A 115343-nucleotide genomic window follows, 5' to 3' on the forward strand; every position below is an offset into this window, starting at 1 on the left:
GGCCCAGCGCCGGCAGGCCGAAAAAGATGAAGAACAGCTGGACGATGAACGGCGTGTTACGGATCAGCTCCACATACAGGCCGAACAATGCATCGAAAGGCCGCACGCGCCAGGCACGCACACCGGCGCCCAGCACACCGATGGCTACGCCCAGCAGCGTGCCGACTGCTGTCAACTGCAGAGTGAACCCGGCACCCTTGAGCAGCAAGTCGGCCTGTGCCAGCACCGGGGTAAAGTCGAATTCATAGGCCATGTCGGCAGGCTCCAGGCAACACTCAGAGTTCCGCCGGCAGCGGCTGCTTCAGCCATTTTTCGGCATTACGGTTCAGGCTGCCGTCCGCCTTGGCGGTGTCCAGCGTGGCGTTGACCTTTTCCAGCAGCGCCGGCTCGTTCTTGGCCACGCCCACGTAGACCGGCGAGTCCTTGAGCTTGACCTTGACCACCGGCACCTTGGCCGGGTTCTTCTCGGCGATGGCCGCCATCACCACACTGCCACTGGCGATCAATTCGACCTGGCCGGAGAGGTAGGCGGCGATGGTCGAGTTGTTGTCTTCGAAGCGCTTGATCACCGCGCCCTTGGGCGCCACGGCACTGAGTTCCATGTCCTCGATCGAGCCGCGGGTGACGCTGATGGTCTTGCCGGCGACCGCGTCGATGCCGGCGATGTCCACGTCGGCCGGGCCGAACACTGCCAGGTAGAACGGCGCATAGGGGCGCGAGAAGTCGATTACCGCGGCACGCTCGGGGTTCTTGCCCAGGCTCGAGATCACCAGGTCGACCTTGCCGGTGGTGAGGAACGGGATGCGGTTGGTGCTGTTCACCGGGGTCAGGGCCAGCTTTACGCCCAGTTTGTCGGCCAACAGCTGCGCGGTATCGATGTCCAGGCCACGGGGCTTGAGGTCGGGGCCGACCGAGCCGAACGGTGGGAAGTCCTGCGGTACTGCCACTTTGAGCACGCCACGGGCGCTGATGTCGGCCAGCGCATCGGCCTGGGCGGTTGGCAGTGCCAGGGTGCCGCTGCAGAACAGGCTGGCCAGGAACAGGGTGCGGAATGTCTTCATCGAACGGCCTCGCAGAAATCAACGGAAGGAAGGTGCCGGCTGGGCAGTGCACAGGGCATGCCAGCGAAGGCCGCCACCCCTGCACGAACGTGGCGAAGGGCGGCATTGCACGGTCTTACTGGTCTGAACAGTCAGCCGGCGCCGATGGACGGCAAAACGCCTACGCCCCGCTTTCGTGCAGCCCCGCTGCAGCTTGCGCCAGCGCGGCGCAACACTTGCCAGCACCGGGCAATAGCCGTAAAAAGCCAAGGTCATCGCCTCCGACCGGTCTGAACAGCATGCTCGACACCCTCCCCCGCGCCGTCCCCGAACAGGCCCTGCAAGGCATCCGCAAGTTGATCGATGAAGGTGCCTATCAGCCCGGCGATGCCCTGCCCTCGCAGCGCGACCTGGCCGAGCAGTTGGGGGTCAGCCGGGCGTCGTTGCGCGAGGCCCTGTCATCCCTCAGCGCCCTGGGCCTGGTCAGCGTCCAGCCGGGCAAGGGTGTGTTCGTCCAGGTGCCGGCGCCCGCGGCGTTCGCCTGGCCCTACGCCGAACAGGTGTCGGCCAGCGACACCTTCCAGCTGCGCTATGCCCTGGAAGGGTTTGCCGCCGGTCAGGCGGCGCTGGCGCTGACGGCGGACGACATCGACCGCCTTGAGGAAAATGTCGAGGCGATGCGCCAGGAGCTTCGTGCCGGCCGCTTCGAAGCCGCCGCCCAGCTGGACTTCGCTTTCCACCAGTTGCTGCTGCAAGCCTGTGGCAACCACGCCATGCTGCAGGTGATCACCGCCAGCCAGGACATCTTCCTGGAAAGCCAGAAGCTGCCGTTCATTCGCCCGGAGCGGGCCATGGAGACCTGGCAGGAACACCGCAAGATCCTTCGCGCCCTGAGCCGTCGTTCGCAGGCTGCGGCGCACAAGGCAATGCACGAGCACATTCGCAATGCCGCTTCACGCACCGGCGTGGTGTTTGCGGTGTAGCGCCTGCCCGAAACGGTCGAAACAGGCATCCCAAGGTCGCCCTGAACGAAGCACGCCGCTGCCCGACTCGGTCTACTGGCGCTGATAACAACGATGGCGCGCTGAAGCGCGCCACATTCATCCAGGCTGCCTATGGAAACCGGAGAGCTTCCGTATGTCTGCATCGCATGAGGTATCCCCCGCCACCCTGCGCCGGGTGATCGCCGCCTCGGCCATTGGCAATTTCGTCGAGTGGTTCGACTTCGCCGTCTATGGCTTTCTCGCTACCCTGATCGCCAGCCAGTTCTTCGCCAGCACAGACGCCAGCGTGGCCTTGCTGAAAACCTTCGCCGTGTTCGCCGTGGCCTTTGCCCTGCGCCCGCTGGGCGGCATCGTGTTCGGCGCGCTGGGTGACCGCCTGGGACGCAAACGCATCCTGTCGCTGACCATCCTGCTGATGGCCGGCTCGACGACCTTGATCGGCCTGCTGCCGACCTATGCCAGCATCGGCCTGGCGGCCCCTGCGCTGCTAACCTTGGCGCGCTGCCTGCAGGGTTTTTCTGCCGGTGGCGAGTATGCCGGGGCGTGCGCCTACCTGATGGAGCATGCCCCCCACGACAAGCGTGCCTTCTATGGCAGCTTCGTGCCGGTCTCGACCTTTTCCGCCTTTGCCTGCGCGGCGGTGATTGCCTATGGCCTGGAGGCCAGCCTGTCGGCCGAAGCCATGAATGCCTGGGGCTGGCGCATCCCGTTCCTTATCGCTGCACCGCTGGGGCTGGTTGGCCTGTACCTGCGCTGGCGCATGGAGGAAACCCCGGCGTTCCGCGAAGCCCTCGCCGAAGGCAAGGCGCATGAGCATTCGCCGCTGAAGGAAACCCTGCGCCACCATGGCCGGGCGATCCGCAACCTGGGCGCGTTCATCTCGCTCACTGCGCTGTCGTTCTACATGTTCACCACCTACTTCGCTACCTACCTGCAACTGGTCGGCAACCTGACCCGGGCGCAGGCGCTGCTGGTGACCACGGTAGCCCTGCTGTTCGCTGCTGTCGGCTGCCCGCTGGCCGGGGCGTTCTCGGACCGCGTCGGGCGGCGCAGGACCATCGGCTTTACCTGCCTGTGGGTGATGCTGTGCGTGTTCCCGGCCTACTGGCTGGCCAGCTCCGGTTCGATAGCCGGCGCGCTGCTGGGGGTGATCCTGCTGGCGGTCGGGGCGTTGTGCAGTGGCGTGGTGACTGCGGCGTTGCTGTCGGAAAGCTTCCCTACCCGTACCCGCTATACCGCTTCGGCGATTACCTACAACGTGGCCTACACGCTGTTTGGCGGTACCGCGCCGCTGGTGGCGACCTGGCTGATCGGGCAGACCGGCAGCAGCCTGGCTCCGGCGTTCTACCTGGTGGTGATCGCGCTGGTGGCGCTGCTGGGCGGGTTGGCGTTGCCGGAGACTTCCCGGATTTCCTTGCATGATGAGGTGGAAGGCGACGGTGTGCGGGCTGCGGCTCGTCGTACAGTCTGAGCATTCGCGGCTGCTTTGCAGCCCATCGCGACACAAGGCCGCTCCTGCAACGGTACGCGTTCACCGCAGATTGACGCATACCGTTGCAGGAGCGGCCTTGTGTCGCGATGGGCCGCGAAGCGGCCCCGGCAATCTCAACCCTCCTACCCCTCCTCGCGCCGATACGCCCACTGGTACAACGCCGGCAACACCAGCAAGGTCAGCGCGGTGGAGGACAGGATCCCGCCAATCACCACCGTCGCCAACGGTCGCTGCACCTCCGCCCCGGTCCCGCTGGCCAAGGCCATCGGAATGAACCCCAGCGACGCCACCAGTGCCGTCATCAGCACCGGCCGCAAGCGCGTCAGCGCGCCCTCCTCGACCGCCGCGCGCAGCGTGCGCCCCTGCTCGCGCAGGCCACGGATGAAGGCAATCATCACCAGCCCGTTGAGCACCGCCACCCCCGACAAGGCAATGAAGCCCACGCCGGCGGAAATCGACAGCGGAATGTCGCGCAGCCACAGGGCCAGTACCCCGCCAGTGAGGGCGAAGGGAATGCCGGTGAACACCAGCAGGCCATCCCTGAGGTTGTTGAACATCATCAGCAACAGCGCCATGACCAGCAGCAAGGCCACCGGCACCACCACCTGCAGGCGCGCAGCCGCCGATTGCAGTTGCTCGAACTGGCCGCCCCAGCGGGTCCAGTAACCCGGCGGAATCTGCACCTGCGCGAGCAGCGTCTGTTCCGCCTCCTTGACGAACGAGCCCAGATCGCGGCCACGCACATTGGCACTGACCACCACCACCCGCTTGCCATCCTCGCGGCTGACCTGGTTCGGCCCCAGTTGCAGGTTCAACGCGGCCACCTGCGACAACGGGATGAAGCCGATCTGCCCAGTGCCCGTCGCCGCACTGGCAGGTACCGGAATCAACAGGCTGCCCAGCCCGTCGACATCCGTACGCAAGGGTTCCGGCAGGCGCACCACCATGTCGAAACGGCGGTCGCCTTCATACAGCGTACCGGCCGTGCGCCCCCCTACGGCTATGGCGATGGCATCCTGCACCTCACCGACATTCAAGCCATGCCGCGCCGCCTTGTCGCGGTCAATGTCGATGGTCAGCACCGGCAGGCCGGTGGTCTGCTCGACCTTCACCTCGGACGCGCCCGGCACCCCCTGCAGGCTGCTGGCGATCTGCGCGGCGGTGCGGTTGAGCACGTCCATGTCATCGCCGTACAGCTTCACCGCCACATCGCTGCGCACTCCGGATATCAGCTCGTTGAAACGCAACTGGATCGGCTGCGACAGCTCATGGTTGCTGCCCGGCACGCTGGCCGCGGCACGCTGTACCTCGGCAATCAGTGCCTCTCGCGGCTTGCCCGGGTCCGCCCATTGCTCGCGCGGGCGCAACATCACATAGGCATCGGAGATGTTCGGCGGCATCGGATCGGCGGCGATCTCGGCGGTGCCGGTGCGGGCGAACACCCGCTGCACTTCCGGCACCTGGGCAATGATCGCCTGCTCCAGGCGCTGCTGCATGTCCACCGACTGCGACAGGCTGGTGCCCGGCACACGCAGGGCCTGCAGGGCGAAATCGCCCTCGCTGAGGCTGGGGATGAACTCGCTGCCCATGCGGCTGGCCAGCAGCCCGGACAGCAGCACCAGGCTGGCGGCAGCGGCAAACGCCAGCCGGCGCCGGCCCAGCACCCAGGCCAGCAGCGGCGCATAGCGCTGGCGCGCCGTGCGCATCAGCAAGCCTTCTTCTTCCTTGACCTTGCCGCTGACGAACAGGGCAATGGCCGCCGGTACGAAGGTAACCGAGAGGACCATCGCACCGAGCAGGGCCATGACCACGGTAAAGGCCATGGGGTGGAACATCTTGCCCTCCACCCCCGTCAGGGCAAAGATCGGCAGATACACCACCATGATGATCAGTTGCCCATAGATCAGCGGCCGACGTGCCTCACGTGCCGCGGCAAACACCTCATGGAAGCGCTCGGCACGCGTCAGCATGCGGCCATGCCGCTGCTGGGCATGGGCCAGGCGCCGGATGGCGTTTTCCACGATCACCACCGCGCCGTCGACGATGATGCCGAAATCCAGCGCACCAAGACTCATCAGGTTGGCGCTGACCTGGTTGGCGAACATACCGGTGAAGGTGAACAGCATCGACAGCGGGATGACCATGGCAGTGATCAGCGCCGCGCGGATATTGCCGAGGAACAGGAACAGCACGGCGATGACCAGGATGGCGCCTTCGACCAGGTTCTTCTTCACCGTGGCGATGGCTTTCTCGACCAGATTGGTGCGGTCGTAAACCGTCACGGCAGCCACGCCCTTGGGCAGGTTGCGGTTGATCTCCAGCAACTTGGCGGCCACCGCCTGGGCCACCGTACGGCTGTTCTCGCCAATCAGCATGAACACGGTGCCCAGCACCACTTCCCGGCCGTTTTCGGTGGCCGCACCCGAGCGCAACTCTTCCCCCAGGCCCACCTGGGCGACATGGCTGACCCGGATCGGCGTGCCGTCGACGCTGGAGATGACAATATTGGCAATGTCTTCGGCCGACGCCAGCTGGCCTGGCGCGCGAATCAGCCATTGCTCGCCGTTGCGCTCGATATAACCGGCGCCGACGTTGGCGTTGTTGCGTTCCAGCGCCGCGACCAGGTCGTTGAGGGTGAGCTTGTACGCCGCCAGGCGCTTGGGCTCCGGTGCGATCAGGTATTGCTTGGCATGGCCACCGATGCTGTTCACCTCGGCCACCCCCGGCACATTGCGCAACTGCGGCTTGATGATCCAGTCCTGGATCACCCGCAGGTCGGTGAGGGTGTAGGGCGTGCCGTCCTCCTTGAGGGCGCCCGGCTCGGCCTCCACCGTCCACAGGAAGATTTCACCCAGCCCCGTGGAAATCGGCCCCATGCCCGCTTCGATGCCGTCGGGCAGCTGTTCGCGGGCTACCTGCAGGCGCTCGTTGACCAGCTGCCGGGCGAAGAACAGGTCGGTGCCGTCGTCGAAAATGACCGTGACCTGGGACAGGCCCGAGCGCGACAGCGAGCGGGTCTGCTTGAGCCCGGGCAGGCCGGCCATGGCAGTCTCGATGGCAAAGGTGATGCGCTGCTCGGTCTCCAGCGGCGAGTAACCGGGCGCGGCGGTGTTGACCTGCACCTGGACGTTGGTGATGTCCGGTACAGCATCGATCGGCAGCTTCTGGTAGCTGTGGATACCCACCGCGGCCATCAGCACCACGGTCAGCATCACCACCAGGCGCTGCTCGATGGCGAATTGAATCAGGCGTTCGAACATGCAGGGGTCCCCAGGATCAATGGCTGTGTTCGGCCGAGCCTTTGCCCAGCTCGGACTTCAGGACAAAGCTGCCAGCGGCGGCCACCTGGGTTCCGGCGGCCAGGCCGCCGGTGATTTCCACCTGGCCAGCGTCGCGCCGGCCGGTCTGCACCGGGCGGGCCTCGAAACCTTCCTCGGTACGGGCGAACACCACGGTCTGTGCTTGCCAGGTTTGCAGAGCGCTTTGCGGTACCACCACGGCGGCAGTGAAGCGTTCAATGCTGACCGCGACATTGACGAACAGCCCAGGGCGCCATGCGCCATTGGGGTTGGCCAGAGTGGCGCGCACGGTGGCGGCGCGGTTCTGCTCGCCGAGCAGGCTGCCGACGTAGTTCACCCGGCCCTCGACCTGGGCCTCCAGATCCGCCGCGCTGACCGTGACATGACGGCCGGTCACCACCTTGCCCAAGTCGCGCGGGGCCACGGCGAAGGTGGCCCAGACCCGGCTCAGGTCGGACAGGGTGAAGGCATTGCTGGTCTCATCGACCACCTCGCCAACGGACAGGTGCTTTTCCACCACCACCGCATCGAACGGTGCGCGCAATTCATAGCGGTTGCCGGCGCCGGCCGGGCCCACGGCGGCAACCTTCTGCCGGGCATTGGCCATGGCGATCTCGGCCTCCTGTAGCGCCTGGCGGGCTTGCAGGTAGTCCTGCTCGGCGCTGATGCGTGCCTGCCACAGCTGCTGCTCGCGCTGGAACGTCAGGCGCGCCAGTTCCAGGCGGCGCTGGGCGGCCTGCTGTTCGCTGCGCAGGTCGGAAATCTGCTGGCTGGCAATCACCGCCAGCACCTGGCCACGCTTGACCGCCTGGCCCAGCTCGGCTTGTACCGCCTCGACCACGCCTGGCACGCGTGGCACAACGTGCGCGGTGCGGTCTTCGTCGAAGCGGATCTCACCCGGAAAACTGATGGTGCTACCCAGTTCACCAGGGCCGGCGGTGGCCAGCTGTATCCCGGCAGCTTCGAACTGGGCAGGGGTAAGGTGCAGCGCGCCCGCTTCTTCGCCGTGGCTTTCGCCGGCCGCTGCTTCGGCATGGCCGTGGCTGTCTGCGCCCTGCTCATCGTGCACGGTCTGCGCGCTGGAGGCCTTGCCGAGGGTGCCGGTCCAGGCCAGGCCAGCAAGGCCGAAAACGGCAACCGCCGCGAGCACAAGGGCGATCTTGCGTGGGTTAGTCATTGTTGCTCCTGCTGTGCGGAAATTTGCTGAAGTCATCGAGGTCGCCATAGATGCGTTCGACCTGCGCCCGCGCGTCGCTCGCCATGGCCAGCGCCTCGAGGTACAGCCCACGTGCGTCGATCAGCGTGCGCTGGGCATCGAGTACATCGAGAAAGGCGAACTTGCCCATTTCGAAACCGCGGGTGGCCGTGTCCACCGCCTGCTGCGCAGCAGGCAGGATGGTGCGGTCATAGGCCTGCACGTCCTGCATGGCCGTCGCCCACTGGCTGACAGCGTTGCGCGTTTCACTGCGCAGGCGCAGCGCCACGGCATTGCGCAGGTCCCGCGCCTGGTCCGCCCGGCGGGCTGCAGCCAGCACGTTGCCCTGGTTGCGGTCGAACAGCGGCAACGGCATCGACAGGCCGACCACGTTGACCCGCTCGCGGTCTTCTCGGCTGTATTGGCTACCAAGGCTGACGGTGAGGTTGGGAATACGCAGGGCCTTTTCCGCGCCGATGGACGCGTCGCCGCGCTCGACCTGGGCGGCAGCCAGGCGCCACTCGACGGTTTGCTCGACCTGGTCGAGCAACGCGTCAGCGCTGGGCGCAGCACCGGGCGACAGGTTGGCCGTCTGCAATTGCCCGAAGCTTGCCTGCGGGCTGCCAGTCAAGCGTGCCAGGGCCTGGTTGGCCACGCTGCGCTGGGTTTGCGCGCGGCGCACTGCAGCCACGGCCTGAGCCAGCTGCACCTGGGCGCGGGTGGCTTCCAGCGGTGACGACTGGCCGGCAGCTACCCGCCCCTGCGCCACCCGCAAGCCACGCTCGGTCAACGCCTGGGATTGCTGCGCCAGTGCCACGGCAGTTTGCGCGCGCAAGGCGGCGTGGAATGCCTGCACCACGTCGGCGCGCAGGCCATTACGCTGACGCTCGAGGTCCAGCTGGGCGATGGCCTGGCCGGCACTGGCCACGGCAATGCGTGTACCGCGTTTGCCGCCCAATTCCAATGGCTGGCTGAGGGTGACTGTGGTGGTGCTGGTGTCGCGGCGGGTGTCCTCCCGTTCCCAGGCCAGCTCCGGGTTGGGAATCAGCCCGGCCTGGCGCCGTTCGCCGTCGGCGATGCCGATTTGCTGGCCGGCCGCAGCCAGCTCCGGGTTATTCGCAAAGGCGGCGGCCAGCGCCTGGGGCAGGCTCAGGCTCGGGCCGGTCTCGGCGCTGGCGGCGCCCGCCAGCAACAGGCAGAGCAAGGCGATCTTGCGGGGGATGGGCACGAAACAGCTCCTCGTCGGCGAACGTTGGCGAGGCACTGTAGAAAGCGCTGCTTATCGGCGCGGTGGCGGCAAAATGACAATTCTGTAATGCGTACGCTTCTCGGTAATCAGGGTTCGATAATCGCCCACTTTCCCGGGGTCACGCTTCAGCTCGATTGACTAAACTAACCAGTCGGTACAAAACTGGGTGCATCCAACAACAACAAAGCGATGCTCGTCATGAAGCCTCTCATTCTCGTGCTCAACGGCCCCAACCTGAACATGCTGGGTACCCGTGAGCCTGCCCAGTATGGCTACGAAACCCTCGCCGACCTGGCCCAGGGATGTGCCGATACCGCCCATGCCCATGGCCTGGAAATCGAATTCCGGCAAACCAATCACGAAGGCGAACTGATCGACTGGATCCATGCCGCCCGCGGCCGCTGCGCCGGCATCGTGATCAACCCCGGTGCCTGGACTCACACCTCGGTGGCCATCCGCGATGCCCTGGTCGCCGCCGAACTGCCGGTGATCGAGGTGCATCTGTCCAACGTGCACAAGCGCGAGCCGTTCCGCCACCTGTCCTTCGTATCCGCCGTTGCCGTTGGCGTGATCTGCGGCCTGGGCAGCCACGGCTACCGCATGGCCCTCAGCCACTTCGCCGAAATGCTGCAGGAGCGCGGCGCATGAGCCAGCCAGCCATCCTCGCCGGCCTGATCGGCCGCGGTATCCAGCTATCGCGTACCCCAGCCCTGCACGAACACGAAGGCGATGCCCAGGCCCTGCGCTACCTGTACCGGCTGATCGATGCCGACCAATTGCAACTGGACGACAGTGCCCTGCCCGGCCTGCTCGACGCCGCGCAGTACACCGGCTTTACCGGGCTCAACATCACCTACCCGTTCAAACAGGCAATCCTGCCATTGCTCGACGAGCTGTCGGAGGAAGCCCGCGGCATCGGCGCGGTGAACACCGTGGTGCTCAAGGACGGCAAGCGGGTCGGCCACAACACCGACTGCCTGGGCTTTGCCGAAGGCTTGCGCCGTGGCCTGCCCGACGTGGCCCGGCGCCAGGTGGTGCAGATGGGTGCCGGTGGCGCCGGCTCGGCTGTGGCGCATGCCCTGCTGGGGGAAGGGGTCGAGCGGCTGGTGCTGTTCGAAGTGGACGCGGCGCGTGCGCAGGCCTTGGTGGACAACCTGAATACGCATTTCGGCAGCGGACGCGCCGTGGTCGGCAGCGACCTGGCCGTGGCGCTGGCCGAAGCGGACGGGCTGGTCAATACCACCCCGGTGGGCATGGCCAAGCTGCCTGGCACACCACTGCCGGTGGCGCTGCTGCATGCGCGCTTGTGGGTAGCCGAGATCATCTACTTCCCGCTGGAAACCGAACTGCTGCGCGCCGCCCGGGCACTGGGCTGCCGAACGCTGGATGGCAGCAACATGGCGGTGTTCCAGGCGGTGAAAGCATTCGAACTGTTCAGCGGGCGCCAGGCTGATGCGGCGCGGATGCAGGCGCATTTTGCCAGCTTTGGCGGATGATGCGGCGCAGGCTGCTTCGCCGCCGGCCCGCCCTCACAGGTACTGCGTACCTCCTGTGGGAGCGGGCTCACCTGCGAACAGGCCGGCACAGGCCAATCATCCCTGCTCATCCAGCAACGCCTGTATCACCTGCTCCTGCCCGGTGTAATCGCCCTCGCCAAAATGCACATGGCGCACCTGGCCCTTGCGGTCGACGAAATAGTGCGCCGGCCAGAACTGGTTGCCCCAGGCATTCCACACCTGGTAGTCGTTGTCGACGGCCACCGGGTAAGCAATCCCCAGCCTGGCCACCTTGTCACGCAAGGTGCCGACATCGTGCTCGTAGTCGTACTCCGGTGTGTGCACGCCGACCACTACCAGGCCCTGGTCGGCATAGCGCCGTGCCCACGCGTTCACATGCGGCAGGCTGCGCTGGCAGTTGATGCAGTCCCAGGTCCAGAAATCCACCAGCACCACCTTGCCCTTCAGTGCCGGGGCATCCAGCGGCGCCGAATTGAGCCACTGGCTGGCGCCCGACAGCGACGGCATCGCACCGTAGCTGTCGCGGGCCAGCAGGTGCCCGGCCAGGCCCAGGCCGACCACGGCCAGGGCAATACCGCCCACCTTCAGCATCAGGCGGCGATCAATTTTCATGGCAACCGCCAGTGGCGTAGCTGCGGTACTGCACGCTTTGCTGCTGGCCCTTGGAGTCGAGGTAGTCCATGCGGGTGTTCACCAGGCCGCAGGCGTTGCTCTGGTCATCCTGCACCGATAACACTTTCTGCACATCCAGGTGGTCGCCGTAGCGGTACTGCATCACGGCAGCGTCGTCCATCGGTGCGCTGGCAGCGTGGGCGGCCAGGGTGCCGAAGCTGAGCACGGCGAACAGGCTGGCGCTGGCGAAGGTCTTGAAGTTCATGGCATCTCTCCTGTGTGACGCTTTGGGGGTGGGGAGTCGTGCTCCCCGGTCGAGAGCCATTTCAGCGCTGCCAGGTATCCCGTATGTGTCGCCCAGCGGGGTGATCTGCTTCCTCCTGTATCAGCCGCCGAGCCAGATACACTGCAATACAAACCCCAGCAGGCAAGCGCGCATGCGCTCGGTACACTGCGCCCACACCCTCTGCACAGGAACGCAGCATGGAACATGTCGATCACATCCTGATCGTCGACGACGACCGCGAAATCCGCGAACTGGTCGGCAATTACCTGAAGAAGAACGGCCTGCGCACCAGCATCGTCGCCGACGGCCGGCAGATGCGCGCCTTTCTCGAAGCCAACAGTGTCGACCTGATCGTGCTCGACATCATGATGCCCGGCGACGACGGCCTGTTGCTGTGTCGCGAGCTGCGCGCCGGCAAGCATCGCAACACCCCGGTGCTGATGCTGACCGCCCGTAACGACGAGACCGACCGCATCATCGGCCTGGAAATGGGTGCCGACGACTACCTGACCAAGCCGTTCTCGGCTCGCGAACTGCTCGCACGCATCAATGCCGTGCTGCGCCGCACCCGCATGCTGCCGCCCAACCTGACCATCAGCGAAAGCAGCCGGCTGCTCGGCTTCGGCCAATGGCGCCTGGACACCACCGCGCGCCACCTCCTCGACCGCGAAGGCACCCTGGTGGCCCTGAGCGGCGCCGAATACCGCCTGCTACGGGTGTTTCTCGACCACCCGCAGCGGGTGCTCAGCCGTGAGCAGTTGCTCAACCTGACCCAGGGCCGCGAGGCCGACATCTTCGACCGCTCCATCGACCTGCTGGTCAGCCGCCTGCGCCAGCGCCTGGGTGATGACGCGCGCGAACCCAGCTGCATCAAGACCGTGCGCAGCGAGGGCTACGTGTTCTCGTTGCCGGTGCAACTGCTCGAGTCGCCGTCATGAAGTGGCCACGCACCCTTGCCTCGCGCCTGGCACTGATCTTCTTCACCGGCCTGGTCCTGGCCTATGGCCTGTCATTCGGCCTGCAGGCCTACGAGCGCTACATCAGCAGCCGCTCGATGATGCTCAGCACCCTGGAACAGGACGTGGCCACCTCGGTAGCCATCCTCGACCGCCTGCCCGCAGCTGAACGCGCCGCCTGGTTGCCGCGCCTGGAACGGCGCACCTACCGCTACCGACTGGACCAGGGCCTGGCAGGCGAGGCAATGCCCAGCAGCGACCCACCCATGGCCGCCGATTCGATCGTCAAGGCAATCGGCAGCGACTACCGCCTGACCTTCCAGGAAATCCCCGGCCCGATCGCGCACTTCCAGGCCCACCTGCGCCTGGCCGACGGCGCACCGCTGACCATCGACGTGACCCCGGCGCCGGTCCCGGTGGCCCGCTGGCTGCCGGTGGTGCTGCTGATCCAGTTGGCCGTGCTGTTGCTGTGCACCTGGCTGGCCGTGCGCCTGGCGATCAGCCCGCTGACCCGCCTGGCCCGCGCGGTGGACAACCTCGACCCGGACAAGCCCGGCGTGCAGCTGGATGAAAGCGGCCCGCGCGAAGTGCGCTACGCCGCAGTGGCGTTCAACGCCCTGCAGGCGCGTATCGCCGCCTACCTGAAAGAGCGCATGCAATTGCTGGCGGCAATTTCGCACGACCTGCAAACACCGATCACGCGCATGAAGCTGCGTGTCGAGGTGATGGACGACGGGGTGGAAAAGGACAAGCTGTGGAGCGACCTGGGCGAGATGGAACACCTGGTGCGCGAAGGCGTGGCCTATGCCCGCAGCATGGACACCAGCACCGAAGCCCCCTGCCGGGTCAACCTCGATGCATTCCTCGACAGCCTGGTATTCGACTACCAGGACAGCGGGGCCCGGGTCGAGCGCCATGGCAGCAGCGACAGCCTGCTGGAAACCCGGCCGCACGCCTTGCGCCGGGTCCTGGTGAACCTGGTGGACAATGCCCTCAAGTTCGCCGGCGCTGCCGAGCTGGAAGTATGCCGCGAGGGCGACATGACGGTGATCCGCGTGCTCGACAATGGGCCGGGGATACCCGCTGGCGAACTGGATGAGGTGTTGAAGCCGTTCTACCGCGTGGAAGGCTCACGCAACCGCAGCACCGGTGGTACCGGGCTGGGTCTGGCCATCGCCTACCAGCTGATCCAGGCCATGGGCGGCCGACTGACCCTGAGCAACCGCGCGAACGGCGGGCTGTGCGCACAGATCGAACTGAAATGACAGCGTTCGCAGTAGCGCCGTGATGCGCCACAGGGCTGGGCAGCCGCCTGCGGTTTTCAGCTTCGCCGCCTGAGTTGCCGCGGCCGCTGTGCGGCCCTGGCGCGACACAAGGCCGCGCCTACAAAAAGCGGGCGTCGGCGCTACAAACAGATACACAACCCAACGTCCGCCGACACACTGCAGATACCCCGCTCCGACACACTCCCGGTCACACCCAAACAACCCGGGAGCCTCCCTGATGAAAGCCCTCACCCTGCCCTCTGGCTGGAAGCTGTTCGCTACCCTCGCCGGGCTGACCCTGGCGATGACCGCCGTGGTCCTGGCCAGCCAGCCTGACCCGGACGGCCTGCGCAGCGCCATCCGCGCCACCGCCCGCAGCTCGTTCGCGCTGTTCCTGCTGGCATTCCTGGGCTCATCCCTGGTGACTTTGCTGCCGGGCCCCCGCAGCCGCCGCCTCCTGCAGGAACGGCGCTACCTGGGCTTGGCATTCGCCTTCTCCCATACCGTGCACGGCGTGCTGATCTACCACTATGCCCAGCAGTTCCCCGAATTGTTCTGGGCCAACCGCACGGTCACTTCCAGCCTGCCCGGCAGCGTCGGCTACCTGTTCTTGCTGCTGCTCACCGTGACCTCGTTCAAGGCCGCCATGCGCCTGCTGGGTGGCCGTGCCTGGCAGGCCCTGCACAGCACCGGCATGTGGCTATTGGCGGCCGTGTTCTGCCTGTCGTTCTACAAACGCATCCCCATGGGTGGCTGGTACCCGCTGGCGTTCGCCCTGATGTGCAGCGCCATCGCCATCAAACTCACCGCCAAGCTGGCCCGCCAGCAACGCCGAAACACCCACGCCCTTTCCTGAGGAGAACACAGCATGACCACCTTGACTCGCACCCTGGGCACTTTTGACCGTTTCGGCGCCTGGAGCGCCGACCTGCCGTTGCGACTGTTCCTGGCCTGGGAGTTTTTCGAATCCGGCTGGGAGAAGTTCAATGGCAGCAACTGGTTCGCTGATTTGCAAGCGAACTTCCCGTTCCCCTTCAACCTGCTGCCAGCGGAGCTGAACTGGCAGCTGTCGATGTGGGCGGAACTGATCCTGCCGTTGCTGCTGTTGCTGGGCCTGGGTACCCGGCTGGCATCGGCGGGGCTGATCGTGGTGACGGTGGTGGCGATTGCCGCAGTGCATTGGCCCGCGCACTGGTCGAGCCTGGCCGAGCTGGCCCAGGGTTACGCCATTACCGACCAGGGTTTTGGCAACTTCAAATTGCCGCTGATCTACCTGGTGGCATTGCTGCCACTGCTGCTCAAGGGGGCTGGGCGATTGAGCCTGGACCATTGGCTCAGAGGGCGGTTCTGCAGGTGAACCGCCGCGGGCTGCTGTGCAGCCCATCGCCGGCAAGCCAGCGCCCGCAGCGAGAGCCCATGGCTTGAGGTCAATGCTGCCCAGGCAAGAGCTGGCTTGCAAGAGCAAGGGGGCGCAACGCGCCCCCAGTACCTCGCCTCAACGCGTCCCGATAATGACCCCCTGCCTGCGCAGCCCTTGCAGCAATGCCAACCCCTGCTGCACATCCCCGCCCAACGCCTCCAGCCGCGCGCGCCCACTGCCCTGCTCCAGCGCCAGCAACCGATACGCCAGCGGCGCCAGGCGCGCGAAGCGCACCTGCAACTGCGCATCGCGATACACCAGCAACAAGGTCGGCGCCTCAGGCGCAGCCACAGGCTGGTAGTCCGCGCCGATCCGCTCCACTGGCCAACGATACGCCAACACCCGCGCCACACATGACAACAGCGGTTGCCCTTCGAGCAAGTCGCCCGCCGGGTCGTGAGCCGGGTCCTCGGCATCACTCAGGTACAGCTGCGCCTCGATCCACTCATAGTGCGCCAGTTCCAGCTGCCACGGCGCATCCAGTTCGACCCCTTGCAGATAATCGACAAAGGCCTCGGCGAGCTCGGTAAACAACGGCGTCTGGCTGCGATAGTTGGCATAGAAGTCGCGCACCCGGGCGTGCCAACGCTGCTCACCCAATGCCTGGCGCATCACTGGGAAGCTGCCACCGAGCAGGCCTTCGATAGCACCATAGAACAGTTCACGGTAAACCTGCAGCCGCCGCACCTCCACGCCGGGTGGCGGGGCATGACGCTGAGGGTCGCGCAGATGGCGGGCCAGGGTGTACTGCTGTTCGCGCAAGGTCTCATTCATTGGCTTGCCCCTCCGACACACGCTGGAGCTTGCGGATACGCGCCGTCTCGGCCAGCAGTTCGGCCAGCGGTGGGTAGTTGAAATCTCGCTCGAGCACGGTCGGCTGCACGCCAAAGCGCGCACAGGCAAGCGCGAACAGCGCCCAGACATCTTCCTTCACCGCAGCCCCGTGGGTGTCGACCTTGAGGTCCGGTGCTTCATCGTAATGACCCGCGATGTGCATGCCGGTCACCCGTGCCTGGGGCAAGCCTGCAAGGAAGGCCTGGGCGTCGTAGCCATGGTTGCAGGCGTTGACGAAGACATTGTTGACGTCCAGCAGCAGGTCGCAGTCGGCCTCCTCGATAACCGCACGGATGAACTCGAGTTCGCTCATCGCCTGGTATGGCGCGGCGTAGTAACTGATGTTCTCGACCGCAATGCGCCGCTCCAGGTGCTCCTGGGCCTGACGTATGCGCGCGGCGACATGGCGTACGGCTTCGTCGGTGAACGGGATGGGCATCAAGTCATACAAGTGCCCGTCATCGCTGCAGTAGCTCAGGTGCTCGCTGTACAAGCGCACCTGGTAGCGATCGAGAAACTGCCGGGTCTGGTCCAGGAAAACCCGGTCCAGCGGCGCGCTGCCCCCCAGCGACAACGACAGCCCGTGGCAGGCAATGCTGAAACGCTCGGCCAACTGAGCCAGGCCCTTGCCGTAGGCACCACCCACGGCGATCCAGTTTTCCGGCGCACATTCAAGAAAATCCACTGCGCCGGCATCCATGGCCAGCAACTGCGGCAACAGCCCGCGGCGCAGGCCAAGCCCTGCCCGCAAGGGCCGAGGAAACAATGATGTAAGCTGCATAACGGCTCTCCAACAGGCACAACGCCCCGCCTGGCCAGCAGGAGGGGCGTTGCGCGTTTCACGGGATTTACAGTCAGGGCTTGCCGGTCAGATGGCTGAACAGCCCTTCAGGCATGCTTTTGCCGTTGGCCTGGTAGATCGCCTTGAGGTGATCCGCAGCTTCCTGCTCGGAAATGAAGCCATCATGGTTGCGGTCGATCTTGTCGAAATCGCCAGCACGGTCCTTGGCCACTACCAGGAACTCATCGCGCGAGACCTTGCCATCGTGGTTGCTGTCGGTTTTGGCGAACGAGGCGTCACCACACTTGCCTTCGCCGCACTTGCCTTCAGTACCGGCCTTGGCGCTGGCACCGCACTTGCCTTCACCACATTTGCCTTCGCCAGGCACCTTGGCCGACGCCAGCTGGTAACCCTGGGCCAACGGTTCGACGGCAAACGCACTGCTGCCCAATGCCATGCTGCCAATCAGGGCAGCGCCGAGCAGGCCGAGGGTGTTTCGTACTTGAGTCATGGTGTCGCTCCACTGTGGTTGGAATGTGGAGCCATTAGGCCGTTGCGGTATGTCGTGGATGTATCCCGCAGCAAGTGGTTTTGTATGGGAATGGGTCAGCAACGTGACCAGATACAGTGCGATACACAACGGCCCCAGGCTAAGCTGGGGCCGTTGTGCAGGGTCAGTCTTCCAGCGGCTTGGGCGGTGCCGCGGGCTTGGCGGGCTTGGCTGGTTTACCAGGCTTGCTGTCCTTGGCCTTGGTTTCCGGTGCGGCCGCTACAGGCTCGGGCGCCGTCACCGCCTTTTCGCTGGAGGGCAACTCATCGACTGCCTTGAGAATCACCTGCGGGTCAAGGGTATCGCCGCTGTCGTCGTCCTTGAGCATGTGCCGCTCGCCGTCCTTGCCCACCAGGATTACCTTGGTGCCCTTGCTCGCGCCCAGCTTCAGCTCACGGATCAGGGCCATGGTGGTCTGCTGTTCGAGGTTCTTGTCCTCACGCTTGCCCATCATGTTGGCGACGCTGTAGAGCACCAGGTTGCGCTCTTTGAAGGCCGCCTGGGTGGCCGGGTCCTTGAGGGCTTCGTTCAAGCCGCGCAACGTCGGGTCGGCGCTGCTGGGTGCAATGACGACCAAGGGCCTGGCCTTGCCCAGTTCCTTGGCCAGCGGCGCGTCACTATCGGCAGCGGACACAGGGCCGACCAGTGCAAGCAAGGTGGCGAGGGTCAATGACCGGACGAGCATGCGTATCTCCTTATTCTCTCGATAAACCAGAAGACTACAGATCAGGGAGAAAGATCCGACAAGCGAGCGTAAACCAACCTGGCGCTGCGGGGCTTCAACGAAAAGTAACTGGCCATTACCAGACGTAGCCTGTCACCCGTTCCATTCGCGCCCCCTCGCGCTCAGCCATGACCTGAGGATAGCCCAATGTGCCCCTCACACCCAGCGATGCAGAGCGTCGGTAGTCAGTTGCAACCGGGCATCTGCAGTCCACTGCTCGACCTTCGCTTTGGCCACTTCGTCGGCAAGGCTGGCCAACTCGGTTTGCATGCTCTCCGGCACCAACAGCTTTTTCTCGTAACGGGTCTGCAGGTACTTTTCCCAGAACGGCTGTTCGACCATCCACACTGCCACCAATTCGGCTGTTTCATTCTGCATTACCTCACTCAGCGCGCGTGTGACCGCGGCACTGTCCAGGTTCGGAATCCCCTCATGGAGCATGCTCTGCGTGTTCACCGGTAGGTCCAGGTCGTCTCGCAAGCGGATCGAATAAGCCAGCGCCCATTCGATCGACTCGTTCCCGGCACCTGCCGCCTCGGCCTCGCGCAACGCGATGAAGTTGACCTGCTGCTGTCTCCACAACCGCCGCGCCAGTTTCACCAGCGTGCTCTCCTGGTCACGCGACGGGGCCCCCTGCTCTGCATCCCAGACGAGACATCGGATTTCCAGCTGCTGGAAAACCACCGTTGCATTGTCCGCGCAGTTCTCGATCACGGCATTGGCGAATATGTCTTTGGCCAGTGCAGGCGCATCTTCGATCTTTTGCATCATCGCCAAAACCCGCGAAGCCAGCATCTCCCCGTACCGGGGGTGGAGGAAGTCCCGCGAGCGCAGGAGCTGCGCCAGCAAACGCATGAAGTTCGCCGCCCCATCCATCAGCTCGGTACTGATCCACAGGCAACCAAGGTCCTCGCGCTGTTCACCGTCCAGGCGGTCCAGCCAGCGCAGTTTATGAGGAACAGTGCTGGTTTCCGGAATTTCCCATGCCTCCTGCAGCTCTGCAGCCTGGCGCTCCAGGACCGGGTTGCCCGAGAGCACCACGTAGCCGTTCTGCCACAAACGGGACTGGGTGAAATCGCGGGGCAGCGATGCAATGGCGTTGTTGGAAGCGTCGAGCATGTACAAACTCTGGCAGTCCATGGTGCCTTCGGGAAGCGCGGCCAGCCCGGTATTGCGCAAACGCAGTTCGGACAAATGCTCCATCCGCGCCACCGAAAACGCGCATTGCAAGCGATTGTTCGACAGGTTCAGGTAGCGTAACTGCCGACAACTTGCCAGCATCTCCGCCTCAAGCGCGTCCAGCGAGATCTGATTGCCGCTCACGTCGAGTATGCGCAGGTTGCCAAGCAACCACAGGCTGCTTGGCAGATGTCGCAGCTGGTTGTAGCCGAGTTCCAGAGATGTCAGGTTCGGAAACGAGAGCAGAAACTGCGCCGGCACCGCTTTCAACAGCAGGCTGCGCAGGGAAAGTTCGGTGACATGTGGGAAGGTGAACAGCGGCCCCAGCTCTGGCAACGAGTGCAGGTCATGCCCGCTGTACTGCCAGGTTACCGACCGCCGTTGCCCCTCGGGGGTAACCTGAGCAGGCACCCGTTCCCGCCAGCATTGCATGATCGCTTTGCGAAACCGCCTGCGTTCAGCCTTTTCACCGGCCATCAACCCGTGGCGCTCCCAGCTTCGAAGATGGTCACTCAGCCGGCGTGCCTGCTCTTCGAGGATGCCAAGCTCACTGGCGGTATCGCGTCCAGAGGCGTGCAAGCTGGCCAGCCAGTCTTCGATTTCTTCATCCGAGTAATCCGGGTAAAGGTCGCGCAGACGCGCCGCGAACGCCCGGGGTCGCGACGCAGGCCGGGCAAAGCGTCCCTGACCGCCGCCCAACGGGTAGCCGACCCTGCCGTCGTCCAGCCGCAGCGGCGTCAGCAGCCACGGCTGTCGAGGGTCTTTGCCCAACGCTTGGGCGAGCACTTTGCTGTGCGTCTGCACTTGCCGAGCCAGCAGTTCTCTCAGGCCTTGGGCATAGGGTTGATGGATGCCAAGGGCCGCAAGATCTGCAGGGGCGAACGCATCAACCAGTATTTCGAACAGCTCGCCGGGGCCACGCAACTCGACGCCCAGCGCGTCCTCAAGCCAGAATCGCCCGTTTTCATGCACAAGCCTGTAGTTCGCGCCATTGCCACTGGTCGTCATGACCGGCCGCGGACTATCGCCGTCGTAGAGCCGCCAGCGCGGCCTGATCTCCCTGGTGTCGAAGTTATCGAGCAGCGTCAACGCTACCTTGGCCTGGTCCAGCGACTGAGGCGGATGGATGAACAGCGCTTCGCAGGCTCGCGCAACGCGAATGCGCAATACGCTCAACCTGGCCCGGGCGACCAGCCGGAACGGCACCGTGCCGCTGGCCAGGGCCTGAAACTCGGCGCCGTCCTGTGACAACCCGTTCACAAGCTGGCGGGCAGCCAGGCGATGCAGGCTAGGGAATGTCCGGCGCAACGTCGCCGATGCAGCGTCGTCTGGTTGCTGCTGCTCTTCGTACAGCTGTTGGAACAGTTGGCGACGTCTTGTCGACAGCTGCGCTGCCAATGCTGGCCCCTCGTGCTCGGTAACGCCAGGTAATGCGCGGGCCTTCAGCAGCAACGGTGCGTCAGCCGCTACCCGCCCAAGCCTCAAACCGTCCAGCAAGGCCTGCAGCCGGCGGTCGATCAGCAGGCGTTCAACGGTATCGACCAGCTCAGCTTCAGGCGGCCGACCGTAAACATGCAACGCCCGAAGGTAATCTGCATCCAGTGCGTGGATGGCCATGGCCTGGTCAATCTGTTCATCATCCAGGCGAGCGAAACGCTCACCAAGGCGGCGGAACATCCTGTGCTTGTCCGTCCAGTTGGCAGGTTGCTCGGTCCATAACCGCCAGGCACCGGCGTCATTGTGACGCAACAAAGGTCCATGGCCATCTCGTGGCGCCAGCTGCCATTCTTCGTCCGCTCGCTGGACGATCTGGTAGTAATGGCCGTCCATGACCATCCAGCTGCTGTCCTGAACGCGGTACACCCCCCTGGCATCGGCCACTTCGCCGGCAGGAGGTGCCACGCTGCGAAACGGCCTCAGGTCGGCATTCCAGAGCTTCTCGGTCCCGTCCTCCAGGCGCGCCGGCACACATTGGTCCAACGCGACCCAGGCCCGGCTCGTTTCGCGCCACACCACCGCGGCGGCACCGAACTCAGCCAGGTCCTTGGTCACACTGAGGACATGCTCCAGCGCTGCGCTGGTATCGCCCTCACGCCAGTCTTCCACCGCTTGGAACAACTCGCTCAGAAGGTCCCACACCATCACCGCCAGGAGCAGCGCATTAAGTGCAGGGATGAATACCCCGGCCACGCTGAGCAGCGTCCAACCCTCGACCGCCAACCTCTGTCGATGGGTCTCCTGGGCCGTGCGGTCCAGATCTGCCACCGGAGTGGCGATCAGCGCTGCATCATCCTTGATATGGGCAATCCGCGCAGCGGCAAGGTGTTCGAACAACGGCAGCGGGTAATCGTGCAGGTGCTGGTCCATTTCCCGCGTTGCCCAATCAGCGACCCCCACCAGCTCCTTGGCGACCCTGGAAAAGAACTGCTGGCTGTCGCGTCGTCGTACGAAACGTTTGAAGAACGCCTGGTAGTGCGTATCCCGCAGTCGCTTGCCCAGTACCTTGCGGGTGAAGGTTTCCAGATCACGGCTTACGCTCCAGGGGCCAAACGGGTCATCGGGAATGTAGACAATGATCTTGCGGCTGGCGTTGAACAGCCATCCTTCGTGCAGCACCTCGAGTACCACGATCTGTTGCAAATCGCTGTCGAAGGCCCGCAGCTGCCGCGCTACAACCTTCGATCCGTAAAACGTACCGGGCCGTCCATGCTTGCACAGGTCCAGCACCAGCGCCGTTTCGGCAGCGGTCAACGCTCCATCGTATTTGGCCTTGCAAGCGTCTATCAGCATGGCCGAGCTGTACAGTTGCGCAAGGGTCGACGCCATGCTGCGCCAGCCGCTGGCCTGGCTGGCCGGCGCTTTCAGTACGCTATCCAGGTGCTGCTGATAGCGTTTGCCCAGGTCAAGCCGGCGGCACAGGCGGGCGAAGGCAGGCGCGGTTGCGGTTGGTGTAGCGAGCGGTTGCGACAGGCTGTCGACGATGCCGTTGTCCTTGTGCTGTTCGTCCCGCCCTTCGCCAGGCGTGAAATTGTCCAGTACCGCCTCGATCAGCGGGACCTCGAAACAGTCCTTTCCCGGGATCGGGTAGCGGCCCCACACGGTTCCCTGGCTTGGCGCGGTGTAGGTATACCAGCGCCTGAAATACAGGCCGTCTACATCCTGCGTGATGCCGAATTCTTCACGCATGGCATGTTGAAGCAACGGCTTGACGAAACGGTCGATGCCGTCAATCCGCGCAAGTTCCTTTGCCAGCCATTGTCGGCAGGCCAGGCTGGCTTTGAACGCGTCACGCAAAGCGACATGTTGCGACTCATACAGGCCGTTTGCCGGGATGTTCTGTTCGGTCGGCGCTACGATACGAAGCCGGCGGATCCATTCGGGCAGCCGCTTGGCAATGAGGCTGTCCTGATAGGCCTGTTCCATGGCCAGCGTATCGGCGGGTGGCGGCTGTCCTTCAAGGGGTGTGGTCACGTCGTTGTGCCTCTGGTTGAGCCAAAGGCCCGACAATAGACACAGGCATGCCAAGCGCGAGGCTAGATAAGTACCACCCCTTCAGAACAGCGCCAACTGTTGGCCGATCACCCCCTCGAAACTGTCGCCGACAAAAGGCAGGATGGCATCGGCCACTGGTTGCAGCTGCCGCCTCAGGTAATGTTCGTAGTCCACCAGCGCTTGCAGGTTTTCCAACGGTTCCGGGCCCGCCACGGTGATCACGTAGCTGATCCAGCCGCCGCGCTGGTACTGCATCGGGCGGCCAATGCGGCGGTTGTAGTCATCGGCCAGCCGGGCCGCACGCACGTGCGGCGGCACGTTGCGTTGGTAGTCGGCCAGCGGCCGGCGCAGGCGCTTGCGGTACACCAGCAGCGCGTCCAGCTCACCGGCCAGTGTCTGTCGCACATAGTCACGCACGTAGTCGCGGTACGGCTGGCCACGGAAGATCCGCGCGTACAGCGCCTGCTGGAACTGCCGGGCCAACGGCGACCAGTCGGTGCGCACCGACTCCAGGCCCTTGTAGACCATTTCCTCGCTGCCATCGGCGCGCCGCACCAGCCCGGCATAGCGCTTCTTGCTGCCTTCATCGGCACCACGGATGGTGGGCATCAGGAAACGCCGGTAATGCACCTCGTACTGCAGCTCCAGCGCGCTTTCCAGGTTCATCTGCTGACGCAGGTGTTCGCGCCACCAGCGGTTGACCTCGGTCACCAGCTCGCGGCCGATGCGGGCCGCAGCCTCATCCTCATGTGGCCCCTTGAGCCAGACGAAGGTGGAGTCGGTATCGCCGTAGATGACTTCGTAGCCCCGGGCTTCGATCAAGGCCCGGGTCTGGCGCATGATCTGGTGGCCACGCAGGGTGATCGACGAGGCCAGGCGCGGGTCGAAGAACCGGCAGCCGCTGGAGCCCAGCACGCCGTAGAAGGCATTCATGATGATTTTCAACGCCTGTGACAGCGGCGCGTTGCCCTCGCGCTTGGCGGCCTCGCGGCCCTGCCAGACCCGCTCGACGATGGCCGGCAGGCAATGCTGGCTACGCGAGAAACGCGCGCCCCGGAAGCCTTCCACCGAGTGCGCCTGGTCGGGCAGGCGCAAGCCTTCGACCAGCCCGACCGGGTCGATCAGAAAGGTACGAATGATCGACGGGTACAGGCTCTTGTAGTCCAGCACCAGCACCGAGTCGTACAGCCCCGGGCGCGAATCCATGACGAAACCACCGGGGCTGGCTTCCTCGGGGCGGCTGCCAAGGTTGGGCGCGACGAAGCCCAGGCGGTGCATCTGCGGGATGTACAGGTGACCGAACGCCGCCACCGAACCACCACTGCGGTCCACGGCAAGGCCGGTAACCGACGAGCGTTCGAGGAGAAATTCGAGCAGGCGGGTGTGGGCGAAAATGCGTGTGACCAGCTCGCAGTCCTTGAGGTTGTAGCGCGCCAGGGCCGGTTTGTCCTCGGCGAAGCGGCGGTTGATTTCATCCATGCGCTGGTACGGTGTGTCGATCGCCTTGCCTTCGCCGAGCAAGGTCTGGGCGACGCTTTCGAGGCTGAACGACGGGAAGCTCCAGGTTGCCGAACGCAGGGCCTCGATACCGTCGATCAGCAGCCGCCCCGGGGCCTCGGCGAACACGTGGCCGCCACTGGCATGGCTGCGCAGGGTCATCGGCGCGCCCTTGCGCCCCAATGCCAGCGGCACCTGCAGCAGCTTGGCGTGCTCATGCAACAGGCGCAGGTCGAATTGGACCAGGTTCCAGCCGATGATTGCGTCGGGGTCATGCTCGGCGAACCACCGGTTGAGGCAGGTGAGCAACGCAGCGCGGTCGGCGCAATAGTGCAAGTCGAAGTCGAGGCCGGCGGCGGTACCGTTGGCCGGGCCAAGCATGTACACCTGGCGCTGGCCACAGCCTTCCAGGGCGATACTGTACAGCTCACCGCGCTCGCTGGTCTCGATGTCCAGCGACACCAGGCGCAGCGGCGGGCGATAGCCTGGCAGCGGCTTGATCTGGGCATCGCAGAGCACGCCATGGGCATCCGCCTGGCCGGTGAACTGCACCGGGGCGGTGATGAAGCGCTCCATCAGGTAACGCTCGGGCGGGCGGATATCGCCTTCGAACACGTCGATACCGGCCGCGCGCAGGCGTTGCTCCAGCTGCATCAACTGCCGGTGCTGACGGCAGTACAGGCCCAGCACCGGGCGCTGGTCGAAGTCCTTGAGCTGCAGCGGCCGCAGTTCCACGCCGGGTTCGTTGGCCAGCAATGCCCGGGCATGCGCTTCCTGCGCCTGGGGAATGAAGGCCACCGACACCTGCGGCGCCAGGCGCAACTGCCGCGGCCCCTGGTCGGTCGCCAGCCAGAACTCCACACAGGTGCCTTCGGGCGTGTCATGCCAATGCCGGGTCAGGACAAAGCCCTGCTGCAACTCCACCGCGTCGACCTCTGAATCGTTTGTTGTGCTGATCGTGGCGATTCTACCTCTGACGCACCGTTGCCGCGCATTTTTGTAGAGCGGGATCGTGCCGCTTCCTCAGGATATTTGTGAACAGCAAAGCAAAGGGATTTTCTGAGGGCAACGGCCTCGTGTTGCCTGGACGGGCGGCATCGTCAGCACGCCAGCGCCCACAAGTACAGCTCTGGCGTTGAAGCCGTCGCGGTAGCTGTGGGCGCTGGCTTGCCGGCGCTAGGGCTGACCGTTGAAACACTCTACCGAGCCCCCGCCACGAAGCCATTGCGCCGCCCAGCCCAGGCCAGCAGCCAGGCAACCCCGACCAGCCCCAGCACTACCGCGCCAAACCACTCCACCCCTGCCCCGCTCAGCAACAGCCCGCCAACGATCCCGCCCAGGGCAATGGCGCTGTTCCACACCGTCACCAGCATCGACTGCGCCACATCCCCACCCTCACCTGCCGCATCCGCACAGGCGGTCTGCAGCAGGGTCGGCGCGCCACCATAGGTCACGCCCCACAAGGCGATGCCCAGGTACACCTGCCACGCCGACGCTTGCCCCAACACCAGCGTGGCCAGGGCAAAGCCAGCCAGGCTCAACAACACCAGCGGGCGCAGATGCAGGTCTACCAGTAGCCCCACCAGGCCGATCCCGGCCAGGGCCGACAGGCCAAACACCAACAGCGCCGGGCCGATGTCGGCGGCCATGCCGGCTGCCGCCAGCAACGGCACGATGTAGGTATAGAGAATGTTGTGGCCCAGAATCCAGCAGAGGATCACCAGCAGCACCACCAATACCCCTGGCGTGCGCAGCACCTGCAGGGCCGCCGGACGCTTGCCGGCAGGATGCCCCGGGTAATCCGGCACCGACCGCAGCACCCAGGCCAGCAGCAGTAGCGCTACCACGGTGACCACCACGAAGGTGGCCCGCCATCCCAGCCCCGCGCCCAGCCAGGTGGCGATCGGCAGCCCGAGCGACAAGGCAATCGGCTGGCCGAGCATGGCCACCGCCATGGCGCGGCCCTGCAGCGCCACCGGCACCATGCGCCGGGCGTGGCCGGCAATCAAGCCCCAGGCCAGCCCGGCCGCAGCACCGGTGCAAAAGCGTAACACCAGGGTCAGGGTGTTGGACCACGACAAGGCGGTCAGCCCGTTGAACAGCACGAAACCGGCGATCGCCAGCAACAGGGCGCGACGGCGGTTCCAGCCTTGGGTCAGGGTCACCAGCGGGATCGCGGTCAGCAGCGAGCCCAGGGCATAGGCCGTGACCCATTGCCCGGCCATGGCCTGGCTGATGTGCATGCCATTGGCGATCTGGTCGAGCAGGCCGGCCGGCAAGGTTTCGCTGAGGATGGCGATGAAGCCGGTCATGGCCAGCGCCAACAGCCCGCTGAGGGGTAGACGTTCGCTGCCGGCGGCCAGCAGCGGTACGGAAGATGTCTGGGACATTGCAGATGCCTTGTGTGGGAAACCAGGCGGACAGTCTGCAAGCCAAGACCATTGCGGAAAAAGACGGCTACAATGCCGTTCACCCAGGACACCAATGTCCGCAATCAGGGATACCGCATGGACAGCCTCAGCGGCTTCGTGGTTTTCAACCGGGTAGCCGAGACCCGCAGCTTCGTCGCCGCCGGCCAGTCGCTGGGCATCAGTGCCTCGGCCGTGGGCAAACGCGTGGCGCGCCTGGAAAGCCGCCTGGGCGTGCGCCTGTTCCACCGCAGTACGCGCAGCATCACCCTCACCGCCGAAGGCTCGCTGTTCCTCGAGCGCAGCCGGCGCATCCTGGCCGAAATCGAGGCCACCGAGCAGGAACTGTCCCAGGCCAGCGAGACCCCGCGCGGTCGCCTGCGGGTGAGCATGCCGCAAGTCACCGGGCTGGTGATGCCGGCGCTGGCCGAGTTCATGGCGCGGTACCCGCAGGTGGAGCTGGACCTGGACTTCTCCGACCGCATGGTGGACATCGTCGGCGAAGGCTTCGATGTGGTGATGCGTGGCGGGCAACCGGGCGATTCACGGCTCAACGCCAAGTTCCTGGGGCACTTCCAGCACTGCCTGGTGGCTTCGCCCGAATACCTGCGCGAGCGCGGTACGCCCCTGCACCCGCGCGACCTCGCGGCGCATACCTGCCTGCACTACCGCTTCCCCAGCAATGGCAAGCTGGAAACCTGGCCGCTGCGCCAGGAGCAGCCCGAGCAGGGCTACGACATCCCGATCTCGATGGTCTGCAACCATGTCGAGACACGCGTCTGCTTTGCCGTGAACCATCGCGGCATCACCTGCCTGCCGGACTTCACCGTACGCCGCGAACTGGCCAGTGGCGCGCTGGTCAGCGTGCTGGACGACTTCATGGAGCGGCGCGGCAGTTTCTACCTGCTATGGCCATCCGGGCGGCAGATGCCGCCGAAATTGCGGGTCTTCATCGACTTCATGGTCGGACGCGTGTTCAACCGTACAGGTAGTTGATGTCCTTGCTCGCCAGCGGCGGCACCTGGCCAAGCAGGAACTCGCGCAGCTTGTGCATTTGCCGCGCCTTGGGGCTGGCCTTGAGCCAGGTCATGTAGTAGCCGTCGCCGGTGGCCACCGCGTGCTTGAATGGCGTGACCAGGCGCCCCGCGCCGAGGTCGGCGCTGGCCAGCACCAGGTCGACCACCGAGATACCCAGGCCTTGCTGGGCAGCAGAGATGCCCTGGTCGAGGGTATCGAACACCTGCCCGCGGTCGATGCTGATGTCCAGCGCATCCATGCGTGCCAGCCAGCGCCGCCAATCGCGGCGGTCGGGTGACGGGTGCAGCAGCTCGCACTGGGCCAGGTCGGCCAGGTCCGGCTGCGCCTGGGCCATGTAATCGGGATGGCACACCGGGATCAGCCACTCGTCGAACAGCTTGAAACTCTCGATATCGGCGGGGAAACGCCCGTTGGCCAGGAGAATTGCGCAGTCGTAGGGCTCGGAATAGAAGTCCACGCTGTCAATGTCCATCCACACGCTGGACAGCTGCACGCTGCAGGTGTCCTCGACCTTCTTGAACGCATCCAGCGCGCGCAGCAACCAGCGCACGGTGAGCGTGGACGGCGCCTTCAGGCGCAGGCCATAGCGATCCTGGCGCAGCAGGGCGCAGGCATTTTCGATGATCTTGAAACCGACCTTGAGCTCCTGCGCCAGCAGGCGGCCATGCTCGGTCAGGGCCAGTTTCGGCCCGCGCCGCTCGAACAGGTCGCAACCGAACATGGCTTCGAGCGTCTTGATGTGGTGGCTGACGGCCCCTTGGGTCAGGGCCAGTTCTTCCGCCGCGCGGGTAAATGAGCCATAGCGAGAGGCCACCTCGAAGGCACGCAGCGCGTGCAAGGCCTGAATCCGTTCCGACATGGCGACGCCCCGAGCATGAATGAGACTAATAGTAGGTCATAGTTCCACGCGTTTTACAACGCCCGGATCGTCTCGGAAAATGCAGCTAAATAATAAAGATAACCAAGATCCTGCCTGCATATGACTGGAAATATCATCTAATAAACGCCTGGGGAAATCATGTTTACGGGTTATGGAACTTGCTATCGCCTGGACGCGCTGGAGCTGGCCGCTGAACATGTCCGCTGTACGCAACACTGGACCTACAAAACCATAGAACATTTTCGCACTGTCCTTGCCAACCCCGAGTTCCCTTGCCTGTTCGGCCGCAAGGCGGTGAACGGCGCTACCTGCCACATCCTCTTCGCCCGCGCCGAGCAACTGGCCGATGACATCGCCCAGGGCCTGGCCGACTACGTACGCACGGTCGCCCCGATCCCAACCAAGCAGCGTATCGGCAGCCCGCTGGTGGTATTCCTCGAAACCGCTGCCGACTACACCCTGGCCGAGCAACAGGCGCTGGCCTGGAAAGTGTTGCGAGGTGTGCACGCGCGCGACCCGCACCCTTGGCCGCAAGGCATGCCGACCGATCCCGAAGACAACGCCTGGTCGTTCTGCTATGCCGGCATGCCGCTGTTCATCAACATGAATTTTCCCGGCCACCAGCAGATGAAAAGCCGCAACCTGGGGCCGCACATCACCTTCGTCATCAACCCCAGGGCCAACTTCGACGAAGTGGCCAATGCCAATACCGAAAGTGGCCAGCGGATCCGCGAACGCATTCGCGAACGCGTACGCCACTACAACGACGGGGTCATGCCCGACACCCTTGGTTTCTTCGGCGACGCCGACAATTACGAGTGGAAGCAGTACCAACTGCAGGAGGCCGGGTCGCTCAACCCCTCCCGCTGCCCCTTCCATGCCCATGCCGCACACTCGGCCACACCCGACCTACTGATCGAGACCTGACCGTGAATACCGCACTCACCGCTACCTACGCCCTCACTGTCCTGCTGCTGATCGCCACCCCCGGCCCGGTGGTGGCACTGATCGTCAACACCGCGGCCGCCTCGGGCTCGCGCAAGGCCATGTTCACCGCCGTCGGCACCAACTGGGCATCACTGGTGCTGATCGGCGCGGCCGCCTGGATCATCCTCACCAGCGCCGCCATCGACAAGACCTGGCTGAGCGCCATGAGCCTGCTGGGCTGCCTGTTCATCGGCTACATCGCCGTGGGCACCCTGAGGGAAGCCCTGGGGGCCGCTGCAGCGGAGGCCCCGGCCGAGGTGGCCAAGCCCGGCCGCGGCGGGCTGCTGCAAGGCTTCATGGTGGGCATTTCCAACCCCAAGGACATTATCTTCTTCATCGCCTTCTTCCCGCAGTTCATCCAGATCACCGAGTCATTCGGCAAGAGCATGGTGGTGCTGTCGCTGCTGTGGGTGGCCATCGACTTTGCCGTACTCAGCCTGTACATCTTCGCCATCGGCAAGATCGCCTCGCAGCGCAGCAACCGCCTGATCAGCCTGGCCTCGGGCGTCGCCCTGCTGCTGATCGCTGCCGGCGGCCTGCTGTACAACCTCAGGGAACTGGCAGCCTGACCGGGCTGCAGGCGCCCGTTGCAACAGAAGGAGAACCCATGACAGCGACAGACCCGAACCGGGCGCCTCCAGCGTTGCAACAGGACTACCAGCGCTTCCTGCTGCTGGGCAGCCGACGTGCCCCGCACATTGCGCATATCCATGAAAGCGGCTACCGCTCTGGCACCATCAACACCGATGCCGTGGGCCTGCGCTACAGCCATTGCGCCGGCAAGCGCTTTTCCGCAGCCGAGCGCGGTGGCGCGACGCGCATCAACCTGCTTGTCGGTGGCTCCACCGCCCTGGGCATCGGCGCGAGTTCCGATGAACACACGGTCGCTTCGCAGCTGTCGATGCTTACCGGCGAAGTCTGGCTGAGCCTGGCCGGTTGCGGGCTCAACGCCAGCCAGGAGCTGCTGCTGTTTCTCACCCACCAGCATCGCCTTGGCCAGCTGGGGCATGTGGTGGTGCTCAGCGGCGTCAACAGCCTGGCCCACGAAGCCCTCTGCGAAGTCCTCGGCAACCCGCACGATCCGCAGCACGCCAAGGCCTACCAGGACTTTCTCAACAGCTTCAGCGAAGGCGTGCAGCCTGCCGCTGCGCCCCGCCGGCCATCACTCTGGCGGCGCATCAGCCAGGCCTTGGTTGCGCCGCCTGCGGCCGAAGCGCCAGCCAGCTGGCCGCTGTCGCCCCCGGAAAAACGCATGGCCCGCGCCGCCGACCACATTGGCCGGACCCTGCTGCAATGGGACCGTCTGCTGGCGGACAGCCACTCCACGCTCACCTTCATCCTGCAGCCGTTGCTGCCCTGGTGCCGGGATAGCCTTCCCGCTGGCGAGCAGACCATGCTGGGTGCGCTGGAGCGGCAACCGGCAAATTTCGACCGGCTGCTGGACGGCGCCTTCGACAGCCAGTTGCACTCGGCCTTCTTCCGCCGTATCAAGCAACAGGCCGACCCGGTCCCCTGCTACGACATGAACTGCATGCTCAGCAGCTCACCGGTGTTCGGCGCCGACCTGTTCATCGACCGCCTGCATTTGAACGACCTGGGCAACAATGCACTGGCCAAGGTGATCACCGCCAAGCTTGGCCTGGCCCAGGAAAAACACGCGCAACGCAAGGGCGCGCCCGTCAAGCTCGTCTGACAGTTGCCAGGTGCTCTTCCGGCCAGGCCCCTTGGGTGGCTAGAATAGGCCGTCGTTCCGATCTGCGCGAGGCGCACGCTTGACCGCCATGAACATCGAAGCCGTCCATCAGTACCTGGCATCCCGTGGAGCCTGCCTGTGAGCCGCATGCTTCGCTTGCCCCCCCTGTTGATCGCCCTGATACCGCTGGCCACGCAGGCCCATGAGGTACGCATCGACCCGCACGCCGACCTGCTCTACCGCCAGGCACTGCCACTGCTGGAGCAGGCCGACAGCCGCGATGACAGTGCCAGCACGCTGCGTACGGCCATGGACGCTGACCCGGAACTCAGCCGCCAGGGCCAGGCCATGGCCCACACGTTGCCCACCGCGGTTGCCTTGCTGAAAAAGTCGGTGGAGCTGGGCCACCCGGTCGCACAGTACCGGCTGGCGCTGTACTACATGACCTACCTGCCCGCTGCGCAAATCCCGGATGCCGCCTGCCCGCTGCTTGAAGCCAGCCTCAAGCAGGGCTTTGCCGCTCCAGCACCGGCCATTGCCACCTGGTGCCCGCCCTACAACGCCAGCAGCGAATACCGTGCCGCGCTGGAAGCCATCCCCAACATGGCCACGGTGTATGCCGCCTACTATCCGCAGCCAGCCACGCGCCTGGCCTGCAACCGCAGCAAGCCACAGGGGCTGGAAATGCAGTGGGGACGCCAGCGCGACTACCAGGCCGAGGTGTACCGCCTGCTTGGCGACCTCGACCCGCAACAGCGCCAGAGCCTGCTGCAGAAGGCCGTCGAGATAAACGGCTGCGTGACGGCGCAACAGCACCTGACCAGTCATCCCTGAGCGCGCCCTTGCAGGAGCGGCCTTGTGTCGCGATGGGGCGCGCAGCGGCCCAGGATTTCGGCGTTGCCGCTGAGATTGCCAGGGCCGCTGCGCGCCCCATCGCGACACAAGGCCGCTCCTACAAGGAACCGCATCGACCGGCAAACAGGAAGCCGCATCGACCAGCAAGATCGTTCAAGCCATTGCCCCGCACCTTCTGGCATGCTGGCCTACCTTGTACATGCACTGCAGCCATCATGCCCCACATTGCACGCCAAGCTTACCTCCACGGTGCCATCGCCAGCCTGCCGCTGTCGTTGGCCGTTGCCCCTTGGGGCCTGCTGGCCGGCTCCATGGCCATCGAGGCCAACCTCAGCGCCTGGCAGGGGCAAGGGCTGTCGGCCATTGTCTTCGCCGGGGCTGCGCAACTGGTCGCCATCGGCATGCTCAAGGGCGGCGCCAACCTGGCGTCGATCCTGCTGACCACGCTGCTGCTGACCTCGCAACACCTGCTGTATGGCCTGTCGATGCGCCCGCAGCTGTCGCGCCAACCGTTGCGCTGGCGGCTGGGCCTGGGCTTCCTGTTGACCGACGAGTTCTTTGCCCTGACCAGCCAGTACGACCAGCAGCAATTCAACCGCTGGTATGCCCTGGGCGTCGGCCTGACGTTCTATATCGCCTGGAACCTGTTTACCCTGGCCGGCATCCTGTTGGGCCAGAACATTCCCCATCTGGACCAGTTCGGCCTGGACTTTTCCATCGTCGCTACCTTCGTCGCCCTGATCGCGCCATTGGTGCGCAACCTCGCAACGGTGGTATGCGTGGCCGTGTCACTGTTCTGCTCGGTACTGTTCAGCCACTGGCACTGGGAAACCGCCCTGGTAGCCGCAGGCCTGTTGGGCATGAGTGCCGGTTTCATCTGCCAGAAATTCGCCGGAGCCCGAGCATGATCTGGATCCTTATTTTCGCCATGGGCGCCATCGTGTTCCTCAACCGCTATGCGTTCCTGGAGCCACGCCTGCCGTTGCGCCTGAGCTCCAACGCCCGGCAATTCCTCGGCTTTGCCGTTCCGGGCATGCTTACCGCAATCTGTGCCCCAATCATCTTCATGCCCGGGCAGCAACTCAACCTGAGCCTGCTCAACCCCTACCTGCTGGGCTCGCTGGTGGCCATCGCCCTGGTGTTGTTGACCCGCAGCGTGTTGCTGAGCATGCTGGCAAGCATGTTGATCTTCTACCTCCTGCGCAGCTGGCTGGCATGAGCACGCCCCTGCGCGAACAGACACACCTGTGGCAGGCGCCGGCACTGGGCGACGTGGAAATGCTGCACGCACGCTATTTCCAGCAACGCTTCGCCCCGCATGTGCATGAAGGCTATGTGTTCACCGTGATCGAGTCGGGCGCCCAGCGTTTCTGGCACCGCGGCAGCGAGCACCTGGCACCGGTCGGCAGCATGGTGCTGATCAACCCGGACGAGCTGCACACCGGTGCCACCGCCCACGAAGCGGGCTGGCGCTACCGCGGCTTCTACCCAGAGCACGAGCGGGTAACCGGGGTGCTCGACGAACTGGAACTGGGCCGCCACGGCATGCCCCGCTTCAAGGACAGCGTGATCCACGACCCGGCCCTGGCCAGTGCCTTCAGCCAACTGCACCAGCTGTCCGAAGCAGGCGCCAGTGCCCTGCAGCAACAGACAGCCTGGCGCCAGGCGGTACTGGCCCTGGTGCAGCGCCACGGGCAATGCGCCGAACCTGCGGCCCCCGGCCAGGAACCGCTGGCAGTGGCCCGCGCCCGCGAACTGCTGGAAAGCCAGCTGGCCGGCCCGCCCTCGCTGGAAGCGCTGGCGGCGGCAGTCAACCTGTCACCGTTCCATTTCGCCCGGGTGTTCCGCCAGGCCACCGGCCTGCCGCCCCATGCCTGGCTGAAGCAGCGCCGCCTGGCCCGGGCACGGGAATTGCTCAAGCGTGGCTGGGCAGCCTCGGAGGTGGCATTCGACCTGGGCTATGCCGACCAAAGCCATCTGAGCCGGCAGTTCAAGCAGGCCTATGGGGTGACTCCTGGGGCCTACCGCAGCGCCTGCCTGCAGGCCTGAACTGCGACAGCCGGCCACAGGTGTTCCCGCCAGCCACTGCTACACTGACAGGGCTGAACGGAGGATCCTGCCATGTCCGAAAGAGAGCTCACCACCCTGCTGTCGCTGATGAACCAGCGCCAAGCCTGCCTGAGCAGCGCCTGCAAGGAGATTGCCGACTGGATCGACCGGCAGGGCGATGTGCCCGCCGCCGGCAAGATCCGCGCGAGCCTCAAGGCCCTGGAGGCTGACGAGGCCCAGGTACGCAAGACCCTGACCTCGCTGACGCTCGACAGGCCGCTGCCCAAGTTTCGCAGCTAGAAAAGATCAGGGCCGCTGTGCGGCCCTGTTTCACATCTGTCAGTGGTTCATGTGCATGTGCTCATGCCCCGCACCCGCCTCGGCGCTGAGCGCGCGCACTTCAGCCTGCACGTCCACGGTTTCCCTGGCTCCCTTGGCATCCTCGATGGTCAAGGTCAGCGGCACCTTGTCACCTTCCTTCACTTGATTGTGCAGCCCCATCAGCATCACGTGCAGGCCATTCGGATCCAGCGTCACGGCTTTGCCGGCAGGCAACTCGACGGTTTTCACCTCTCGCATGCCCATCACGTCGCCATTCATGGTCATCTCGTGCACCTGGACGGTCTTGGCCACCTTGGACGCCACACCCACCAGCTTGCTGTCGCTGCTGGCGGTCAGGGTCATGAAGGCACCGGTGGACTGCTGGTGCGGCACACTGGCACGCACCCAGGCATCGCTCACGGTGGTCTGGGCCAGGGCTGGCAGGGCCAGGCCCATCAGGACCAGGGCGGCCAGGCCGCGCTTGAACGGTTGCATCGACATTCAGCAGATCTCCATCAGGGTAACCAGGTCTTCGGCGCATTCCTGGGCGGTCAGGGAATGGCCCAGGCTCAGGCGCAGCGTGCCGCGGGTATCGTAGACATAGCTGGTGGACGAGTGCGAGACGGTATAGGTATCCCCGGCCGGGACCTTCTCGTAGAACACCTTGAATTCCTTCGCTACCGCGGCGATTTCCTCGGGGGTGCCGGTAAGCGCGGTGAACGACGGGTCGAACGCCTTGACGTAGGCATCGAGTACTTCCGGCGTGTCGCGCTCCGGGTCCAGGGTAATCAGCACCACCTGGAACAGATCGCGATCGCGGCCCCTGAGCAGCTTGCGGATCTGTGCCGCGCGCGCCAGCGTGGTCGGGCAGACCGCCGGGCACTGGGTAAAGCCGAAGAAGATCATCGGCATGCTGCCGTAGAAACTCGACAGGGTGCGCACGTTGCCCTGGGTGTCCTTGAGGCTGAACTTGCGCCCAAGGATTTCGTTGCTCATGTTCTTGCCGTACTTGAACTCGAGCCCCCGGGCCGGGCTGCAGCCTGCCAGCAGGCCAAGCCCGAGAACGCCCATCCCGGCGACAACGGCGCGCCGGGTATATAGATCATTCATGAAACCGTCCTTTACAGGGAAGGTGCCGACCCTCGGGACGGGCCGGACGAAAAGCCGGGGCATTCTGGCATGACACCCCGAGGGGTTCTACCCGGGCAAGACGATGGTCGGCTGCAGCCCTTTGAATACGGGCTGCGGCCTGTTGTCGCAGGGCTTGAAACCGTAACACTTTGTTGCTAGGAGCGCGATTTTGTAGGAGCGGCCTTGTGTCGCGATGGGGCGCGTAGCGGCCCCTGCAATCTCAGCGGCGATGCCAAGATCCTGGGGCCGCTTCGCGCCCCATCGCGACACAAGGCCGCTCCTACAAGCAGACCAGCCAGCCTTAGTAGTAGGCGTTTTCTTTCTGGCTGTGGTCAGTCACGTCGCGTACGCCCTTCAGCTCGGGAATGCGCTCGAGCAGCGTGCGCTCGATGCCTTCCTTCAGGGTTACGTCGGCCTGGCCACAACCTTGGCAACCGCCCCCGAACTGCAGCACGGCGATGCCGTCGTCGACCACATCCACCAGGCTCACCTGGCCGCCATGGCTGGCCAGCCCAGGGTTGATCTCGGTCTGCAGGTAGTAGTTGATGCGCTCGTTGATCGGGCTGTCTTCGTTGACCATCGGCACCTTGGCGTTCGGCGCCTTGATGGTCAGCTGGCCACCCATGCGGTCAGTGGCGTAGTCGACCAGCGCGTCTTCCAGGAACGGCACGCTGACGGCATCCAGGTAAGCGGTGAAACTCTTCAGGCCCACGGCGGTGTCGTCAGGCTTTTCTTCGCCCGGCTTGCAGTAGGCGATGCAGGTTTCGGCGTACTGGGTGCCTGGCTGGGTAATGAAAATGCGAATGCCGATGCCAGGCGTATTCTGCTTGGAAAGCAGATCGGCCAGGTAGTCATGGGCGGCGTCGGTAATGGTTATAGCGCTCATGTAGGTTCCTCACAGACTTGCGGCCAAGTGTACGCCAACCCGGCCTTCGAACAAAGTCCTAGTATTTGACTCGGGAAAGCGCATATTCAGGGGCTGGCTCCCGTGGCGCCGCCAACCAGGCCTGCAGGCGCCGGTACAGGCCGCGCTCCAGCCAGCGGTAGCTGAACCACGACATTAGTCCAATGGACGGCACGCACAGGGCGAATACCAGGTACGGGTTCAGTTGCAGGCGCTGGCTGGCGAACCAGCCGGCGTACAGCACCAGCACATGGACCAGGTACACCGAATACGAACAGTCGCCCAGGGCCTTGAGCAGCCGGTTGCCACGGAACTGCGGCTCCAGGGCGACGAAGGCCAGCACGATCATTGCGCTCGGCACGCCCCAGTTGAGCAGCCGCCGCGAAGCGTCCAGGTAATAGATGGCCAGGCTCGCCAACGCCAACAACACCAACGGCAACCAGCGGGCATGGCGGATCAGCCCGCTGCGGTGCAGCACGCCCAGGCCGATGCCGAGCAGGAATTCGTAGATGATGGGGTTGTTGTAGAAACGGCTGAGCACGCCCAGCCGGCCCAGCACTTCACTGGCCAGCAGCAGCGCGGCGGTAGCCAGCAGTTGGTGATGACGCTGGCGCACCAGGAAGGCCAGGCCGAACAGCAAGTAGAAGAACATCTCGAAGTTCAGCGTCCAGCCCACGTTCAGGGTCGGGTACAAGCCGTAGCCGCCAGGGTTTTCCGCCGGGATGAACAACAGCGACAGCCACAGGTGCTGCCAGGTGAACGCCTGGTGCGGCATCCATTGACTGAAAGCGAGCAGCAGCGTGGCCATCAGCGCTGTATAGAACCAGTAGGCCGGAACGATGCGCAGCACGCGGTTGAGCAGGAACTGGCGAGGTTCGATGGTTTTGTCACGGGTCGACAGGTAGATGACCAGGCCGCTGATGACGAAGAAGATATCGACGCCTACAGCGCCACGGTCGGTCAGCAGTTGGCCGATGGGGCCAGTGGCATGGAAGTCGAAGAAGATCTGCATGAAATGGTGGCAGACCACCACCCAGGCGGCGAACGCCCGCAGTGCCTGAAGCGAATACAGCATGAAATACCCTGCGCTTGCCGGTGCATTGAGGCCTTTGGGCTGCATGGCAGCCCGGCCACCCAGCGCTTCCGACCGCAGGGTATGCGGAAAGGTCATCCCGCCCGATCAGAGGTTCTCGTAGCGGTTCATGTCCAGCACGCCCGCCTCGACCGGCTCGGTTTCCTTGATGAAGCTGTTCAGGTCATGGAAGTAGCGCCAGAACTCGGGGTGGCTGCGGCGCACACCCCAGCGCATGACGATACGCTCGAAGCGGGCGGTATCATCCTTGGCGTACTCCATGTCCTCGACGAACTCCGGCACATCTGCGGCCGGAATGTTGAAGATGAAGTTCGGGTAGCTGCTGAGCACGCCCGGGTACAGGGTCAGGGTATCCAGCCCTGGCTGGTAGCGGTATGCCTCTCCCAGCAGGAAAGCCACGTTGCTGTGCGCGCGGTTGCGCAGCAGGCTGTACACCTGACGCTGGCCACCCGCCCCTTCGATGCGCAGCATGGTCGCCTCGGGCAGCTGGTTGATCACCTTCAGCCCGGCAGCCGGGCGCGACACCAGGCGGCTGAGCGACTGCTCGACATCACGGAACTCTGCGCTCATCTGCGGCCGCGAGCAGTACGCGCCCTGGCAGCGGTTGATCGGGTCGGGCGCGGCATTCAGGCTGCCGGTGCGCTGCAACAGTTTCAGGCCGAAGTCACGCTTGGGGTCGCGCGGGTCGAGTTTGATGCCGCTTGGGGTGTCGGTGTCGATGTCCTCGTAGTCCATCCACATCTTCACCTTGCCACTGGTCTGGTACCAATCGCCGAGGATCGCCTTGCGCTGGTCGGCCGGCATCAGGCGCAGGAAGTTGACTTCGGCACCGTTACGGATCAGGTCGAAGTACAGGCGCGTCTGCAACTGGTGCGAAACATTGCCGAACACGTCGAAGTTGACCGCCAACTGGTAATAGGTACGTTCGAACAGTGGGTAGTCGAACAGCCACACGGTCAGCGGTACATCGCCGACCAGGCCCTTGGTCACCGAGGCGCTGTCGAAGTGGCGGAAGATACTCAGCAGCGCATTGTCGTTGCCGGCCCACAACGTCGCCCAGCCCGGCGCCGGCATGTCGGCATAGGCTTCGCGGCGCAGCTTCTCGTACTCGTTGCGCTTGTCGCGGTAAGCGTGCCACAGGCTCAGCACACTGCCCACGTCATCGATCTGCCCAGGCATGGCCAGTAGCGGCGTGGCCTCGCCCCGGTACTGGGCATCGGTGATGTAGCGGTCATGGGCCGGCTCCTGGAACAACGCCCAGAAGTTGTCGCGGATCACATCGGTGGCGATCTGGCCACGGCATACCGGGCCGCGGATGAAGGTCCGCACGAAATACTCGGCGTTATCCAGCATGAACTGGTAGCGCGCCACCGCCGGGATCGCCTCGAAGGTTTCGAACGGGTTGGCCCGGTGGCGCGGCCCGTAGCCTGGCAGCGCGGTGGCATGCCAGTCGCCGGCGTAGAACAGTTGCTTGACCCGCTTGAGCTTCTGCGGCCCCATCGGGTAGGTGATGTGAGTCTTGTGCACGATTACGCCCTGCACCGGGATCAGGCGGTAATAGAAGTCGGTGCCCGGCGGGTCGTTGGGGCGGCGCGTGGCGATCAGGTCGACCGGCTGCCCGCTCGGTGTGCGCGAGCGCACCCACTGGAAGAAGTGGCCCTGCTCGCCGCCGGCGAAGTAGATATGGGCCAGGAACAGGTGCTCGTACAGCCAACGGCCGACCAGCGCCTCGGTGGAACCGGGGCGGTTGAGCAGCTCTTCCCATTCGGCGATCTGCGTGGCTTCGATCGCGCTTGGCTTGATTGGCTGGTACTCGACCGGCGCCCCGGCGGCCAGCCAGCGGCGCAGGGTGTCGTACTCCTTGTCGGTCAGCCCGGTTACCGCCAGTGGCATGCCCTCCCTGGGGTGGGCACCGGCATAGGCGTCGAACTCGTGGGGCAAGGGGCACATGTTCTCGCGGTTGAGGCCCAGGACGATGTCCTCGGGCAGCTTGGCATTGGGCGTAAGCGGGGTCTTGTGGCCCAGTTCGAGCATGCGCGCCATCAGCGCAGCCTGGCTGCCCTGGCTGTCGAGCACCGAGTAGAAACCCTTCTTGCGCCACTCGCCCTCGCTGTGGGCATCGTAGAACAGCCGCGTGGTGGGCACCGCCTTGCTGCGGTCGCCCTGGTACACCGGGACCTTGCTCGCCCCGCGCACCGCGCCCTCGGGGCTTTCCAGCTTCAGCTGGCAGGCGGCGTCGTTGCAGGCGTGGCAGGCCACGCATTTCTCGGTGAAGATCGGTTGGATGTCCCGGGTATAGGAGATAGCCGGGCTCGATTGGGGGGCTTGCCCGAACGCCACGCTGCTGATCAACAGCGCGCAAGCGGCGGCAAGGATACGATGCACCATGTGCGGAAAGTCCTGGGTGTTGAAAGCCATCACGTTTTGCCTGGTCGTCCTTGGATGCACCGCTTGCAGACGCCCGCCAACATGAGCAGTTTTCATGCAAATGGGCGACATGCCTAAAAACCGCGCAGCTTTGTTATGATTCGGCACCTTCTGAAATTTGCCCGACCAGGTAGTTCCTATGTCCGACCGTAGCGCTCGTCTCCAAGCACTCCAGAACGCACTCCAGCAGCGCATCCTGATCCTCGACGGCGGCATGGGTACTATGATCCAAAGCTACCGGCTGGAGGAACACGACTATCGTGGCACGCGTTTCGCTGATTGGCCAAGCGATGTCAAAGGTAACAACGACCTGCTGCTGCTCAGCCGCCCCGATGTGATCGCAGCCATCGAGAAGGCCTACCTGGATGCCGGGGCCGATATCCTCGAAACCAACACCTTCAACGCCACGCAAATTTCCCAGGCCGATTACGGCATGGAATCGCTGGTCTACGAGCTGAACGTCGAAGGCGCACGCATAGCTCGCCAGGTGGCCGATGCCAAGACCCTGGAAACCCCAGACAAGCCGCGCTTCGTCGCCGGCGTACTCGGACCAACCAGCCGCACCTGCTCGATTTCCCCGGACGTCAACGACCCCGGCTACCGTAACGTCACTTTCGACGAACTGGTGGCCAACTACATCGAGGCCACCCGCGGCCTGATCGAGGGCGGCGCTGACCTGTTGCTGATCGAGACCATCTTCGACACCCTCAACGCCAAGGCGGCGATCTTCGCCGTGCAGCAGGTGTTCGAAGAAGACGGCATCGAACTGCCGATCATGATCTCCGGCACCATCACCGACGCCTCCGGCCGCACGCTGTCAGGGCAGACCACCGAGGCGTTCTGGAACTCGGTTCGCCATGCCAAGCCGATTTCCGTTGGCCTGAACTGCGCGCTTGGCGCCAAGGACCTGCGCCCGTACCTGGAAGAGCTGGCGACCAAGGCCGACACCCACGTCTCGGCCCACCCCAATGCCGGCCTGCCGAACGCCTTCGGCGAGTACGACGAGACCCCGGCAGAAATGGCCGCCGTGGTCGAGGAATTCGCCGCCAGCGGCTTCCTCAACATCATCGGCGGTTGCTGTGGTACCACGCCGGGGCACATCCAGGCCATCGCCGAGGCGGTGGCCAAGTACCCGCCGCGCAAGATTCCACAAATCGCCAAGGCCTGCCGCCTGTCGGGCCTGGAACCGTTCACCATCGACCGCCAGTCGCTGTTCGTCAACGTCGGCGAGCGCACCAACATCACCGGCTCGGCCAAGTTTGCCCGGCTGATCCGTGAGGAGAACTACACCGAAGCCCTGGAAGTCGCCCTGCAGCAGGTCGAGGCCGGTGCCCAGGTGATCGACATCAACATGGACGAAGGGATGCTCGATTCCCAGGCCGCCATGGTCCGCTTCCTCAACCTGATCGCTGGCGAGCCGGATATCTCGCGCGTGCCGATCATGATCGACTCGTCCAAGTGGGAAGTGATCGAAGCCGGCCTGAAGTGCATCCAGGGCAAGGGCATCGTCAACTCGATTTCCATGAAGGAAGGCGTCGAGCAGTTCAAGCACCATGCCCGCCTGTGCAAGCGCTATGGCGCCGCCGTGGTGGTGATGGCGTTCGACGAGGTCGGCCAGGCCGACACCGCCGCACGCAAGAAGGAAATCTGCCAGCGCAGCTATGACATCCTGGTCAACGAAGTGGGCTTCCCGCCGGAAGACATCATCTTCGACCCGAACATCTTCGCCGTCGCCACCGGTATCGAGGAGCACAACAACTACGCCGTCGATTTCATCGAGGCCTGTGCCTACATCCGCGACCACCTGCCGTACGCACTGAGTTCGGGCGGCGTGTCCAACGTGTCGTTCTCGTTCCGTGGCAACAACCCGGTGCGCGAAGCGATCCACTCGGTGTTCCTGTACCACGCGATCCAGAACGGCCTGACCATGGGTATCGTCAACGCCGGCCAGCTGGAGATCTACGACGAGATCCCTGCCGAGCTGCGGAAAAAGGTCGAGGACGTCGTGCTCAACCGCACCGCGCATGGCACCGACGCACTGCTGGCCATCGCCGACGACTACAAGGGCGGCGGCGCAACCCGTGAAGTGGAAAACGAAGAGTGGCGCTCGCTGCCGGTGGAAAAACGCCTGGAGCACGCGCTGGTGAAGGGCATCACGGCGTTCATCGTCGAAGACACCGAAGAATGCCGCCAGCAGTGCGCGCGCCCCATCGAAGTGATCGAAGGCCCGCTGATGAGCGGCATGAACGTGGTCGGCGACCTGTTCGGTGCGGGCAAGATGTTCCTGCCGCAGGTGGTCAAGTCGGCTCGCGTGATGAAGCAGGCGGTAGCCCACCTGATTCCGTTCATCGAAGCCGAGAAAGGCGACAAGCCGGAAGCCAAGGGCAAGATCCTGATGGCCACGGTAAAAGGTGACGTGCACGACATCGGCAAGAACATCGTCGGCGTGGTGCTGGGCTGCAACGGCTACGACATCGTCGACCTGGGCGTGATGGTGCCGGCCGAGAAGATCCTGCAAACCGCCCGCGACCAGAAGTGCGACATCATCGGCCTGTCCGGCCTGATCACGCCGTCACTCGACGAGATGGTCCACGTGGCCCGCGAGATGCAGCGCCAGGGCTTCAACCTGCCGTTGATGATCGGTGGTGCCACCACCTCCAAGGCGCACACCGCCGTCAAGATCGAACCCAAGTACAGCAACGACGCCGTGGTCTATGTCACCGACGCCTCGCGTGCCGTGGGCGTGGCTACCCAGTTGCTGTCCAAGGAGCTGAAAGCGGGCTTCGTCGAGAAGACCCGCGAGGAATACGAGCAAGTGCGCGAGCGCACGGCCAACCGCAGTGCCCGCACCGAACGCCTGAGCTACGCCCAGGCCATTGCAGCCAAGCCGCAGTACGACTGGGCCAGCTACCAACCGGCAGTGCCCTCCTTCACCGGCGTCAAGGTGCTGGAGAACATCGACCTGCGCACCCTGGCCGAATACATCGACTGGACGCCGTTCTTCATTTCCTGGGACCTGGCCGGCAAGTTCCCGCGCATCCTCACCGACGAGGTGGTGGGCGAGGCTGCCACGGCGCTGTACCAGGATGCGCGCGAGATGCTCGACAAGCTGATCGACGAAAAGCTCATCAGCGCCCGCGCGGTGTTCGGCTTCTGGCCGGCCAACCAGGTGGCCGATGATGATATCGAGGTGTACGGCGACAATGGCCAGGCCCTGGCCACCCTGCATCACCTGCGCCAACAGACCATCAAGCCGGACGGCAAGCCCAACTGGTCGCTGGCCGACTTCGTCGCGCCGAAGGCCAGCGGCATCACCGATTATGTCGGTGGTTTCATCACCACCGCCGGCATCGGTGCCGAGGAAGTGGCCAAGGCCTATCAGGACAAGGGTGACGACTACAGCTCGATCATGGTCAAGGCCCTGGCTGACCGCTTGGCCGAAGCCTGCGCCGAATGGCTGCACGAGCAGGTACGCAAGCAATACTGGGGCTATGCCCGCGACGAGCACCTCGACAACGAGGCGCTGATCAAGGAGCAGTACCGCGGCATTCGCCCGGCACCGGGCTACCCGGCCTGCCCGGACCACACCGAGAAGGAAACCCTGTTCCGCCTGCTCGATGGCACCGCCATCGGCGAGACCGGGCCCAGCGGTGTGTTCCTTACCGATCACTTCGCGATGTTCCCGGCGGCGGCGGTCAGTGGCTGGTACTTTGCCCACCCGCAGGCGCAGTACTTTGCCGTGGGCAAGGTCGACCGGGACCAGATCGAGAACTACAGCGCGCGCAAAGGCCAGGACATCAGCGTGAGCGAGCGCTGGTTGGCGCCCAACCTCGGCTACGACAGCTAAGGCCTTTGGGCCGCCTTGCGGCCCATCGCGCGATACAAGGCCGCGCCTACAGGAAAATGCAATCCTTGCAGGAGCGGCCTTGTGTCGCGATGGACTGCGCAGCAGCCTCAATAGCTACCTACACTGTCCCTGATTGCCTCTGATTTCCCCAGGAGCCACCATGGACGATTCCAGCCAGGGCAAACCCCCAACTTTCTGGCAGATGCTGCACAGCATCCTCGCCGCCGCTTTCGGCGTACAAAGCGGCAAGAACCGCGCCCGCGACTTCACCCACGGCAAGGCCAGCCATTTCATTGTGCTGGGGACGCTGTTCACCCTGGTGTTCGTCGCCGTATTGATCGGCCTGGTGCAACTGGCCCTGCACCTTGCCCGCTAGCCGTTAGCGTCCTTTCGCCGGCACGATAAAGCGCCTGCGGGATTCCCTCCCGCAGGCGCCTGGCTGCATCACGGTCTTGAAGACAAGTCTACTGGTGACTGACCCAATACACGGCAGTGACCACCACAAGGACGATCAGGCAGAGGATCGCCCAGGCATCGACGCTGCTGTCAGCTTTGCGGACCTTGGTTGAGTTTCCCATTGCATTGCCTCTTGTTAGTGTTATGGGAATGCACTTCGCCACCAGCAGTTAAGACGAGCAATGCCCTTCACTCAAGCAGGGTCGTTCGACTGTCGACGGATGACCTCTGTGGCACCAGGACGGTCAATCATGCGTTGGCCAGGCCAGCATCCCTGGCCACGGCATCATTCATCACCAGCAAGAAGCCATTGGTCCTGTTTTCCAGAACGAATACCCGCAAACCCAAGGCAAGGAAAGCGCGTTCTTTATAAGGGGAATAGGCATTGGTAATGATGACCCGACCCCGATTACGAACAAACGGCATGACATGCTCCTCGACCTTCCTGATGAACTGCACCTCATCCAGGTGGACATCGCTGAAGTGTCCGCTGAGTATGGCCAAGTCCCCCAGGTTGCTTTCGCCCTCGGTAACCCTGAACAGACTCCAGCCGTCCGTTCGAGAAAAGGACGTAGGCCCCCGCTCACCGTTGTGGAGGTAGCTCAGGTAGTTCAGGCCATCGAGGTTCGCCAAGCCACTGCCCAGCAACAACACTGTACCGCCGTTCCCATCCCGGACGACAATTGCCATCGGTAGATCAAGACGACCCAGCTCATTGACCTGCACAGGCGCCCGATGCCGGGTAGAGTTGTTTTGCATGATATAGAACGCGGCGGCGATATAGGCCCTTGCCTCCGCTTCGCCGTTTACCGGGTCTGCCAGGAACGAGGAATCGGGTGAGACCACGATACCTCCGTCGATCAATTTGTACTGTGTTTCAACTGTTGAATAGAAATAGTGCCGCACATCGTCTCGATAACGCCTGACCCGTGGAGAGTTGACAAAGTCGCGTGCGGCGTCGCCATTGGGAAACTGGATTTTCAACGTTTGCGGGTCAAATACGAAGTCAGGGTTATCGACCTGCCAAAGGTCCACCAGTGCCTGTTTGATGGCATTGATGTGGTGCTTGACCCGATCTGGCTGCCGAGCGATTTCAGCCTGCGCCAGGCTAACCAACGGGTTGATATCGTTGACCCTTATTTCGCCGCGAAACCCCGCTGCGCGGACAAAGCTACTGTAAAAACCGCTCCCGGACATCGGCTCCAACAGCCGCGTGATCAGCGGCTGCCCCGCTTGCCGGGCCGTGATCAGGTCGGCGATCAGCGCCCCGTTGATCTGCTTGGCTTCAGAGGTGATTTCCCCCGGCATACGAAAGAAACGTAACGCTGTGATATCCACCGGCAACTGCCAATCGTGGTGAAACAATGCCACTTTGGCGGCGATATTGGTGCTGTCGGTGCTCTCCCGCACCCTGGCCGGAGCACTGGCGAGGCGCCTGGCAAAATCTGCACGGCGATTGAAGGGCCTTACGAAGGGGTAGAACGGGTTGGTCGACTTATGGGTGCCGCCAGCGAGACTGAAGGTATTCTCGTGCACTGAGCCAAGCAAACCCAGCGTACGGGGAAGCTGCTGCGCCCCGGGCCTGGGCCATGGCCGCCATGGCAGCTCATCACCATTGTCCATACCTCCTGGCAAGGTGCGCGCAGGTTGCCATATGCCCGACGGCAGTCGATGCAGCCATACACCACCGCCGGTACCACCAGGCCGGACCACCTCTACTTCCAGCGCCCCCGGCTCAGCGGGTTTGATCCGGTAGAACGTGGTATTCAGCCCACGGAAGGCGATGTAGCTCGCGCCGCCTCCGGTGCCTGCAGCATTGTCGTCATGGTAGATACGCGCCAACGGGTCTCGGACGTGCATCGCTGACAACCTGGCTGACACGGCAGCGCCTTGTACCGGGCCGTCAACCAACCCCGCGACAGCTTCCACAGGTTCCTGCAAACGGCGCCATTCACCGTAGCTACAGAGCAACAGCGGCCCGTGCAGCGCACCCGGCCCCTGCACTCGCCATGCAGGGCCTTCCTGCCGCAACTCAAGCGCCCCTGCTGCCCATGGCAGCCAGGTCTTGCTGCCTTCCCGGGTCAGCCCGTCGGCTCCCGGCACCCCGTTCAGTGTCACGGCCTGCAGCCACGTGCCCAGCTCCGGATCGCGGCGCGCATCCACGCCTTTGAGGCTACCTTGCGCAGGCGCGTTCTCCGCGCCGGACAGTACTTTGTCCATCACGGCCCGGTTCAGTGCCTGCGCATCACCGATGTTGACATCAAGGCGTTCACGAACACTGTCATCCATGATTCGCAGCAGCACATCGCTCAGCGGCGCCGGGGTATCCTTGGCCGGCGTCACAATGTCCGCACCGACGAGTTCCCCCCTGTATACATAGGCGCCCTCTTCACCCTGGCGCTGCAGGACCAGCACCTGCGATGCCTGCTCGTGCCCCCAGGCCGCGACGGTTCTGCCACCGTCAACCACCCTCAGCGCAACACGCTGCCCAAGGCCACGGTCAATGAACAGGCGCAGCAGCCCGCCCAGGTACAGCGATTCAGCACTCTGAGTCAAAGATTGCAACCCAGCGGGCCCTGGTGCGCCGGCCAACGCGGCAAGGTCCGCCTGGTGCCTGGCCTTGGCCAGGTTTGCTGGGCTTCCTGGCTGCGCAACACAGCGCTCGCAGTGTGCGCTGACGCTGCGTGCGGCGCTACCCGACAGCCGCCCCTCCGGGAGGTTACGGCTGCCCTCTATCGACACTGCCAGCAAAGTGCCTTCCCCCTTGGGTACACTGGTGCGCGTTCGGGTGTCATGGTGAATGGCCCGCTGCAAAAGGTAGGCTTGCTGTGGTCGTTTGAACTGCGTTGCCGCATCTTCCTTCAAACGCGCAGCCACCTCACCGCGTCTGTCGCTGAGCTGAGCGGGCCCACTGGGTTCTTGCACATAGAAGAACAGCGAGTCGACGGTTTCGTCATTGCGGTTGTCCTGGCCGGTACCGTAATGCCACCTGCCATGGCGGGTCAGAACGACTTCACGCCGCACTGCGCTTTGGCCGTCCGCGGTCGCGCCTTCCGGCTCAAATACCCTGAGTGGGTGACCCTCGGCGTCCTCGACGCTGAGACGAATATCCAGGCGTTGCGCAAGCCAAGCCACCACCGGCCATTCCACGGTTTCTGGCAATTGCCGATAACGCGGACCGCCCAGCAGCGATACCGTCTGCCCTGTCAACTCACGGGTCATCACCTCACTGGCTGCGGCAGCGAGCGCCATGTCCATCGGTGCCTTTCCCTGCCACATGGCATTCAAAGCCTTGTTGCCGACCCGCGCGTGGCTCAGCAACAAGGCCATGCTCTCATCCCCCAAGGTTTGCAGCGCCGGCGGCAACATGCTGCGCAAGCGCAGTGCCGCAGTAGCGGATGACACACTGACGCCATCAGGCTCAACAGAAGGACGAGCACGCCCAGGCAAAAGGGCTCGATTGAGCTGATCGAGCCTCGATCTGACCAGCCTGCCAGCCTTCCCGAGGAGCTGCATTTCCAGCACGGTCTCGAAAAAGTCCACGAGCACTTCTGCCGCCTCATCCCATTTCGATTGCACCAGGCTCTGAGGCAGGTCAACCGCCAGTTGCTTGGCAAACATGACCTTGAACAGCAAGGCCCTGCCAGGGAACTTCACTTTGCCCGGAACCGCGATCAAGACGACCTCCAGGATGAAGGCAAGCACCTCGGCACCGATGCGCAGGGCATGCTCCAGGCTACTGTTCTTGTTGGGCGTGAAATGCTCCTTGACCTGCCCCACCAGCAACGCGGCATAAGTGCTTGCCAATTTGCTGGCAACCGAGATCCGCGACAACGGAAATGCTGCAGTGAAGCGTACCTCACTCGCTCCACGCTCATAATCCGCCTTGCTTGCGTATATGCCGGCGCCGTTGGCCCAATACGCGGTTGCAGGATAGGTATCACTGTATGGCAATGGTTGGGGCATTCTCGCGCTGACCGTCAGCTGCGCCGAGGGCGAGAGCAGCGACCATGACCACCCCGAGCGCCCGCGTCGAGTAGCCCATAAGTCGCTTCGAAACGCTTTGGTAAACACCTGCATCGCCGTGAAGCCTTGCGCGGCATCCGCTAGGAAAAGCCTGCCCTCGGGCAAGCCACTGGCGTAAATGTAAATGCCGCTGGCGGTCTTCAACGCAAACACTGGCAGGTCATGCCTTTCTACCCTCAACATGAAGTTGCCTTCATGCTGCAACTGGCCCATTATCGGTAGGCCGCTGGCACTGACTTGCAGTTGCCGGTACTGCTCAGCAGTAATCGCCCCCTCTTTCAGGGCGTTGAGCAACGAGATCTCGAAGTTGGCATTCGCTTCACCCCTGATCGTCGAAGCGACCTGTTGCTGAAGCAGCCAGGCATCGCATCGGCTAGCTATCGCTTCTCCTATGTCCAGCTCACGCCCCATGCTGACAATTTCATCGACCGTCAGCAGATTGCCATCCAGCTTGGCAACAGCATCGCCGTTGAGCGTCAGCCAGCTGTTGTCGACAAAATCATTGGCATCCCGGGTCAGGCGGGGCTGCGCAAGCTGGACAGGCGTGCCCCGGGAGAGCCAGGCCCAAAGCGGCTCGCTGACCGCAGGTTGTTGCGCACGGGCGGTATGAATGCACACATCATCCACCTGTACATCACGCCCACACAGCGAAGTGAGGTAAGCACTGGCTTGCGCCTTGACGTCCTGAACAATCTTGATGAGCCCATCGGTAGCCACCCGGGGCGTAGCATACAAAGCGTCAAGGCGAGCGCGCTGCGCTTTGTTCAACCGCCCGTAGAACCGCTCGATAGCCCCCACGGCCTTGGCCATCAGGTCAGCTGCGTTGCGCTCATCAGCTGTCAGCAGAATGGGTTCATGACCACTGGGGTAGAGGGTGATGATCGGCTCAACCTCAGCGGGGCTCATAGTGTTGGCAACAGGCAGATCTGACATGACAAACTCCTTTGTTTTGGAAGCTGTCATCTGAACAGAACAACCCTACCGCGCCGTGGTAGTTAACTATGCCCGCGCCTGCCAGTACCCGGCTCCCCGCTCAAAAGTCCATGGGCGCCTTGAGAAACGGGTATTGGTAATCGGCCGGCCGCCCTAGGGCACTGTAACGCTGGAAATCGACCCCATAATCGGCCCGTTCCCGCAGTTTGAGCCAACGTTGCGCCTTGGCCTGGTCGATCGACTGCAACACTGGCACGCGGTGCTCGCGCAGGCCATCACGGTTCACCGTCAACCCTTGGGCATCGTCGTGCAGCATCACCATGGCCCAGCCGCCGAGGGTGAAATGCCCGCCCAGCAGCACACTCAGGCGCCCGTCGATACGCGCACGCAGGGCTTCGGGCGAACTGTTCACGGTACCGAACAGCACGTCATGGCCCGGTCGGCGCCCAGCCTCTTCGAACGCCTGCATGGCACCAAAGGCCATCTCGTCATTGGCCGACCACACCAAGCGGGTGTCCGGGTAGCGCTCCAGCAATTGCTGCGCCTGCTCGTAGGCGCGCTGACGGTTCCAGCCACCATATACCACCTGACGCAGGCGCACCTGAGGGCAGTCGGCCAAGGCGCGGCGCATGCCCTCTACGCGCAGCTGTGAGGCCGGGGTGGTATTGACCCCGGCAAAGGCCACCAGGTCCACTGGCCCACCGTCACGGGGCAGTTGCGCGACCATCTGATGCAACATCTGGTAGCCTGCCTCCTCATCGTTGCTGACCAAGGTTCCCAGGGGCTCGGCATACTTGTCGGGCTGGGCCTCGATGCTCAGCGCCTGGCTGGTGGTGAGGCCGTTGTTGACCAGGAACAGCTTGACCCCGGTGCCACGCGACAGGCGCATGATTTCCGGGGCTACATACTGCTCGTTGACCAGTACCAGGTAGTCCGGCCGCTGCGGCCCGTCCAGGATCGCCCTGGCGTGGCTCAGCGCCTGGTCGGCACGGCGCTCGCTGTACTCGACGCGCAGGGTCATGCCCAGCTCGTCTGCGGCGGCCTGCATGAAACGGGTATAACTGGTCCAGAACGTCTCGGTGGACAGCCCTGGGTTGAGAAAGACCACCGAAGCCGGTTGCGCACTTGCCGCCAGCGGCAGAATCAGACACAAGCTTTGGCACAACGCCTTGAGCATGGGTAATCCCTGCAAAACAAACCAAGGATTATAAACGCTGGGGCGCAGCCAGCGCACAAATGGCATTCAGTCTCACATAGTCCGTTTGGTTCTTTTCATATGCAAAAACATCACTTTAGCGCATAAACGCAACCTGCTATCGTTCCCCGGCTCCGAAGCGGAGTGCGCGGCCGTGCGCGCGAATAGCTGCATGCCTGAGACAGGACTTTTATGTACGTATACGACGAGTACGATCAGCGGATCATCGAGGACCGCGTCAAGCAGTTCCGTGATCAGACCCGCCGCTACCTGGCCGGGGAACTGAGCGAAGAAGAATTCCGCCCTCTGCGCCTGCAGAACGGCCTTTACATCCAACGTTTCGCACCCATGCTGCGTGTCGCCGTGCCGTACGGCCAGCTGAACGCCCGCCAGGTCCGCACCCTGGCCAAGATCGCCCGCGACTACGACAAGGGCTACGCCCACATCTCCACCCGCCAGAACGTGCAGTTCAACTGGCCGGCGCTGGAAGACGTCCCAGACATCCTCGCCGAGCTGGCCACCGTGCAGATGCACGCGATCCAGACCAGCGGCAACTGCCTGCGCAACACCACCACCGACCAGTTCGCCGGTGTCGCTGCGGACGAGATCATCGACCCACGCCCCTGGTGCGAAATCGTCCGCCAGTGGACCACCTTCCACCCGGAATTCGCCTACCTGCCGCGCAAGTTCAAGATTGCCATCAACGGTTCGCAGGAAGACCGCGCCGCCATCGAAGTGCATGACATCGGCCTGGAGCCGGTGCGCAATGCCGCTGGCGAACTGGGCTTCCGCGTGCTGGTCGGTGGCGGCCTGGGCCGTACGCCGGTAGTCGGCTCGTTCATCAACGAGTTCCTGCCCTGGCAGGACCTGATCAGCTACCTCGATGCCATCCTGCGCGTCTACAACCGTTACGGCCGCCGTGACAACAAGTACAAGGCGCGGATCAAGATCCTGGTCAAGGCCCTTACCCCGGAAGTGTTCGCCGAGAAGGTCGAGGCCGAAATGGTCCACCTGCGCGGCGGCAGCAGCACCCTGACCGAAGCCGAAGTGCAGCGCGTTTCGCGCCACTTCGTCGACCCGGACTATCTGGCCCTCGACAATGTCGACTACAGCGCCCTGGATGCCGAATACCCAGGCTTTGCCCGCTGGCGCTCGCGCAACACCCGCGCCCACAAGCGCCCGGGGTACGTGGCCGTGACCCTGTCACTCAAGCCCACCGGCGTTGCCCCGGGCGACCTGACCGACAAGCAGCTGGATGCCGTGGCCGACCTGGCCGAGCGCTACAGCTTCGGTTTCCTGCGCACTTCGCACGAGCAGAACATCATCCTCGCCGATGTCGAGCAGCGCCAGCTGCACGCACTGTGGCTGGAGCTGCGCGAGGCCGGCTTCGCCACCCCGAACATCGGCCTGCTGACCGACATCATCTGCTGCCCGGGCGGTGACTACTGCTCGCTGGCCAACGCCAAGTCGATCCCGATCGCCGAATCCATCCAGCGCCGCTTCGACGACCTGGACTACCTGTTCGACATCGGCGAGATCGACCTGAACATTTCCGGCTGCATGAACGCCTGCGGCCACCACCACGTGGGCCACATCGGCATTCTCGGCGTGGACAAGAAGGGCGAGGAGTTCTACCAGGTGTCGCTCGGCGGCAATGCTGCGCGAGGCGCGAGCCTGGGCAAGATCCTCGGCCCGTCCTTCGCCCAGGACGACATGGCCGATGTGATCGAGAAGCTGATCGCCGTGTACGTCGAGCAACGTACCGAGGAAGAGCGTTTCATCGACACCTACCAGCGTATCGGCATCGACCCCTTCAAGGAACGCGTCTATGCAGCGAATCATTAAGAACAACCAGATCGTCGACGAAACCTGGCACCTGCTGCCCAAGGAGACCTCGTTCGACGAGCTGACCAACTGCGACGACTACATTGTCCCGCTGCAGATGTGGCGCGACCATGCCCATGCGCTGAAAGCCCGCGACGGCGGCCTGGGCATATGGCTGGACAGTGATGAAGAAGCGGAAGAAATCGGCGACGACGTGCACCACTTCCAGGTCATCGCCCTGAACTTCCCGGCTTTCACCGACGGGCGCAACTACTCCAATGCGCGCCTGCTGCGTGACCGTTACGGCTTCAAGGGCGAGCTGCGGGCCATTGGTGACGTGCTGCGCGACCAGCTGTTCTTCATGGCCCGTTGCGGCTTCGACGCGTTCGCCATCCGTGCCGACAAGGACCCGGAAGACGCGCTGCAAAGCCTGAAAGACTTTTCGGTGACCTACCAGGCTGCCACCGACGAGCCGCTGCCGCTGTTCCGCCGCCGCTAACCGCCCCAAGCCATGGCCCACCCGCTGTGGGCCATGGCTTGAATACCTAGCCTCGGCGGCTTGGCGGTTTTCGAATCGCGACCACGTTCCCCTCTTCTTCCCTGGCTCGTTGCAATTGCAGACGCCCCAAGGCTTCGCGCAAACGAACCATTACCGCCTCACTCAAGTGATTGTCTTCGAGGTTGACCGTTTGAGGCTGTGCCTCCACCCAACGCAGCGCATCCTCGTTCAAGGCAGTGATGTGATTGCCACGCAAGTCCACACTCAGGCCTGGATGATTCAGCATCAATTGAAGCGGGAAAGCCCTCAATCCAGTGGCACGCAGGGACAAATAACGCAGGTGGACGTTGTAACGCAGCGGTGGGACGCTGCCTAGCGGATTCCCCTCCAGACTCAGCACCTCTAGTCTTGAGAACCACTCCAGTCGCGATTCGCTTACGGCGTCAAGCACAATAGCGTTATGGTGCAGGTATAGCTGGGTCAACCTTGCCAAGCTATTCAGGTTTTCCGGAACCACGCTCAATCGGTTGCTACCAAGGTTGAGAATGTTCAACCGCGCCAGGTTACCGATAGCGCGTGGCAGGTCGGTCAACAGGTTGCCACCGAGCTGCAGGTTCTCGAGCGCTGACAGCGAACCCAGCCGCTCTGGAAGCTCACTCAACTGGTTGAAGGCCAAGTCCAGGCTTGTAAGGTGGGTCAAACGATCGATACCGGCCGGGAATACCTCCAACCTGTTACCACTGAGGTCCAACTCGACCAACTGCCCCAGGCTTTCGAGGCCTGACACTGTATCAAGCAGGTTGCCCCCAAGGTTCAAGCTGCGCAGGTGCGGCAAGTGCTCCAGCCCTTGCAGTCGGGATATACGGCTGCCCGACAGGTCGAGCAGTTCCAGATTGGGAAAGCGCCGTAGAAAATCACCCTCAATGACCGTGAGCTGCTGGTTGCACAGCGACAATGTACGAAGCCTGTCGAAGCGGATACCCACCGGAAGCTCCGGCAGCGTGCTAACCGATAGTCCCTCGATAGCAGGATTGAAGGCTGGGCCTTCACCGCGCAAGCCTGAGTACCAGACCTGACGCAATGTCTGCGCAACCGAGAAGCGCGCGTGATACTCCGCATCGGTCGACGAGCCTTGCCAGGTTTCGAGGCTTTGCTCCAATTGCCTCGACAGCCGGGTAAACGCTCGAAGGCCAGGCCCATGGGACGGCGCAAAGTGCCACCACGCCCAGCCATTGCCACGTGCCAGTTCCAAGGTCAGTGCACGCTCTGCCGCCTGGCGCTGGGCGACAATCCTGTTTACAGCGTCCATCGGGGCATGCGCCTGACCCGGCTCGGGCTCCAGTGCAGCTAGCTGCGGCGCGTATTCCTGACGAATCGCGGCGAATTGGTCGGCATAAGCGCCACGGACATATTCTTCCCAGAAAAATTGCCGCGACAGAAACTGGCTCAACGTCTCAGGCGTTTCAGCTTCATACACCATGGCTTCGGCTTCTGACAGCACCTCAGGCGTTACACTGCGAACGTGTTGCAGGTTCAGGTAGGTCGGTTGCCCATGAATGCCCAATGCGTCAGCCAGGCCCACTCTGAAGGCGAGGTAGACGTCATTCGAACTGGCTTGGCCGGGCACCAAGCGCAAGCGCTCGATATGCTGAGTTGCAAATCGGTTGACTTGCTCCAGCCGGAACAGCTCACGAGCCAGATCGCGCAGCCCCCGTTCCACCCGCCGCCCTCTCACTCCTTCGGTGCGCAATGCAACCTGAAGCCTTGTCACCAACACATCGAGATCAGCGCGTCCGCGCGGCATCGCAGCCTGGCGGAACATGGCACTGCGGACAACCGCATTGTGCTGCATGGTTTCGAGCAACTCGCCCACCCGTCGGCGCATTTCTACCGGTTGGCGCATGAACTCGGGAGCCCCCAGCAACTCTTCGAGATAGGCAAAAAAGTCGGCGCTGCCCTGCTCGGCGCGCAACGCTTGCCAAGCCCCCCTGCGCCGGCTTGCTTCCTGCCCACTCAAACCTTCCAGCCAACGGTCCGACTCGTGGGTAGCGGGCTGCTCAGGTAATGGCCGCACGGGTGGCAGCCACACCTGCTCGTTCATCCGTTCCAGTGTGGCCGGGGGCAGCGGGTTGCCTTGCAGGCGCACCCTGTCAGGATGGGCGTTCAAGAATGCCAGCTGAGCTTCATCAATGACACCGATACGGTTGTCGCGCAGATCGACCTGCTCCAGCACACCCCGCTGCAGCAAGTGCAGGGGTATGCTTCGCAGCCGGTTGCCACGCAAATGCAAGCGTCGAAGCGTGCTTGGCAAGTGCAGCTGTGGCACGACATCCAATTCGTTGAAATCAAGATCAAGAGTGGTCAGGTGGCGCAAGCCAGCCAGCTGCCGATTGCTCTGTTCGTTTATCACGATCCGGTTATGCGCCAGCCGCAGCTCCTCCAACCCAGGCGTGCGTTCGAACGTTGGCAGCGCAGTCAGCTGGTTACTCGCCAGGTTCAGCCTGGTCACATTCGGGAAACGAGACAGAAAGTGCTCAGGAACATTAGTCAGTTCCAGATCTGCCAAGGTCAGTGTGGTCACATGATCAAAGCTGACGGTATCGGGCAAGTCAGGCAGCGAGCTCAGCCGTGAATGTTCCAGGATCAACGCGAAGTGTCCGGCCTCGTCGCGGGTTCTGCGGCGCCAGGCGTTACGAATTCGCCGTGCCATGCGGGCCCGCCTCAGCAGTTGCATAGGGCCGGATGATTGCCGCCGCCATCGGCCCAATGCCTGATCGAGGGCACGCAGTTGCTCATTCAGGCGCAGATGGTAGTTCCACGGCGTCAACCCGAGGCTTCGCGCCCTGTCGATAAGGTCGACAAATGCCTGATCGTCCAGTTCCGGAAACAGTCGTTGCATACCGCGGCGCAATGCACGAAGGCTGCTTTCACCCCGTCCGCTCAACGGATAGCCTAGACGCCCGTCACCCAACCGGACCGGCGGCCTGAAACCTGATGCGATGGGTGCCATGCCAAGCACGGCGGCCACCCGTTCACGCCGTTGGCTTGCCCAGTACGACAACGCATCAGCCAGCGCCTGCGGGCTCTCGGCAGCCTGGCCCAATCGCTTGCGCTGCCACGGATCCAACAGCAGCATCAGCGCGTTGAACAAGCTGCATGACGCCGAAGAGGACGACAGAGTATCCGCAACCCGGCCAACCACCTCATAGCCGTGGGGCGTGCGCACCAATGTCCGGACTTCATCTGCCGTGTCAGCGCCGACGTGGGCGATCGTTTCGCCGGTCATCGAACCAAGCCGTACTTCAACCCGGGTCCCCCGCCAAGGCGCCTCGTCGCCGATCAGGCTCAACGCCAACTGCTCGGTATCGCGATTGACGGCTGCAGCCTGACGCAGCCCAGCGCAGGCGCGATCCAGCCGCGCATCATGCAGTTGCCAGCGCGCTTGTTCGGCCAAGGCCAGGGGAACACGCTGGTGAATCTGTAGTTGTTCGCGCTGATGCTCCCCGGCATGCTCGATGATTTCGCGCGCCGCCCTGATCGAAAGGCCTGGGAAGTCCCTGCGCAATACGGCCTGCTCTGGGGTAGCGACGCCTTGCAGAGCCTGCAGGTGCTGCTCGAACCCGTCGTCGCGCAGCCATGGCAGTTCGGTATGCAGGCGATGACGTTCAATGGCGTCGAGCAGCCGTGCCGGTGGCGGCGCATCATCGATGTGCAAACGACGCAGGTGGTCTTCATCCAGGCCGGTGGCAAGCAGCACATCGTTAGCAACTTCGGCATCCAGCTGCGTCAGATCAGTGGCAAGGTCTTGCAACAGCTGCACGCGGCCTTCCCACTCATGCGGCCTTTCGAGTTCATGGCGCCAGGCGCCAGCACCGTTGTCTTCGAGAATCGGCGCATAGGCCGAGGCACGTTGCGGATGGCGAATACGACGCTGCTGCGATTCCGGCTCCAGGTAGGTTTGATAACTTCCGACGGGCGTGCGTATCACCTCGCCTTGATCCGCCGACGACAGCACGCCCGTAACGCCCTCGGCCTCTACCGCATAGCCGGGCAACATCGGGTCGCACAGTTTCAAGGTGTGTTTGTCGGTCTGTACAGGCACCAGCTCATCGACATAGGCTGCCCTGGCCAGCCGCTGGGCTGCCAGGCCAGCGCCGACATTGACGCCGGTCATGATCACTGTTTCGGCAACCGAGTAGAGGTGTTCCAGCGCCCCTTGTCGATCGCCCAGCTGCCAATCGGCATACCCTTCATATACCTCGTCGGCTACCTGCAGCGCAGTGATCCCCAGCAACGGCAGCGCCAGCGCCGGCAACCCGAAGCTGGCCAGGCCCAGCAGGTCGAGCGCGCTTTCGAGGTAGAAATGCAGGCGCCGGTCACGCTCCTGCGCATCCACGTCGGCAGTGGGTACCGCCAGTACCTTGGCATTGTCCAGCAAGGTCTCGATCTGCTGATTGCGCAGGTACTCGAACAGCGGCTGCTCGATCACTTCGTGACGACCATCGAGACGAACCGGAACGTTCCCATCACCTTGCTTCAGAGCCTCTTCCAGCGCACGGGTATACCCCTCACGATCCCGTTCGCTGATGAAACGCTGGAAGAAACGGACATACCCTGGCAAGCGAAACTGTTTACCCATCGTCAGGAACAGTTGCCCCCACGTTGCATACCAGGTAAGAGCGCCATGAGGATCATCGGGTACCCAGCACAGCAGCCCCGTGTGCGAACTGTCGGGTGCTGCAACTTCGAATACCACCACCCCTCGCGCCAGCTTGCCGAACACACGCAATGCATGGGGCTGTAGACCTGTACTTGCCGCTGGCTTGGCAGCCACCAGCGAGACCAGCGGCAGGCAGTGTCGGGCAATTTCCCCGTTGAACAACGACAGCCGTAGCGCCGCCTCCAGCGCAGCCCGATAGCTCTCCTCGATAAGGGCCTGCAACTGCTTCCCGGGCTCACCGTCTGGCTTCAGTTGTTCACGCAGATAAGCCTGGTATTGCCCACCCAGGTCAAGGGAGCGGCACAAGGTGTAGAACGCCTGTGGCGAAATACCTGCCTCCTGGCCTTGCGCATCCTGCACCACGGTACCTTGCAGAATGGCGCTGGTGAAGGTTTCGTCCTCGGTGAAGTTATGCAACGCTGCCGCCAGCAGGCTTTGCTGGTGTATTCGTTCCCGGACGCCATCCGCAATGGTCGCGACATGCGATGGAAAACGCTGCAGAGTGCGGCGGCGCAACATCGCGCGGCGCACATCCAGCGTCAGGCGATGCCGGGCTTGCAAGGCCTGCTGCAACAACGGGGCGGCGAAGGCATCCAGCGGCGTGATGCTCGCCAACCGCATGTGCAATTGATGCTGTACCTGCTGTTGCCATTGCTGGCTCGCATGCAGCGCATACAGGTTATCGAGCGAGGTCGCAGTCAGCCAGGACGGTAAACGGCTGGCGATCAAGGCGTCGGTCGAGCCATCGGTCAAGGGGGGCTGGTGCATCTTGGTCTCCACGCAAAGAAAACCGCATTGCATCAATGCCCGGCGTGGACGAGGCGGTATCTATAGCAATCCGCCTGGCTGTCACGCGCTGGCATTCCCCAAGGCGACCGGTTCGACAGTCATGAGTACGTGGCGACTCTTGACTTCAAAGCAAAAGATCTTGGCACCACGCCCCCTTAATCATCTCCCATCAACCCTGCACACTGGCTTCACTCACGCAGGCGACACGCCTGGGTCAACTGTTCTTTGCCAAGGAGCGTTTCATGAGCATCCCTTCTTTCGGTCTGGGTACTTTCCGCCTGACGGGTCAAGCCGTAATCGACTCAGTCAAGTCGGCCCTGGAACTGGGCTACCGGGTCATCGACACCGCACAGATCTACAACAACGAAGCTGACGTCGGCCAGGCCATCGGCGAAAGCGGCGTGCCGCGCAGCGAGCTGTTCATCACCACCAAGATCTGGGTCGACAACTACGCCGCCGACAAACTGATCCCCAGCCTGCGCGAAAGCCTGCAGAAACTGCGCACCGACCATGTCGACCTGCTGCTGATCCACTGGCCAGCCCCAGGCAACGGCGTTGAACTGCCTGAATACATGGCCGCCCTGGCCGAAGCCAAGGCGCTGGGGCTGACCCGCCAGATCGGCGTGTCCAACTTCAACATCGAGCTGACCCGCCAGGCCATCGAAGTGGTCGGCAAAGGCGAGATTGCCACCAACCAGATCGAGCTCAGCCCGTATCTGCAGAACCGCAAGCTGGTTGCATTCCTCAAGGAACAAGGCATCACCGTCACCTCGTACATGACGCTGGCCTATGGCAAGGTCCTGAAAGACCCGGTACTGGCCGACATCGGCGCCAAGCACAAGGCCACGGTCGCCCAGGTGGCACTGGCCTGGGCCCTGCAGCAGGGCTACGCGGTGATCCCGTCGTCGACCAAACGCGAGAACCTGGCCAGCAACCTGCTTGCCCAGAGCTTGCAGCTGGACGCCGATGACATGGCCCGGATTGCCACGCTGGAACGCAATGGCCGCGAAGTCAGCCCCGACGGCCTGGCCCCGGCCTGGGATTGATCGCCATGACCGCTCATGCAATGAAAAGCGGCCGGGTGCTCTTCGCCCTGGCCATCGGCGCCTTCGGCATCGGCACCACCGAGTTCACCCCGATGGGCCTGCTGCCAGTGATCGCCCAGGGCGTCGATGTAAGCATTCCCAGTGCAGGCATGCTGATCACCGCCTATGCCATCGGCGTGATGCTCGGCGCACCGGTAATGACGTTACTGTTCAGCCGTTTCGGCAAGCGCGCAGCGCTGATGGCGCTGATGGCCATCTTCACCCTGGGCAACCTGCTGTCGTCGCTGGCACCGGACTACTACACCCTGCTCGCCTCGCGGCTGGTCACCAGCCTCAACCACGGCGCGTTCTTCGGCCTTGGCGCGGTGGTAGCGGCCAGCGTGGTACCCAAGGAGAAACAAGCCAGTGCCGTGGCGACCATGTTCATGGGCCTGACCATCGCCAACATTGGCGGCGTGCCGGCCGCCACCTGGGTCGGCCAGCAGGTCGGCTGGCGCATGGCCTTTGCCGGCACCGCCGCGCTGGGCCTGCTGGCCATGGCCGCGCTGTGGTTCGCCCTGCCCAAGGGTGAGCGCGGCAGCGTGCCGCATGTGCGCAGGGAGCTGGCCGTGATCGCCCGCCCCAGCGTGTTGCTGGCGATGGCTACCACCGTGCTCGGCGCCGGTGCCATGTTCACCTTGTACACGTATGTCGCGCCGGTGCTGGCCGAACTGACCGGCGCCTCGGACAGCTTCGTCACCCTCGGCCTGGTGCTGATCGGCGTCGGCTTCACCCTGGGCAACAGCCTGGGCGGTCGCCTGGCCGACTGGTCGCTGGATGGCGCAGCGCGGATCTTCCTCGCGGCGCTGGCGGCAATCATGCTGCTGATGCCGCTGGTACTGGGCAGCCATATCGGCGCCGCCCTGGTCTTGCTGGTGTGGGGCATGTTCACCTTTGCCGTGGTGCCACCGCTGCAGATGCGGGTGATGATCGCGGCCATCGAGGCGCCGGGGCTGGCCTCGTCGATAAACGTCGGTGCCTTCAACCTGGGTAATGCCCTGGGCGCTGCGCTGGGTGGTGCGGTGATCAGCCTGGACCTGGGCTATGCGGCGGTGCCGATGGCCGGCGGTGTACTCGCGGCAGCCGGGCTGCTGCTGGTTTGGCTGGGCGGGCGCAGCAAGGTCGTGGGCGAAACCGCTGCCGACGCGGGCTGATCGCGGCCACTTGCAGAAGCGGCCTGGTGTCGCGACGGGCCTGCGTAGCAGCCCCAGCAATTGCCGTTTTGATCAGAGAATGCGGGGGCCGCTTTGCGGCCCATCGCGACGCAAGGCCGCTCCTACACATTGTTCCAGGCAATGCAATTATGAAGTGCCAGGCACATCCATTCTCTGGTCACGCAGCGGCGGCTAAGCTCCTCACCAGTCAATCGACCCGAGGAGTAACCCATGTCTCGCCCACCCCTTCCGCCTTTCACCCACGCAAGCGCGATCGAAAAGGTCCGCCTGGCCGAGGATGGCTGGAACAGCCGCGACGCTGCCAAGGTCGCGCTTGCCTATACCGTCGACACCGTGTGGCGCAACCGCGTCGAGTTCCCCCGCGGCCGCGCCGAGGTCGAGGCCTTCCTGACGCGCAAATGGAACCGCGAACTGGAGTACCGCCTGATCAAGGAGTTGTGGGCCTTCAGCGGCAACCGCATTGCCGTGCGCTATGTCTACGAGTACCACGACGACAGCGGCCAGTGGTACCGCGCCTATGGCAACGAAAACTGGGAATTCGCCGACGACGGGCTGATGCAGAACCGCCATTCGAGCATCAACGAACAGCCCATCAGCGAAGCCGAGCGCAAGTTCCGCTGGCCGTTGGGCCGGCGCCCGGATGATCACCCCGGGCTCAGCGAACTGGGCCTCTGATCAGCCAACCGGCAGCGTGACCCTGACCTCCAGGCCACCACCCGGGCGGTTGCTTAAGGTCACGCTGCCGCCCTGCTCCAGCACGATGGCTCGTGCTGCCGGCAGGCCCAGCCCAACGCCGCCGGTATTACGGTTGCGCGAACCTTCGATGCGGTAGAACGGGGCGAATACCTGTTCGTGCAGCTCCGGCGCGATGCCCGGCCCGCGATCCTGCACGCTGATTTCGATCTGCCCGGCATTTGTCGCCAGCGTCACTGCGGGGTCACGGCCATACTTCGCGGCATTGTCGATCAGGTTGACCAGCACCCGCCTGACACCCACCGGGCGCCCCTCGTACACGCAGCGACGTGGCCCGCTCAGCCCCACCTCCACACCGGCATCCCTGAAATCGTCCACCACGGTCGACAGCAACTCGCCCAGGTCGAACACGGTGGCCTGTTCCAGCCGAGCATCGTCACGGAAAAACGCCAACGCCGCTTCGACCATCGCTTGCATCTCGTCAACATCCTTGAACAGCTTGGCCTGCAACTGGGCATCGTCAATGAACTCGGCGCGCAAACGCATGCGCGTCAAGGGTGCGCGCAAGTCATGGGAAATGGCCGCAAGCATCTGGGTGCGGTCGTTGAGAAAGTGCTTGAGCTGCGCCTGGGTAGCGTTGAACGCGAGAATCGCCTGGCGCAGGTCATGCGGGCCGACCACCGGAATCGGCGGCGCGTTGAAGTCCTTGCCAAAACGCCGTGCACCTTCGGCAAAACGCTCCAGCGGCTTGGCCAGGTAGCGCGTGGCCAGCAAGGCAACGGCCAGGCTGGAGAGCAGCATCAGGGTCAGGATGATCAGGTTGCGTGGCAGCTCATCCAGCCCCCAGCTACGGGCAGTGGCGCGGAACAGCACCCACGACTTGTCGCTCAGCTCGATCATCAGCGCATAGCCGCGCTCAGGAGCGTATTCCGGCATGTCGGATGGCTCGAAGGCTTCGATCCTGGCATCCGGGCGCTTGAGCAGCGCGCGCAGGATCGGCGTGCCCTCGCTGAACTCGGCATCGACCAGCGCTGGCACGCCCGCTTCGTCATGACGGCGCAGCCAGCGCACCGAGTAGCTGCCATCACCCGCCGCGCTGGCGATGTTGGCCCGCTCTGCCAAGGGCGCGACATCGAGAATTCGGGTAACCGTTGCGACCTTTTCAATCACTCCGCTTTCCAGCAGCGGTGGCTGCGCCCAGACACTCAGCAGCAGGCTGAACAGGCCTTTGAGCAGCAACAGGAACAGCATCGCCGTCAGGGTGGTCAGCGCGATCCAGCGGGCAATGGTGATCTTTGGCCGTGGCAGGGCCCGGCGAGCCCGGGCAAGCAGGTTCATCGCCTGGCGACCGTCGGCGTGAACAGGTAACCGGCGTTGCGCAAGGTGCGGATCAAGGGCTCGTGGCCATGCTCGCTTTCAAGCTTGCGGCGCAGCCGGCTCACCTGGACGTCAACGCTGCGGTCATAGGCCTCGTAGGCATCGCCACGGGCCAGGTCCAGCAACTGCTGGCGGCTGAGCACCCGCCGCGGATGTTCGGCGAACACCAACAACAGTTCGAATTCACCGTTGGACAAGGGGATCATGACGTTGGCCAGCGAACGCAATTCGCGCCGCACCACATCCAGCCGCCAGCCAGCAAACTCGAGAATCGCGCAGGCATGGCCCGCCCCGCCAGCGGCTGCGCGATCGGCCGCTTCGCCGGCACGCCGCAGCACTGCCCTGACCCGCGCCAGCAGTTCACGGGCAGCGAACGGCTTGGTCAGGTAGTCATCCGCACCCAGCTCCAGCCCCACTACCCGGTCACTCAGTTCGCCCATGGCGGTGAGCATGATCACCGCCACCTTGTGCTCGGCCAGCAAGCGCTGGCACAGCACCAGGCCGCTATCGCCAGGCAGCATCACGTCAAGAATCACCAGGTCTGGCACCCGCCGTTCGACGGCCTGCCAGAGCGCTTTGCCGTCCCTGGCCACGTCAACCTCGTAACCGTGCTGGCGAAGAAACTTCTGTAGCAGGTCGAGTACTTCGACATCGTCGTCGACTATCAGCAAATGGCTCACGAAAACCCACCAAAACAAGATATCAAGCCGTACTTTAAGGCCTTCCTCCGCTAGCCGTCATATATTTCAACCTGGTAACAAAGTGTCGACGCGGAGACAATCCGGACATTACCCGGCAAACAAAACTGCGCAGCATCGCCGCCAGTTCTTGCCAGGAAGAAACCTATGTCCCGTTCATCCTCCGCCTCCCGTTCAGCGCGCTCTGCCGTGCTGGCCCTGTCGCTGCTGGCCACGGGAGGCTACAGCCAACGCGCCCCCGCCACGGCTGTGTGCAGCAACGTCGCCTATCAGGTCAGTGACCCGGCGGAACCTGCCAACCGCGCCGTGTTCGCCTTCAACCGCAGCCTCGATGACTACCTGCTGGCCCCCGTCGCCCGGAGCTATCAGGCGCTCCCCGGTTTCGCCCGGCAGGGCATCCACAACTTTTCCAGCAACTTAGGTGAGCCCAAGGTATTCATCAACGACTTGCTGCAGGGCAATGGCGAGCGGGCAATGACCAGCCTGGCGCGCTTCATCTTCAACACCACCCTGGGGGTGGCGGGTTTGGTCGATGTATCGGGGAAAATGGGGCTGAGCCAGCACCGTTCGGACTTTGGCCAGACCTTTGGCGTCTGGGGCATCGGCGATGGCCCGATCGTCGAGCTGCCAGTGCTGGGTTCACACAATGTGCGCGATGCCACCGGCACGCTACTGGGCATGGCGCTGGACCCGTTTGGTGGTGACAGCGATACCGTCGCCACCCTGGGCAACGTCGCCACGGCGGGCGGCTTCGTCGATGCACGGGCCGAAGCCCTGCCACTGACCGACCTGCTGCGCACCTGGCCGGATTACTACGTCGCGCTGCGTGACTACACTGCGCAACGGCGCAGCATCCGGGTGGCAGAAGGCAAGGCCGGCGAGCCAGGCACATGGCAGGCAGATTGTGCCGGGGGTGCCCGTGAAAACTGATGGCCAGACCGCCGTGCTGTTGTTCAGGCGCCTGGAAGGCGCCGCCCGCCAGCCGCTGTTGCTGCATGAACTGGAAGCCCGCCTGTCTGCCGACGGCCGCAGCCTGGTGCTGAGCCGCTACCGGGAACGCTTTACCGCCGACGGCAAACCCTACCGCCACGAGGCTCACCGCAGCATACCGATCGCCACCTTGCTGCGCTGGATGGCCCGGCAGGGGCGATAAATCAGCAGAAGCGGATTTGCCAATGTCCGAAACGCGGCAGGCGCTGCCTGTTCGGCGCGAGACAGGCAACCGTGGTGCTGGCTACCCTCTTCTGGCGTTGCCTTGCTCCCTTTCGACAGAAGAACTTCGCCCATGACGACACCCTCCGCCTCCATGGCCGCCACCACGCCTGCCGACCCACCTCAGGGCTTTCTGGTCCGCATCGTCGGCGCTGCCGCATTCGCCCATCTGCTCAACGACCTGATCCAGGCCGTATTGCCATCGATCTACCCGATGCTCAAGAGCGATTTCGCCCTGAGCTTCGCCCAGGTCGGCTGGATCGCCCTGGTCTACCAGGTGACCGCCTCGCTGCTGCAACCCTGGGTCGGCCTGTACACCGACAAGCACCCGCAACCCTACCTGCTGCCAGCCGGCATGCTGGTCACCCTGGTGGGCATCGCCCTGCTCGCCTTCGCCGGCAGCTACGCCATGCTGCTGGTTGCCGCCGCAGTGGTCGGCGTGGGCTCGGCCACCTTCCATCCGGAAGCCTCACGGGTGGCGAGGATGGCCTCCGGCGGGCGCTTCGGCACTGCGCAATCGACCTTCCAGGTGGGCGGCAATACCGGCTCGGCCCTTGGCCCGCTGCTGACCGCCGCCATCGTCATCCCGCATGGCCAGCCCGCCATTGCCTGGTTCATGCTGGCGGCTGCGCTGGCGGTGTGGGTGCTGTGGCGGGTGACCGGCTGGACCATGAGCCACGGCCAGACCCGGCTCAAGACCTTCGCCGGCCAGCAGCCGCCCGGGCTGGCCCCTGGCGCCATGTGGCGCGCGGTTGGGGTAATCGCCGTGCTGATGTTCGCCAAGTTCGTGTATATCGCTTCGTTCACCAACTACTTCACCTTCTACTTGATCGAACATTTCGGCCTGAGCGTGCAGCACAGCCAGCTGTACCTGTTCGTGTTCCTCGCGGCAGTGGCACTGGGTACCTTCGCTGGCGGCCCGGTGGGTGACCGGATCGGGCGCAAGGCGGTGATCTGGGTGTCGTTCCTCGGCGTGGCCCCCTTCGCCCTCGCCCTGCCGCATGCCAACCTGGCCTGGACGGCGGCCCTGGCGGTGCTCATCGGCCTGGTGATGTCCTCTGCCTTCGCCGCGCTGGTGGTGTATGCCCAGGAGGCGGTGCCTGGCCGGGTCGGCATGGTCTCCGGAGTGATGTTCGGCTTGATGTTCGGCATCAGCGGCATCGGTGCCGCCGGGCTCGGCGAGCTGGCCGACCGACACGGCATCGAGTGGGTGTACCAGGCAATCGCCTTCTTGCCGCTGCTGGGGCTGGCCACTGCGCTGCTGCCGGCAACCCGCTCGCAAGCCCGCCCCGCCCGCTGCTGTTAAAGTGGCTGGGCCGGGCAGCCTGAACACGAGGTAGCAATGCTCAAACCGCAGCATGAATTGCTGGTGGAGGTCGATGAATGGGCCTGGGAAGTGGGTAGCCGCGCAACCGACTACCCGACCGACTGGTTCATCGAGCCGCACAGCCATGCCAAGCATCAACTGATCTATGCCATCAAAGGCCTGATGATCGTCGAGTCCGGCAATGAACGCTGGACCGTGCCACCCAGCCGCGGGGTGTGGATGCCCTGCGGCCAGGTGCACGCGATACGCTGCGTGGGCGAGGTGAAGATGCGCAGTGTGTTCGTGCGCACCGATACCGCCGTCCCCCTACCCAGGCAGAGCAAGGCCATCAGCATCTCGCCATTGCTCAGCGAACTGATCAAGGCCTCGGTGGGCTTCTGCGCACCGTTTGCCGATGACTCCCGCGAAGGCCGGGTGATGCGCCTGATCCTGGATGAGATCTGCGTGCTGCCAACCCAGCCGCTGAAGCTGTCGCAGCCCAGCGACAAGCGCCTGCGCACAATCTGTACGGTGCTGCTCGAGCGGCCTTACGATAATGCCACCCTGGCCGACTGGGGTGTGCAGCTGGGCGTGGACGAGAAAACCATCCAGCGCCTGTTTCGCAAGGAAACCGGCATGACCTTCGGCCAGTGGCGCCAGCAGGCGCGGCTGATGCAGGCGCTGGAGCGGATCGCCCTGGGCGAGCGCATCATCGATGTCGCGGTGGCGCTGGGGTATGACAGCCCGAGCGCCTTCGCCAGCATGTTCAAGCGCCAGTTCGGCACCACGCCCAGCCAGTTCTTCAAATGAGCTGAAAAACAATCATTGCATGATCTCACCCAGCAACCCGGTCATGGCGTGTACAGTAGGCTCACAACAAAGCCCAGAAGGAGCCCGGCACATGTCCGCAACGCTGTCCCCCCTGCAGATCGACTGCGATTTCGACTCCGGCAATATTCAGGTACTGGATGCCAGCAACCCGGCCCGGGTGCACCTGGCCATCCGCCCCGACACCCACAGCGGCCACTACCAGTGGTTCCACTTCAAGGTCAGCGGGCTCACGCCAGGCCAGGTCCACCGCTTCAGCCTCGACAACGCCTCCGGCTCGTCCTACAAGAACGCCTGGAGTGGTTACAACGCCGTGGCCTCCTACGACCAGCAAAGCTGGTTCCGCGTGCCCAGCCAGTACGATGGCACGGCGCTGTCGTTCGAGGTAACCGCCGAACAGCCGCAGATCTGGTTCGCTTACTTCGAGCCCTACTCGCGCGCCCGCCACAACCAGCTGATCGAACGTGCCCGGCAACTGCCAGGGGTCGAGCTGCTGGCCAGCGGCCGCAGCGTCCAGGGCCGCGACATTCCCCTGCTGCGTGCCGGTGATGGCGCCGCAGGCAAGCGCAAGCTGTGGCTGATTGCCCAGCAGCATCCGGGCGAACACATGGCCGAGTGGTTCATGGAGGGGGTGATCGACCGCCTGCAGGCCGACGACGCGGTGATCCGCCAATTGCTGGCCAAGGCCGATCTGTACCTGATCCCCAACATGAACCCGGACGGTGCCTTCCTCGGCCACCTGCGCACCAACTTCAAGGGCAAGGACCTCAACCGTGCCTGGCAGGACGCCAGTGTCGAGTTCAGCCCCGAAGTATTCTTCGCCCAGGCGCAGATGAAGCAGTACGGGGTGGATGCGTTCATCGACGTGCATGGCGACGAAGAGATTCCCCATGTGTTCACTGCGGCCTGCGAAGGCAACCCGGGCTATACCCCGCGGTTGGCGCAGCTGGAAGCGCAGTTCCGAAGCACCCTGTGCAGCCTGACCCGTGACTTCCAGACCGTGCACGGCTACACCCGCGACGAGCCGGGGCAGGCCAACACGACACTGGCCTGCAATGCCGTGGGGATGGCCCATGACTGCCTGTCGCTGACCCTGGAAATGCCCTTCAAGGACCATGACGACGCGCCCAACCCGGCCACCGGGTGGTCGGGGGCACGTTCCAAGGCACTGGCCGGGGCGGTGCTGGAGACCCTGGCGCAAATGGTTGACGATTTGCGTTGAGCCCTGCGGCGTTCGAGCTGACTTCCAGTTGGCACCTGCAGCTTCATGTGCCCGGGTGCGTTCAGAACTGCACGTCCAGAATCACACTGTCGGCATAACTCCCTGCCGGCGGTGTGGCCTGGTCGGTATAGACCCTGGCGTTGTAGTTGAACACCTGGCTACCGGTACCCGTGCCTGCTCCGGGGTTCACATCGGCATCACTACTGGCCCGGCGCGCCGCCCCCACCGAGCCCCAGCGCTGCGCCCCGGCGCTCTTGAAAATGTCGTAGGCCAGGTAATCGTTTGCCGACGATTTCATGCGCCGCCGTCCGCTGGCCACGTTCTGGCCATCGTCCAGGCCCACGGTATAGGTGCTGCCCTTGGTGCACGACACACTCAGGTTCTGGCTTACCGTACCGAACCCCGCCACCACCGGTGCACTGGCGAAGCTGATGTCGGGGGTGGTGATCTGGCAGTCATTGGTCACCGTCAGGCTCACTGTCAGCGGCTTGCTACCACTGCCGGTATCCCGGCCGATGCAGAACCCGCCGGCGCCGATCCCCGCGCAGTAATCCCAGGTCCACTCGACGCTGAGGGTTTCCTGGTAGGCGCCCGCCGCAACGTTGCTACCTACCTGCGTGCGCATGTACAGGGGCACGTTCTTGGGGGTACCGTTGAGCAGGCCCAGTACATCCAGAATGCCGGTGGTGCGGTATTCGAAGGCGGTACCACGGGTGATCGGATAGCTGGTTGTGGCATCGGCATACAGCGTATAAGGGATGACATCCCCGGTCGGCCCCACCAGGCCGCTGGTGGTGGCAGTGATCTTGATCTTGAATGAGTCGGTGCTGCTGAGCACGCTGAGCACCGAACCGCTGCACTGCAAGCCCGAATTGCTGCTGGAAGCCATCTGTACCGTGCTGCGCACTTGTGTCGAGTTGAGCGAGCCGAACGCCGCCGGCGCAGTCACCACGGAGGTGCACTGGGCCCAGGCGCTACCCGTTGCCAGCAACAAGGCGCAGGCCAACAAGCCAGGCCAGCAGCCCATCACTTGCACTCCAGCGGGCCGATCAAGGGGATCGAACCTTGCACTTCAGGCAGGTCGAACGCCACCTGGCAATGCCCGCCGCCCGCCAGTTCCACCTGCAGGCTATTGTGCCGCGCCAGGTTTTCCAGGTACACCAGGCCGTCCCATCCGACGACCGCCTGGCTGCCACTTTCGCTATGGGTGACGCGGCTGCCCAGCGTGAGCACCTGCCGCTTACCGTCCACCAGCTCGATACTGGCGGCCAGCACGCGCCGCAGCGGAAACTCCAGCAGATAGCCGCTGCCACGGCGCACCGCCACGCGCTGCTCCACTTCCGCCGCCAGGATGTCCGGTGGCAAGTCCATCGGGTCGATCTCGTACTTGCCGCGGTAATAACCGCTGCTGTATGGCACCAGCAGGTGGCCGCTGGCATCGGTGCGGCCGACTTCCTGATTTTCATAGCGCACCGGTACATCGGCGTAGCCCTGGGTGCTGACCACCACGAAGGCATCGTCGATACGGTTGGCGGCAAACAACCCCGCATCCATCCACACCAGCGAGCCGCTGGCATCGGCCCAGCGGGTCATCTCGCCGCTGCTGCCATACACCCCCGCCTGCAACTGCACCGATTGCAGGCGCCAGGTGACATCGGCCTGGCGGTAGGCGTCGCGCTCGCTACCAGCGGCATAGCCCAGGTTGTAACCGACACCGCCGCCCACAGGCACGGCGCGGCTGTAGTTCACGCGCTGCAGGCGCTCGCCGGCCTGGCTGCGCTCCAGGCTCAGGGCCAGGGTGCCACGCAGGTCGAACGGGATGACCAGTTGCGCCTGCAGCGCCCACTGGCTATCGCCCACTTCCCGGTTGGCCGACAGGTACAGGCTGCTGCCGCCCCACAGCGGCCGGCTGTAACTGAGGTTGAGCAGCCGGGTCCGCGTGCCATCGCCAGCCCGCACGTCGAAGTAGCCGGCGCCGATGTTGCCGTATTGGTTCAGGTTGAGGCTGAACGTGACCTGTTCGCTGCGCTGGCTCAGCTGCATGTCCTGGCTGTCGACACGGGTCAGGTCGGCGTAGGCGCCATGACGTTGCAGGCGCTGGTAGCTGATGCCGATGCGCTGGCTGTTGTACTGATAGCCGAGGGCCACCTGGTGGCCTTTGTCGCCGTCGAACTGGCTCTGCGCCAGGGCCGCATTGAGCACGCCGACATTACCCAGGCGCAGGTTGCCGCCCAGGCCGCCCAGCATCAACGATGCGGCGCTTTCGGCATGGGTCTCGACGGTGAGGGCGTCACTCACCCCATAGCGCAGGCTGGCCGAAGCCACCCCAGGGCCATAGGCAAAGTCACGCACGCCGTAGTCACGGCGCAGGCTGCCGGCCGCTACCGAGTAATCCGCCAGGCCTTGCTGCAGCAGGCTGCTGGTGACATAGAACGGCAGCGTGGTCGACACCTGTCGGCCAAGCGCATCGGTGGTGACCACTACCGCTTCCCCGGCACCATTGATGAACGGCACGTTGGTCAAGGTGTAGGGCCCCGGCTGCAACTCGGTGGTGCTGGACTTGTAGCCATTGATGAACAGGTCCAGCGAGGTCGGCACCGCCGCCTCCCCGGCGAACGCCGGCAATGGGTAGGTGACCAGGTCGGGGCGCGCAGCGAAATCGCGAGACAACTGCAGGCCGCCGACCCGCACCGAACTGCTCCAGGGCAAGGCGCCGGTCACCAGGTCACCGGCTTCGTAGGTCAGCAGGCGCTGCTCGTCGGTGAAACGCCAGGTGGAGTCGTAACGCAGGAAGCCCTGACGCGTGTCGTCGGCCAGCGCAGCGTTGAACGACTGGCGCCACTGCCCGGTGCTGGAGAAAGTGCCCCAACTGTCGAACAGGCGCAGTTCATTCCAGGCTGCCAGGTAGCTTCCGGCATCATCGGTGTCGTTCAGGTACAGGTCGTAGTTGAACAAGGCGCCGAAGCTGCTGCGCGCATCGGTCGCCGGGTACAGGTTGCGCTCGCCTAGCTGCTGGTCGGGCAGCCAGGCCGGTGGCACCTGCAGCAGCAAGCGCTGGTTCTGGCTGTCGTAGTCGGCATGCAACCCTGCGATGGCCTCCAGTGCCAGTTCGCCCTGCGGGTTGCCCGGTAGCGAGACACCCGCCGCCCGCAACACCTCGCTGTCCAGGTACAACTGCCCGGCGCGCTGCTGGACCGCGACCAAATCAGCCTTGGGCATCTGGTTCACCAGCAGTTCGAGGTATAGCGTGGCGTCGGTGATGGCGGAAAGCTCCAGGGGCGGTGGCGGCAGGTCGTCGGCCAGCACCAGGCCCGAGCCGAGCATGGCCAACCCCACGCACCAGCGGGGCATCGTCGTCAGCCACTTCACACACGGTTTCCAGCCATTGCCGGGTCCCCCCTGGCCCATGAACGGCATTCAGGCGCTGGCTCATTGGCCTTGGCGGATAGCGTCCGCGCTGCCCTGGCCGTTGACCCGCCCTTTCAACACACTGCCCGCCCCCGCTGCCAGCGGTGCCGGCCAGCGCATGCTGGCTCCCGGCAGCACATAGCCCAACAGGCCTTCTGCCAATGGCTTGCTCTGGCTGCCCTGCTGCACCACCACATCGGTCAGGCGGGCATGCACCGGGCCGGTATTGCGTAGCTCCACATAGGGCTTGCCCTGCACGGTCACCGCGCGCCAGCTGAGCTGCGGCTTGCCCAGGCCCTCGGCGTTGCGTTTGCCCTCAGGGTCGGCCCTGCCCCACAGGCCCTCGCCGTAGACGAACAGGGGTACCGAGTAACGCATCTGCAGGCGAATCGCCGCGGTGGTGCCAGGCTCGGCCTTGTCGACTGGGATGGCCGGCGGGATTTCGTCGATGATGATGCGGTAGGCCTGTTCCTGCCCGACCGGAGTGGGGGCAGTACGGGTCAGGCGGATCAGCTGCCGCTGCCCGGGGCCAATGCTGGCCACCGGCGGGCTGCCGATGATCTCGCGCTGGGCCTGGAACTGTTCCTGGTAGTCCCCCTGGCGCCAGGCGAACACTCGCACCTGCAGGTTGGCCGCGGTGGTGCCACGGTTTTCCAGCCACAGTGCGCCGGCCTTCTGGTCAGCTTCCAGGACCGGATCGATCGGCCAGATCAGCACCGAGGTCGCCGCCCAGGCCGGCAGGCTCGCCAGCCCCATCACCGCGATCAGACCACGCTTCCATTTCGCGCCTGCCCCCATGATGCTCTCCTTGAAATACTGGTCGTTGCTGCCGCTGTGTTCACCAGCTCACCGTCACTTGCACCACATCGGTGTAGGTCCCGGCCGGCAGTGTGCCGCTCAGCTGGACCCGCCCGTACACCGGCAGCTTGATCGCCGTCGGGTCGGTGTAGCTCACGGCGACGCTCTGGCCGATCCCCAGGTTCTGGCTGTAGGCCGCATCCCGATACAGCTGGTAGGCGAGCACTTGCGTGCCACCGGTACGCTTGAGGTTGCGTGTGCCGCCGGCACTGTTCTGGCCGCCATCCACGCTCATGTTCAGGGCCACCCCCGGGGTGCACTGGAAGGTCACCGTGGAACCGCCCAGCGCGGTGCCGAGCAGCCCGCTGGCCAGCGCCGATTGCGAGCCATAGTCAAGCGTCCCGTAGCTGCTCACGCCTCCCACCACCAGGCACCCGGCAACGATCTGTGCCGTCACCGCGAAGCTGCTGGTGGTCGCCGCATCCAGCGGCGCGCCCAGCAGCATGCCAAGGCAGGTCAGCCCGCCCGCCAGCCACCTGCGCATGGCTCAGAACGACAGCTCGACCGAAACCGTGTCGGTGTAAACCCCCGCCGGCAAGCCGGCCTTGCCTCGCGCCTGGCCGTACAGGTTGACGGTCTGGGCCACGCCGGAGCTGGTCGGCAAGGTGATGGTGCCGTCGATGGCCAGCAGCTGCGAGTGCCCAGCGTCGGTGTAGAAGTCGTACGGCACGAAATTTCCGGCGCCATCGGCCAGCGCGCGCGTGCCCCCGGTCGACTGGCCGTCGTTGACGCCTGCGCGCACGCGGATCACCGGTATCGTGCCGGCCGAGCACAGCACGCTCATCGCCCCACCGCCACCGCCCATTACCTGGGCACCGGCGCTCGTGAACAGGGCGTCCTGGGTGCCGAAATCCAGGGTACCGAAGTTCATCCCCGAGGTGCCCGAGCTGCCATTGACCTGGCATGCCGCGGTCAGGGTCAGCGTCGAGTTGATGTTCCCGGTCGTGGCGGCATGGGCGTGAAAGGCCAGCGCCAGGCCGAGGCCGGCGAGGATGCAGCGTGAAAGGTTCGATCGCATCGGAGTCTCCTAAGCGTTGTTACCAGTCCAGGGTCACTCTCAGGGTGTCACGGTACAACCCGGCTGGCAGCGCGCGCGCCTGCGCCACTACCACACCGTAAATGGGAACCGGCACCTGGCGAGTGCCGCTGATGGTGAAGGCACGCGCCTGGCCAATGCCGTAGTGGCTGTTGCCGCCCGGGTCGACTGCCAGTTGATAAGGGATCAGTTCGCGGCCGTTGCTCAACCGCCGTATGCCATCGCTGCCATTCAGGCCGCCGTTGATGCGCACATTGAACGCCCGCACCTCGGGGGTGCAGCTGATCTGCAGGCTGCCCTCGCCGCCCAGGTCATCGACCTGGCTGCGCAGCGGCAGGTCCCAGCCTGGGCCCCGCTCGCCGAAATCCAGCACCCCCGGGTTGCCCACCAGGGTCGCTTGCGTACCGTTGCTGCTGACCTGGCAGGCCGAGCTGATCACCAGGCGCGCCTGGATGAAGCCGGTGCTGGTGCCATGCGCGGCACTGCTGGCCACCAGCAACGGGCCCAGGGCAAGCAGCAGGATCGGGGTTCGGCTCATGGCGTCGGGTTCCTGTGCATGGCGGCCTCCCTACCAGGTGACAGTGACTTTGAGCAGGTCGGCATACCTGCCGGCCGGGGGAACCCAGGCCAGCTTGTCGATGCGTGCGTACAACGGCAGCTCGACCGTGCCGCTGTCCGGCACCCACGCCGAATGCGCCACATTCACCGCTAACGGTTCGCGCCAGGCGGCATCGCGATACAGCCGGTAAGGGATGGGCCGGGCCTGCCCATCTTCGCTGGCGAGAAAACGCAGCTCGCCGATACCGCCATGCTGACCACCGTCGACGCGCACCTGATACGGGGTCTGTGGATTGCACTCCAGACGTGGCGGGCGCTGGCTCAGCAGCGCACCGCTGAGCGGCGCGCCGGGGCCGTCGAGGCGTGCTGCTGCGCCCAGGTCGACAAGCCCCAGCGCCTGGCCGCCAGCGTCGCGCGGTTGGCCGACCAGCATGCAGCCGCGCTGCACCAGCACGCGTACCTCCACCAGGAAGTCCGTCGCCGTGGCGCTGGTGCTCAGCATCAGGCCCAACAGCACGGGCAGGAAGCGCTCCGTCACCTTGATTATCCTTGTCGATGTGTGCAGAGCTGAGCGTAGCAGCGAGTTGACATCACCGTGGTGGCATACAGCCATTTTTTTGTGTTAGCAACAAAGCGATATGCCCGCGATGAAAACAGCCGGCGTGACGTAGAACCCACCGCCACTTCAGGCCTCCAATGCTCAAGGCCGGCACTGCTGCGGATAATCTGTTAGGGTGAACCACTCTCATCCTGCACCAGGCATACCGTACGCATGGACAGACATGACAGGAGCGTTTCATCGATGACTGCAGATAGCACGCTCACCCAGGCCCTTGAACGCTGTGCCCAGGAGCCGATCCAGCTACCTGGCAGCATCCAGCCTCAAGGGTTTCTGCTGGTGCTGGACGAAGCCGATCTGCGCGTGCTTCAGGCCAGTGAAAATGTCGAGCAATGGCTGGGCATACCCGCCAGGGAAATGACTGGCTGCAGCTTCGCCGAGCTGGTCAGTGGTGAATTCGACCTGCGCCTGCACTTGGCCCGCCTGCCCGAGGACGAGGTGTTTCCGTTCCATATCGGTGACGTGCAGCTGCGCCGGGGTGCACCGTACAGCGACAAGCTGCACCTGCTGGCACACCGTCATGACCAGGTGCTGATTGCCGAATTCGAGCCCCCGCGGCTGCCGGCGGACCTTGCCGGGCAGGGCGATTACTACCCGCTGGTGCGCAGCTTCGTCGGTCGCCTGCACCAGGCCAGCAGCCTTGAAGAGCTGCTGCAGCAAACCGTGCTGCAACTCAAGCGCATCACTGGCTTTGGCCGGGTCAAGGCCTACCGTTTCGACGCTGAAGGCAACGGCCAGGTGCTGGCCGAAGTCGCCGACCCGGGCTACCCCAGCTATCTGGGGCTGTGTTTCCCGGCCGCCGATATCCCACGCCAGGCGCGCGAGCTGTACCGGGTCAACCGCATCCGCGTGATCGAGGACGCCAACTACCAGCCCTCGCCGCTGCTGCCTGCTGCCAACCCGCGTACCGGCAAGTCACTGGACCTGAGCTTTGCCGCGCTGCGCAGCGTATCGCCGGTGCACCTGCAATACATGCGCAACATGGGCACCCTGGCCTCGATGTCGCTGTCGATCGTGGTCGATGGGCAATTGTGGGGGCTGATTTCCTGCCACCACCAGCAACCGCGCCCGGTGGACCTGCGCACCCGCACGGCCTGCGAGCTGCTGGCCAGCGTGCTGTCGTTGCAGATCGAATCGCGCGAGTCCCACGCCAAAACGCGCCAGCTGCTGGAGCTACGCCAGCACATCGTGCGCATGATTTCGTCGATGGCCGACCACGACAGCGTCAGCGACGGGCTACACGATTTGCCCGACGTGTTGCTGGCGTTCGCGGGGGCCCAGGGGGCTGCGGTCATCTCGGCCGAACGTTGCGACCTGATCGGCAAGACCCCACCCGCCGCGCAGGTCACCGCACTGGTGCACTGGCTGACGCAACGAGGCGAAGAGACCGTCTTCCACAGCGACAACCTGCAGCGCGACATCGACGAACTGCCCGAACTCGCGGCTCATGCCGGTGGCGTGCTGGCAGTGGCGATTTCCCAGATCCACTCGCATTACCTGCTGTGGTTCCGCCCCGAGCAGGTGCGCACGGTGAACTGGGCCGGGCAGCCGAGCAAGCAGGTCGGGCCACAGGGCAACCTCGACCCGCGCCACAGTTTCGAGCGCTGGCAGGAACAGCTGCGCGGCTACTGCGAGCCCTGGCAGCCGCTGCTTGTCGAAGGCGTGCTGGAGCTGCGCACCGCCGTGCTCGGCATCGTCCTGCGCAAGGCCGAGGAACTGGCGCAACTGGCCAGCGAGCTGCGCCGTTCGAACAAGGAGCTCGAAGCCTTCTCCTACAGCGTGTCGCACGACCTGCGGGCGCCCTTGCGGCATATTGCCGGCTACACCGAACTGCTCGGCGAAATCGAAGAGCAGAGCCTGAGCGAGCGTGGCAAGCGCTTCCTGCAACACATCGGCGAGGCCGCACACTTTGCCGGCAGCCTGGTCGACAACCTGCTCAACTTCTCGCAGATGGGCCGCTCCGCCCTGCGCCTGTCGGACGTCGACCTCAACGCGTTGGTCGAAGCCGTTCGCAGCGAGCTGGCGCCCGACTATGAAGGCCGCGAAATCGTCTGGGACGTCGCGCCATTGCCCAAGGTGATCGGTGACCCGGCCTTCATCAACCTGGCCTTGCACAACCTGCTGGCCAACGCCATCAAGTACACCCGCGGCCGCACCCCGGCGCGCATCGGCATCAGCGCCGTGCAGCACCCGGACGAAACCGAGATCTGCATTCGCGACAACGGCGTGGGCTTCGACATGGCCTATGCCAACAAGCTGTTCGGCGTATTCCAGCGCCTGCACCGCATGGAAGATTTCGAAGGTACCGGAATCGGCCTGGCGAGCGTGCGGCGCATTATCGAACGTCACGACGGCCGGGTCTGGGCGCATGGCAAGATCGACCAGGGCGCCACCTTCCACTTCACCCTCCCGCGTCATCCCGCGACTACCTGAGGCACCGCTACCATCATGCTCAAACCCATCCTGCTGGTCGAAGACAACCCACGCGACCTGGAGCTGACCCTCCTGGCGCTGGAGCGCAGCCAGTTGGCCAACGAAGTAATCGTGCTGCGTGACGGTGCCGAGGCGCTGGACTATCTGCTGCGCCGCAATGCCTACGCCGAACGTGACGATGGCAACCCCGCCGTGCTGCTGCTGGACCTGAAACTGCCGAAGGTCGACGGCCTGGAAGTGCTCAAGGAAGTGCGCACCACCCCCGAACTGCGCAGCATCCCGACGGTGATGCTGACCTCCTCGCGTGAAGAACCCGACTTGTTGCGCGCCTACGAGCTGGGGGTGAACGCCTACGTGGTCAAGCCAGTGGAGTTCAAGGAATTCGTCGCCGCCATTTCCGACCTGGGGATATTCTGGGCAGTCCTCAATGAACCACCCCCCGGCTCGCTGCGCCTGCCCCGGCGTGGCAGCAATTGAGGCCGCCGCGACGATGCAGCCGATGCCGCTGAAACTGTTGATGGTCGAGGACAGCTCGATGGATGCCGAGCTGACCCTGATGCGCCTGGAGCGCAGCGGGCTGCATGTGCAGGCGCAACTGGTATTCGACCATGTTGGCGTAGAGCACGCCCTGCGCGAGGCCCGCTACGACCTGATCCTGTGCGACTGCGTGTTGCCGGGCTCGTCCGGCACTGAAGTGCTGGCGATTGCCCAGCGCCTGGCACCGGACATCCCGTTCATTTTCCTGTCCGGCATCTACGGCGAAGAGCATGCGGTGGAAATGATCCGCCTGGGTGCCACCGATTATGTGCTGAAGAAGAACCTGCCCCTGCTGCCCAAGGCGGTGCGCCGGGCCCTGACCGAGGTGCAGGAGCGCCAGCGCCGGCGTCGCGCCGAAGAAGCCCTGGCCGACGTCGAGGCACGTGCGCGCTTTGCCATCGACGCGGCCGGCATGGGCACCTGGGACATGCGCCCGCAAGAAGGCCTGTTGCTCTGGGATGACCGCTGCAAGACCCTGTTCGGCCTGCCCACCAGCACCGAGATGACCCTGGACGTGTTCTATGCCGGCATCTACCCCGACGACCTGCCGCTGGTGCGCGAAGCGGTAGACCGCGCCATGCGCCCGGAAAGCGGTGGCCAGTACCGAGTGGAATTTCGCATCGCCCAGCCCGATGGCCGGGAGCCGCGCTGGTTGCTCAGCAGCGGCCAGAGCCAGTTCGTCGACGACCAGTGCGTGCGCTTTTCCGGTGTGCTGCAGGACATCCATACCCAGCGCCTGGCCACCCAGGCGTTGCGTCAGCTCAACGAGATGCTCGGTGAACGGGTCGAGCGCCGTACCCGCGAACGCGACCGCGCCTGGGAGCTGTCGCAGGACCTGCTGGCAGTGCTCAACAAGGACCTGACCCCGGTTGCATTGAACCCCGCCTGGGAGGCCAGCCTGGGCTTTTCCCGCGAGCGCCTGAGCCAGTCGTCGCTACTGCACCTGCTGCCCGAGCCCGACCAGGAACTGTTGCTCACCGAACTGGCCGCCCTCGCCCATGGCCGCACCAGTGCCCGCTTCGTCGGCCGAGTCCTGCATGCTGGCGGCCAGCAGCGCTGGCTGTCGTGGGTGGTGGTACCGGAAGATACCCTGCTGTATGTGGTGGCGCGCGACATCACCAGCGAGCGCGAGGCGGCCATGGGCCTGGCTGAAGCCAACGCGCGCCTGCGCGAACAGATCGACGAACGCGAACGTATCGAGGCTGCGCTGCAACAGATGCAGCGCCTGGAAGCGGTCGGCCAACTGACTGCTGGCGTAGCCCACGACTTCAACAACCTGCTGACGGTGATTCTCACCGGAGCCAGCTTCCTCGAACGCGACCTGGCCAAGGGCGATGTAGACAAGGCCCGCACCCGCCTCACGCACATCCGCGAAGCTGGCGAACGCGGTGCCAAGCTGACCTCGCAGCTGCTGGCGTTCTCCCGCCGTCAGCGTCTGGAGCCAGTGCCGTTGGACCTCAACCGGACCCTGGCCGGCCTTGAGGAATTACTGCGCCGCACACTGGGCGGCAATGTCTCGGTGCGCCTGGACCTGGAGCCCTGCCTGTGGCAGGCACTGACCGACCCGACCCAGACCGAGATGATTATCCTCAACCTGGCGATCAACGCCCGCGACGCCATGCCTGACGGTGGCCAACTGACCCTGTCGACCCGTAACGGCCGTGTTGACGCCCGCCCGCAACGCCCCGAAGACCCGGACCCGGGCGAGTACGTGGTGCTAAGCATCGGCGATACCGGCTGCGGCATGAGCGAAGAGGTGCTGGCCAAGGTATTCGAGCCATTCTTCACCACCAAGGACATCGGCAAGGGTTCCGGCCTGGGCCTGGCCCAGGTATTCGGCTTCGCCAAGCAGTCAGGTGGTGGCGTGCACATCGACACCGTGCCGGGGCGTGGCACGCAGGTGGCGGTGTACCTGCCGGCGGTCAAGGATCAAGTGGTGAATGAACCGCTGCCGCCGCGGCTCAGCCACTCGATCAGCGCAAGCGGCGGCAACCAGACAATACTGCTGGTGGATGACGACCACCTGGTGCGCGACATGCTTGGCGACGTGCTACGCCAGTATGGCTACCAGGTGCGCCAGGCTCACAGCGGCGAACAGGCCCTGGCCTTGCTGGATGAGCAGATCGACTTGCTGCTGAGCGATTTCGCCATGCCCGAGTTCAACGGTGCACAACTGGCCTTGGCCGCACGCGAACGGTATCCGCACCTGCCGGTGGTACTGCTTACCGGTTACGCGGAATTGCAGGGGCTGGAGTTGCCGAACAGCCTGGTGGTCCAGAAGCCGGTACAAGCCGATGAACTGGCCCGGGTGCTGAACGAGATGCTGGTGACCAAGACCGTGTAGGAGCGGCCTTGTGTCGCGATGGGCTGCGCCAGCAGCCCCTTGGCAATCTGCCCTACATCTGAATCCTGGGGCTGCTGCGCAGCCCATCGCGACACAAGGCCGCGCCTACACGGACGTGCAAAAGGCAGAAACGGCAAAGCCCGGCGCTGATCATTCAAGCACCGGACCGAAATATATTTGAAGCAAGAAAATGGCAGGGGCGGCTGGATTCGAACCAACGCATGGCAGGATCAAAACCTGCTGCCTTACCGCTTGGCGACGCCCCTGTATCGGATGCAGCGTTTGCTGCTCTGACAATTCCAACTGAGTGACAACTGGGTTGTTGTCTTGGAATGCGCGGCACTTTAACAACAAACTTTCGGTCTGTGAACCCCCTGAAGAAAAAAAATTGCCAGAAAACAGCGAGTTAGTCATTTTCGCGTTGCCCACGGCGACCATCCGTCGCTTTCCCCCCGCCTCGCTTCAACACAATCGCATTCCTCCCTTCCAATCAGATGAGGCAACTGCATTGACCATGGAGGACTCCCATGCCTGTTTCACACGATCTTTACCAGGACCTGCACTACCCGCGCGAAATCGTCCAGCAACGCCGCCAGCAGGACAAGGCGCTGGACCGGCTGCTCGACGAGTACATGGACATCGACAACCAGGTGCTGGCCGCCGAGTCGATCTCGGCCGGCAACTTCGAGGACGAAGACCTGCGCCACCTGAAGGAGCGCCGGCTGGCCGTGAAGTACATGATCGAGCGCCAACTGGAGCGCAAGCCCTGAACTAACCCACCAAGGCGGACACCGTCAGGGGGTCTGGCTCGCCGTCATAGAACTGCACCAGTGCCTGCTGGAACAACGGGTTGTCGGGCGCCGCCCGGGCGAACAGGGTCAGGCACGAACGCAGCTTGAGGTCATCCGGGCTGCCGAGCATGGCCCTGGCACTCTTGTCGCCATGTTGCAGCAGCGCGGTAACGCAAGCTTGCAGCCGCGGCCCCAGCAAGGGGTGGGCCAGGTAGGCTCGGGCTGCGTCGATCCCGGCCAACGCATACCGCTCGGCCATGGCGCTGCGGCCCAGGCCATCGAGCTGTGGAAACACATACCACATCCAGTGGCTGCGCTTGTGCCCGGCCTGCAGCTCCTGCATCACCTGGCCATACACCCGGTTCTGCGCCTCGACGAAGCGCTCCAGGTCATAGTCGCTTTGCATGCTCGCCCCTCCTCGCATCGTGCTTTGCTACCCCCTTCACTGTACGCCTGCAGCGCCGACCTATCTCGCCAGGCGATGATTGCCGCGCACTTTCTGTATTGGTCAAACTCGCCGCGCTCGGGCAAGCTGCATGCTCCCCGTCATCGCCGAAGGAGCTTCGCTTTGCCTGCCTGGATTCCTGCCCCGTTACGCCAGCTCGGCCGGCGCTTGCGTGACACCGCCCCCCAGAGCGAGCTGCTCGGCTGGTTCGAAGAGCAGGCACGCAGCCGCGGTTATCAGCTCAGCGACGGCCAGCGCCGGGTAATCCAATGCATGGCCGGGCAACTGGCACAGCTCGAACAAGGCCAACCGCGCAGCCTGTACCTGTACGGCCCGGTGGGGCGCGGCAAGAGCTGGTTGCTCGATGGTTTCTTCCAGGCCGTGCCGGTAGCGGCCAAGCAACGCCTGCATTTCCATGACTTCTTTGCCCGCCTGCACCAGGGCATGCACCGCCACCGCGCGCTGGATGATGCGCTGGGCGCGACCCTCGACGAACTGCTGGGCGGCTGCCGGGTGCTGTGCTTCGACGAGTTCCACGTGCATGACATTGGCGATGCGATGTTGCTCACGCGCTTGTTCAACGCCCTGTTCAGCCGTGGGGTGTGGTTGCTGGTAACGTCCAATTATGCCCCCGAAGGGTTGCTGCCCAACCCGTTGTACCATGAGCGGTTCCTGCCGGTGATCCGCCTGATCAACAGCTCGATGACAGTGCTCGAGGTCAGCGGTGACACCGACTTCCGCAGCCTGCCGGCAAACCGCGAACATCAGCGCTTCACCCGTGGTTGCTATGCCTGGCCAGGCACGGCGGCACAACGCCAGGCGCTCGGGGTTCCGCAACAACAGCCGCTGATGCTGGAGGTGAACAAGCGCCCGTTGCGCGCGCTGGCCAGCGATGGCCGGCGGGTGGTGTTTGCCTTTGCAGACCTGTGCGAGCACGCCACGGCGGTTATCGACTACCTGGTACTGGCCGAGCGATACGATGAATGGGTCATCGATGGGCTGGACGATCTTTCGCAATGCTCGCTGGCGGCGCAGCAGCGTTTGGTCAACCTGGTGGATGTGCTGTATGACCAGGACCGGCAAGTGATAGTGATCGCTAAACGGCCGCTGGAAGAGAGCCTGGATGGGCCACTTGCCGACCTGATGCGCACCCGCAGCCGGCTGGGGCAGTTGCATCAGCTTGGGCCCCAGGATCGAGTTGCCTGACAGGTCTCCTCGCGGATGCACCCGCCAGGAGACCCGCAACGTCACAGGATCAGCCAGCCCTGGGCAAGTCCGCCAGCACCGCTTCGATCTCCCCGAGCACCGCCGGGTCATCCAAGGTCGAAGGCGGCACGTAGTCCTGCCCGTCGGCAATCTTGCGCAACACGGCCCGCAGGATCTTCCCCGAACGGGTCTTGGGCAGCCGTTTCACCAGCCGTACCCGGTTGAAGCAGGCCAGCGCACCAATCTCCTCGCGCACGCTGCCCACCAGTTCGACCAGCAACTGCGCCTCGGCAATGCCCTCACCGTCCTTGAGCACCACCAGGGCCAATGGCACTTGCCCCTTGATCTCGTCGTGCACGCCAATCACCGCGCACTCGGCCACCGCCGGATGACGCGCCACCAGGTCCTCCATCTCGCCGGTGGACAGCCGGTGCCCGGACACGTTGATCACGTCATCCGTGCGCCCCATGATGTAGACGAAACCTTCATCGTCCAGGTACCCGCCATCGCCGGTGTGGTAGTACCCCGGGTAAGTGCGCAGGTAAGCCTGCAGGTAACGCTCGTGATCGCCCCACAGCGTCTGGCTGCACCCGGGCGGCAACGGCAGGGCAATGACGATCGAGCCCTGGTGGTTCGGCTCCAGCAGATGCCCCTCGTCATCCAGCACCTGCACGTGGTACCCCGGCACCGCCCGGTTGCTGGACCCCGGCTTCGCCGCGCTGCCCTCCAGCCCAACGCAGGGCGCGGTGACCGGCCAGCCGGTCTCGGTCTGCCACCAGTGGTCGTGCACCGGCTTGCCAGTGACCCGTTCCAACCATTCGTGGGTGCTGGAATCGAGTTTCTCGCCCGCCAGGAACAACTGGCGCAGCGAGCTCAGGTCGTGCTTGCGGATCAGTTCGCCATCCGGGTCTTCCTTGCGGATGGCGCGCATGGCGGTGGGCGCACAGAACAAGGCATTGACCTTGTACTGCTCCACCACCCGCCAGTAGGCCGAAGCGTCCGGGGTGCGGATCGGCTTGCCTTCGTAGAACACCGTGGTGCAGCCACTCATCAGCGGCCCATAGACGATCAGCGAATGGCCAACTACCCAGCCGACATCGGAAATCCCCCACCACACGTCGCCCGCCTGCATGCCGTAGATATGGCGCATGGCATAGCACAGCGCCACGGCGTTGCCGCCGTTTTCCCGCACGATGCCTTTGGGTTTGCCGGTGGTGCCCGAGGTATACATGATGTACAGCGGGTCGCCCGCATCCAGCTCCACCGGTGGCACCGGCTCGGCCTGCGCCAATGCCGCCTGCCAGTCCAGGTCACGACCCACTTGCAGCTCGGCGCGGGCTTGCGGCCGTTGCAGCACCAGCACCTTGCGCGGCTGGTGGCGGGCCAGCTGCAGGGCGCGGTCGACCAGCCGCTTGTAGGCGATCACCCGGTCGAACTCCAGCCCGCAGGAGGCCGTCAGCAGCAAGGTTGGCCGGGCATCGTCGATGCGCAAGGCCAGTTCGTTGGCGGCAAAGCCACCGAACACCACCGAATGCACCGCTCCGATCCGCGCACAGGCCAGCATGGCCATGGCCGCCTGCGGCACCATGGGCATGTAGATGATCACCCCATCGCCCTTGTTCACCCCCAGCTGGCGCAGCAAACCGGCCAGGCGTGCCACCTCGTCACGCAACTGATGATAGGTGTAGGCCTGCTGCGCGCCGGTCACTGGCGAATCGTAGATCAGCGCCAACTGCTCGCCGCGGCCTTGCTCGATCTGGTGATCGAGGGCCAGGTAGCAGCTGTTCAGGCGGCCATCGGCGAACCAGCGGTGGGTACCGTCGGCGTTGGTTTGCAAGGTCAGGGCTGGCTTGCGGTGCCAGGCCAGGTGCGCGGCCTGTTCCGCCCAGAATGCGGCAGGGTCGGAAATGGAATGGGCGTAGCTGTGCTGGTAGCTCATATCGAGGAATACCCGGTACTTGTTGTTATTGAAGGGCGAAACCTGAGTATGGACCGCTGCAGCGGCACCGCCATGGGACTAAAGTCACAACCGACCTGCAAATTTGCAGACAGCGCAAAAGCGCCCCATAACAGTGCAAAGCCTCTAGAATAGGCCACCCCTTCAACCCACGAGCAGTGCATGGACATCGATCAGGCCCGAACCTTTCTGGAAATCGTGCGTTGCGGCAGCCTGGTTGCCGCCGCCGAACGTCTGTTCGTGTCACAGACGGCAATTACCGCCCGTGTCCAGCGCCTCGAGCAGCAACTGGGTTGCCAGCTGTTCGTGCGCAGCCGCAACGGCGCCAGCCTGACCAGCGACGGCGAGGCTTTTGTCAGCTACGCCAACCAGCTGGTGCAAACCTGGGAAGCGGCGCGCCGCGACCTGCCGCTGCCGCAAGGCTGCCAGCAGGTGCTGCATGTAGGCGGTGAAGTGAGCCTGGGCAACCCGATGATGCTCGACTGGGTCAGTGCCCTGCACCAAGAGCTCCCCAGCCATGCCATCCGCAGCGAGGTGAGCGACGGCGAGTCGCTGCTGCGCAAGGTTGAAATGGGCCTGCTGGATGCCGCGCTGGTCTACCAGCCGACCTATGGCCCGGGGCTGCAGGTAGAGCAGTTGATGGAAGAAAAGCTGATCCGCGTGCGCCGGGTCGACCGCCCCGAGCCGTACATCTACATCGACTGGGGCGAAGCCTTCCGCCGCCAGCACGATGCCGCCCTGCCCGATTGCGCACGCCCGGCGCTGAGTTTCAACCTGGGGCCGCTGGCGTTGCAGTTCATTCTCGACCAGGGCGGCAGTGGCTACTTCCGCACCCGGGTCGTGCAAGCCTACCTGGACAGCGGGGTGTTCGAGCGGGTACCGCAAGCGCCGGAATTCACCTACCCGACCTATCTGGTGTACCCGCGCAAACGGGACAGCGAGGCCCTGCAACAAGCCTTCGCCATCCTGCGCCGGCTGGTAGCCGCCGGCGCCAGCGACTGGTCACAACGCTGGGACCCGCTGATCTGAAGCTTCGGTTCGGCTGAGCAACTGGCGCTTGAGGCCGGCGATCAGGTCGGTCTGGGTGATCACCCCCACCAGCTGGTCGGCTTCCAGCACCGGCAGGCAGTGCAGGCCCTGCTCGCACAGCAACGGCAGCAACCGCTCCAGCGGGTGCTGGCTGCTGACGCTGATGACCCGGCGGCTCATTATCTGCTCCATGCGCACCGCCTTGCGGCCGAACCAGCCGCGCCAACTGAAGCGGCCCCGCTGCATGGCCGGGCCGACCAGGTCGCTGAGGCTGACGATGCCCACCAGCTTGCCGTGCTGCAGCACCGGCAGGGTTTTCAGGTGATGGCTGGCCAGCATCTGCCAGGCCTGCTCCAGGGTGGTATCGGGCGAGGCGAACTGAACATCGCGGGACATGACCGAAGCGGCGGTGATGCCGCCGAGGCTGCGCTGCAGGGCGTGCTGTTCGGTGGCCAGGATGATGCGTTCCAGTTCGTCACGGGTGACGTCGACGAACTCGCCCAGTTCTTCCAGTGCCTGGTCCAGGTCTTCGCCACGGATGCCGACCCGCTCGCTGGGCAGCGGGTCATGGGTATGGTGCAGGTCCTTGCGCGGCGCGGCGCCTTTCGGGTAACGCACGCCGGTCAGGCGGTTGTAGAGGATCGCCACTGTGATCAGGATCAGCGCATTGAGCAGCACCGGCTCCAGAAGCCGATCGCCCATCGCGGTCAGCCCCGAGTCGGCCAGCACCGCGCTCAGCGCCACGCCGCCACCCGGTGGGTGCAGGCAGCGCAGCAGGCACATCACCAGGATCGAGACGCCCAGGGCAGCGGCGGCCACCCACAACTCCGCGCCGAAGCCCTGGCGCATGGCCAGGCCGACCGCACCGGCCACGGCGTAGCTGCCCAGCACCGGCCAGGGCTGGGCCAACGGGCCGGAATGCACGGCGAACACCAGCACCGCCGAAGCCGCCAGCGGGCCGAGCAGGTGCAAGGCGATGCCCGGGCCAAAGGCCATGCTGGTCAGCCAACCGGCGAGGAACAGGCCGAGCAATGCACCGATAGCGGCACGCAACCATTCTCTGGGGGGAATATTCAGCGGCGCAGGCAACAGCCGCTGCAGACGACTTTCGGAACGCGAGGCAGACATTTAGATAATCAGGATCTTTGGTTTTTCTGGTAGGAAAGAAAGCCCGGTACTGACGGCCGGTTTCGTGCAGGGGATTTTGCCGGGCAGGTTGAGGTTGGGCTAATTCAAAAAAATGCGGCTGTACTGCAATTTTTTTGCATTGGTGATATCACAGCCCATCGATTCGCCCCGTAGGAGCGGATTTTATCCGCGATGCAGGCGACGCGGTGGATGGCACCAGCTTTGCCGGTGATCGCGGCTGAAGCCGCTCCTACACGTTTCGCATCGATTCAAAGTCAGCGCTCTACCTGGGCCGGCAAGCCGCGCCGGCATTATCGAGCCTTGCGCGGCAGGTCGATGCTGACCCGCAGCCCACCCAACGGGCTCTCCAGCAGCGCCAGGCGCCCGCCCCAGGCTTCGATGATATCGCGCACGATGCCCAACCCCAGGCCATGCCCGTCAACCTGCTCGTCCAGCCGCGACCCGCGCTCCAGCACCTGTTGCCGCTGGCTGTCGGGGATGCCCGGGCCATCGTCATCGACCCACAACCGGTAGCCCTCGGCATCCACCGCAATGCCCAGGCGCACCTCGCTGTCAGCCCACTTGCAGGCATTGTCCAGCAGGTTGCCGAGCAATTCGAGGAAGTCCTCGCGGTCCCATGGCAGCAACAGCCCGGACGGTACATCGCTGGCCAGCAACAAGCCCTCACCATGAATCAGCCCCAGCGTCGCCAGCAGCCCCGGCAATTCGGCGTCACAGTCGAACTGCGCACCCGGCAGCGCGTCACCCGCCAACCTTGCCCGGTTCAGCTCGCGCGCCAGGCGTTGCTGGATCTGCTCCAGTTGCTCACGCATCTGCGCGCGAACCTCGGGCAATGCGTTCAACCGCTCGCTGGCGGCCAGGCTCAGCAGCACCGCCAGCGGCGTCTTCAGCGCATGGCCAAGGTTGCCCAATGCATTGCGCGAGCGGCGCAGGCTGTCTTCGGTATGCTGCAACAAATGGTTGATCTGCCCCACCAGTGGCGCCAGTTCGCTGGGCACCTCGGCATCCAGCTGCGAGCGCTGGCCCTGCTGCAACTGGGCGATCTGCTGACGCGCGCGCTCCAGCGGCCGCAGCGAGCGGGTCACGGTGATGCGTTGCAACACCAGCACCAGAACCAGTGCCACCAGGCCCATGCCCAGGCCGATCTGCTGCATGCGCCGGAAACCGTCGCGGACCGGCGAATAGTCCTGTGCCACGCTGATCGAGATGTCCTGCCCCAGGCGCCGGTAATCGGCGCGCAAGGCCAGCAATTGCTGACCTTCCGGCCCCAGTTGGTGGCTGTCGGAAAGACCCGGCGCAGCAGGTTTGGGCATGTCCAGGTCCCACAGCGAGCGAGAACGCCAGGTACCTTTATCGAAATCGATGCGGAAGTAGTAGCCGGAAAACGGCCGCTGGTAAGCCGCCGAGATACGCCGCTCATCCAGCTGCAGGCCGGAAGGCCCGCGCACCAGGGCGACCAGCAGGTTCTCGCTTTCCTTGCGCAGGCCGTTTTCCAGGTAACGCTGCAGGCCAGCCTCGAACAGCCACAGGGTCAGTTGCGCCAGCACCAGGCCAACCACCACCAGCACCGCCACCAGGCCCAGGCTAAGGCGCGCCTGGATCGACTTCACGCGCTGCTCCCGGCATAGATATAGCCTTGCCCGCGGCGAGTCTCGATGACGCTGCGGCCCAGCTTGCGCCGCAAGTGGTTGACGTGCACTTCCAGCACGTTGGAATCGCGCTCGGTCTCGCCGTCGTAAAGATGCTCGGCCAGGTGGCTCTTGGACAGGATCTGCTGCGGATGCAGCATGAAATAGCGCAGCAGGCGGAACTCGGCGGCGGTCAGCTGGATATCCACGCCGTCGCGGCTGACGCATTGGCGACTTTCGTCCAGGTGCAGGCCGGCCGCCTCCAGCGTCGGTTGGTTGGCCAGGCCACGGGCACGGCGCAGCAACGCCTGGATGCGCAATTGCAGCTCTTCGGGGTGAAACGGTTTGCTCAGGTAGTCATCGGCCCCGGCCTTCAGCCCTTCGATACGCTCGGCCCAGGAGCCGCGCGCGGTAAGGATCAACACCGGTGTGGCCAGGCCGGCAGCGCGCCACTGCGCCAGCACCTCAAGGCCCGGCAAGCCCGGCAAGCCCAGGTCGAGGATGATCAGGTCGTACGGTTCGCTCTGCCCCTGGTACACGGCATCACGCCCATCGGCCAGCCAGTCGACAGCGTAGCCCTGGCGTTGCAGTGCGCTGGTCAGTTCATCGGCCAGCGGCACGTTATCTTCGACTAGCAACAGGCGCATTCAGTCGTCTTCCTCATCCTTGAGCAGCGTGCCGGTGCTGGCATCGAGCTTGACCTCGCGCACCACACCTTCAACCGTCAGCAACTCGACTTCATAGGCATAGCGATCGTCATCCTCTTCCAGTTCGGCCTCCAGCAGGCGTGCCCCGGGGTGACGCCCCAGGGCAGTTTCCAGCAGATGCTCGAGTGGCAGGATGACCCCCTTCTGGCGCAATTCCAGGGCTTCGTCCTGGTCAAGGTCGCGGGCCATGGCCAGCGAACAAGCGGCCAGCAGCACCAGCGCGAGGTAGCGTGCCGACCGCGGTAGGTGAATCATCAGTTGTCCCGCTCGTCCTTGAGGACTTCACCGGTCTTGGCATCCAGATCGACATCCCACTCGACATTCTGGCTGTCGCGCAGCTCGACCTTGTAGATGTAGCGACCGTATTCGTCTTCCAGCTCGGAGTCGGTGACCGTGGCGCCCGGGTGCTTGGCCACGGCAGCGGCCTTGAGTTCGTCCAGCGACTTGATGGTCTTGGCGTTGACCAGTTTGACCACTTCGTCGGGCTGCACGTCCTTGGCGAAGGCGGCGTTGGCGCCGAACGCGAGGGCGGCGGCGGTGAACAGGGCAGTCAAGGTTTTCATCGTTCTTCTCTCCTGAGAACTGTACAAGTTGTCTACGGGGTTAAGATTACCCAGCGGTCCTTAATTCAACCTGAAAACAACTGCCGGCATGATAGCGCAGGTCAATGGGCCAGCGGCTTGCTGACCTGCACAGATACCTCGCAGCGTCCCTATAATGCCCAGTCACCGCCCAAGAGACCCGTCATGAGCGCCATCCACGTCAAGTACCCCGCCCTCACCTTCAAGGCCGGCCAGCGTGCCATGCGGCAGATCCGCGAGCGCGGCTTGCAGGCGGCCGATGTCGGTGTGCTGCCGGGCGCGGCGGGTGGGCCGAAGCCGCTGGGCATCCAGGGCCTGGACCTGGCACTGTTCGGTGAATGGCTGCCGTCGGCGCCCCGGCAGCGTGCCCTGATCGGCGCTTCGATCGGTGCCTGGCGCTTCGCCAGTGCCTGCCTTGACGACCCGGTCGCAGGCATCCGCCGCCTGGGCGAACTGTATACCGAGCAGGATTTTGCCAAGGGCGTCACGCCCTCCGAGATCAGCCGCAGCTGCCAACGCATGCTCGATGACCTGTTGCAAGGCCGCGACAGCGAGCTGCTGGCCAACCCGCACTATCGCCTGAACATCCTGGTGGTCAAGAGCCATGGGCATCTTGCCCACGACCATCGCGCGCGCCTGGGCCTTGGCCTGGGTTCGGTGGTTGCCAGCAACCTGCTTGGCCGTGCGCGCCTGGCCCGTCACTTCGAACGCATCATCCTCCACGATGGCCGCGCCACGCCGCCGCTCGACGCGCTCACCGATTTCCCCTCGCGCTGCCTGCCGCTGGACCTGGCCAACCTGCGCCATGCCCTGCTCGCCTCGGGCTCCATCCCCATGGTCATGGAGGGTGTGAAAGACATCCCCGGCGCCGGTGCCGGCACCTACCGCGACGGCGGCCTGCTCGATTACCACCTCGACCTGCCCTACCGCGGCGACGATTTGGTGCTGTACCCGCACTTCACCGACAAGGTCGTGCCTGGCTGGTTCGACAAGGCCCTGCCCTGGCGCAGGGGCGATGCCACGCGCCTGCAGAACGTGCTGCTGATGACGCCCTCGGCGCAATACCTGGCCGCTCTGCCCTACGGCAAGCTGCCTGACCGTAACGACTTCAAGCGCTTCATGGGTGATGCGCCAAGCCGTAAACGCTACTGGTACAAGGCCATTGCCGAAAGCCAGCGGCTGGGCGACGAGTTGCTGGAGTTGCTCGCCACCGGGCGGTTGCATGATCAGCTGCAAGCCTTGTAGCGGCCATGCTGGTAGACTGGGCGCATTATCGATTCACACAGAGTCATGCCAGCGTGGAAATTTTCAAAGAGTTCACATTCGAATCGGCGCACCGCCTGCCCAACGTCCCTGCCGGGCACAAATGCGGCCGCCTGCACGGCCACTCGTTCAAGGTCGGCCTGCACCTGACCGGCCCGCTCGACCCGCACACCGGCTGGATCCGCGACTTTGCCGAGGTGAAGGCGATCTTCAAGCCGATCTACGATCAGCTGGATCACAACTACCTGAACGACATCCCGGGGCTTGAGAACCCTACCAGCGAAGTCATCGCCAAATGGATCTGGGACCAGGTAAAGCCGCTGATGCCTGAACTGTCCAAGGTGCGCATTCATGAAACCTGCACCAGCGGCTGTGAATATACCGGCGACTGAAGCGTCGTGAATGCCGGCCCTACGCACTCATCGCAGAGGCCGGCGGCCACGCTCAGACCTCACCGTGCTGGTGGGGAAAGCTCAGGATTTCCATCGCGACGCGCCCGGCGTCACCTTTGTTGGTATTGAAAAACAGCGCGCCTTCACTTGCGTAACGCCGGAGGTTTCCACCATTTGGCGTCGACAGCAGCACGTTGAAGCGGCGCTCACCTTCCTGCATTTCCGGCGCCAGGCCATCGATCGTCCATAACCGGGCGGAAGCGGGCTTGCGCAGGGCGCCTTGCGCTTCATCGGTTTCCCAGATGCCCACATAGCCCGACCAAGCGTTCGAATCCAGTGCCCAGCGGGCAATGTTCCATTTCCGGTCAGCAGGCCGGATCTCGTAATACAGGCGCTTGCCCGGCCCTGCACTGCCCTTGGTATAGGCACCGAACCAGAACAGTTCGAAGTAGCGCTGGCTCGGTGAAAGGTAATCGATCGGGTCAAGGCGTTTTTCCAGCACGCCGTTTCCCTCGCTCTGCAGATAGTGATCCCAGTGGCCTCGATTGCCCCGGCTCCCGGTTTCTACCCACATCGCGGATAACCGGTGTTTCTGATCGACCCATGCCTGCGGCTCGATGCGCTGCGCCGAAGCTTGCCACCAGCAGCGGGCCAGGAACGTTTCCCGGGAGTTAAATAGGTATTCGCTCATGCTGACGCTCCCCGCCAGTTCAAAGAGCCTCTACGCTATGAACCCGGGCCTTCGCAAGCCAGAGGGAAGCTACTCACCCAAGGCCTTGTGCAGGAAGGCCGGCGCGATGTAACGCTGGTAATGCGCTTCGGACAAGAGGAAAAATTCGCGATCGATGGCATCACGCAGCTGCGGCAGCTCCCAGTCGCGGAACTCCGGCAGCAGCACCATGCCGTAAGCCTCCAGGTCGCGAATCATCCGGGCCCCGCGGGCAATCAGCTGGTACGCCCAGCAATACTCGGACTGCTGCTCGACAAAGCGGATGGAGCGCTGCTCCAGTTGCTGGCGCAGCAGGGCTTTGTCGAATACTTCCAGCTTGGCCATCATCACCTGCACCAGCAGTTGCTCCAAGCGCAGCCACACCGCACGCTTTTGCGCATCGTCGTAGCCGTTCCAGTGGATCACTTCATGGTGAAACCGCTTGCAGCCACGGCATACCGTGTCGCCATACACCGTTGAGCAAAGGCCGACACAAGGGGTCTTGATGGACTTGTTGGACATGAAAAACAACAGCTTGGCGGTGGAACACAGGCCCATGTTAGCCCTTTGTCTAACCAGGGTCACTCGTTAAAGTCGTCTTCGCCGCCTTACCTTCGGGCTTTTTTTGCCGTAGAATCATCCGGCCTTTTCAAAGGCAACAATGTCCGTTGGAAGCTGTTTTCAAAGCGTCACGAGCACAGTTCATCCGGTAGAACGGCGTTGGCCCGGGCCATGCATCCCTCGCATGCCCGTGCCAGCCCTCATCAGCTTTCCGTTCTGCAGGCGTAAAACTTTGAAAGCAGCTTCTGTAAGGATTCCTTGCGACTCTGGCTGGGCGGCCCACAAAGCCGTGGCAGCGCATGGGTGCATTGAATGCTGGATGAGCGTCCCGGACCCCCTTTAGGGACCACTGATGAGGGAAATAACTGTGCTTGAAGCCTACCGCAAACACATCGAAGAGCGTGCCGCCCTGGGTATCGTGCCCCAGCCGCTGAACGCCGAACAAACTGCAGGCCTGGTCGAGCTGCTGAAAAACCCGCCGGCCGGCGAAGAAGCCTTCCTCGTAGACCTGATCACCCACCGCGTACCACCAGGGGTCGACGAAGCCGCCTACGTCAAGGCAGCCTTCCTGTCCGCCATCGCCAAGGGCGAAGCCAAGTCGCCACTGATCGACCGCAAGCACGCCACCGAACTGCTGGGCACCATGCAGGGCGGCTACAACATCGAAACGCTGGTTGCGCTGCTGGATGACGCCGAACTGGGCGCCGTCGCGGGCGAACAGCTCAAGCACACCCTGCTGATGTTCGACGCCTTCCACGACGTGGCCGAAAAGGCCAAGGCCGGCAACGTTCACGCCAAGGCCGTGCTGGAATCCTGGGCTGCCGGCGAGTGGTTCACCTCGCGTCCGGCGATCGCCGACAAGTACACCCTGACCGTGTTCAAGGTGCCTGGCGAAACCAACACCGACGACCTGTCGCCTGCCCCGGACGCCTGGTCGCGCCCTGACATCCCGCTGCACGCCCTGGCCATGCTGAAAATGGCCCGTGACGGCATCGAGCCGCAGCAGCCTGGCTCGGTCGGCCCGCTGGCGCAGATCGAAGCGGTCAAGGCCAAGGGCTTCCCGGTTGCCTACGTCGGTGACGTGGTCGGTACCGGCTCCTCGCGTAAATCGGCTACCAACTCGGTGCTGTGGTTCTTCGGCGACGACATCCCGTACGTACCGAACAAACGCGCCGGTGGCTTCTGCTTCGGCACCAAGATCGCCCCGATCTTCTACAACACCATGGAAGACGCTGGCGCCCTGCCGATCGAATTCGACTGCACCAACCTGGCCATGGGCGACGTCATCGACGTTTACCCGTTCAAGGGCGAAGTGCGCCGTCACGGCAGCGACGAACTGGTCACCACCTTCCAGCTGAAGACCGAAGTGCTGCTGGATGAAGTCCGCGCTGGCGGCCGTATCCCGCTGATCGTCGGCCGTGGCCTGACCGAAAAGGCTCGCGCCGAACTGGGCCTGGGCGCTTCCGACCTGTTCAAGAAGCCGGAGCAGCCTGCCGATTCGGGCAAAGGCTACACCCTGGCGCAGAAGATGGTCGGTCGTGCCTGCGGCCTGCCGGAAGGCAAGGGCGTGCGCCCAGGTACCTACTGCGAGCCGAAGATGACCACCGTCGGTTCCCAGGACACCACTGGCCCGATGACCCGCGACGAGCTGAAAGACCTGGCGTGCCTGGGCTTCTCCGCTGATCTGGTGATGCAGTCGTTCTGCCACACCGCGGCCTATCCGAAGCCGATCGACGTCACCACCCACCACACCCTGCCAGACTTCATCCGCACCCGTGGCGGCGTGTCGCTGCGCCCGGGCGACGGCATCATCCACAGCTGGCTGAACCGCATGCTGATGCCTGACACCGTGGGTACCGGTGGCGACTCGCACACCCGCTTCCCGATCGGCATCTCGTTCCCGGCCGGTTCCGGCCTGGTGGCCTTCGCCGCCGCCACCGGCGTCATGCCGCTGGACATGCCGGAATCCGTCCTGGTGCGCTTCAAGGGCAAACTGCAGCCAGGCATCACCCTGCGTGACCTGGTCCATGCCATCCCTTACTACGCCATCCAGAAGGGCCTGCTGACCGTCGAGAAGAAAGGCAAGAAGAACATCTTCTCCGGCCGCATCCTCGAGATCGAAGGCCTGAACGAGCTGACCGTCGAGCAAGCCTTCGAGCTGTCCGACGCCTCGGCCGAGCGTTCCGCTGCCGGTTGCACCATCAAGCTGCCGGAAAAGGCCATTGCCGAGTACCTGCAGTCCAACATCACCCTGCTGCGCTGGATGATCGGCGAAGGCTACGGCGATGCCCGCACCCTGGAGCGCCGTGCCCAGGCCATGGAAGCCTGGCTGGCCAAGCCTGAGCTGCTGTCGGCCGACGCCGATGCCGAATACGCTGAAATCATCGAAATCGACCTGGCCGACGTCAAGGAGCCTGTGCTCTGCGCGCCGAACGACCCGGACGATGCCCGCCTGCTGTCTTCGGTACAGGGCGAGAAGATCGACGAAGTGTTCATCGGTTCGTGCATGACCAACATCGGTCACTTCCGCGCCGCCGGCAAGCTGCTGGACAAGGTCAAGGGCGGTATCCCGACCCGCCTGTGGCTGGCTCCGCCAACCAAGATGGACGCTCACCAGCTGACCGAAGAAGGCTACTACGGCATCTACGGCAAGGCCGGTGCACGCATGGAAATGCCAGGCTGCTCGCTGTGCATGGGTAACCAGGCACGCGTACAGACTGGTTCGACCGTGGTGTCCACCTCGACCCGTAACTTCCCGAACCGCCTGGGCGACGCTACCAACGTGTACCTGGCATCGGCCGAACTGGCTGCTGTCGCTTCGATCATCGGCAAGCTGCCGACCGTCGAAGAGTACATGCAGTACGCGAAAGACATCGACAGCATGGCTGCCGACGTCTACCGCTACCTGAGCTTCGACCAGATCGCCGAGTTCCGCGAAGCGGCAGCCAACGCCAAGATCCCGGTGGTTCAGGCGTAAGCTGAGCGGCAAGTTGTAAGCTGCAAGCTACAAGAACAAGCCCCGGCAGAAATGCCGGGGCTTTTTTGTGGCTCTGTGCTGGCCTTGCCGGTCTCTCAGATCACAAACAGGTCCACGAACCGATGCACTGCCATCCCCTCCAGCGCCTGCTGGTTCTTGCATACCGCCAGAATCTCTTCACAGCGCTGCCGGGCGAACCTCGTCGCCAGGTTGGCCCTGAATTTCGCCTCCAGCAACGGTATGCCCTCCGCCCGCCGGCGCCGATGACCGATCGGGTACTCCACCACTACCTGCTCGGTACTGCTGCCATCCTTGAAGAACACCTGCAGCGCGTTGGCAATCGAGCGCTTGTCCGGTTCCAGGTATTCGCGGCTGAAGCGAGGATCTTCGATCACCTCCATTTTCTCGCGCAGGCGGTCGATGCTTGGATGGTTGGCGTGAAAGGCGTCTTCATATTGTTCGGCCACTAGATGCCCGAAAATCAAGGGCACCGCCACCATGTACTGCAAACAATGGTCGCGGTCGGCGGCGTTGGCCAGCGGGCCGCTCTTTGAAATGATGCGGATTGCCGACTCCTGAGTGGTGATGACAATGCGGTCAACCTCGTGCAGGCGATTGCGCACCCGCGGGTGCAGGCTGACTGCCGCCTCGCAGGCAGTCTGGGCATGGAACTCGGCAGGGAAACTGACCTTGAACAGCACGTTCTCCATCACATAGCTACCCAGGGCCTGCGGCACGCGCAGCGCCTGCTGCTCGGCGGGCTTGAGTGCCAGGTCCTTGTTGGTGTGGCTGAACAGTACGTCGTAGAAACCCCATTGGGGTGCAGTGAGCACACTTGGCACGCCCATTTCGCCACGCAGGGCGATATCGGCCAGGCGCACACCACGGCTGGAAGCATCGCCGGCAGCCCAGGATTTGCGCGAACCGGCGTTGGGCGCGTGGCGGTAGGTGCGCAGTGCCTGGCCGTCGACGAAGGCGTGGGACAAGGCACTGAGCATCTGCTCACGGTTGGCGCCCATCAGCCTTGCGCACACTGCGGTGGACGCCACCTTGACCAATATCACGTGGTCGAGACCAACCCGATTGAAGGCGTTTTCCAGCGCCAGCACACCCTGGATCTCATGGGCCATGACCATGGTCTCCAGCACATCGCGCATCAGCAGCGGTGTTTCACCGGCGGCTACACGCTTTTGCGACAGATGGTCGGCAACCGCCAGGATGCCACCCAGGTTATCCGAGGGGTGCGCCCATTCGGCGGCCAGCCAGGTATCGTTATAGTCCAGCCAGCGTACCGTGCAGCCGATGTCCCAGGCCGCCTTGACTGGGTCGAGGCGGTAGCTGGTACCTGGGACACGGGCGCCATTGGGCACCACGGTGCCCTCCACCAGCGGGCCGAGTAGTTTGCTGCACTCGGGGAAGCGCAAGGCCAGCAGGCCGCAGCCGAGGGTGTCCATCAGGCAGTTGCGGGCGGTGTCCAGGGCTTCAGGTGATTCGACCCGGTAGCCGAGCGCGTAGTCGGCGAGGGTTTGCAGCACCTGGTCATAATCCGGGCGGTCATTGAGGTCTACGTTGGCGCTCATATGCAGCTCCCTTCAAAAGTGCCGGGGCTGCTGTGCAGCGGCCCCGCTTGAAGCCGAGCGCCAGTTCGTGCGTTAGAAGCTATCGCCAGGTACGCGAACCCAGCCCTCCATCAGCACCCGAGCACTGCGACTCATGATTGCCTTGGTCACTGTCCACTCACCATTCACCTGGCGCGCCTCGGCTCCCACCCGCAGGGTGCCCGAGGGGTGCCCGAAACGCACGGCGCTACGCTCGCCCCCGCCAGCAGCCAGGTTCACCAGCGTACCCGGAATGGCCGCCGCAGTACCGATAGCCACCGCCGCCGTACCCATCATGGCGTGGTGCAGCTTGCCCATGGACAGGGCCCGTACCAGCAGGTCGATATCATCCGCTTGCACCACCTTGCCACTGGACGCAGTGTAGGTGCTCGGCGGCGCGACGAAGGCCACTTTTGGCGTGTGCTGACGCCCGGCAGCCTGGTCGACATGCTCGATCAGCCCCATGCGCACGGCGCCATGGGCGCGGATCGTCTCGAAGCGCAGCAGTGCCTGCGCGTCGCCATTGATGGCATCCTGCAGTTCAGTGCCGGTGTAGCCAATGTCTGCCGCATTGACGAAGATGGTCGGGATGCCGGCATTGATCAAGGTCACCTTGAAGGTACCCACCCCCGGCACCACGAGGTCATCGACCAGGTTACCGGTGGGGAACATCGCGCCACCGTCGCCGTCTTCGTCGGCCGCCGGGTCGAGGAACTCCAGCTGCACCTCGGCGGCCGGGAAGGTCACCCCGTCCAGTTCGAAGTCGCCGGTTTCCTGCACTTCACCTTCGCTGATCGGCACGTGAGCGATGATGGTCTTGCCGATATTGGCCTGCCAGATGCGAACGGTGGCGACGCCATTGCGCGGGATGCGCGCGGGGTCGACCAGGCCGCTGCTGATGGCGAACGAACCGACTGCGGCAGAGAGGTTGCCGCAGTTACCGCTCCAGTCGACGAAGGCCTTGTCGATGCTGACCTGGCCGAACAGGTAGTCGACATCGTGATCGGGCTTGATGCTTTGCGACAGGATCACGGTCTTGCTGGTGCTCGAGGTGGCGCCGCCCATGCCGTCGATCTGCTTGCCATAGGGGTCCGGGCTGCCGATCACCCGCAGCAGCAGGGCATCGCGAGCCGGCCCGGGGATTTGCGCCCGTTCGGGCAGGTCTTGCAGGCGGAAGAACACGCCTTTGCTGGTGCCGCCACGGATGTAGGTGGCGGGGATTTTGATCTGGGGTGCATGTGCCATGGGATGTACTGTCCTGTTTGAGATGCATATGACCTCTGGGGCTGCCTTGCAGCCCATCGCGACCCAAGGCCGCTCCTACAGGGACCGCGTGACGCTTGTAGGAGCGGCCTTGTGTCGCGATGGGCCGCAAAGCGGCCCCCTGCAATTACACGGTGGCTTCGAGGAAGTCCTGGGCAAAGCGCTGCAGCACCCCGCCGGCCTCGTAAATCGACACTTCCTCGGCGGTGTCCAGGCGGCAGGTCACCGGCACTTCCAGGCGCTCGCCGCTGGCCCGGGTCACCACCAGGGTCAGGGTCGCCCGTGGCGTACGCGCACCCAGCACGTCGTAGGTCTCGCTGCCGTCCAGGCCCAGGGTCTTGCGGTCGGTACCCGGCTTGAACTCCAGCGGCAGCACACCCATGCCAACCAGGTTGGTGCGGTGGATGCGCTCGAAGCCTTCGGCGACGATCGCCTCGACCCCGGCCAGGCGCACACCCTTGGCCGCCCAGTCACGCGACGAGCCCTGGCCGTAGTCGGCGCCGGCGACGATGATCAGCGGCTGCTTGCGCTGCATGTAGGTCTCGATCGCTTCCCACATGCGGGTAACCTTGCCTTCCGGCTCGATCCGCGCCAGCGAACCCTGCTTCACGCTGCCGTCTGCATTGCGCACCATTTCGTTGAACAGCTTGGGGTTGGCGAAGGTGGCGCGCTGGGCCGTCAGGTGGTCGCCGCGGTGGGTGGCGTAGGAGTTGAAGTCCTCTTCCGGCAGGCCCATCCTGGCCAGGTACTCACCGGCGGCGCTGTCGAGCATGATAGCGTTGGACGGCGACAGGTGGTCGGTGGTGATGTTGTCCGGCAGCACGGCCAGCGGGCGCATGCCGCGCAGGGTACGTTCGCCGGCCAGCGCCCCTTCCCAGTAGGGCGGGCGGCGGATGTAGGTGCTCATCGGGCGCCAGTCGTACAGCGGCGCCACCTTCGGCCCACGGTCTTCCTCGATGGCGAACATCGGGATGTACACCTTGCGGAACTGCTCCGGCTTGACCGCTGCACGGACAACGGCGTCGATCTCCTCGTCGCTGGGCCAGATATCCTTGAGACGGATTTCCTTGCCATCGACCACGCCCAGCACATCCTTCTCGATGTCGAAGCGGATGGTACCGGCGATGGCGTAGGCCACCACCAGCGGTGGCGAGGCAAGGAACGCCTGCTTGGCATAGGGGTGGATACGCCCGTCGAAGTTGCGGTTGCCCGACAGCACGGCGGTGGCGTACAGGTCACGGTCGATGATTTCCTGCTGGATCGCTGGGTCCAGGGCGCCGGACATACCGTTGCAGGTGGTGCAGGCGAAGGCGACGATGCCAAAGCCGAGCTGCTCCAGTTCCTTTTCCAGCCCCGCCTCCTCCAGGTACAGCTGCACGGCCTTGGAGCCTGGGGCCAGCGAGGACTTGACCCATGGCTTGCGGGCCAGGCCCAGCTTGTTGGCGTTGCGCGCCAGCAGGCCTGCGGCAATCACGTTGCGCGGGTTGCTGGTGTTGGTGCAGCTGGTAATGGCCGCGATGATCACTGCGCCGTCAGGCATCTGCCCAGGCACTTCTTCCCACTTGCCGGCGATACCCTTGGCCGCCAGGTCGCTGGTGGCGACCCGGGCATGCGGGTTGGACGGGCCAGCCATGTTACGCACCACGCTGCCCAGGTCGAAGCTCAGGGTGCGCTCGTACACCGCGCCGCCCAGGCTGTCGGCCCACAGGCCGGTGGCCTTGGCATAGGTTTCCACCAGCTTGACCTGCTGCTCTTCGCGGCCGGTCAGGCGCAGGTAGTCGATGGTTTGCTGGTCGATGGCGAACATCGCTGCAGTGGCGCCGTACTCCGGGGCCATGTTGGAAATGGTGGCACGGTCGCCCAGGGTCAAGGCGCGAGCGCCCTCGCCGTGGAACTCCAGGTAGGCCCCAACGACCTTCTGCTTGCGCAGGAATTCGGTGAGGGCCAGCACCAGGTCGGTGGCGGTGATGTTCGGCGCCAGCTTGCCGGTCAGCTCGACGCCGATGATTTCCGGCAGGCGCATCCACGAGGCGCGGCCAAGCATCACGTTTTCCGCTTCCAGGCCACCCACGCCGATGGCGATCACGCCCAGGGCGTCGACGTGCGGGGTATGGCTGTCGGTGCCGACGCAGGTATCCGGGTAGGCCACGCCACGGTCGTTGTGGATGACCGGCGACATCTTCTCCAGGTTGATCTGGTGCATGATGCCGTTGCCCGGCTGGATCACGTCGACGTTCTTGAAGGCCTTCTTGGTCCAGTTGATGAAGTGGAAGCGGTCTTCGTTACGGCGGTCTTCGATGGCCCGGTTCTTTTCGAACGCCTGCGGGTCGAAGCCACCGCATTCGACGGCCAGCGAGTGGTCGACGATCAGCTGCACCGGCACCACCGGGTTGACCTGGGCCGGGTCACCGCCTTTGTCGGCAATCGCGTCACGCAGGCCGGCGAGGTCGACCAGCGCGGTCTGGCCAAGGATGTCATGGCACACCACCCGCGCCGGGAACCATGGGAAGTCGAGATCGCGCTTGCGCTCGATCAGCTGGCCCAGCGAGGCGTCGAGGGTTGCCGGGTCGCAGCGGCGCACCAGGTTTTCGGCGAGCACGCGGGAGGTGTAAGGCAGCCCATCGTAGGCGCCGGGCTTGATCGCCTCGACCGCCGCGCGGGCATCGAAATAGTCCAGGTCGGTGCCTGGCAGGTGCTTGCGAAATGCAGTGTTCATATCGTTATCAGGCTCGGTCACGGTATTCGGTATGCAGGTCTGGCCATTACGGGCGCTGCGCGCCCGTGTCGCGGCGCAAGGCCGCTCCTACACCGGAGTGGGAGCGACCCAGGCCTCAGCGCTGGTCGATCGGCACAAACTTGCGCTGCTCGACACCGACATATTCGGCGCTCGGGCGGATGATGCGGTTGTTGGCGCGCTGCTCGAAGACGTGCGCCGCCCAGCCGGTCAGGCGCGAGCAGACGAAGATCGGGGTGAACAGCTTGGTCGGAATACCCATGAAGTGATACGCCGAGGCATGGTAGAAGTCGGCATTGGGGAACAGGCGCTTCTGCTCCCACATGGTCTTGTCGATGGCTTCGGAAACCGGGTACAGGACCTTGTCGTCCACTTCGTCGGCCAGCTGTTTCGACCAGCCCTTGATCACCTCGTTGCGCGGGTCGGACTCTTTGTAGATGGCATGGCCAAAGCCCATGATCTTGTCCTTGCGCTCAAGCATGCGCAGCAGCTCGGCAGTAGCTTCCTGCGGGCTCTGGAAACGCTCGATCAGCTCCATCGCCGCCTCGTTGGCGCCACCGTGCAGCGGGCCGCGCAGCGAGCCGATGGCAGCGGTGATGCAGGAATACAGGTCGGACAAGGTCGAGGCACAGACGCGGGCGGTGAAGGTGGAAGCGTTGAATTCGTGCTCGGCGTAAAGGATCAGCGAAACGTTCATCACCTTGACGTGCAGGTCGCTGGGTTTCTTGCCGTGCAGCAGGTGCAGGAAATGCCCGCCGAGGGTGTCTTCGTCGCTGGTGCAGTCGATGCGCACGCCGTGGTGGGTGAAGCGGTACCAGTAGCACATCACCGCCGGGAACAGCGCGAGCAGGCGGTCGGTCTTCTCGCGCTGGGCTTCGAAGGTCAGCTCCGGTTCCAGGGTACCGAGCACCGAGCAACCGGTGCGCATCACGTCCATCGGGTGGGCGTCGCGCGGGATGCGCTCGAGCACTTCCTTCAGCGCCTGCGGCAGGTCACGCAGGCCCTTGAGCTTGCGCTTGTAGTCGGCCAGTTCGGCCTTGCTCGGCAGCTCGCCGTACAGCAGCAGGTAGGCGACTTCTTCGAATTCGGCACCGGCGGCCAGGTCACGCACGTCGTAACCCCGGTAGGTCAGCCCGGCACCGGCCTGGCCCACGGTGGACAATGCGGTCTGGCCGGCGACCTGGCCGCGCAGGCCTGCGCCACTGAGTACTTTTGCTTCGGCCATGGTGTTTCTCCTTTCTTGAACTTGTTTTGGAAATCTAACTGGCTAATCAGTGCTGTCTGTGCCGGCCTCTTCGCGGGCGCGCCAGCTCCTACAGGGACTGCTTGGCACTCCATGCCTGTGGGGCCCCTGTGGGAGCGGGCGCGCCCGCGAAGAGGCCAGCCGCTCCAACCGAAGCCTTCAGCCCTTCTTCTGGGCAAACAACGCATCCAGGCTCTGCTCGAAAGCGTGGTAGCCAATGGCCTCGTAGAGCTCCATGCGGGTCTGCATGGTGTCGATCACGTTCTTCTGCGTGCCATCACGGCGCAGCGCGGTATAGACATTCTCGGCGGCTTTGTTCATGGCGCGGAAGGCCGACAGCGGGTACAGCACCAGAGACACGTCGACCGAGGCCAGCTCTTCGGTGGTGTACAGCGGCGTGGCGCCGAACTCGGTGATGTTGGCCAGGATCGGTGCCTTCACCCGGTCGGCGAAGGTCTTGTACATCTGCAGCTCGGTAATGGCTTCCGGGAAGATCATGTCGGCGCCGGCCTCGACGCAGGCGGCGGCACGGTCCAGCGCAGCGTTCAGGCCCTCGACGGCCAGGGCATCGGTACGCGCCATGATCACGAAGCTGTCATCGCTACGGGCATCGACCGCGGCCTTGATGCGGTCGACCATTTCCTGCTGGCTGACGATCTCCTTGTTAGGGCGGTGGCCGCAACGCTTGGCGCCTACCTGGTCTTCGATATGAATGGCAGCCGCGCCGAACTTGCTCATCGAACGCACGGTACGGGCGACGTTGAAGGCCGAGGCACCGAAGCCGGTGTCGACATCCACCAGTAGCGGCAGGTCGCACACATCGGTGATACGGCGCACGTCGGTGAGCACGTCGTCGAGGTTGCTGATGCCCAGGTCCGGCAGGCCCAGCGAGCCGGCGGCCACGCCACCACCAGAGAGGTAGATGGCCTTGAAGCCGGCGCGCTTGGCCAGCAGCGCATGGTTGGCGTTGATGGTGCCTACCACCTGCAACGGATGTTCAGCGGCAACGGCGTCGCGGAAACGCTGACCGGGGGTGCTCTTCACAGTCATTTCTCACCTCGTGGGCTGTTGTTCTGGGCGTCCAGATAGTGACGCTCGATATTGCGCTTGGACGCGCCGATGTGGCGGCGCATCAGGAGTTCGGCCAGCTCGCCGTCACGGTCGGCGATGGCGTCGAGAATACGGTGGTGTTCGGCAAAGGCCTGGCGTGGCCGGTTCGGCGTGGCCGAAAACTGGATGCGGTACATGCGCACCAGCTGGTACAGCTCGCCACACAGCATCTTGACCAGCGTCTGGTTGCCACTGCCCTGGATGATCCGGTAGTGGAAATCGTAGTCGCCTTCCTGCTGGTAGTAGCCCAGCCCAGCCTGGAACGCGGCATCGCGCTCGTGGGTATCGAGGACCCGGCGCAGCTCGTCGATGTCGGCCTGGCTCATGCGTTCGGCGGCCAGGCGGCAGGCCATGCCTTCCAGCGACTCGCGAATTTCATACAGTTCAATCAGTTCGGCGTGGTTGAGCGACACCACTCGCGCCCCCACATGCGGCACGCGCACCAGCAGGCGCTGCCCTTCGAGGCGGTGAATGGCCTCGCGCAGCGGCCCGCGGCTGATGCCATAGGTGCGCGCCAGTTCCGGCTCGGAAATCTTGCTGCCGGGGGCGATATCACCCTTGACGATGGCCGCCTGGATGCGCCGGAAGACGTTTTCGGACAAGGTTTCCGTTTCGTCTGTCAGCACCGGGCTGGGGGTGGAGAGGTCGTGCATATTGTCGACACCTTGCAAATCTCTTGGCCAGAAACTAGCGAATCCCAGCGCAGCAGTCAAAGACAAAATGAATATTGTCGACAATCGTCTAAGAACGAACTAACACCGCCGCACCGCTGTCAGATCGCGCACCGCTGGCGTCAAGACGTCGGCGTGATAGAATGCCGCGCCTCCGTTGGAGTATGGATAACCCGTCTGTCGTCCGTTTCATGTTGTTGACAGATGAACGAGGAAGCTTGCGCAGTCGTTGCCAGTCGCCTTGCTCTGAACACGGCTTGAAGATTGCTCTGAAGATCGCGCTCGACAGAGCTCCGAAGAAAGCCCCGAACCTTGCACTGCACCGCGCCAGGAATATGAGACCTACACCCGTTCTATTGCTGCTCTGCCTCACCCTGCTGCCGGCCCTTGGCCAGGCCGCAGGCAAGACCGTCTACGGTCTCAACGAATATGCACGCCTGGGCGACCTGGATCTGGAAGTGGCAGCCAAGCTCGACACCGGCGCCAAGACCGCCTCGCTCAGTGCTCGCGACATCAAGCGCTTCAAGCGCAACGGCGAAAGCTGGGTGCGCTTCTACCTGGCCATCGACGCCGCGCATTCGCATCCCATCGAACGCCCGCTGGCGCGCGTAAGCAAGATCAAGCGCCGGGCCGGTGACTATGATGCCGAATCGGGCAAGGCCTACACCGCCCGCCCGGTCATCGAACTTGAAATCTGCATGGGCCAGGCCGTGCGCACCATCGAAGTCAACCTCACCGACCGCAGCGCGTTCCAGTTCCCGCTGCTGATCGGCTCCGAGGCGCTCAAGCACTTCGACGCGCTGGTCGACCCAAGCCTTAAATACGCGGCCGGCAAACCTGCCTGTGCCACCGACGCTCCCAAAGCAGAGTAATCCCGATGCGCTCTCTTACCCTCCATCTGAAAGTCCTGATCACCGTGCTGGTGCTGTTGGGCGTGGCGGTCACCGCTTATCAGATCTTCGTACTCGGCATCCCGGTCACCGAGGATGAAACCGACGACCTGTGGAACATCGACGCCAAGGTCGAGTTCGTGGCCAGCACCAAGGACCCGGTCAAGGTGCAGATGTTCGTGCCACCGCTGAACCGCGACTACGTCAGCCTCAACGAGAGCTTCATCTCCAATAACTACGGGGTGAGCGTCAACCGTGCCGACGGCAACCGCAAGGTCACCTGGTCGGCACGCCGCGCCAGCGGCAACCAGACCCTCTACTACCGCCTGGTGCTGACCAAGCGCTACAGCAAGGAAAAGGCCACGGTCAAAGGCCCGACCTTCCGTGACAGCCTGGCCGTGGAGGGCCCCGAGAAGATCGCCGCCGAGGCCCTGATGGCACCGATCCGCCAGCACTCGGCCGATGTCGAGACCTTCGTCAGCGAGACCATCAAGCGGGTCAACAACCTCAACGACGACAACGTCAAGCTGCTGCTGGCCGGCGACACCACGGCCATGAAGAAGGCCCAGGTCATCGACCTGCTGCTGTCGATCGCCCACGTCCCGATGGAGAAGGTGCATACCATCCGCCTGGTGGCCGACACGCCGCAAACCCCGGAACTGTGGCTGCGCAGCTTCAACGGTACCGACTGGCTGTACTTCAACCCGGACACCGGCGAGCAGGGCCTGCCCAGCGACCGCCTGCTGTGGTGGACCGGTGACGACAACCTGATCACCGTCGATGGCGGCAAGAAGGCCAACGTCACCTTCAGCATGAACAACAGCGAGATGAACGCCATCCGCCTGGCCAAGCTGACCGACGAAAATACCGACGCCGACTTCCTCGAGTACTCGCTGTACGGCCTGCCGCTGCAAACCCAGCAAACCTTCATGATCATGGTGATGATCCCGATCGGCGTGCTGGTGATCCTGGTGCTGCGCAACCTGGTCGGTCTGCAGACCCTGGGTACCTTCACCCCGGTACTGATTGCCCTGGCCTTCCGCGAAACCCAGCTGGGCTTCGGTATCGTGCTGTTCACGGTGATCACCGCCCTGGGCCTGTCGCTGCGCTCGTACCTGGAGCACCTCAAGCTGCAGATGCTGCCACGCCTGTCGGTGGTGCTGACCTTCGTCGTGGTGCTGATTGCCGCCATCAGCCTGTTCAGCCACAAGCTGGGCCTTGAGCGCGGGTTGTCGGTGGCGCTGTTCCCGATGGTGATCCTGACCATGACCATCGAACGCCTGTCCATCACCTGGGAAGAGCGTGGCGGCGGCCATGCCATGAAAGTGGCCATCGGCACCCTGTTCGCTGCGTCTTTGGCACACCTGCTGATGATGGTGCCGGAGCTGGTGTACTTCGTGTTCACCTTCCCGGCGGTGCTGCTGATCCTGGTGGGCTTCATGCTGGCGATGGGCCGCTACCGCGGCTACCGCCTGACCGAGCTCGTGCGCTTCAAGGCATTCCTGAAGAAGGCTGACGCCTGATGTTTGGCCTGATCAAGACGTGGAAAGCCCTGGAGGCCCGGGGCATCATGGGTATCAATCGGCGCAACGCGGACTACGTGTTGAAGTACAACAAGCGCCACCTGTACCCGATCGTCGACGACAAGATCATCACCAAGGAGCGTGCCCTGGCGGCCGGCATCCATGTGCCGGAGATGTACGGCATCATCGAAACCGAAAAGGAAATCGACAAGCTCGACCAGATCATTGGCGGGCGCAGCGATTTCGTCATCAAGCCGGCGCAGGGCGCCGGCGGTGACGGCATCCTGGTGATCGCCGATCGCTTCGAGGACCGCTACCGCACGGTGTCGGGCAAGATCATCAGCCATGAGGAAATCGAGCACCAGATTTCCAGCATCCTCACCGGCCTGTACTCGCTGGGTGGCCACCGTGACCGCGCGCTGATCGAATACCGGGTAACCCCCGACCAGATCTTCAAGAGCATCAGCTACGAAGGTGTACCGGACATCCGCATCATCGTGCTGATGGGTTACCCGGTAATGGCCATGCTGCGCCTGCCGACCCGCCAGTCCGGCGGCAAGGCCAACCTGCACCAGGGCGCCATCGGCGTGGGCGTCGACCTGGCCACTGGGGTGACCCTGCGCGGCACCTGGCTGAACAACATCATCAGCAAGCACCCGGACACCACCAACGCGGTCGACGGCGTGCAGTTGCCGAACTGGGACGGCTTCATGAAGCTGGCCGCCGGCTGCTACGAGCTGTGTGGCCTGGGCTACATCGGTGTCGACATGGTCCTGGACCAGGACAAGGGGCCGCTGATCCTGGAACTCAACGCCCGCCCGGGCCTGAACATCCAGATTGCCAACGACTGCGGGCTGACCCAGCGCACCCATGCCATCGAGGCCCACCTGGAGGCGCTGGCCAAGGATGGCATCACCGAGGATGCCGAACAGCGGGTGCGGGTATCGCAAGGGCTGTTCGGCCACGTGCATCCGCGCTGAAATCGTCGGGGCTGCTGCGCAGCCCATCGCGACACAAGGCCGCTCCTGCAGGAGACATCGCCCCATGCAGCTGGCGCACTCCCTTGCAGGAGCGGCCTTGTGTCGCGATAGGGCCGCAAAGCGGCCCCAAGGGCGAAACCTGGTGTTTGAATGTCGCCACAAAGCTAGGCGCATTTCCTACACAGGACTACAATCGCCCTCCTCGCTTTTACATCGCCGTCCACATTGATGCCGACCTGTACGCTCCACCCTCTGCCCTACCAGCCCGACCCTGCCGCCTATTTCGCCCGCCTGCGCCAGGCACCCGGTGCGATCCTGCTCGACAGCGCCCGCCCCGGCGCCGAGCGCGGCCGCTTCGACCTGCTCAGCGCCTGGCCGGTGCAACAGTTGCAGGCGCAACCTGGCGAAGATGGCCGCGCCTTCCTCCAGCGCCTGCGCACGGGCCTGGCGCAACTGGGCCATGCCCAGCTGCCCGAGGGCAGCGAGCTGCCGTTCGCTGGTGGCCTGATCGGTTACCTGAGCTATGACTTCGGTCGGCGCCTGGAACAGTTGCCCAGCCTGGCCGTTGACGACCTCGGCCTGCCAGATGCGCAACTGGGCCTGTATGCCTGGGCGCTGGTCAGCGACCACCAGTGCGCGACCAGCCAGCTGGTCTTTCATCCGAGCCTGGCCAGCCAGGAACGCGAACGCCTAATCAGCCTGTTCGAAGGCACCGACAACAGTGCAAACGGCCGCTTCGAGCTGCTGGCACCGATGGCCGGCGACCTTCAGCCCGCACAGTACAAGGCGGCGTTCGACCAGGTGCAGTGCTACATCCAGGCGGGCGACTGCTACCAGATCAACCTCACCCAGCGCTTCCGCGCGCCCTGCCAGGGCGACCCGTGGCACGCCTACCAGGCCTTGCGCAAAGCCTGCCCAACGCCGTTCTCCGGCTACCAGCAGCTGGCCGACGGCAGCGCCTTGCTGAGTTTTTCGCCCGAGCGCTTCATCCGCGTCAGCCAGCGCCAGGTGGAAACCCGACCGATCAAGGGCACTCGCCCGCGCGCCAGCAACCCCGTCGAAGATGCGCACAATGCCGAGCAGCTGCGGCACAGCGCCAAGGACCGCTCGGAAAACCTGATGATCGTCGACCTGCTGCGCAACGACTTGGGGCGCACCTGCGAAATCGGCTCGGTGAAAGTGCCGGAACTGTTCAGCCTGGAGAGCTACCCCAACGTGCATCATCTGGTCAGCAGCATCACCGGTCGGCTAGCCAGCAACAAGGACGCTCTGGACCTGATCGGCGACAGCTTCCCCGGTGGCTCGATCACCGGCGCCCCGAAGATCCGCGCCATGCAGATCATCGACGAGCTGGAGCCGACGCGCCGCACGCTGTACTGCGGGTCACTGCTTTACCTGGACGTGCGTGGCGAGATGGACAGCTCGATCGCCATTCGCAGCCTGCTGGTCAAGCGTGGGCAGGTCTGCTGCTGGGGCGGCGGTGCCGTGGTGGCCGATTCCGAGTGGCAGGCAGAATATGAGGAATCGATTGCCAAGGTGCGGGTGTTGATGGAGACGCTGCAAGGCTTGTGACCGGCGTCTACCCCGCCATTTTTTGTTACCATCAGCCCATTACGAGCGCACAGCGCCACAGCCAAGATGGAAACCGCCTGATGAGCCAACCCTTCGACGTCGCCGCCCTGGCCGCGACCTACGCCAACAAGTCCCCGCAGGACATCCTCAAGCTCGCCTTCGAGCACTTCGGCGATGACCTGTGGATTTCCTTCAGCGGCGCCGAGGACGTGGTGCTGGTCGACATGGCCTGGAAGCTGAACAAACAGGTCAAGGTGTTCAGCCTCGACACCGGCCGCCTGCACCCGGAGACCTACCGGTTCATCGACCAGGTGCGCGAGCAGTACAACCTGCCGATCGAAATCCTCAGCCCCGACCGCGCCAAGCTCGACCCGTTCGTCAAGGAAAAGGGCCTGTTCAGCTTCTACAAGGACGGCCACGGCGAGTGCTGCGGCATCCGCAAGATAGAGCCGCTGCGGCGCAAGCTGGCGACCGTGAGCGCCTGGGCCACCGGCCAGCGGCGCGACCAGAGCCCGGGCACCCGCAGCCAGGTAGCGGCACTGGAAATAGACAGCGCCTTCTCTACCCCCGAGCGCACCTTGTACAAGTTCAACCCGCTGGCGCAGATGACCAGCGAAGAGGTATGGGGTTATATCCGCATGCTCGAACTGCCTTACAACAGCTTGCATGAGCGCGGCTTCATCAGCATCGGCTGCGAACCCTGCACCCGGCCGGTGCTGCCGAACCAGCATGAGCGCGAGGGGCGCTGGTGGTGGGAGGAGTCGACCCAGAAGGAATGCGGGTTACACGCAGGCAACCTGATTACCAAGGCGTGAAAGTGCCGGGGCCGCTTCGCGCCCCATCGCGACCCAAGGCCGCCTCTACAGGTTATCGCATGCCCCTGTAGGAGCGGCCTTGTGTCGCGATGGGGCGCAAAGCGGCCCCGACAGCCTCGAATCAGTGCACTGGCAGTTCGACACCTTCGAACAGCTCTTCCAGTTCCTGCTTGTTATGGCACTGGATGGCCTTGGCCATCACTTCACGGGTCAGGTGCGGGGCGAACTTCTCGATAAAGTCGCACATGAAGCCACGCAGGAAGGTGCCACGGCGGAAGCCGATCTTGGTGACGCTGGCTTCGAACAGCTCGCTGGCATCGAGGGCCACCAGGTCACTGTCCAGCTTGGCGTCCACCGCCATGCCGGCGACGATACCCACGCCCAGCCCCAGCCGCACATAAGTCTTGATCACGTCGGCATCCGCCGCAGTGAACACCACTTTCGGCGTCAGGCCACGGTGGTTGAAGGCCTCGTCCAGCTTCGAACGCCCGGTAAAACCGAACACATAGGTCACGATCGGGTATTCAGCGACGGCTTCCAGGGTGAGTTTGGGCAATTTCGCCAACGGGTGCCCCTGCGGCACCACCACGCAACGGTTCCACTTGTAGCACGGCATCATGATCAGGTCGCCGAACAGCTCCAGCGCCTCGGTGGCGATGGCGAAGTCAACCGTGCCGTCCGCAGCCATCTCGGCAATCTGCATGGGCGAACCCTGGTGCATATGCAGGGACACTTCCGGATACTGCTTGATGAAGCTGCTGATCACCGGCGGCAAGGCATAACGCGCCTGGGTATGGGTGGTGGCGATGGACAGCGTGCCCTTTTTCTCGTTGGAAAATTCCTGGGCTATCTGCTTGATGCTTTCGACCTTGCGCAGGATCTCGCCGGCCGTATTGATGATGCGCTCACCGGCCGGGGTGACACGGGTCAGGTGCTTGCCGCTGCGGGCAAAGACTTCAACACCCAGCTCATCCTCGAGCAGGCGGATCTGCTTGCTGATACCCGGCTGGGAGGTATACAGGCTCTGCGCCGTCGCGGAGACGTTGAGGTCATGGTGCGCCACTTCCCAGATGTAGCGCAATTGTTGAAGCTTCATAGGTTCCCCTCGGTTCAGCAATGAGTCCGCGGCAGCAGGCAGCGTCGATATATAACTATATTAGTGGTTCTGGAAATAAATCTAGAACTATTTTGTTACATACCCCGGGAAATGGCCTACGGCCACCTTCATGCTTTCCTACGCCCCAAATGCTGCGCCAATGGCACCATGTACACCGGCACCGGCGACAGTTGCAGCAGCCGCACCGCCGTACGCCCCAAGGGCACGTCCACGCCCGCACCGGCACTGTGGCTACCGAAAATCAGCAGGTCGACACTCAGCCGCTGCGCCTGGTCGAGGATCACCTGCGCCGGGTCGCCCTGGCGTACCCGCACCGCCTTGATCAGCGCCAGGTCGGCCGCTTCGCCCAGCTCGTCGCGAAAATTCTCCAGCACACGCTGCTCGATGTTAGCCATTACCGTGTTCACCCCCTGGCTGTGCAGTTGGTCGAGCGTCTGCTCATCGAGGTAGCTTTGCAGCAGCGATTCGGCGAACTGCCCCATCGGTTCCACCGCATGGATCACATACAACTCGGCACCGAAGGTACGCGCCAGCGCCAGTGCGTGCTGCATGACAAAAGGGGCGTAGACACCGAGGTCAGTGGCGTACAGCATGGCGCGGATCATTCGACCTCCTCGACTGCCGCTACGGCAGAGCAAGCTTCAGCTTAGCAGCGCCCCGCAGGCATGCCTTGCCGTCCGGCGCACTGCCAGCCCGGCCCGCAGCGCCTTAGCCGGCCTGCCCGCTGCGGTCGATGAAGGCCAGCGCCTGGTACAGCATTTCCATGCGCGGCAAGCGGCAGCCTGCGGCACGGGCCTGGGCCAATGGCTCGGCATAGATGGCCTGCAACTCCAGCCGGCGCTTGTGCACGTGGTCGTGGTACATGCTGGGCCAGTAATCGGGCATACGCTCGGTCACCTGCAACAGGTGCTCGGCATAGCCCGCGGGCAACACATGGCCACATGCCGCAGCGCCCTGCACCACCTCGCCCATCAACGCCTGGATCAGGGCACGGCTGTGGCTGTCGCTCATCAGCGCCGTGGTGCTGGCAGCAAGCAGCACCGACAGGCCGTTATACGGCACGTTCCAGACCAGCTTCTGCCAGCGCGCCTGGGCCAGGTCGGGCATGGCCTGCGAATCGATGCCCGCAGCGCGGAACAGCGCCGCGCCTTCCTCGACCAGCGCGGCACCGCCATCACTGGCCGGGCCACTGTGATAGCCAAGGTTGACCGCGCCAAGCGCCTGGTGACGGATCACGCCGGGCGCCTGGCGGTTGACGCAGATGAAACACAGGCCGCCAAGCAGGTGCATGTCATTGCGCAACGCCGGCCGCAGCTGCTCTTCCACGCCCAGGCCGTTCTGCAGCAGCACAACCTTGGCGCCAGGGGCCGCGGCCTGCACGATCAACGGCGCCAACTGGTCATTGCTGGTAGCCTTGGCCCCCACCAGCAGCCAGTCGCACGGCGGCATGTCGGCGGCACTGGCATAGGCCTGCACGTTGATCTGCAGGGTGCCGTGCACGGCACTCTCCAGGGTCACCCCACGCTCACGGACAACGTCGTACTCGCTGCGCAACAGAAAATGCACATCACAGCCGGCCCGGGCCAGCATCAACCCATAGAAGCCGCCGATGGCGCCACTGCCGATAATGCCGATACGTGGGGTATACGAATGCATGCCGATCTCCCGATAAAAGTCAGGCTTCTTTTTACACAGGTTGCGCAGCGCTGGGCAGCCTGTTTGCGGCAAACACCCGCCATCTCGGAAAAACCCCACACGGACGGGGCCCAGCCCATTGTCGCGCCACCTGTAACGCGCTAAGGTTCGGCTCCCCGCTGCGATTATTCTTGCTGCTGGGCCGCACGGGGATAGTTGGCGGCCGGCACCGTGACCTGACGAGTAACACGATGGCTGATTTACCGATCGATGACTTGAACGTTGCCTCCAACGAGACGCTGATCACCCCCGATCAGCTGAAGAAGGAAATCCCCCTCAGCGCCAAGGCCCTGCAGACCGTGACTGCCGGCCGTGAAGTGGTGCGCAATATTCTCGACGGCAAGGACCATCGCCTGTTCGTCGTGGTCGGCCCTTGCTCCATCCACGACATCAAGGCGGCCCACGAGTACGCCGAACGCCTCAAGGTACTGGCCGAGGAGGTGTCCGACACGCTGTACCTGGTCATGCGCGTTTATTTCGAAAAACCGCGCACCACCGTCGGCTGGAAAGGCCTGATCAACGACCCGTACCTGGATGACTCGTTCAAGATCCAGGATGGCCTGCACATCGGCCGCAAACTGCTGCTGGACCTGGCCGAAATGGGCCTGCCGACCGCCACCGAAGCGCTCGACCCGATCTCCCCGCAATACCTGCAGGACCTGATCAGCTGGTCGGCGATCGGTGCCCGCACCACCGAATCGCAGACCCACCGCGAGATGGCCTCGGGCCTGTCTTCGGCGGTCGGCTTCAAGAACGGCACCGATGGCGGCCTGACCGTTGCCATCAATGCCTTGCAGTCGGTGTCCAAGCCGCACCGCTTCCTCGGCATCAACCAGGAAGGCGGCGTGTCGATCGTCACCACCAAGGGCAACCCGTACGGTCACGTGGTGCTGCGCGGCGGCAACGGCAAGCCGAACTACGACTCGGTCAGCGTGGCCCTGTGCGAGCAGGACCTGGCCAAGGCCAGGATCAAGGCCAACATCATGGTCGACTGCAGCCACGCCAACTCCAACAAGGACCCGGCCCTGCAACCGCTGGTGATGGAAAACGTTGCCAATCAGATCCTCGAAGGCAACCAGTCGATCATCGGCCTGATGGTAGAGAGCCACCTGAATTGGGGTTGCCAGTCGATTCCCAAGAACCTGGACGAGCTGCAGTATGGTGTATCGATCACCGATGCCTGCATCGACTGGACGGCTACCGAGAAGGCTCTGCGCAGCATGCGCGCCAAGCTGAAGGATGTGCTGCCGCAGCGTAAGCGCGGCTGATACACAAAGACGGGGCCGCTTCACGCCCCATCGCCGGCAACCCGGTGATGGGGCGTGAAGCGGCCCCGCCTTTTTTACAGAATCAGACCTTGCTGGAATGCCGCTGTTGGCGCTCCATGTAGCGCTCCACATACGAGCAGGACGGAATCACCGTGTAGCCCATCTGTTCGGCATATTCCAGGGCCCGTTCAGTCAGGGCGGCTGCAATACCGCGACCGCGCAGGGCGTTGGGCACGAAGGTGCGATAGATGTCCAGCGTCTGCTTGCCCAGATCCATGTACGTCAGATAGGCACGATGACCGTCCACGTTGGTCTCGAACTGATGACCGGCCTGGTCATGGTGGATGGTCAGCGCTTCGCTCATCACTACTCCTCGCAGGTCTTCTCGGCAGACCCATACCTTAACCGATGGTGGTTTATCCGGCACAGAATGCTCTACGCCACCTGTTGCCCCTTCGACCACTGGACGATTGCAATCGTTCGGATCCTCTGGCACTCACAAGATAGTAGGCGCCGCGAGCGGGATTGCTCAAGGTGGTGGCGGTTAAAAATGGCGAAATTTCAGCCACAGCGACTCTTGGCCGCATGCCGGCAAGCCACCGGATGTACTAGGGCTTAAGACGCTGAAGGACAGTTAAAGTCACCGTTAGTTCAGCAAAAAAGTTACCGTAGTACAAACGCTTGCGCGCCCTGCGCGTTTTTTACTCAGTGCCTGCCGCGAATCTTGTCAGGACGGCGTCAAGCAACATTTTTTTTGCAGTTCTTGCGCTTAGTCAGTTTACTTACTACAAGTAATGGGTACTATGTACGCCGGCCAGTTTCTCTTTTCCGAGAGATGGCTATTTAATAGAAAGTCCTTGAAGGGGAACACGATGAACAACGTTCTGAAATTCTCTGCTCTGGCTCTGGCCGCAGTTCTGGCTACCGGTTGCAGCAGCGTATCCAAAGAAACCGAAGCTCGTCTGACTGCGACTGAAGACGCAGCAGCTCGCGCTCAAGCTCGTGCTGACGAAGCCTACCGTAAGGCTGACGACGCACTGGCAGCCGCTCAGAAGGCTCAGCAGACCGCTGACGAAGCCAACGAGCGCGCTCTGCGTATGCTGGACAAAGCCAGCCGCAAGTAATAATCCTCACGGATTGTTATGGAGCCGACCCACTTGTGGGTCGGCTTTTTTATTGCCTGCGCACCAGGCAAACGTGCCAGGCGGAAACGAAAAGGCCTGCACTAAGGCAGGCCCGGGTGTGTCGCAATTTACCCTATTGCAGTTCGGCGGGAATGCTCGAGACCATCGGCGCGCCAGCCTGGCCCTGGGTGGGCACGGCAATTTCCACCGGCATGCCATCTTCGGCAGCCACCACATCGCGCACCATATCCCAGTTCATGCGCAGGTTGTTGGCCAAGTCTTCACGCTTGAGCAAGGCATTGATCACAGCGGTGTGTTTATCGACCACCGACGGGTTACCCTGGTCGTCCAGCGGCGTGTGCGCCTCCAGATAGACCTTGCCGCCACTGATACCGAACTTGTAAGGCTCATTGATGATGCGTACCGGTGTACCCACCGGCACCATCTTCGACAGTTCCAGCACATTGTTGTTGAGCATGCGGAAGCAAC

General features: G+C 64.0%; 97 protein-coding genes and 1 tRNA gene (2 of these 98 running past the window's edge). 45 read left to right on the plus strand and 53 right to left on the minus strand.

Translation table 11 applies throughout. The features are described from left to right. Window positions 1-253, minus strand: the start of a protein-coding gene (locus tag JKP78_RS04290) for an amino acid ABC transporter permease (protein WP_186684550.1). 413 nt of this gene lie to the left of the window's left edge; only the first 253 of its 666 coding nucleotides appear in the window; it begins with the start codon at window positions 251-253; the stop codon falls past the left edge of the window. A 22-nt stretch (window positions 254-275) separates the two neighbouring features. After that, on the minus strand, window positions 276-1061 hold the full coding sequence (locus tag JKP78_RS04295) for a transporter substrate-binding domain-containing protein (RefSeq protein WP_186684549.1): 786 nt from the start codon (window positions 1059-1061) through the stop codon (window positions 276-278). A gap of 278 nt (window positions 1062-1339) precedes the next feature. Between JKP78_RS04295 and JKP78_RS04300 the strand changes: the two genes are divergently transcribed. Both JKP78_RS04300 and JKP78_RS04305 read left to right on the plus strand, forming a co-directional pair. Next, a complete protein-coding gene (locus JKP78_RS04300; RefSeq protein WP_170029299.1) occupies window positions 1340-2023 on the plus strand; it encodes a FadR/GntR family transcriptional regulator in 684 nt (227 codons plus the stop codon). Between the two features lie 154 nt (window positions 2024-2177). Next, complete coding sequence (locus JKP78_RS04305) at window positions 2178-3515, plus strand: MFS transporter (protein WP_186684548.1); 1338 nt, start codon at window positions 2178-2180, stop codon at window positions 3513-3515. Between the two features lie 143 nt (window positions 3516-3658). Here JKP78_RS04305 and JKP78_RS04310 read toward each other — a convergent pair whose 3' ends face one another. The 3 genes from JKP78_RS04310 to JKP78_RS04320 are packed head-to-tail and all read right to left on the minus strand — an operon-like array spanning window position 3659 to window position 9258. Continuing rightward, window positions 3659-6796, minus strand: coding sequence for a CusA/CzcA family heavy metal efflux RND transporter (locus JKP78_RS04310; protein ID WP_186684547.1), 3138 nt, complete (start codon window positions 6794-6796; stop codon window positions 3659-3661). Window positions 6797-6812: 16 nt separating this feature from the next. Beyond that, entirely contained in the window at window positions 6813-8012 is a 1200-nt protein-coding gene (locus JKP78_RS04315) for an efflux RND transporter periplasmic adaptor subunit (protein ID WP_186684546.1), read from the minus strand. After that, on the minus strand, window positions 8005-9258 hold the full coding sequence (locus tag JKP78_RS04320) for a TolC family protein (protein ID WP_200626122.1): 1254 nt from the start codon (window positions 9256-9258) through the stop codon (window positions 8005-8007). The genes JKP78_RS04315 and JKP78_RS04320 overlap by 8 nt, the downstream gene beginning before the upstream one ends. A gap of 219 nt (window positions 9259-9477) precedes the next feature. Between JKP78_RS04320 and aroQ the strand changes: the two genes are divergently transcribed. Further along, the gene (aroQ, locus tag JKP78_RS04325; RefSeq protein ID WP_170029294.1) at window positions 9478-9927 is read left to right on the plus strand and encodes a type II 3-dehydroquinate dehydratase; all 450 of its coding nucleotides are present in this window, start codon (window positions 9478-9480) and stop codon (window positions 9925-9927) included. Then, entirely contained in the window at window positions 9924-10775 is an 852-nt protein-coding gene (locus tag JKP78_RS04330; protein ID WP_186684544.1) for a shikimate dehydrogenase, read from the plus strand. The genes aroQ and JKP78_RS04330 overlap by 4 nt, the downstream gene beginning before the upstream one ends. A gap of 96 nt (window positions 10776-10871) precedes the next feature. Here JKP78_RS04330 and JKP78_RS04335 read toward each other — a convergent pair whose 3' ends face one another. Next, window positions 10872-11387, minus strand: coding sequence for a thioredoxin family protein (locus JKP78_RS04335; RefSeq protein WP_186685053.1), 516 nt, complete (start codon window positions 11385-11387; stop codon window positions 10872-10874). A gap of 10 nt (window positions 11388-11397) precedes the next feature. Then, on the minus strand, window positions 11398-11673 hold the full coding sequence (locus tag JKP78_RS04340; protein WP_170029292.1) for a DUF2790 domain-containing protein: 276 nt from the start codon (window positions 11671-11673) through the stop codon (window positions 11398-11400). A gap of 218 nt (window positions 11674-11891) precedes the next feature. Here JKP78_RS04340 and JKP78_RS04345 point away from each other — a divergent pair, with 218 nt between their 5' ends. The 4 genes from JKP78_RS04345 to JKP78_RS04360 all read left to right on the plus strand — a co-directional run bounded on the left by JKP78_RS04345 (window position 11892) and on the right by JKP78_RS04360 (window position 15272). Continuing rightward, complete coding sequence (locus JKP78_RS04345) at window positions 11892-12632, plus strand: response regulator (protein WP_186684542.1); 741 nt, start codon at window positions 11892-11894, stop codon at window positions 12630-12632. Beyond that, window positions 12629-13915 (plus strand): sensor histidine kinase, encoded by a 1287-nt coding sequence (locus JKP78_RS04350; protein ID WP_200626123.1) that lies wholly within the window; start codon window positions 12629-12631, stop codon window positions 13913-13915. The genes JKP78_RS04345 and JKP78_RS04350 overlap by 4 nt, the downstream gene beginning before the upstream one ends. Before the next feature lie 238 nt (window positions 13916-14153). Continuing rightward, the gene (locus JKP78_RS04355) at window positions 14154-14771 is read left to right on the plus strand and encodes a ferric reductase-like transmembrane domain-containing protein (RefSeq protein ID WP_186684538.1); all 618 of its coding nucleotides are present in this window, start codon (window positions 14154-14156) and stop codon (window positions 14769-14771) included. A 12-nt stretch (window positions 14772-14783) separates the two neighbouring features. Further along, entirely contained in the window at window positions 14784-15272 is a 489-nt protein-coding gene (locus JKP78_RS04360) for an HvfX family Cu-binding RiPP maturation protein (protein WP_170029288.1), read from the plus strand. A gap of 138 nt (window positions 15273-15410) precedes the next feature. On the opposite strand, the gene JKP78_RS04365 is transcribed toward JKP78_RS04360, so the two are convergent. From JKP78_RS04365 to JKP78_RS04395, 7 genes are all read right to left on the minus strand, one after another. After that, window positions 15411-16109: an HvfC family RiPP maturation protein gene (locus tag JKP78_RS04365; protein WP_186684536.1), complete on the minus strand. Its 699-nt coding sequence runs from the start codon at window positions 16107-16109 to the stop codon at window positions 15411-15413. After that, window positions 16102-16950: an HvfB family MNIO-type RiPP peptide maturase gene (locus JKP78_RS04370; protein ID WP_420831040.1), complete on the minus strand. Its 849-nt coding sequence runs from the start codon at window positions 16948-16950 to the stop codon at window positions 16102-16104. The genes JKP78_RS04365 and JKP78_RS04370 overlap by 8 nt, the downstream gene beginning before the upstream one ends. A gap of 73 nt (window positions 16951-17023) precedes the next feature. Then, window positions 17024-17461: an HvfA family oxazolone/thioamide-modified RiPP metallophore gene (locus tag JKP78_RS04375; RefSeq protein ID WP_200626124.1), complete on the minus strand. Its 438-nt coding sequence runs from the start codon at window positions 17459-17461 to the stop codon at window positions 17024-17026. Between the two features lie 163 nt (window positions 17462-17624). Continuing rightward, window positions 17625-18185 (minus strand): DUF4174 domain-containing protein, encoded by a 561-nt coding sequence (locus JKP78_RS04380; protein WP_200626125.1) that lies wholly within the window; start codon window positions 18183-18185, stop codon window positions 17625-17627. 195 nt (window positions 18186-18380) lie between these two features. After that, entirely contained in the window at window positions 18381-22826 is a 4446-nt protein-coding gene (locus JKP78_RS04385; RefSeq protein ID WP_325166778.1) for an NEL-type E3 ubiquitin ligase domain-containing protein, read from the minus strand. A 129-nt stretch (window positions 22827-22955) separates the two neighbouring features. Next, window positions 22956-25316 carry a DNA polymerase II gene (locus JKP78_RS04390; RefSeq protein ID WP_186684528.1) on the minus strand — a complete coding sequence of 787 codons (2361 nt, stop codon included), beginning with the start codon at window positions 25314-25316 and terminating at the stop codon, window positions 22956-22958. Window positions 25317-25591: 275 nt separating this feature from the next. Then, window positions 25592-26782: an MFS transporter gene (locus tag JKP78_RS04395; RefSeq protein WP_186684526.1), complete on the minus strand. Its 1191-nt coding sequence runs from the start codon at window positions 26780-26782 to the stop codon at window positions 25592-25594. 117 nt (window positions 26783-26899) lie between these two features. Here JKP78_RS04395 and JKP78_RS04400 point away from each other — a divergent pair, with 117 nt between their 5' ends. After that, window positions 26900-27796, plus strand: a complete 897-nt coding sequence (locus JKP78_RS04400) for a LysR family transcriptional regulator (protein WP_186685051.1) — start codon at window positions 26900-26902, stop codon at window positions 27794-27796. Here JKP78_RS04400 and JKP78_RS04405 read toward each other — a convergent pair. After that, complete coding sequence (locus JKP78_RS04405) at window positions 27777-28697, minus strand: LysR substrate-binding domain-containing protein (protein WP_170029281.1); 921 nt, start codon at window positions 28695-28697, stop codon at window positions 27777-27779. The two genes, JKP78_RS04400 and JKP78_RS04405, sit on opposite strands and share 20 nt — an antisense overlap. Window positions 28698-28856: 159 nt before the next feature. Between JKP78_RS04405 and JKP78_RS04410 the strand changes: the two genes are divergently transcribed. The 8 genes from JKP78_RS04410 to JKP78_RS04445 all read left to right on the plus strand — a co-directional run bounded on the left by JKP78_RS04410 (window position 28857) and on the right by JKP78_RS04445 (window position 34602). Continuing rightward, window positions 28857-29645 (plus strand): YqcI/YcgG family protein, encoded by a 789-nt coding sequence (locus tag JKP78_RS04410; RefSeq protein ID WP_186684524.1) that lies wholly within the window; start codon window positions 28857-28859, stop codon window positions 29643-29645. Window positions 29646-29647: 2 nt separating this feature from the next. Next, a complete protein-coding gene (locus JKP78_RS04415; protein WP_170029279.1) occupies window positions 29648-30274 on the plus strand; it encodes a LysE family translocator in 627 nt (208 codons plus the stop codon). Window positions 30275-30312: 38 nt separating this feature from the next. Beyond that, window positions 30313-31398, plus strand: a complete 1086-nt coding sequence (locus tag JKP78_RS04420) for a hypothetical protein (RefSeq protein ID WP_186684522.1) — start codon at window positions 30313-30315, stop codon at window positions 31396-31398. A 138-nt stretch (window positions 31399-31536) separates the two neighbouring features. After that, window positions 31537-32232, plus strand: a complete 696-nt coding sequence (locus JKP78_RS04425) for a sel1 repeat family protein (protein WP_186684520.1) — start codon at window positions 31537-31539, stop codon at window positions 32230-32232. Between the two features lie 236 nt (window positions 32233-32468). Further along, a complete protein-coding gene (locus tag JKP78_RS04430) occupies window positions 32469-33161 on the plus strand; it encodes an AzlC family ABC transporter permease (RefSeq protein ID WP_170029276.1) in 693 nt (230 codons plus the stop codon). After that, entirely contained in the window at window positions 33158-33472 is a 315-nt protein-coding gene (locus JKP78_RS04435; RefSeq protein ID WP_170029275.1) for an AzlD domain-containing protein, read from the plus strand. The genes JKP78_RS04430 and JKP78_RS04435 overlap by 4 nt, the downstream gene beginning before the upstream one ends. Next, window positions 33469-34302: a helix-turn-helix transcriptional regulator gene (locus JKP78_RS04440; protein WP_186684519.1), complete on the plus strand. Its 834-nt coding sequence runs from the start codon at window positions 33469-33471 to the stop codon at window positions 34300-34302. The genes JKP78_RS04435 and JKP78_RS04440 overlap by 4 nt, the downstream gene beginning before the upstream one ends. Window positions 34303-34374: 72 nt before the next feature. Beyond that, complete coding sequence (locus JKP78_RS04445) at window positions 34375-34602, plus strand: hypothetical protein (protein WP_003260451.1); 228 nt, start codon at window positions 34375-34377, stop codon at window positions 34600-34602. A gap of 39 nt (window positions 34603-34641) precedes the next feature. On the opposite strand, the gene JKP78_RS04450 is transcribed toward JKP78_RS04445, so the two are convergent. The 5 genes from JKP78_RS04450 to JKP78_RS04470 all read right to left on the minus strand — a co-directional run bounded on the left by JKP78_RS04450 (window position 34642) and on the right by JKP78_RS04470 (window position 40139). Further along, a complete protein-coding gene (locus JKP78_RS04450; RefSeq protein ID WP_186684518.1) occupies window positions 34642-35124 on the minus strand; it encodes a copper chaperone PCu(A)C in 483 nt (160 codons plus the stop codon). Further along, a complete protein-coding gene (locus JKP78_RS04455; protein WP_024086651.1) occupies window positions 35125-35733 on the minus strand; it encodes an SCO family protein in 609 nt (202 codons plus the stop codon). 322 nt (window positions 35734-36055) lie between these two features. Beyond that, a complete protein-coding gene (nfuA, locus tag JKP78_RS04460; protein WP_003250416.1) occupies window positions 36056-36640 on the minus strand; it encodes a Fe-S biogenesis protein NfuA in 585 nt (194 codons plus the stop codon). Between the two features lie 58 nt (window positions 36641-36698). After that, window positions 36699-37733 (minus strand): acyltransferase family protein, encoded by a 1035-nt coding sequence (locus JKP78_RS04465; RefSeq protein WP_170029272.1) that lies wholly within the window; start codon window positions 37731-37733, stop codon window positions 36699-36701. A gap of 105 nt (window positions 37734-37838) precedes the next feature. After that, window positions 37839-40139, minus strand: a complete 2301-nt coding sequence (locus tag JKP78_RS04470; RefSeq protein ID WP_186685050.1) for a fatty acid cis/trans isomerase — start codon at window positions 40137-40139, stop codon at window positions 37839-37841. 178 nt (window positions 40140-40317) lie between these two features. Between JKP78_RS04470 and metH the strand changes: the two genes are divergently transcribed. Continuing rightward, window positions 40318-44025, plus strand: coding sequence for a methionine synthase (gene metH / locus JKP78_RS04475; protein WP_200626127.1), 3708 nt, complete (start codon window positions 40318-40320; stop codon window positions 44023-44025). Window positions 44026-44185: 160 nt separating this feature from the next. Further along, window positions 44186-44401: a DUF2970 domain-containing protein gene (locus JKP78_RS04480; RefSeq protein ID WP_170029270.1), complete on the plus strand. Its 216-nt coding sequence runs from the start codon at window positions 44186-44188 to the stop codon at window positions 44399-44401. A 329-nt stretch (window positions 44402-44730) separates the two neighbouring features. Here JKP78_RS04480 and JKP78_RS04485 read toward each other — a convergent pair whose 3' ends face one another. Beyond that, the gene (locus JKP78_RS04485; protein ID WP_200626128.1) at window positions 44731-49440 is read right to left on the minus strand and encodes a hypothetical protein; all 4710 of its coding nucleotides are present in this window, start codon (window positions 49438-49440) and stop codon (window positions 44731-44733) included. Between the two features lie 100 nt (window positions 49441-49540). Then, window positions 49541-50617 (minus strand): ABC transporter substrate-binding protein, encoded by a 1077-nt coding sequence (locus tag JKP78_RS04490; protein WP_186684513.1) that lies wholly within the window; start codon window positions 50615-50617, stop codon window positions 49541-49543. A 210-nt stretch (window positions 50618-50827) separates the two neighbouring features. Between JKP78_RS04490 and JKP78_RS04495 the strand changes: the two genes are divergently transcribed. Both JKP78_RS04495 and JKP78_RS04500 read left to right on the plus strand, forming a co-directional pair. Beyond that, window positions 50828-52480, plus strand: a complete 1653-nt coding sequence (locus JKP78_RS04495) for a nitrite/sulfite reductase (protein WP_170029268.1) — start codon at window positions 50828-50830, stop codon at window positions 52478-52480. Continuing rightward, window positions 52464-52958 carry a DUF934 domain-containing protein gene (locus tag JKP78_RS04500; protein WP_186684511.1) on the plus strand — a complete coding sequence of 165 codons (495 nt, stop codon included), beginning with the start codon at window positions 52464-52466 and terminating at the stop codon, window positions 52956-52958. The genes JKP78_RS04495 and JKP78_RS04500 overlap by 17 nt, the downstream gene beginning before the upstream one ends. 46 nt (window positions 52959-53004) lie before the next feature. Here JKP78_RS04500 and JKP78_RS04505 read toward each other — a convergent pair whose 3' ends face one another. After that, complete coding sequence (locus JKP78_RS04505) at window positions 53005-58446, minus strand: dermonecrotic toxin domain-containing protein (protein WP_234454486.1); 5442 nt, start codon at window positions 58444-58446, stop codon at window positions 53005-53007. A 263-nt stretch (window positions 58447-58709) separates the two neighbouring features. Between JKP78_RS04505 and dkgB the strand changes: the two genes are divergently transcribed. From dkgB to JKP78_RS04520, 3 genes are all read left to right on the plus strand, one after another. After that, window positions 58710-59513, plus strand: coding sequence for a 2,5-didehydrogluconate reductase DkgB (gene dkgB / locus JKP78_RS04510; RefSeq protein WP_186684509.1), 804 nt, complete (start codon window positions 58710-58712; stop codon window positions 59511-59513). A gap of 5 nt (window positions 59514-59518) precedes the next feature. After that, window positions 59519-60706, plus strand: a complete 1188-nt coding sequence (locus tag JKP78_RS04515; RefSeq protein WP_225931940.1) for an MFS transporter — start codon at window positions 59519-59521, stop codon at window positions 60704-60706. Window positions 60707-60937: 231 nt separating this feature from the next. Further along, window positions 60938-61402: a nuclear transport factor 2 family protein gene (locus tag JKP78_RS04520; RefSeq protein ID WP_186684507.1), complete on the plus strand. Its 465-nt coding sequence runs from the start codon at window positions 60938-60940 to the stop codon at window positions 61400-61402. Here JKP78_RS04520 and JKP78_RS04525 read toward each other — a convergent pair whose 3' ends face one another. Together JKP78_RS04525 and JKP78_RS04530 are read right to left on the minus strand one after the other, a co-directional pair. Continuing rightward, a complete protein-coding gene (locus JKP78_RS04525; RefSeq protein ID WP_186684505.1) occupies window positions 61403-62758 on the minus strand; it encodes an ATP-binding protein in 1356 nt (451 codons plus the stop codon). It lies immediately after the preceding gene. Then, on the minus strand, window positions 62755-63477 hold the full coding sequence (locus JKP78_RS04530) for a response regulator (RefSeq protein ID WP_200626129.1): 723 nt from the start codon (window positions 63475-63477) through the stop codon (window positions 62755-62757). Before JKP78_RS04530 ends, JKP78_RS04525 begins: the two co-directional genes overlap by 4 nt. A 165-nt stretch (window positions 63478-63642) precedes the next feature. Between JKP78_RS04530 and JKP78_RS04535 the strand changes: the two genes are divergently transcribed. The 5 genes from JKP78_RS04535 (at window position 63643) to JKP78_RS04555 (ending at window position 68063) form a co-directional block, all read left to right on the plus strand. After that, window positions 63643-64425 (plus strand): MlaA family lipoprotein, encoded by a 783-nt coding sequence (locus JKP78_RS04535; RefSeq protein ID WP_200626130.1) that lies wholly within the window; start codon window positions 63643-63645, stop codon window positions 64423-64425. Then, complete coding sequence (locus JKP78_RS04540) at window positions 64415-64648, plus strand: hypothetical protein (RefSeq protein ID WP_186684500.1); 234 nt, start codon at window positions 64415-64417, stop codon at window positions 64646-64648. Before JKP78_RS04535 ends, JKP78_RS04540 begins: the two co-directional genes overlap by 11 nt. A gap of 132 nt (window positions 64649-64780) precedes the next feature. After that, window positions 64781-66013 (plus strand): MFS transporter, encoded by a 1233-nt coding sequence (locus JKP78_RS04545; protein WP_186684499.1) that lies wholly within the window; start codon window positions 64781-64783, stop codon window positions 66011-66013. Window positions 66014-66049: 36 nt separating this feature from the next. Continuing rightward, window positions 66050-66823 (plus strand): AraC family transcriptional regulator, encoded by a 774-nt coding sequence (locus tag JKP78_RS04550; protein ID WP_186684498.1) that lies wholly within the window; start codon window positions 66050-66052, stop codon window positions 66821-66823. Between the two features lie 91 nt (window positions 66824-66914). Further along, complete coding sequence (locus JKP78_RS04555) at window positions 66915-68063, plus strand: M14 family metallopeptidase (RefSeq protein ID WP_200626131.1); 1149 nt, start codon at window positions 66915-66917, stop codon at window positions 68061-68063. 61 nt (window positions 68064-68124) lie between these two features. On the opposite strand, the gene JKP78_RS04560 is transcribed toward JKP78_RS04555, so the two are convergent. From JKP78_RS04560 to JKP78_RS04590, 7 genes are all read right to left on the minus strand, one after another. Then, window positions 68125-69090 carry a Csu type fimbrial protein gene (locus JKP78_RS04560; RefSeq protein WP_200626132.1) on the minus strand — a complete coding sequence of 322 codons (966 nt, stop codon included), beginning with the start codon at window positions 69088-69090 and terminating at the stop codon, window positions 68125-68127. Then, on the minus strand, window positions 69090-71387 hold the full coding sequence (locus JKP78_RS04565; protein WP_200626162.1) for a fimbria/pilus outer membrane usher protein: 2298 nt from the start codon (window positions 71385-71387) through the stop codon (window positions 69090-69092). Before JKP78_RS04565 ends, JKP78_RS04560 begins: the two co-directional genes overlap by 1 nt. A gap of 105 nt (window positions 71388-71492) precedes the next feature. After that, on the minus strand, window positions 71493-72269 hold the full coding sequence (locus tag JKP78_RS04570) for a fimbrial biogenesis chaperone (RefSeq protein WP_186684495.1): 777 nt from the start codon (window positions 72267-72269) through the stop codon (window positions 71493-71495). 40 nt (window positions 72270-72309) lie between these two features. Then, window positions 72310-72813, minus strand: coding sequence for a Csu type fimbrial protein (locus JKP78_RS04575; RefSeq protein WP_170029255.1), 504 nt, complete (start codon window positions 72811-72813; stop codon window positions 72310-72312). Window positions 72814-72816: 3 nt separating this feature from the next. Then, window positions 72817-73347, minus strand: coding sequence for a Csu type fimbrial protein (locus JKP78_RS04580; RefSeq protein WP_170029254.1), 531 nt, complete (start codon window positions 73345-73347; stop codon window positions 72817-72819). Between the two features lie 19 nt (window positions 73348-73366). Then, the gene (locus tag JKP78_RS04585; RefSeq protein WP_186684494.1) at window positions 73367-73903 is read right to left on the minus strand and encodes a Csu type fimbrial protein; all 537 of its coding nucleotides are present in this window, start codon (window positions 73901-73903) and stop codon (window positions 73367-73369) included. A 30-nt stretch (window positions 73904-73933) separates the two neighbouring features. Further along, on the minus strand, window positions 73934-74461 hold the full coding sequence (locus JKP78_RS04590) for a Csu type fimbrial protein (RefSeq protein ID WP_186684492.1): 528 nt from the start codon (window positions 74459-74461) through the stop codon (window positions 73934-73936). A gap of 264 nt (window positions 74462-74725) precedes the next feature. Here JKP78_RS04590 and JKP78_RS04595 point away from each other — a divergent pair, with 264 nt between their 5' ends. Genes JKP78_RS04595 through JKP78_RS04605 form a run of 3 tightly spaced genes read left to right on the plus strand, consistent with a single transcriptional unit; the run spans window position 74726 to window position 79856 of the window. Continuing rightward, on the plus strand, window positions 74726-76975 hold the full coding sequence (locus tag JKP78_RS04595; RefSeq protein ID WP_186684490.1) for an ATP-binding protein: 2250 nt from the start codon (window positions 74726-74728) through the stop codon (window positions 76973-76975). Between the two features lie 15 nt (window positions 76976-76990). Then, window positions 76991-77452, plus strand: coding sequence for a response regulator (locus JKP78_RS04600; protein WP_186684488.1), 462 nt, complete (start codon window positions 76991-76993; stop codon window positions 77450-77452). A gap of 13 nt (window positions 77453-77465) precedes the next feature. Then, window positions 77466-79856, plus strand: a complete 2391-nt coding sequence (locus tag JKP78_RS04605; protein ID WP_186684486.1) for a response regulator — start codon at window positions 77466-77468, stop codon at window positions 79854-79856. A gap of 191 nt (window positions 79857-80047) precedes the next feature. Here JKP78_RS04605 and JKP78_RS04610 read toward each other — a convergent pair. After that, window positions 80048-80122: transfer RNA gene (locus tag JKP78_RS04610), tRNA-Gln, on the minus strand. A 261-nt stretch (window positions 80123-80383) separates the two neighbouring features. On the opposite strand from JKP78_RS04610, the gene JKP78_RS04615 reads away from it, so the two are divergent. After that, on the plus strand, window positions 80384-80626 hold the full coding sequence (locus JKP78_RS04615; protein WP_170029248.1) for a hypothetical protein: 243 nt from the start codon (window positions 80384-80386) through the stop codon (window positions 80624-80626). A 1-nt stretch (window position 80627) separates the two neighbouring features. Here the strand turns inward: JKP78_RS04615 and JKP78_RS04620 are convergent, their stop codons facing one another. Next, window positions 80628-81053 carry a DUF1810 domain-containing protein gene (locus JKP78_RS04620; protein ID WP_186684484.1) on the minus strand — a complete coding sequence of 142 codons (426 nt, stop codon included), beginning with the start codon at window positions 81051-81053 and terminating at the stop codon, window positions 80628-80630. A gap of 162 nt (window positions 81054-81215) precedes the next feature. Here JKP78_RS04620 and zapE point away from each other — a divergent pair, with 162 nt between their 5' ends. After that, a complete protein-coding gene (gene zapE, locus JKP78_RS04625; RefSeq protein ID WP_186684482.1) occupies window positions 81216-82298 on the plus strand; it encodes a cell division protein ZapE in 1083 nt (360 codons plus the stop codon). 49 nt (window positions 82299-82347) lie between these two features. Here the strand turns inward: zapE and JKP78_RS04630 are convergent, their stop codons facing one another. Then, on the minus strand, window positions 82348-84237 hold the full coding sequence (locus tag JKP78_RS04630) for a propionyl-CoA synthetase (protein ID WP_200626133.1): 1890 nt from the start codon (window positions 84235-84237) through the stop codon (window positions 82348-82350). A 180-nt stretch (window positions 84238-84417) separates the two neighbouring features. Here JKP78_RS04630 and JKP78_RS04635 point away from each other — a divergent pair, with 180 nt between their 5' ends. Further along, window positions 84418-85284 (plus strand): LysR family transcriptional regulator, encoded by an 867-nt coding sequence (locus JKP78_RS04635; protein WP_170029243.1) that lies wholly within the window; start codon window positions 84418-84420, stop codon window positions 85282-85284. On the opposite strand, the gene JKP78_RS04640 is transcribed toward JKP78_RS04635, so the two are convergent. The 5 genes from JKP78_RS04640 to JKP78_RS04660 form a co-directional block, all read right to left on the minus strand. Further along, window positions 85258-86412 (minus strand): HPP family protein, encoded by a 1155-nt coding sequence (locus JKP78_RS04640; RefSeq protein ID WP_186684479.1) that lies wholly within the window; start codon window positions 86410-86412, stop codon window positions 85258-85260. The genes JKP78_RS04635 and JKP78_RS04640 overlap by 27 nt on opposite strands. Window positions 86413-86723: 311 nt before the next feature. Continuing rightward, the gene (locus JKP78_RS04645; RefSeq protein ID WP_170029241.1) at window positions 86724-88043 is read right to left on the minus strand and encodes an ATP-binding protein; all 1320 of its coding nucleotides are present in this window, start codon (window positions 88041-88043) and stop codon (window positions 86724-86726) included. Continuing rightward, complete coding sequence (locus tag JKP78_RS04650) at window positions 88040-88708, minus strand: response regulator transcription factor (protein WP_186684478.1); 669 nt, start codon at window positions 88706-88708, stop codon at window positions 88040-88042. The genes JKP78_RS04645 and JKP78_RS04650 overlap by 4 nt, the downstream gene beginning before the upstream one ends. Beyond that, window positions 88709-89023, minus strand: a complete 315-nt coding sequence (locus JKP78_RS04655; protein ID WP_186684477.1) for a PepSY domain-containing protein — start codon at window positions 89021-89023, stop codon at window positions 88709-88711. Continuing rightward, window positions 89023-89331, minus strand: a complete 309-nt coding sequence (locus JKP78_RS04660) for a PepSY domain-containing protein (RefSeq protein ID WP_170029238.1) — start codon at window positions 89329-89331, stop codon at window positions 89023-89025. The genes JKP78_RS04655 and JKP78_RS04660 overlap by 1 nt, the downstream gene beginning before the upstream one ends. 183 nt (window positions 89332-89514) lie before the next feature. Between JKP78_RS04660 and JKP78_RS04665 the strand changes: the two genes are divergently transcribed. Next, window positions 89515-90594, plus strand: a complete 1080-nt coding sequence (locus tag JKP78_RS04665; RefSeq protein WP_200626134.1) for a patatin-like phospholipase family protein — start codon at window positions 89515-89517, stop codon at window positions 90592-90594. Window positions 90595-90647: 53 nt separating this feature from the next. Next, window positions 90648-91004 carry a 6-carboxytetrahydropterin synthase QueD gene (gene queD, locus JKP78_RS04670; RefSeq protein ID WP_170029236.1) on the plus strand — a complete coding sequence of 119 codons (357 nt, stop codon included), beginning with the start codon at window positions 90648-90650 and terminating at the stop codon, window positions 91002-91004. 52 nt (window positions 91005-91056) lie between these two features. On the opposite strand, the gene JKP78_RS04675 is transcribed toward queD, so the two are convergent. Both JKP78_RS04675 and JKP78_RS04680 read right to left on the minus strand, forming a co-directional pair. Next, a complete protein-coding gene (locus tag JKP78_RS04675; RefSeq protein ID WP_186684476.1) occupies window positions 91057-91695 on the minus strand; it encodes a hypothetical protein in 639 nt (212 codons plus the stop codon). A gap of 69 nt (window positions 91696-91764) precedes the next feature. After that, entirely contained in the window at window positions 91765-92235 is a 471-nt protein-coding gene (locus JKP78_RS04680; RefSeq protein ID WP_170029234.1) for a DUF1289 domain-containing protein, read from the minus strand. A gap of 406 nt (window positions 92236-92641) precedes the next feature. Between JKP78_RS04680 and acnB the strand changes: the two genes are divergently transcribed. Then, on the plus strand, window positions 92642-95251 hold the full coding sequence (gene acnB / locus JKP78_RS04685) for a bifunctional aconitate hydratase 2/2-methylisocitrate dehydratase (RefSeq protein ID WP_170034114.1): 2610 nt from the start codon (window positions 92642-92644) through the stop codon (window positions 95249-95251). A gap of 95 nt (window positions 95252-95346) precedes the next feature. Here acnB and prpD read toward each other — a convergent pair whose 3' ends face one another. The 6 genes from prpD to JKP78_RS04715 form a co-directional block, all read right to left on the minus strand. Beyond that, a complete protein-coding gene (gene prpD / locus JKP78_RS04690) occupies window positions 95347-96831 on the minus strand; it encodes a 2-methylcitrate dehydratase (protein ID WP_200626135.1) in 1485 nt (494 codons plus the stop codon). A 72-nt stretch (window positions 96832-96903) separates the two neighbouring features. Next, window positions 96904-98094: a 2-methylaconitate cis-trans isomerase PrpF gene (gene prpF / locus JKP78_RS04695; RefSeq protein ID WP_200626136.1), complete on the minus strand. Its 1191-nt coding sequence runs from the start codon at window positions 98092-98094 to the stop codon at window positions 96904-96906. 145 nt (window positions 98095-98239) lie between these two features. Further along, window positions 98240-100828 carry a Fe/S-dependent 2-methylisocitrate dehydratase AcnD gene (gene acnD, locus JKP78_RS04700; RefSeq protein WP_200626137.1) on the minus strand — a complete coding sequence of 863 codons (2589 nt, stop codon included), beginning with the start codon at window positions 100826-100828 and terminating at the stop codon, window positions 98240-98242. Between the two features lie 115 nt (window positions 100829-100943). Continuing rightward, window positions 100944-102071, minus strand: a complete 1128-nt coding sequence (gene prpC / locus JKP78_RS04705; protein WP_186684469.1) for a bifunctional 2-methylcitrate synthase/citrate synthase — start codon at window positions 102069-102071, stop codon at window positions 100944-100946. A 177-nt stretch (window positions 102072-102248) separates the two neighbouring features. After that, on the minus strand, window positions 102249-103139 hold the full coding sequence (prpB, locus tag JKP78_RS04710) for a methylisocitrate lyase (protein ID WP_170029231.1): 891 nt from the start codon (window positions 103137-103139) through the stop codon (window positions 102249-102251). Beyond that, entirely contained in the window at window positions 103136-103852 is a 717-nt protein-coding gene (locus JKP78_RS04715) for a GntR family transcriptional regulator (protein ID WP_186675846.1), read from the minus strand. The genes prpB and JKP78_RS04715 overlap by 4 nt, the downstream gene beginning before the upstream one ends. A gap of 353 nt (window positions 103853-104205) precedes the next feature. On the opposite strand from JKP78_RS04715, the gene rloA reads away from it, so the two are divergent. From rloA to JKP78_RS04740, 5 genes are all read left to right on the plus strand, one after another. Further along, entirely contained in the window at window positions 104206-104742 is a 537-nt protein-coding gene (gene rloA, locus JKP78_RS04720; protein WP_170029229.1) for a retropepsin-like aspartic peptidase RloA, read from the plus strand. Window positions 104743-104747: 5 nt separating this feature from the next. Further along, window positions 104748-106283: an osmotic stress tolerance membrane protein RloB gene (gene rloB, locus JKP78_RS04725; RefSeq protein WP_170029228.1), complete on the plus strand. Its 1536-nt coding sequence runs from the start codon at window positions 104748-104750 to the stop codon at window positions 106281-106283. After that, window positions 106283-107263 carry an alpha-L-glutamate ligase-like protein gene (locus JKP78_RS04730; RefSeq protein ID WP_170029227.1) on the plus strand — a complete coding sequence of 327 codons (981 nt, stop codon included), beginning with the start codon at window positions 106283-106285 and terminating at the stop codon, window positions 107261-107263. The genes rloB and JKP78_RS04730 overlap by 1 nt, the downstream gene beginning before the upstream one ends. A 228-nt stretch (window positions 107264-107491) precedes the next feature. Further along, window positions 107492-108835: an aminodeoxychorismate synthase component I gene (pabB, locus tag JKP78_RS04735; protein WP_186684467.1), complete on the plus strand. Its 1344-nt coding sequence runs from the start codon at window positions 107492-107494 to the stop codon at window positions 108833-108835. A gap of 80 nt (window positions 108836-108915) precedes the next feature. Continuing rightward, the gene (locus JKP78_RS04740) at window positions 108916-109650 is read left to right on the plus strand and encodes a phosphoadenylyl-sulfate reductase (protein ID WP_189665487.1); all 735 of its coding nucleotides are present in this window, start codon (window positions 108916-108918) and stop codon (window positions 109648-109650) included. Between the two features lie 121 nt (window positions 109651-109771). Here the strand turns inward: JKP78_RS04740 and cysB are convergent, their stop codons facing one another. From cysB to JKP78_RS04755, 3 genes are all read right to left on the minus strand, one after another. Next, on the minus strand, window positions 109772-110746 hold the full coding sequence (gene cysB, locus JKP78_RS04745; RefSeq protein WP_170029225.1) for an HTH-type transcriptional regulator CysB: 975 nt from the start codon (window positions 110744-110746) through the stop codon (window positions 109772-109774). A 128-nt stretch (window positions 110747-110874) separates the two neighbouring features. Beyond that, on the minus strand, window positions 110875-111372 hold the full coding sequence (locus tag JKP78_RS04750) for a universal stress protein (RefSeq protein WP_186684465.1): 498 nt from the start codon (window positions 111370-111372) through the stop codon (window positions 110875-110877). Between the two features lie 103 nt (window positions 111373-111475). Further along, on the minus strand, window positions 111476-112423 hold the full coding sequence (locus tag JKP78_RS04755; RefSeq protein ID WP_186684463.1) for a putative 2-dehydropantoate 2-reductase: 948 nt from the start codon (window positions 112421-112423) through the stop codon (window positions 111476-111478). A 230-nt stretch (window positions 112424-112653) separates the two neighbouring features. Here JKP78_RS04755 and JKP78_RS04760 point away from each other — a divergent pair, with 230 nt between their 5' ends. After that, window positions 112654-113730 carry a 3-deoxy-7-phosphoheptulonate synthase gene (locus JKP78_RS04760; RefSeq protein ID WP_200626138.1) on the plus strand — a complete coding sequence of 359 codons (1077 nt, stop codon included), beginning with the start codon at window positions 112654-112656 and terminating at the stop codon, window positions 113728-113730. Between the two features lie 82 nt (window positions 113731-113812). Here the strand turns inward: JKP78_RS04760 and JKP78_RS04765 are convergent, their stop codons facing one another. Then, complete coding sequence (locus JKP78_RS04765) at window positions 113813-114094, minus strand: GNAT family N-acetyltransferase (protein WP_025338432.1); 282 nt, start codon at window positions 114092-114094, stop codon at window positions 113813-113815. A gap of 508 nt (window positions 114095-114602) precedes the next feature. On the opposite strand from JKP78_RS04765, the gene oprI reads away from it, so the two are divergent. After that, window positions 114603-114854: an outer membrane lipoprotei OprI gene (oprI, locus tag JKP78_RS04770; protein WP_003259780.1), complete on the plus strand. Its 252-nt coding sequence runs from the start codon at window positions 114603-114605 to the stop codon at window positions 114852-114854. Between the two features lie 133 nt (window positions 114855-114987). Here the strand turns inward: oprI and JKP78_RS04775 are convergent, their stop codons facing one another. Then, window positions 114988-115343, minus strand: the 3' end of a protein-coding gene (locus JKP78_RS04775; RefSeq protein ID WP_170029221.1) for a L,D-transpeptidase family protein. 622 nt of this gene lie beyond the right edge of the window; 356 of the gene's 978 nt are visible here — the last part of the coding sequence; the start codon falls outside the window, past its right edge; the stop codon is at window positions 114988-114990.

The organism is Pseudomonas sp. LAM2023 (assembly GCF_016620375.1).
GTDB classification, from domain to species: Bacteria; Pseudomonadota; Gammaproteobacteria; order Pseudomonadales; family Pseudomonadaceae; genus Aquipseudomonas; species Aquipseudomonas anuradhapurensis.

Coding starts and splice junctions, on each gene's coding strand:
- JKP78_RS04490 (WP_186684513.1), bottom strand. CDS start 50,617: ATGCTCAAGGCGTTGTGCCAAAGCTTGTGTCTGATTCTGCCGCTGGCG.
- JKP78_RS04760 (WP_200626138.1), top strand. CDS start 112,654: ATGGCTGATTTACCGATCGATGACTTGAACGTTGCCTCCAACGAGACG.
- JKP78_RS04400 (WP_186685051.1), top strand. CDS start 26,900: ATGGACAGCCTCAGCGGCTTCGTGGTTTTCAACCGGGTAGCCGAGACC.
- JKP78_RS04660 (WP_170029238.1), bottom strand. CDS start 89,331: ATGAAAACCTTGACTGCCCTGTTCACCGCCGCCGCCCTCGCGTTCGGC.
- JKP78_RS04600 (WP_186684488.1), top strand. CDS start 76,991: ATGCTCAAACCCATCCTGCTGGTCGAAGACAACCCACGCGACCTGGAG.
- prpF (WP_200626136.1), bottom strand. CDS start 98,094: ATGGCACATGCACCCCAGATCAAAATCCCCGCCACCTACATCCGTGGC.
- JKP78_RS04505 (WP_234454486.1), bottom strand. CDS start 58,446: ATGCACCAGCCCCCCTTGACCGATGGCTCGACCGACGCCTTGATCGCC.
- JKP78_RS04665 (WP_200626134.1), top strand. CDS start 89,515: ATGAGCGCCATCCACGTCAAGTACCCCGCCCTCACCTTCAAGGCCGGC.
- JKP78_RS04495 (WP_170029268.1), top strand. CDS start 50,828: ATGTACGTATACGACGAGTACGATCAGCGGATCATCGAGGACCGCGTC.
- JKP78_RS04765 (WP_025338432.1), bottom strand. CDS start 114,094: ATGAGCGAAGCGCTGACCATCCACCATGACCAGGCCGGTCATCAGTTC.
- JKP78_RS04370 (WP_420831040.1), bottom strand. CDS start 16,950: ATGCAGCTTACATCATTGTTTCCTCGGCCCTTGCGGGCAGGGCTTGGC.
- JKP78_RS04560 (WP_200626132.1), bottom strand. CDS start 69,090: ATGGGCTGCTGGCCTGGCTTGTTGGCCTGCGCCTTGTTGCTGGCAACG.
- JKP78_RS04750 (WP_186684465.1), bottom strand. CDS start 111,372: ATGATCCGCGCCATGCTGTACGCCACTGACCTCGGTGTCTACGCCCCT.
- JKP78_RS04545 (WP_186684499.1), top strand. CDS start 64,781: ATGACGACACCCTCCGCCTCCATGGCCGCCACCACGCCTGCCGACCCA.
- prpC (WP_186684469.1), bottom strand. CDS start 102,071: ATGGCCGAAGCAAAAGTACTCAGTGGCGCAGGCCTGCGCGGCCAGGTC.
- JKP78_RS04485 (WP_200626128.1), bottom strand. CDS start 49,440: ATGTCAGATCTGCCTGTTGCCAACACTATGAGCCCCGCTGAGGTTGAG.
- JKP78_RS04310 (WP_186684547.1), bottom strand. CDS start 6,796: ATGTTCGAACGCCTGATTCAATTCGCCATCGAGCAGCGCCTGGTGGTG.
- JKP78_RS04550 (WP_186684498.1), top strand. CDS start 66,050: ATGCTCAAACCGCAGCATGAATTGCTGGTGGAGGTCGATGAATGGGCC.
- JKP78_RS04360 (WP_170029288.1), top strand. CDS start 14,784: ATGACCACCTTGACTCGCACCCTGGGCACTTTTGACCGTTTCGGCGCC.
- JKP78_RS04410 (WP_186684524.1), top strand. CDS start 28,857: ATGTTTACGGGTTATGGAACTTGCTATCGCCTGGACGCGCTGGAGCTG.
- JKP78_RS04435 (WP_170029275.1), top strand. CDS start 33,158: ATGATCTGGATCCTTATTTTCGCCATGGGCGCCATCGTGTTCCTCAAC.
- JKP78_RS04755 (WP_186684463.1), bottom strand. CDS start 112,423: ATGCATTCGTATACCCCACGTATCGGCATTATCGGCAGTGGCGCCATC.
- JKP78_RS04565 (WP_200626162.1), bottom strand. CDS start 71,387: ATGCTCGGCTCGGGCCTGGTGCTGGCCGACGACCTGCCGCCACCGCCC.
- JKP78_RS04380 (WP_200626125.1), bottom strand. CDS start 18,185: ATGCTCGTCCGGTCATTGACCCTCGCCACCTTGCTTGCACTGGTCGGC.
- JKP78_RS04300 (WP_170029299.1), top strand. CDS start 1,340: ATGCTCGACACCCTCCCCCGCGCCGTCCCCGAACAGGCCCTGCAAGGC.
- JKP78_RS04305 (WP_186684548.1), top strand. CDS start 2,178: ATGTCTGCATCGCATGAGGTATCCCCCGCCACCCTGCGCCGGGTGATC.
- rloB (WP_170029228.1), top strand. CDS start 104,748: ATGCGCTCTCTTACCCTCCATCTGAAAGTCCTGATCACCGTGCTGGTG.
- JKP78_RS04315 (WP_186684546.1), bottom strand. CDS start 8,012: ATGACTAACCCACGCAAGATCGCCCTTGTGCTCGCGGCGGTTGCCGTT.
- JKP78_RS04500 (WP_186684511.1), top strand. CDS start 52,464: ATGCAGCGAATCATTAAGAACAACCAGATCGTCGACGAAACCTGGCAC.
- JKP78_RS04655 (WP_186684477.1), bottom strand. CDS start 89,023: ATGATTCACCTACCGCGGTCGGCACGCTACCTCGCGCTGGTGCTGCTG.
- JKP78_RS04605 (WP_186684486.1), top strand. CDS start 77,466: ATGCAGCCGATGCCGCTGAAACTGTTGATGGTCGAGGACAGCTCGATG.
- JKP78_RS04405 (WP_170029281.1), bottom strand. CDS start 28,697: ATGTCGGAACGGATTCAGGCCTTGCACGCGCTGCGTGCCTTCGAGGTG.
- JKP78_RS04535 (WP_200626130.1), top strand. CDS start 63,643: ATGTCCCGTTCATCCTCCGCCTCCCGTTCAGCGCGCTCTGCCGTGCTG.
- JKP78_RS04340 (WP_170029292.1), bottom strand. CDS start 11,673: ATGAACTTCAAGACCTTCGCCAGCGCCAGCCTGTTCGCCGTGCTCAGC.
- JKP78_RS04680 (WP_170029234.1), bottom strand. CDS start 92,235: ATGTCCAACAAGTCCATCAAGACCCCTTGTGTCGGCCTTTGCTCAACG.
- JKP78_RS04395 (WP_186684526.1), bottom strand. CDS start 26,782: ATGTCCCAGACATCTTCCGTACCGCTGCTGGCCGCCGGCAGCGAACGT.
- rloA (WP_170029229.1), top strand. CDS start 104,206: ATGAGACCTACACCCGTTCTATTGCTGCTCTGCCTCACCCTGCTGCCG.
- JKP78_RS04365 (WP_186684536.1), bottom strand. CDS start 16,109: ATGAATGAGACCTTGCGCGAACAGCAGTACACCCTGGCCCGCCATCTG.
- JKP78_RS04420 (WP_186684522.1), top strand. CDS start 30,313: ATGACAGCGACAGACCCGAACCGGGCGCCTCCAGCGTTGCAACAGGAC.
- JKP78_RS04575 (WP_170029255.1), bottom strand. CDS start 72,813: ATGCGCAGGTGGCTGGCGGGCGGGCTGACCTGCCTTGGCATGCTGCTG.
- aroQ (WP_170029294.1), top strand. CDS start 9,478: ATGAAGCCTCTCATTCTCGTGCTCAACGGCCCCAACCTGAACATGCTG.
- JKP78_RS04295 (WP_186684549.1), bottom strand. CDS start 1,061: ATGAAGACATTCCGCACCCTGTTCCTGGCCAGCCTGTTCTGCAGCGGC.
- JKP78_RS04445 (WP_003260451.1), top strand. CDS start 34,375: ATGTCCGAAAGAGAGCTCACCACCCTGCTGTCGCTGATGAACCAGCGC.
- acnD (WP_200626137.1), bottom strand. CDS start 100,828: ATGAACACTGCATTTCGCAAGCACCTGCCAGGCACCGACCTGGACTAT.
- JKP78_RS04345 (WP_186684542.1), top strand. CDS start 11,892: ATGGAACATGTCGATCACATCCTGATCGTCGACGACGACCGCGAAATC.
- JKP78_RS04430 (WP_170029276.1), top strand. CDS start 32,469: ATGCCCCACATTGCACGCCAAGCTTACCTCCACGGTGCCATCGCCAGC.
- JKP78_RS04470 (WP_186685050.1), bottom strand. CDS start 40,139: ATGGTGCATCGTATCCTTGCCGCCGCTTGCGCGCTGTTGATCAGCAGC.
- JKP78_RS04640 (WP_186684479.1), bottom strand. CDS start 86,412: ATGTCTGCCTCGCGTTCCGAAAGTCGTCTGCAGCGGCTGTTGCCTGCG.
- JKP78_RS04740 (WP_189665487.1), top strand. CDS start 108,916: ATGAGCCAACCCTTCGACGTCGCCGCCCTGGCCGCGACCTACGCCAAC.
- JKP78_RS04570 (WP_186684495.1), bottom strand. CDS start 72,269: ATGGGGGCAGGCGCGAAATGGAAGCGTGGTCTGATCGCGGTGATGGGG.
- JKP78_RS04375 (WP_200626124.1), bottom strand. CDS start 17,461: ATGACTCAAGTACGAAACACCCTCGGCCTGCTCGGCGCTGCCCTGATT.
- JKP78_RS04335 (WP_186685053.1), bottom strand. CDS start 11,387: ATGCTGAAGGTGGGCGGTATTGCCCTGGCCGTGGTCGGCCTGGGCCTG.
- JKP78_RS04520 (WP_186684507.1), top strand. CDS start 60,938: ATGTCTCGCCCACCCCTTCCGCCTTTCACCCACGCAAGCGCGATCGAA.
- JKP78_RS04715 (WP_186675846.1), bottom strand. CDS start 103,852: ATGCACGACCTCTCCACCCCCAGCCCGGTGCTGACAGACGAAACGGAA.
- JKP78_RS04465 (WP_170029272.1), bottom strand. CDS start 37,733: ATGCTGTATTCGCTTCAGGCACTGCGGGCGTTCGCCGCCTGGGTGGTG.
- cysB (WP_170029225.1), bottom strand. CDS start 110,746: ATGAAGCTTCAACAATTGCGCTACATCTGGGAAGTGGCGCACCATGAC.
- oprI (WP_003259780.1), top strand. CDS start 114,603: ATGAACAACGTTCTGAAATTCTCTGCTCTGGCTCTGGCCGCAGTTCTG.
- JKP78_RS04620 (WP_186684484.1), bottom strand. CDS start 81,053: ATGCAAAGCGACTATGACCTGGAGCGCTTCGTCGAGGCGCAGAACCGG.
- JKP78_RS04675 (WP_186684476.1), bottom strand. CDS start 91,695: ATGAGCGAATACCTATTTAACTCCCGGGAAACGTTCCTGGCCCGCTGC.
- JKP78_RS04730 (WP_170029227.1), top strand. CDS start 106,283: ATGTTTGGCCTGATCAAGACGTGGAAAGCCCTGGAGGCCCGGGGCATC.
- JKP78_RS04350 (WP_200626123.1), top strand. CDS start 12,629: ATGAAGTGGCCACGCACCCTTGCCTCGCGCCTGGCACTGATCTTCTTC.
- prpD (WP_200626135.1), bottom strand. CDS start 96,831: ATGAGCGCCAACGTAGACCTCAATGACCGCCCGGATTATGACCAGGTG.
- JKP78_RS04585 (WP_186684494.1), bottom strand. CDS start 73,903: ATGAGCCGAACCCCGATCCTGCTGCTTGCCCTGGGCCCGTTGCTGGTG.
- prpB (WP_170029231.1), bottom strand. CDS start 103,139: ATGACTGTGAAGAGCACCCCCGGTCAGCGTTTCCGCGACGCCGTTGCC.
- JKP78_RS04515 (WP_225931940.1), top strand. CDS start 59,519: ATGACCGCTCATGCAATGAAAAGCGGCCGGGTGCTCTTCGCCCTGGCC.
- JKP78_RS04615 (WP_170029248.1), top strand. CDS start 80,384: ATGCCTGTTTCACACGATCTTTACCAGGACCTGCACTACCCGCGCGAA.
- JKP78_RS04450 (WP_186684518.1), bottom strand. CDS start 35,124: ATGTCGATGCAACCGTTCAAGCGCGGCCTGGCCGCCCTGGTCCTGATG.
- JKP78_RS04630 (WP_200626133.1), bottom strand. CDS start 84,237: ATGAGCTACCAGCACAGCTACGCCCATTCCATTTCCGACCCTGCCGCA.
- JKP78_RS04355 (WP_186684538.1), top strand. CDS start 14,154: ATGAAAGCCCTCACCCTGCCCTCTGGCTGGAAGCTGTTCGCTACCCTC.
- JKP78_RS04595 (WP_186684490.1), top strand. CDS start 74,726: ATGACTGCAGATAGCACGCTCACCCAGGCCCTTGAACGCTGTGCCCAG.
- pabB (WP_186684467.1), top strand. CDS start 107,492: ATGCCGACCTGTACGCTCCACCCTCTGCCCTACCAGCCCGACCCTGCC.
- JKP78_RS04555 (WP_200626131.1), top strand. CDS start 66,915: ATGTCCGCAACGCTGTCCCCCCTGCAGATCGACTGCGATTTCGACTCC.
- JKP78_RS04650 (WP_186684478.1), bottom strand. CDS start 88,708: ATGCGCCTGTTGCTAGTCGAAGATAACGTGCCGCTGGCCGATGAACTG.
- JKP78_RS04330 (WP_186684544.1), top strand. CDS start 9,924: ATGAGCCAGCCAGCCATCCTCGCCGGCCTGATCGGCCGCGGTATCCAG.
- JKP78_RS04635 (WP_170029243.1), top strand. CDS start 84,418: ATGGACATCGATCAGGCCCGAACCTTTCTGGAAATCGTGCGTTGCGGC.
- JKP78_RS04480 (WP_170029270.1), top strand. CDS start 44,186: ATGGACGATTCCAGCCAGGGCAAACCCCCAACTTTCTGGCAGATGCTG.
- metH (WP_200626127.1), top strand. CDS start 40,318: ATGTCCGACCGTAGCGCTCGTCTCCAAGCACTCCAGAACGCACTCCAG.
- JKP78_RS04385 (WP_325166778.1), bottom strand. CDS start 22,826: ATGGAACAGGCCTATCAGGACAGCCTCATTGCCAAGCGGCTGCCCGAA.
- JKP78_RS04455 (WP_024086651.1), bottom strand. CDS start 35,733: ATGAATGATCTATATACCCGGCGCGCCGTTGTCGCCGGGATGGGCGTT.
- dkgB (WP_186684509.1), top strand. CDS start 58,710: ATGAGCATCCCTTCTTTCGGTCTGGGTACTTTCCGCCTGACGGGTCAA.
- JKP78_RS04580 (WP_170029254.1), bottom strand. CDS start 73,347: ATGCGATCGAACCTTTCACGCTGCATCCTCGCCGGCCTCGGCCTGGCG.
- JKP78_RS04440 (WP_186684519.1), top strand. CDS start 33,469: ATGAGCACGCCCCTGCGCGAACAGACACACCTGTGGCAGGCGCCGGCA.
- JKP78_RS04525 (WP_186684505.1), bottom strand. CDS start 62,758: ATGAACCTGCTTGCCCGGGCTCGCCGGGCCCTGCCACGGCCAAAGATC.
- nfuA (WP_003250416.1), bottom strand. CDS start 36,640: ATGAGCGCTATAACCATTACCGACGCCGCCCATGACTACCTGGCCGAT.